Origin of the sequence: Enterobacter sp. BWH64, assembly GCF_001037645.1 — a bacterium.
In the GTDB taxonomy this organism is placed as follows: domain Bacteria; phylum Pseudomonadota; class Gammaproteobacteria; order Enterobacterales; family Enterobacteriaceae; genus Enterobacter; species Enterobacter hormaechei_C.
On sequence record NZ_KQ089922.1, the window covers coordinates 4285129 to 4388346 of the forward strand.

The following is a 103218-nucleotide window of genomic DNA, read 5'->3' on the forward strand; positions in this document are numbered from 1 at the left end:
CGGGTCAGCGCCGCGCCACCGCCTTTGATCATCTGCATATGGCCGTTGATTTCATCCGCGCCATCAACGTAAATGCCCAGACGGTCCACTTCGTTGAGGTCGAAAACGGTGATGCCGAGGCTTTTCAGCTTTTCCGTGGAAGCATCGGAGCTGGAAACCGCGCCCTCGATCTGCCCCTTCATCGTGCCCAGCGCATCGATAAAGTGCGCCGCCGTCGACCCCGTACCAACACCGACAATGGTACCCGGCTGTACGTACTGGAGAGCGGCCCATCCTACTGCTTTTTTCAGTTCATCCTGCGTCATGATCGTTTTGCCTGTGGTGTGAAAACTCAGGGCGCATTATAGAACACGTCGAATGGATTTCGTCTGCCACGAAGGGAAAATTGTGTCATAGTGCAGATTAAGCAAAATTAAGGAGTCAGCCAGAGCAATGAAACGTCCGGACTACAGAACACTACAGGCACTTGATGCAGTTATTCGTGAACGCGGTTTTGAGCGCGCGGCGCAAAAGCTGTGCATCACCCAGTCCGCCGTATCACAGCGTATCAAACAGCTTGAAAACATGTTCGGGCAGCCGCTGCTGGTGCGTACCGTACCGCCGCGTCCGACGGAGCAAGGACAAAAGCTCCTCGCCCTGCTGCGGCAGGTTGAACTGCTGGAAGATGAGTGGCTGGGCGATGAACAGACCGGCTCCACGCCGCTGCTGCTGTCGCTGGCGGTGAACGCCGACAGTCTGGCAACCTGGTTGCTGCCGGCCCTTGCGCCGGTGCTGGCCGACTCCCCTATCCGCCTGAATCTCCAGGTTGAAGACGAGACCCGCACCCAGGAGCGCCTGCGCCGTGGCGAAGTGGTTGGGGCGGTCAGTATTCAGCCTCAGGCGCTGCCAAGCTGTCTGGTGGATCAGCTGGGCGCGCTGGATTACCTGTTTGTCGGTTCAAAAGCCTTTGCCGAGCGCTACTTCCCGAACGGTGTGACCCGCGCCGCGCTGCTGAAAGCGCCTGCCGTCGCTTTCGACCATCTGGACGATATGCATCAGGCCTTCCTGCAACAAAACTTCGATCTGCCGCCGGGCAGCGTACCGTGTCATATCGTTAACTCGTCCGAAGCCTTCGTACAGCTCGCGCGTCAGGGAACCACCTGCTGCATGATCCCGCATTTGCAGATTGAGAAAGAGTTGAAAAGCGGTGAGCTGATTGATTTAACCCCGGGGCTGTATCAGCGCCGGATGCTGTACTGGCACCGTTTTGCGCCGGAAAGCCGCATGATGCGCAACGTCACTGACGCGCTGCTGGCGTTTGGGCATAAGGTGTTAAGACAGGATTGAAAAACTAGCCGGGTGGCGGCTTCGCCTTACCCGGCCTACGGGTTACTGAGCGGGCTTTTCAGTCGGCTCCAGCTGGAACACCACATCAACCTGATCGTCGAACTGAATGGTTGGCTGCTCGTAGGTTTCCTGAGCAGAAACCGGCGCGGCGTCCGCCTTCATCATCCGAACCATCGGGCTTGGCTGGTAGTTTGAAACGTGGTAGCGCACGCTGTAAACCGGACCGAGCTTGGTCTTGAAGCCGGATGCCAGCTGCTGCGCCTGATGAATGGCATCATCAATCGCCGCTTTACGCGCTTCGTCTTTATATTTCTCCGGTTGCGCAACGCCCAGCGAGACGGAACGAATTTCGTTCAGCCCAGCCTTCAGCGCACCATCCAGCAATCCGTTGAGCTTATCTAGCTGGCGTACAGTCACTTCCACAGTACGCACGGCGCGATAGCCTTTCAGGATGCTTTTGCCGTTCTGGTAGTCGTAATCCGGTTGGGTACGCAGGTTCGCAGAGCTGATGTCTTTTTTCGCGACACCGTTCTGTTCCAGGAAAGAGAGGTATTGCGCAACACGATCGTCTGCCTGTTTCTTGGCGGAAGCAGCATCTTTCGCCGCCACGTTCACTTCAATTGCCAGGGTTGCAACATCCGGTACCGCATCCACGCTTGCCGTGCCTGAAGTGACAATGTGCGGGCCGTTTGGCAGTTCATTCGCCTGCACCGACACCGCACCTAAACTTACTAATGCCGCCAGGGCCATCACCTTAAACTTCACTGTCATTCCTCCATGTTGCGAAGAGTGCCCCATCAACAGGGCTCATGCCAGCAAGCTTAGCGGGTCTTGTTCAGATGTCCATAAGACAACGCTTAGTTGAACAATCCCTGTACGTGATGAATGCCCTCTTTCGCCAGCTGGAAGGCAATAAACCACATCACCAGCCCAACCAGGGTATTGATAATGCGCTGCGCTTTAGCGGTGCGCAGACGTGGCGCCAGCCATGCCGCCAGGATCGCAAGACCAAAGAACCAGAGGAAGGAGGCGCTGACCGTACCGAGCGCAAACCAGCGCTTGGGCTCAACGTCCAGCTGTCCACCCAGGCTGCCGAGCACCACGAACGTATCAAGATAAACGTGCGGGTTAAGCCACGTCACGGCGAGCATGGTGACGATAATCTTCCAGCGCCCCTGCTTCATCACTTCGGCGCTCGCCAGCTCAAGATTGCTGCTCATGGCCGTTTTCAGGGCGCCAAACCCGTACCACAGCAGAAACGCTACGCCGCCCCAGGTAACCAGCGCCAGCAGCCACGGCGACTGCATCAGCAAGGCGCTGCCGCCAAAAATCCCGGCGCAAATCAGTAGCAAATCGCTCACCGCGCACAGCAGGGCAATCATCAGATGATACTGGCGGCGAATGCCCTGGTTCATCACAAACGCATTTTGTGGACCAAGGGGAAGGATCATGGCCGCGCCTAACGCAAGCCCTTGAAAATAGTAAGTTAACATTGATAACTCTCAGGCAGTTTTCTCTACGTGCAGACTATACTGCGTGACCATCATTAGATAAAATTTAAAATTTTAATGGTTAATTAGAATCACTAATAAAACCCTGCTGTATACAATATTAAGATTTTATAAAACCTGCCCTCTCGCGACCCGGCGTATGCTGTAATGCCCCAGGCCGAAAAATTCTCACAGGAAATCATATGAAACATCAAGGCGTTGCAATGGTCATCTCCGCCATATTTGCGCTCTTAACTGCATTTCCGGCCATAGCGAGTGCAGGAAAGATACTTCGCTACACGGACCATGAACCGTACGGCAATATGCGTACGCAATTTATCAAAAACGTTTTCTTTAGTGAGATTGAAAAAGAATCGCAAGGCCGCCTGAAAATTGAAGCCCACTGGAAAGGTGATATATCAAGTAGTTACAATGCGCTAAGTACGCTTGGCCAGGGAACCAGAGCTGATATTGGCATCGTTGTCCCTGAATATACGGCTGAGCAACTGCCGCTTCATCAAATATTCAAAAGCTTTCCCCTGGGGCCTGCAAACGGCGAGGCCCAGGTGCGCTTCTTTCATCGCGTGTTCCAGCAATACCCACAGTTTGCCCGCGAGCTTGGGCAGAATAACCTGGTGAATTTGCAGTTCTTCCTGGGTTATCCGGTCGGGTTCTTTACCCGTCAGCCAGACGTTAAGCTGAAGCAGCTAGAGGGAACAAAATGGCGAACCGCCAGCTTCTGGCACCAGTCATTTTTGCGCAATGCTGGCGGAGCTACCCTGGTAATGCCATGGAATGACAAGATTACCGACGCGTTGCGCACGGGACAGTTGAATGGCCTTATGGTGAATCTCGACAGCGGAGATGACATACATGCGCAGCGCGCGGCGCCCTACATTCATTATTCTCCTGCGCTCTGGCTGGGGCATATCTACCTTCTGGTTATAAATAAGGACACCTTAAACGCACTGGACGAGCGGGATCGTCTTGCTATTCGTCGTGCAGCCGAAACCACGGAGAAACAACTCGGTGCTGCGTTGGACAGCGGGCTGGCTTCTCTCACCACGCGTCTGGAAAACGAAGGCGCTAAGCTTCATCTTCTGAGCCGTGATGAGCAATTGGAATGGCAGAAAGCAACGCGATATCAAGAGGTTCAGGAGGAATGGGTACGGCAACAGGAAAGTAAGGGTAATACGGACGCAGGCAAATTGATGCACGAGCTACGCCTATTGCTGGAGGCTAACGCCCGGCAAAAGCGATAGGCTCAACGCCCGCATACAATGCGGGCGTTGTCTGAACTGACGAGCGTTAGTCAGCTTCTTTCACTTTTTTGAAGTTCACATCCATCTGCGGATAAGGGAAGCTGATGCCGTTGGCATCGAAATCACGCTTAATGCGCTCCAGCACGTCCCAGTAAACGTTTTGCAGATCGCCGCTTTTACTCCAGATGCGCACCACAAAATTAATGGATGACGCGCCCAACTCGTTCAGGCGAACGGTCATTTCGCGATCTTTAAGAATGCGGTCATCTGATTCGATGATATCGGTAATCAGCTTTTTCACCAACTCAGTATCTGAATCATAGCCAACCCCGATAATGAGTTCATTACGGCGAACCGGCTCACGAGAGAAGTTAGTAATGTTGCCATCAATCACTTTCTTGTTTGGCACAATGACGATTTTGCCGTCTGCCGAACGCAGCGTGGTAGAAAAAATCTGCACGTTCAGCACGGTGCCCGCAGTGCCACCGAGATCAACATACTCTCCGGCACGGAAAGGACGGAACGTCACTAACAGTACGCCAGCTGCAAGGTTAGCCAGCGAGCCCTGAAGAGCGAGACCTACGGCCAGACCAGCGGCACCAAGTACGGCAATGACCGAAGCGGTCTGTACACCGACCCGCCCCATTGCCGCAATGAGGGTAAACGCAATAATCCCGTAACGCACCAGCGCAGAAAGGAAATCAGCAACGGTTGCATCGATATGACGGGATAGCATTACGCGATTAACGCCCCGGGAAACCGTGCGGGCAACGATCATCCCCACAATAATAATGGCGATTGCCGCCGCAATATTCACAGCGTAACTAATCAGGAGCGCCTGGTTGCGCACCAGCCAGGAGCCAGCGTTATTGATGCTATCTACAACACCGAGATCTTCCATTTATCTTTCCTTATGCTCATAAAAACCACAAAATCTATCCCACACGGAGACAGGCAGGTCAGTAAAGGGTAAACAAAAAGCCATGATATTGCCAAACAGATCACAAAAACAGAGGCATCAGGCTATTGAAAAGGCATAAAAAAAGGCCCGCATATGCGGACCTTCTTGACGCTATGAACAGCTCAAATTACAGAACGTCAACCGCGTTCAGTTCTTTGAATGCCTGCTCCAGACGAGTAATCATAGAAGTCTGGGCAGCGCGCAGCCATACGCGTGGATCGTAGTATTTCTTGTTCGGCTGGTCTTCGCCTTTCGGGTTGCCCAGCTGACCTTGCAGGTAAGCTTCGTTGGTTTTGTAGTATTGCAGGATACCGTCCCAGGTTGCCCACTGGGTGTCGGTATCGATGTTCATTTTCACTACGCCGTAGCTTACGGAGTCTTTGATTTCCTGAGCAGAAGAACCGGAACCGCCGTGGAAGACGAAGTTCAGGCTGTTGTGCGGCAGGTTGTGTTTCTTAGACACGTATTCCTGAGAATCACGCAGGATGGTCGGGGTCAGAACCACGTTACCTGGTTTGTATACGCCGTGTACGTTACCGAAGGACGCTGCGATGGTGAAGCGTGGGCTGATTTTGCTCAGCTCGGTGTAAGCGTAATCAACGTCTTCTGGCTGAGTGTACAGAGCAGAAGCGTCCATGTGGCTGTTGTCCACACCGTCTTCTTCACCGCCGGTGCAACCCAGTTCGATTTCCAGGGTCATGCCCATTTTGGACATACGCGCCAGGTACTTAGAGCAGATCTCGATGTTTTCTTCCAGAGACTCTTCGGACAGGTCGATCATGTGAGAAGAGAACAGTGGCTTACCGGTTGCTGCGAAGTGTTTTTCACCTGCGTCCAGCAGACCGTCGATCCATGGCAGCAGTTTTTTCGCGCAGTGGTCAGTGTGCAGGATAACCGGAACACCGTAGTGCTCAGCCATCTGGTGAACGTGATGTGCGCCAGAGATAGCACCCAGGATAGCAGCGCCCTGAGGAACGTCAGTTTTCACGCCTTTACCTGCGATGAACGCAGCGCCGCCGTTAGAGAACTGAACGATAACCGGTGCTTTAACTTTTGCAGCGGTTTCCAGTACGGCGTTGATGGAGTCGGTACCTACGCAGTTAACTGCTGGCAGAGCGAAGTTGTTTTCTTTAGCTACCTGGAACACTTTCTGTACGTCATCACCAGTGATAACGCCAGGTTTTACGAAATCAAAAATTTTAGACATGTTGCTTAGTCCTGTATCTTCGGCCGTTAGAAAAGGTGCGAGCTCTGATAAGCGCGCTGAAAATTGGGCAGGTTTCCCTGCCCCTGAATGGCTTACTTCTTAGCGCGCTCTTCGAGCATTGCTACTGCTGGCAGGACTTTACCTTCCACGAATTCGAGGAATGCGCCGCCACCAGTGGAGATGTAGGAGATCTTGTCAGCGATACCGAACAGATCGATAGCTGCCAGGGTGTCACCACCGCCTGCGATAGAGAACGCTTCGCTGTCTGCGATAGCGTTAGCCACGATCTCAGTCCCTTTGCGGAAGTTCGGGAATTCGAACACGCCGACAGGACCGTTCCACAGGATAGTTTTTGCGTTTTTCAGGATTTCAGCCAGTTTCTGTGCAGAAACGTCGCCCAGGTCCAGAATCTGCTCTTCATCTTTGATGTCGTTAACAGATTTCAGGGTTGCGGTAGCGGTTTCGGAGAACTCGGTAGCTACACGAACGTCAGTTGGAACCGGGATATCACAGGTGCTCAGCAGACGTTTGGCTTCGTCAACCAGATCCGCTTCGTACAGGGATTTACCCACGTTGTGGCCTTGCGCAGCAACGAAGGTATTCGCGATACCACCACCAACGATCAGCTGGTCAGCGATTTTGGACAGGGAATCCAGTACGGTCAGTTTGGTAGACACTTTAGAACCACCAACGATAGCGACCATTGGACGAGCAGGTTCTTTCAGTGCTTTACCCAGCGCTTCCAGTTCGTCAGCCAGCAGCGGACCTGCACAGGCGACATCTGCGAATTTACCGATACCGTGGGTAGATGCCTGCGCACGGTGAGCCGTACCGAATGCATCCATCACGAATACGTCGCACAGCGCAGCGTATTTTTTGGACAGGGTTTCGTCGTCTTTCTTTTCGCCTTTGTTGAAGCGAACGTTTTCCAGAACAACCAGCTCACCTTCGGCAACTTCCACGCCGTCCAGGTAATCTTTCACCAGGCGAACCGGGCTGGACAGTTTGTCTTTCAGGTAATTAACAACCGGCAGCAGAGAGAACTCTTCGTTGTACTCGCCTTCAGTTGGACGGCCCAGGTGGGAGGTGACCATCACTTTAGCGCCCTGCTTCAGAGCCAGTTCAATGGTTGGCAGAGATGCACGGATACGCGCGTCGCTGGTCACTTTGCCATCTTTAACCGGTACGTTCAGATCGGCACGGATGAAAACGCGTTTACCTGCCAGATCCAGATCGGTCATCTTAATTACAGACATGGTGAATCCTCTCGTTGATTCTTAAAGTTTTGCAAGCGCAAGGTGCGCTCTACCTGAAACCTTTTGCGGCCATGGCTAACGTGGTGTCGAGCATTCGGTTAGCAAAGCCCCATTCGTTATCACACCAGACCAGCGTCTTGATAAGGTGCGCACCACTGACTCGCGTCTGCGTGCCATCCACGATGGCGCTGTGCGGGTCGTGGTTAAAATCTACTGAGACCAACGGTAATTCCGTATAGTCAACTATACCATGAAATGCTCCCTGTGCCGCTTTTTGCAGCAACAGGTTGACTTCACAGGCTTTTACCGGTTTTTTCACCGTCACGCTAAGATCGATTGCGGTGACGTTTATCGTCGGCACGCGCACGGCAATCGCTTCGAAACGGTCGTTAAACTGCGGGAAAATACGGGTGATCCCGGCAGCCAGTTTCGTATCCACCGGAATGATGGACTGGCTCGCCGCGCGAGTGCGCCGTAAATCCGGATGGTAGGCGTCGATGACCTGCTGATCGTGCATGGCGGAGTGAATCGTGGTCACGGTGCCGGATTCAATGCCATACGCATCGTCTAACAGTTTAATGACCGGAATAATGCAGTTGGTGGTGCAGGAGGCGTTGGAGACAATGCGGTGTTCAGCTTGCAGCTCGTGCTGGTTGACGCCAAACACGACGGTGGCGTCGAGGTCGTTACTGCCGGGATGGGAGAACAGCACTTTTTTCGCGCCAGCATTCAGATGCGCTTCGCCATGTTCACGGTTACCGTACACGCCGGTACAGTCCAGCACCACATCCACACCCAGTTCGCGCCAGGGCAGCCCTTCAATACTGTTCTCATGCAGCACGCGGATGGCATCGTCACCGACGAACAGCTGTTCCCTTTCCTGGCGAACGTCCCAGGCAAAGCGACCGTGGCTGGTATCATATTTCAACAAATGCGCCATGCCCGCAGCATCCGCCAGTTCATTGATTGCCACCACGGTGATTTCCGCACGACGCCCGGATTCATATAAAGCACGAACCACGTTGCGTCCGATGCGACCGAAGCCATTAATCGCTACGCGTACGGTCATAGATCTCCTGCAAAGCTATCCCTGAGTTTGAGGTGGCTGAAAGAGTAATCCAGCGACGCCCGAAGGGGAATCCTTGCTGTCACAAACTGCGATTGATTGGTCAATTGTCGAACATTTAATCGACTGAAACGCTTCAGCAAGAATAAGCGAATCGGGGAATAAAAGGAATCTCTGTCCAGATTAAGAGCGATTTTATCTGATCTCCATCACATTTTTCCGGAATAATCCCTTTTCATCCCGCCACGTAAAAACGCGGCGGGTCGACCGGTGCCCCTACTGAAAGCCGCTGAGGATCAGACGAGTCGGTATTCGCCATTTGCCGACATCATCAGTTCAACATTGGCAGGACGGCTGTGACGCAAAACACGCTCCACGTTTGGCCCGTCGGTGCGCGCATAAAACGCGTCGGCGTCGGCCTGAGAGAGTCCGCCGGCCAGCTTACGTCCAACCAGGCGCGTACGTAAGGCTTCGGCGGGGGCGCGAATAAACAATGAAAAATCACAGTATTCCATCAGCGTTCGCCATCGTTCGTCATCAAGCAGCAGCCAGTTACCCTCAACAATCACGACAGGGGCCGTTACCACGATTGCATCTTCGACAGGGTCGTGCGTTTGCCGGTCATACTGCGGCCAGGTACCGTCGCCCTCTTTTATCTGCCGCAGATGTTGCGCCAGCCTGTCGACATCAAAGGTCTCCGGAGCGCCTTTGTACGCGCGCAGGTTATGCGCTTCCAGCCAGACGTTGTAGTGATGAAATCCATCCATTGGCAACGTCTGAATCGGAGCGAGCCCCTCCATCTGACGAGAGAGATATTCCCAGAAGGCGGTCAGCGTGGACTTGCCCGTACCGGGCGGGGCGCTGAGAAAAACAATCGTACGTCTGCTGGCGCTGGCGAAATGCCGTTTCGCCAGTTGCCGCAGCAAAGGCTTATGAACATTTTCAATTTCGTCGTCAGGATAATGTGCTTCTACATATAGCCCATTGACCGTTAGCCCAATTTTCACGGCGTAAGTTCCTTTAAAATTGTCGTTACCGCCAGGGTGAGCGCCGTCTTGATCATTGCGGTAAAGCGCACCTCAGACCATGCGGCAAAGTCAGCAAATTTCATCGACTCCAGCGCGCTGAATAACGTCGCGTTACGGGTGATGCAATTAACGTTGCTGATAAAATCCCAGGTGATGTCATCGGCGAAGCCAGGGATCGTATCCTGCTCGTTCAGATACTGATAAAACTGCGAAAAATGCGTTATGTCGGCGTAGAGCCATTTTTCCATTTTCCCAAGCGCATAGATCAGGCGTAACGCCACATCGATGTCATCAAGCGGCCCACTCCGGGCGAGTAACGGCTTCACTGCATATTCCACGATCTCTTCATCGTTATCGACAAACAGCGACGGCAGAAAACATTTAATGCCCTGGAGTAAAAAAGACTGTGCCGTCGTCATAAATGCGAGGAGGTTATTCTGAGCATCCAGTTGCTCAAGCACATCGTCTTCTGTCAGTGTCGTCATTTGTATCTCGATAAATCACCGTGAATGCAGAGAGTCTATTATATTACACGTTCGATCTGCGCCGCCGATCAGTAAAGTTTGCGTGCGCACACCCTTCGCAACCTGTTGAATACCTTTAACCAGTTCGCCGCCCGTCACGCCCGTCGCGCTGAACAGAATGTCATTGCCCTTTACCAGTTCGCTAAGGGTATAGATACGATTGACTTCCACCTTCATCTCCGCACAGCGACGGTGCTCCTGCACGGCGACCCTACGGTTCTCAGGACTCTCCCCTTTCGCTTCACAAAAATCGATCAGCTCCGCCTGCATATCGCCACCCAGCGCTTTCACCGCGCAGGCGGAGATCACCCCTTCCGGCGCGCCGCCTGTGGTGTACATCAGATCATAGGGATTATCCTGTAAGCAGGTCAGAACGCTGGCGGCGACGTCGCCATCGGGCAGCGCAAACACTTTCACGCCCAGTTGCGTCGCCTCGGCAATTGCATTTTGCAGGCGCGGTTTGTCCAGCGTCACCATCCGCAGATGCTCCAGCGGCTTGCCCAGCGCCCGGGCAACGTTGCGAAGGTTTTCTGCCAGCGGGAGATCGAGGCTGATTGCCCCGGCTGCCGCTGCGTTAACCACCAGTTTTTTCATGTACATATCAGGGGCATGAAACAGGCGGCCCTCAGGCGCAAACGCCATCACAGCCAGCGCATTGCTTTGCCCCATCGCCACCATGCGGGTGCCCTCGATGGGATCGACGGCAATATCCACCGCCGGGCCGATGCCGCTTCCGACCTCCTCGCCAATCCACAGCATTGGCGCATAGTCGATCTCACCTTCGCCGATAACGATACGCCCGCGCATCGCTATCGCGTTTAGCGCCTCGCGCATGGCGGTTACCGCCAGCCCGTCGATTCGGTTTTTATCGCCGCACCCGGTTTGCGGCCAGGCGGCCAACGCCGCCTGTTCCGTAACGCGAAAGAGCGGCCATGCCAGAGACATCATGCCGCCGCCTCCCCAATATCCACACCAAACTGCGCCAGCAGATAGCGCTCTGCTTTTTCATTCCAGATGCCGTGCGTCTCTTCCACAAGCCTTGCCAACTCCCGGAAAAGCGGATCGGTTTTGCCCTTTTCGGCAAAATCGGCAATGGCCGTTAACGGCATGGTGACACCGTTATAGATAAGCTTCTTGCCTCCAGGAATGTCCGGAAGATTGAGTACCGTATGCGGCACCGCATCAAGGCCGCCGATGTGGGTCACCATAAACGACGGCTGGAGCTGGCCCGTCGCACTCAGCGCAATCGCCTCTTTCATGTCCTCCGTCGAGCCGCCGGAGGTGCCCACCACGTGGGTACTGTTGTAATGGACGTTGTAAAAATTAAACGGCACCTTGAAATTGCTGTCCGTTGGTCCGGCGAAGAAATTCAGGCACCCGTCCTCGGCGAGAAGATCGTCTGCCAGTTCAATGACCGCCGGAACCGCGGCATAGACAAACACGTCGTCAAAGCCTGCATTGTCAGTTAATGCGCGTAACGTAGCGGCAGGGTTCTCCAGTTCGGAGGTATTGACATAGATAAGCTCAATACCCTTTTGTGCCGCCAGCTCAACCGGCAGGAGTTTTTCCGCCTGCGCAAGGCGAGCCTCATCGATATCCACCACCACAACGCGCGACGGCTGAATCCCGCCGTTAATCGCATAATCAATAGCGCCAATTCCCATCGGCCCGGCGCAGGCCAGAAGCGCAATATTACCTCCCGGTTTCACGCCCATCCGGTGCTCATAGACATATTGCGTCGTATGATAATTGGCGTTATACGCGCCGATAATGCAGCACATGGGTTCCGCCAGCGAAGCCGCCGCAAAATAGGAGCCGTGATAAGGTAAAACGCAGCCCAGATTAATTGCGACTTCTGGAATAATCATATACGTCGCATTGCCGCCAAAATATTCATAGCTGTAGCCAGCAGAATAACCGGTCGGTAATCCCATTGCCGGTTGTAAAACAAAGCGCTGACCTTTTTTATATTTTTCGGTCAGATTTTTCCCGACCTCAACAATCACCCCGGCGCATTCATGTCCGGTGATGACCGGATGATTTTCCAGATCGTCAGGCACCCGTTTATGTTCACTGCCTAATTTCGCTGCCTTCCAGGTTGATAAACAAAAGCTGTCAGAAATTACGCTCACCAGCAGTTCATTGTCGCTTATTTCGGGCAGTTCAAATTCACGGATACGAACATCCTGCTTGCCATAAATGGCAGCCACTTTCGTTTTCATAATGACTCCAGGAACCAGATAGATTAATTCGCCGTTAAATGCTTAAAGAGATCGTCAAGCTGCGGATCGCCGAGATAGTTTTTTATCAGCACTAACGGTTTGTCACTGACCCGTTTAGCACGCCCCTCCAGGCTGGCATGGGTAACAATAATGTCCGCATCGTCAGGCACATTTTCGATGGCGTAATGTTTTACGTCGATATCTCGCCCGGCCTTTTCCAGACGCTTGCGGAATGTCGTCGCGCCCATAGCGCTGGAGCCCATTCCGGCATCGCAGACAAAAGCGATGCGCTTAATATCCCGATAAGAAAACTTGCCTTCCTGCTTCATGGCTTTTACGGCGTTGGCAGAATCATTGAAAGTATCTTCCGTTTCAGCTTCATGGCTTTTATCCATTTTTAAGATCAGGGAGGTGACTGCAAAAGAGACCAGAGTGCCTGCCGTTACGCCAGCAATCGTTGCGAGAAAAGCACCCTTAGGTGTTAACGCGAGATAGGCGAAAATCGAACCCGGACTTGGGCCAGCTACCAGACCACCGCCCAACATATTAAATATCCACGTTCCGCTCATGCCGCCAACAATCATCGCAATCAGCGTCAGCGGTTTCATCAGTACGTAAGGGAAATAGAGCTCATGAATGCCGCCCAGGAAGTGAATAATCATCGCGCCAGGGGCTGATTTCTTTGCCATCCCTTTGCCAAAAAAAGTAAAAGCCAGCAGCAGACCTAATCCCGGCCCGGGGTTGGAGGCCACCATAAAGAAGATGGATTTACCCGTTTCGGAAGCCTGCTGCATTCCCAGCGGATAATAAACACCCTGATCGATAGCGTTATTTAAAAACAGGATTTTTGCCGGTTCGTTAATCAGCGACAGCAGCGGCAAATAGCCCGCATGCACCAGTGCTTCAATACATTCTTTGATAAAGTTATTGGCAATTAACACCGCAGGGCCGATCACTTCAAATCCCAGCAGGCAGAGGAGCATGCCCGCAATACCCAGCGAGAAGTTGTTGATGACCATCTCAAAACCAGCGGGAATGCGTTTATCCAGCAGCCGATCGATGTGCTTAATCACCAGACCGCCAAGTGGCCCCATGATCATTGAGCCGAGGAACATAGGAATATCCGCGCCGATAATCACGCCGATAGTGCCGATCCCCCCATCACCGCCCCACGTTTGCCGCCAACCAGGTGTCCACCGGTAGAGCCAATCATCACCGGCAATAAATAGGTGATCATCGGACCTACAATTTTGGCAAAATGCTCATTTGGCATCCAGCCGGTTGGAATAAATAATGCGGTAATAAATCCCCAGGCAATAAAAGCGCCAATATTCGGGATGACCATTGCAGTCAAAAAGCCCCCAAAAGCCTGGACCTTTGCACGAGCAGACTTGTGTTCCATAATAATGTCCTGTAAAGGAGAGAATAATTATGCGCGAGCGATAATATCCGCCAACTGCTTTTCTGACTTAGCGGTTAACAACGCCGACAGTTTATCTTCTTCACATAATAATTCGCTTAATGCCTGGATAGCGCCGATATGTGAATCCGCATCCGCCGCCGATAAACCAATGAGTAATTTCACGGGCTCATCGTCGTCGGCAAACTGCACTTCCTGTTTAAGAAGCGTTAATGACATACCTGTTTTTAAGGCACCGCACTCCGGACGGGCATGAGGCATCGCTACACCCGGAGCGAGAATGTAATAAGGACCATTAGTGAGCGTCGAGGTTTTAATTGCTTCAATATAACCAGCGTTAATATAATGATTTTGCAGCAAAGACGACATGGACAAATCAATGGCTTCCTGCCAGTCCTTTGCTGCGGATTTTATTGATATTGAGGATTCAGGGAAATAATCAATTAACCGCATATATCATCCTTATTTTATTTTTAGGGTACAACGTATCGTTAAAAACAAAATACGCCTGCGGTAAAATGAAATCAAACGGGGAGAAAATGGCGAGCGTGTCAGAACGCATTTTAATAAAACGAATGAAAACATATCGTTAAAAACAAGAAATAAAAAAGCAAGTCTATATATGTGATATCCATTGCAAATTACACATATTATGACTTTACGTATTTGTGATAGGAATCACCAAATATATGTTGTTAACACAAAAAAAATACCATCGAAATAAAAACGGGCCGCCTTAGCGACCCGTTTTGCCTCACTGGGAGAGTTACAGCAGTTCTTTCGCCTTAGCGACAACGTTCTCAACGGTGAAGCCGAACTCTTCAAACAGCTGTTCAGCCGGCGCAGACTCACCGAACGTGGTCATTCCGACGATAGCACCGTTCAGGCCCACGTATTTGAACCAGTAGTCAGCGATACCCGCCTCCACCGCCACGCGAGCGGAGACCGCTTTAGGCAGTACGGATTCGCGGTACGCGGCATCCTGCTTGTCGAACGCATCGGTAGACGGCATGGAGACCACGCGCGCTTTCACGCCTTCGGCAGTCAGTTTTTCCCATGCGGCAACGGCCAGTTCAACTTCAGAACCGGTCGCGATGAAGATCAGCTCAGGCTGGCCTGCGCAATCTTTCAGCACGTAACCACCGCGCGCGATGTTTGCCAGCTGCTCTGGGGTACGCTCCTGCTGCGCCAGGTTCTGACGGGAGAGGATCAGTGCGGTCGGGCCATCATGACGCTCAACGCCGTATTTCCACGCCACCGCAGATTCAACCTGGTCACATGGACGCCATGTGCTCATGTTCGGGGTTACGCGCAGGGAAGCCACCTGCTCTACTGGCTGGTGAGTTGGACCGTCTTCGCCCAGACCGATGGAGTCGTGGGTGTAGACCATCACCTGACGCTGTTTCATCAGCGCAGCCATACGCACGGCGTTACGTGCATATTCCACGAACATCAGGAAGGTAGAGGTGTACGGCAGGAAACCACCGTGCAGAGCGATACCGTTGGCAATCGCGGTCATACCGAACTCACGTACACCGTAATGGATGTAGTTACCGGCAGTATCTTCGTTGATTGGCTTAGATCCGGACCACAGGGTCAGGTTTGATGGCGCCAGGTCAGCGGAGCCACCGAGGAATTCTGGAAGCAGAGGACCAAACGCTTCGATCGCATTCTGAGATGCTTTACGGCTGGCGATCTTAGCTGGGTTCGCCTGCAACTTCGCGATGAACTCGTTCGCTTTCGCGTCGAAGTCAGATGGCATGTCGCCTTTCATACGACGGGTGAACTCAGCCGCTTCCTGTGGGAAGGCTTTCGCGTAAGCCGCGAACTTCTCGTTCCAGGCCGCTTCTTTCGCCTGGCCCACTTCTTTCGCATCCCACTGAGCGTAGATTTCAGACGGGATTTCGAAGGCAGGGTGTTTCCAGCCAAGTGCTTCACGGGTCAGTGCAATTTCCGCGTCGCCCAGCGGTGCGCCGTGGGAGTCGTGAGTGCCCGCTTTGTTCGGAGAACCGAAGCCGATGATGGTTTTGCACATCAGCAGGGACGGTTTGTCGGTCACGGCGCGCGCTTCTTCTACGGCACGTTTAATCGAGTCAGCATCGTGGCCATCAACGCCGCGCACAACGTGCCAGCCATAGGCTTCGAAACGTGCGGCGGTGTCGTCAGTGAACCAGCCTTCAACATGACCGTCGATGGAGATGCCGTTGTCGTCGTAGAACGCAACCAGTTTGCCCAGCTTCAGGGTGCCTGCCAGGGAGCACACTTCGTGAGAAATGCCTTCCATCATGCAGCCGTCGCCCAGGAAGGCGTAGGTGAAGTGGTCAACGATGTCGTGGCCAGGACGGTTAAACTGCGCCGCCAGGGTCTTCTCTGCAATCGCCATCCCTACGGCGTTAGCGATGCCCTGACCCAGCGGACCGGTAGTGGTTTCAACACCAGCGGTGTAGCCCACTTCCGGGTGACCTGGAGTTTTGGAGTGCAGCTGACGGAAGTTTTTCAGCTCTTCGATTGGCAGATCGTAGCCAGTGAGGTGCAGCAGGCTGTAGATCAGCATAGAGCCGTGGCCGTTAGACAGCACGAAACGGTCGCGGTCTGCCCATGCCGGGTTCTGCGGGTTGTGGTTAAGGAAATCACGCCACAGGACTTCGGCGATGTCAGCCATGCCCATAGGGGCGCCCGGGTGGCCGGATTTGGCTTTCTGTACTGCGTCCATGCTCAGCGCACGAATAGCATTAGCAAGCTCTTTACGTGAGGACATTTTAACTCCAGATCGGACTGTTAAAGGCCATGCCCTTGACGACAGCGCGTTTTGGGCTACGCCGGAAAAAAGTGCCAACAATGTAACCCAAGCCGCAGGGCATGTACATGGACCATTCTTTTGCAGCTTAAGAAATCTCTGGATCATGCTCGCATGTTGCGCAATCTGCTCGCCCGCCCCTGTAGATATTCCTTATACTTAGCCCGACACCGGCTTCGTTGACGGTGCATTTTTCGGAATTAATTCAGATTAACGAGTACGGAAGCAACATCATGAAAATGCGTGCAATCGGGCTGGCTGTGGGAACAACGCTCCTGCTAAGCGGCTGTCAGAATATGGATTCTAACGGCCTGATGACCTCAGGCGCAGAAGCTTTTCAGGCCTACTCACTGAGCGATGCGCAGGTGAAAGCGCTGAGCGACGAGGCCTGTAAGGATATGGATGGAAAAGCTACGCTTGCCCCGGCAAACAGCACCTACACGCAGCGTCTGAACAAGATTGCTTCCGCGCTGGGCGACAACATTAACGGTCAGCCGGTGAACTACAAGGTGTATATGGCGAAAGACGTCAACGCCTTTGCGATGGCGAACGGCTGTATCCGCGTTTACAGCGGCCTGATGGACATGATGACCGACAACGAAGTGGAAGCGGTGATCGGCCATGAAATGGGTCACGTTGCACTGGGTCACGTGAAGAAAGGGATGCAGGTTGCGCTGGGCACCAATGCCGTGCGCGCAGCGGCGGCCTCTGCGGGCGGCATCGTCGGCAGCCTGTCCCAGTCGCAGCTGGGCGACGTGGGCGAAAAACTGGTGAACTCGCAGTTCTCCCAGCGTCAGGAGACGGAAGCGGATGACTACTCTTACGATCTGTTGCGCAAACGCGGCATCAATCCATCGGGTTTAGCTACCAGCTTCGAAAAACTGGCGAAACTGGAGGAGGGCCGTCAAAGCTCCATGTTTGACGATCACCCGGCTTCGGAAGAGCGTGCACAGCATATTCGCGACCGTATGGCGGCAGACGGAATCAAATAATTTCGGAAGGAGGCAGTTTTGCCTCCTTTTTATTTCGCATGAATTGTTAACTTAAAAGCACGTATCGATAACACCCCTGAAAGCCCCGCCAAATCTACCCTGCCACTCTGAAATGTCTGGTCACATAATTATTGCAAAGGTTACTTTTTCCGGTAATTATCTCTTCCGCAGTTATTCAAATTAATATATCCAGACAGAGACGTTCCCTCCGTGAAAAAAGAATTATCATTAATTGCTTTAAGTTTATTTGCCGCATTACCTGCCGCCGCAAGCCAGCAATCCGACAGCAAGGGTTTTATTGACGACAGCCATCTGGATCTGTTTTTACGCAATGCGTATATCAGCCGCGACTACCATCAGGGCCAGCAGGACAAAGCCGAATGGGGTCAGGGGATCATCGCCACGTTTGCATCCGGCTATACCGAAGGGCTGGTGGGCTTCGGCGTGGACGGTATCGCGCAGTATGGCGTGCGTCTGGACGGTGGCCGCGGCAAGAGCGGCGCGGGCGGCATCGACTTCTTTAAGCAGGAAGACGACGGCCGGGCAAAATCCGATCTGGCAAAGTTTGGCGCGACGGCCAAAATGCGCATCTCCAATACCGTGCTGAGCTACGGGAACCAGCGTCCTGAACTGCCAATCATTACATCCGACAGCTCCCGCCTGCTGTTTGAAAGCTACACCGGCACCCTGCTGACCTCGAAAGAGATCGACGGTCTGGAAGTCAACGCCGGTTACTTCACCGACGAGCAGCGTAAAAGCGATGACCGCCACGACAGCGGACTGAAGAGCCTCTCCTTCGGCGGTGCGAGCTATCAGTTTAACGACCAGTTCAGCGGCGCGCTGTACGCCTCTCATAACGAAGAGGTGATGAACAAGCAGTACCTGGGCATGAACTTCAAACAGCCTTTCAGTACCGGGCAGCAGCTGGTGCTCGACTTCAACGGCTATAACTCCCGTCTCGACCAGCATTACGCGGACAGCCTCAACACGGGCCTCAGCAACACCATCTGGAGCCTGGCAGCGAGCTATATCTGGGACATTCACACGTTCAAAATGGCGTACCAGCAGAGCAGCGGCAGTACCGGCTACAACTACGGCGGCTATCGCGACAAAGGCGGCGTGGGTGACGGCGGTAACACCATCTGGCTGGCGAACTCCTACTGGTCTGATTTCAACGGCGAAGATGAACGTTCCTGGCAGGCATCCTACGGTCTGGACTTTGGCGGCCTTGGTTTACCGGGCCTGAGCTGGACCACCGCCTACGTGCGCGGCGATAACATCAAAACCTCTGAAACCAGCAATGGCAAAGAGCACGAGTGGTTTAACCAGATCCAGTACCAGGTGCAGGATGGCCCGGCGAAAGATCTGAAGCTGAAGCTGCGCTACTCCGTACTGCGCGTCTCCAGCAACGCCAGCGAGTACAACGTGGGCGGGGACGAGATCCGCGCTTACGTGGAATACCCGTTTAACGTGTTCTGATGAAAAAAGCCGGGTGGCGGCTTCGCCTTACCCGGCCTACCGTTTTCTCCCTGTGGAAGAGGGTTAGGATGAGGGGGAAACAGCTAGTAAAGCGTCTTCTGCGGCGGCCCCGCAAACTTAAGGGCGCCAATCTGCCCCATCCGCACTTCCACTACCGACGGCCCCGGCATCGCCAGCGCCTCCGTCATCACCGCATCAAAATCCTCTGCCCGCTCAACGCTCCACGCCTGAAGGCCAATCGCCTGCGCCAGCAGGGTAAAGTCCGGCGTATGCAGTTCGTTATAGTACTGACGCCCGCCAAAATATTTATCCTGAATACCACGCATTACGCCGTAGCCCCCGTCGTTCATGACAAGCAGCGTCACGTTAGCTTTCTCCTGCGCCAGCGTCGCCAGCTCGCCTAAATTGAGGCTCAGGCCGCCGTCGCCCACCAGCCCCACCACCTTGCGCTGCGGGTTGGCAATCGCGGTGCCGATGGCCATCGGCAGCCCCATACCAATCGCCCCGGCGAGGGAGTGAATGTTCATCATCGGACCGTTAGCCCTGAACAGGCGGCTACCCCACAGGCTGCCGGACACGGTGATATCGCGCACCAGCAGGCCGTCTGTCGGCAGGGCTTTTGCTATGGCGTCGTTAAGCTTCGCATAGGCGCCGCACTGCTCGCGCAGCCCCTGTTCGGCTTGCCCGACCGCCTGCTGCACCTGCATATCCCACTGGGGACTGCCCCACTCGCGGCCCTGCACTTTTTCAGCCAGCGCGCCAAGCACCGCTGAACAATCGGCTATCAACGTGCTATCCATCAGGTAGTTACGGCTTGCCGCCGCCGGGTCGATATCGATCTGCACCCGCGGGGAAGGCAGCTCAAGCGTCCAGGAACGGGTTTCGTTGCTGCGCAGGCGTGAACCGGCGACCAGCGTAAAATCGCACTGCGCGATCAGCGCCTCAACCGACGGCGAGTTGTGGAACGCGCGAAGGCTGGCGCGGTGGCTGTCCGGCAGCACGCCGCGCGCATGGGTGCTGGAAATCACGGTGATGCCCGCATCCGCCAGCGTTTTAACCGCGTCTGCGCTGCCCAGCGCCCCGCCCCCCAGCCACAGCAGCGGCTGTTTCGCCTGTTTGAGCTGCGCCCACAGCGCGTCAACCATTTCGGTATCCACGGCTGGAACCGATGCCGGTTTAACCGGTTTAGTCACCAGCGACAGCGGAATTTTGGCGCCCTGAATATCAATCGGGATTTCCACCGAGACCGGTCCGCACGGCGGGGTCTGCGCGTCCTGGATAGCTTTATGCAGAATCGCTATCGCCTGATTCGCATTGCTGATGCGGTACGCCCGTTTTGAGCTGGCCTTCAGGAAGGTCAGCTGGTCACGGGTTTCATGGATAAACCCGGCGTCGGCGTCCAGCCAGGCTTTCTCTACCTGCCCGGTTAAATGCAGCAGCGGCGTGCAGGCATTCATGGCTTCCACCAGCGCGCCTACCGCGTTCCCGGCCCCCGCGCCGGTGCTGGTCAGCGCCACGCCGAGACCGGAAAAGCGCCCGTGGGCATCGGCCATGGTGACGGAACCGGCTTCACCGCGCGCAGGCACAAAGCGGATATGGCCCCGCTGCCCAACCGCATCCGCGATCGGCAGGTTGTGAATGGAGATGACGCCGTAGATGGCCTCAACCTGATACTGCTCCAGCGTTCTGGCGATGGCGTCGCCGACGGTTATCATTTCGCTCATTGCTCACCCTTTCTCAGTCGCACCAGTGGTTGACGCTGTTACCCGTCGCCAGATAAATGCTCTTTTGTTGCATCCAGGCTTTCAGCCCCTGAATACCCTTCTCGCGGCCCAGACCGCTCTCTTTAAAGCCCCCGAACGGGGTCGAAATCGCAAAAACCTTGTAGGTGTTGATCCACACCGTGCCTGCCTCCAGCTGCTCGCTGAGACGCAGGGCGCGTCCGGTATCGCGCGTCCAGATCCCCGCCGCCAGGCCGTAAACCGAGTCGTTCGCCTCGCGGATAAGCGTGGCTTCATCGCCAAACGGCATCGCCACCAGCACCGGGCCGAAGATCTCTTCCTGACAGGCGCGGGCGCTGTTGCTCAGCCCTTCGATAATCGTGGGCAGGAAAAAGCTGCCGTTTGCCAGAGCGGGATCGGCGGGTATCTCACCGCCGCACAGCACGCGGCCCCCTTCACGCTTCGCCAGTTCGACGTACTCGATCACGCTCTGGCGATGTTTTTCGCCGATCAGCGGTCCGACATGCACGCCGTCGGTAAACGGGTGTCCGACGCGCAGCCCGCGAGTTAATTCCAGCAGCCCCGCCATCAGCGGGGCGTAAATGCTCTCGTGGATAAACAGCCGCGACCCGGCGATACACGCCTGCCCCGCCGAGCTGAAAATGCCATAGCAGATCCCGCGCGCGGCCTGTTCGATATCAGCATCCTCCAGCACGATGGTCGGCGATTTGCCGCCCAGCTCCAGCGAGGCCGGGATCAGTTTTTCCGCCGCCACGTGCGCCAGATGACGGCCCGTGGTGGTACCGCCGGTAAAGGAAATTTTGCGCACGCGAGGATGACGCGCCAGCGCATCGCCAATCACCGAGCCTTTGCCCGGCAACACGCTCAGCAGCCCGGCGGGCAGCCCGGCCTGTTCAAAAATCCGCGCCAGCTCCAGCGCCATCAGCGGCGTGGCTTCAGCGGGCTTGAGGATCACCGCGTTCCCGGCGGCAATCGCCGGTGCGACCTTCTGCATTTCGCTGGCAATCGGCGAGTTCCACGGCGTGATGGCCGCCACCACGCCGAGCGGCTCATAGCGGCTCAGCGTCAGCAGATCCGGCTGGCGCGGCGTGGGCAGTTCCCCTTCCAGCAGCTCGCAGGCGGCGGCAAAGTAGCGCGCCGTTCCCGCCGCGCTCATCACCAGCCCGCGCGCTTCCGCCAGCGGCTTGCCGTTATCACGGCTCTGCATCTGCGCCAGCGCGTCGACGCGGGATTCAATGAGATCGGCAACCTTATACAGGATCTTCGCGCGCATATGCGGCAGGCTGTTACGCCATGCGGGATCGCGCCAGGCGCGCTCTCCGGCGTCTACCGCCTCCTCCAGGTCATCCAGACTGGCGGCGTTCAGCGTCGCGTTGATCGACCCGTCTGCCGGGAAGTGGCTCTGCATCGGGTTGCCGCCGCCGTGTCGCCACTGGCCGCCGATAAAAATCTTCAGATCGTCCATCGTCTCTCCTCAGCTCAGGGCCAGCTCGCGGCAGGCGCGCACCGCGCTCAGTGCCGCCAGGGTGGAGGTTTTAGGATTAGAAGCCAGCGGCAGTCCGCTCAGCTCCAGATGAAACTCGCCGAACAATCCTTCCACGTGGAGCGTGTGGGTGTTACGTTTCGTTGCCGGGTCAACCATCAGCTGCACGCGGGTGTCGTCCATCCCGACGCCGCCGAGCGCCACGGTCGCCGCCACGTTGGCGTTCGCCGGGAACAGGCGCGCCGCCTCGCGGGCGCTGCCCTCGAAGAAAACCTTTGCCTCTGACACCGCATTCAGATCGATAAGCTGCTCGGCATAGCTGCCGCGCCAGCTGGCCGGGCTTTTGCGCGACTGATAGGTAACGCGCTCAAGGCCGCCCTCTTTCGCCGCCGCCAGCCCGTCGATACCGGCCACCGCACCGGAAAGCAGGGTCAGTTTTCCGCCCGCAGCGAGCAGACGCTGCTCCAGCGCGCTGTCCGCCAGCGCGCCGGTGGAAATGACGGCCAGATGCCAGCCGCGACGCAGGATCTCTTCCCCGTACTGGGCCACCGCCTGCTGGCTGGCGCATTCCAGCACCAGATCCGGCGTTTGTGCGCACGCCATCGGCGACGTCAGCGCCTCGACCGCATTGCCAAACTGGTCGTGAATGGCGGCATGGTGAGACGCGCGCGCCACGATCCAGCCGATAGCCACGCCGGCGGGCAGGCGCTCAATCACCGCCTGCGCCATGGCGCCAAAACCAATCAACATTACCTTTTTCATGATGTGTCCTTACAGATGGCGGCAGAAGCCGCCGGAAACGTCCAGCGCCGCGCCGGTGGTAAACGAGGCCAGCGGCGAAGCGAGGAACAGCAGCGCCTGCGCGGGCTCCTGCGGCTTGCCGAGGCGCGCCATCGGAATGCCGCGCTTGCGCGCGATATCCGCCGTCCATTCCGGCCAGCTCTGGCTTTTGTCCGCCCGGTTTTCAAAGCGGCGCTGCCACTGGCCGGATTCCACCATGCCGAGCAGAATGGAATTGACGCGAATACCTTTGCCCACCAGCTCTTTCGACAGTGTCAGCGTCATGTTCAGCAGCGCGGCACGAGCGGCGGAGGTGGCGATCATGTGCTCCTCCGGCTGTAGCGCCAGCAGGGAGTTCACGCAGGTAACAGAGGCAATGTCGGACTGCTCCAGCAGAGGCTGAAACGCCTGCACCGGGTTAATCACCCCGAACAGTTTGAGTTCGGCTTCGTGCAGCCACGCCTCGCGCGGGGTGTCATGGAAGTGCGCCACGTAGCCCTGCCCGGCGTTGTTGATCAGCATATCCGCCGCGCCAAAACGCGCCTGCACCGCATCCGCGAAGGCCTGAACTTCGTCGGCGTTCAGCACGTCGCAGCGGTAAGCAAAAATCTCCCCGTGGGGAAATTCGTTTTGCAGCGTCGCATGGGCGCTGGCGAGCCGGTCCGGGTCACGGCCGCAGAAGGCGACTTTCGCCCCTTCACCCAGCAGCAGGCGCAGCGTTTCAAAGCCAATGCCGGAAGAACCGCCGGTAACGACCGCTACGCGCCCGTCAATTTGTGCATTCATCGCGCACCTCTTCGTTAATGCGTAAAAGCTGTTGGTTGAAAAACGCGTCGTTATCGAGATAGCTGGCGTGCCCGGCCTGCGGAATGGCGATAAACGGCATGCCGTAGCGCAGCGCCAGACCCTGAACAAGTTCCGGCTGGGTGATGGCATCCTGCTCGCCGCACCAGACTTCAAACGTGCCGGAGTAGCGTTTAAGCCAGCCGTGAATGTCGTCATGTGCCAGCATCCATGCGGCAGCGAGGTAGCCTTCCGGGCGCAGCGCCCGCATGCCCGCCGCGACGGTGGCGATATCTTCCGCGCGCGCGCCGGGGCGCAGCAGCTTCGCGGCGCGGGTCTGGGCGAGGATGTCGCCCCCCAGCGCCATCTGCTGCTCGCGGTTGCGCCAGACCTGCTCCCGCTGCTCCGGCGCGGCATTGCCGTACCCCTGCGCGGCGTCGGCCAGCACCAGATGGATGACGCGCTCAGGGAACTTCGCGGCAAAGGCGCTGGCCACCAGCGCCCCCAGGGAATGGCCGACCAGCACTGCCTGCCAGACACCGGCGCGATCCAGCATCGCCGCCAGCGCGTCGGCGTAATCCCCCGCGTTCGCCCGCGCTACGGCCAGCATCGGGCTTTCGCCGTAACCGGGCATGTCCCACGCCAGCACGCGAAAACCGTTCAGCGCCATTTGCTTGTGCCAGGAGGCGGCGCCGGAGCTGATCCCGTGCAGCAGCATCAGCGGAATACCGCTTCCCTGTTCACGAAAACCCGTCATCATGCCCCCCTTAGTTCCGCTTCACTTTGGAAAGCGGATGGTCGGACGGATAGGTTGGGATTTCCGGCTTGTTGGTCCCCAGCATGACGCACATCAGCGCTTCTTCTTCGCCGTGGTTAAACAGGCCGCGATAGATGCCCGGCGGAACGGAGATCAGGTCACGCTCACGCAGCACGGTTTCTGTGTAGTTGTCGCCGTCCTGGATCATCAGCGTGATCTGCCCCTTGAGCATGAAGAACACCTCTTCCACGTCGTCGTGCAGGTGCAGCGGTCCTTCGCACTTCGACGGCAGCACCATGGTGGAGAAGGTAAAATGGTCCGCCTGCACGGTGTTGGTGTCGTTCGCGACGCCCGTTGCGCCGGTGCCGATGTAGCGCATCTGCGCCCGGCGGTATTTCGGGTCAAAATCGGCCTGGAACTTCAGCGCGTTCCAGTCGTATTTACGGCCTTCGAAGCGCGCGATGCGCGACTCGACCCACTCTTCCATCGTCAGATGGTCAGGTTTGATGCCTGTTGTGTTGGTTACGGTTGAATCAGTCATGACACTCTCCTCAGTAACGTCTCAGCAGCGGCAGTAACAGGACGCAGCCCACCGCCGCCATCACCGCCAGAAAAATCAGCCCGGAATCCATGCTGTGGGTGAAGGCGATAAGCGCGCCCATCACCGCCGGCGACAGCGCGCCCGCAAAGTTTCCCAGCCCGTTGAAGATACCGCCCGCCGTGGCGCTCACCCGGGGATGGGTGGCCTTCGCCAGCAGGGCGAAAATGTTGGGTGCGCCGGTGCCCCACATAAAGGTGCTGAAGCTCATCGCCGCGATGACGGCCAGCGGGGTATCAAGGTGCATCACCGCCGCCAGCCCGACGGCCGCCCCCGCCATGGAGATAAAGCATGCCGCCGCGCGCTTATCGACCCTGTCCGAGAGCCACGCGCCAATCACTTCCCCTGCCAGCATGGCGATGAACGGCATCGACGACAGCCAGCCCGCGTGCTCCAGATGAATGCCTTTGCCTTTGATCAGGTAGCCCGGCAGCCAGCCGTTGATGCCCCACAGATAGGTCAGGAAAGCGATGTTAAAGATGCAGATGATCCAGAAGTGCGGGCTGACGAACAGCTCACGCCGCGCCGCGCGCCGCTCGTCCCGGGACGCCTGCGAGGTGCCGGGTTTTGCCTCCAGGCGGATCCCGCGCAGACCAATGCGCACAAAGATAAGCACCGGCACGGTAAGCATGGCCATCACAAAGAAAGTGCTCTGCCAGCCAAAGGTGTTCAGCAGCCAGAGGGAGAGCGGGAAACCAATCGCCGCGCCCACCGGGGTACCCAGCAGCCACAGCATGGTGGCGCGTGCCTGTAAATGCTGCGGGAAGTTGTGACGTACGATGGCAAAGGCCAGCGGGAACAGCGGTCCTTCCGCCACGCCCAGCAGAATACGCAGGACGATCATCAGCGTGTAGTTATGGGTAAAGCCCATCGCCACCATCAGCACGCACCACACCGCCATCATCCCGGTGAGCAGGCGCAGCGGCGCGATTTTGTCGCCTAAACCGCTTAAAAACACCGATGAGAAGCCATAGCTCAGCAGGAAAGCGCTCATCAAAATGCCGAGACGCGTGGTGTCGAAATCAATGCCCATCGCCTGCTGGAAATGGGTATCCGAAAAGAGCGCCGCGATGCTGATTTTGTCGAAAAACGCCAGCAGCACGCAGGCCAGCAGCGACAGCGGGATGGCCCAGCGCACCGCTTTTTCGGGCGTGCGGGTCCCCTCACCGCTCGCCTCAACCGGTGCGGTGTTAGTCTCGAGTGTGGTCATCTCTCCCCCTACGGGTGCGGGTTAGCTATCGCAGTGACATCAGTGAAAAGGTCGGGTCGGCGAGCGGCACGTCGGACAGATCCCGCCCCGCCGCCATCCAGCGCTTCGCCAGCTTGACGGTACGCGCATCGTCGAACGCCACCAGCTGCGTCAGCCTCCCGTTGTCGTCCAGCGAGAAGTACAGCGTCTCTTCACGCACTACCGTTCTGCTGCCTGGCTGCGGAATGCCGAGGATCTGAATGTTGTGCTGGTATTGATCCGACCACAGCCACGGCGCGTCGTCGTAGCCTGGCGCATCGGGGTTGAGCATCGCTTTCGCCGTCGCCGCAGCCTGATTCTGGGCGAAGGCCCAGGACTGGATGCACAGCCCGTAGTGATGGTGCTGGGCGACATCTCCTGCGGCAAAGATGAACGGATCCGACGTGCGTCCCTGGGCATCCACCACGATCCCGCGCCCGGTTTTCAGCCCCGCATCGCGCGCCAGCTCCAGATTGAGATCGACGCCGATCCCAACCACGACCGCATCAAAGGTTTCACGCTGGCCGTCGCAGTGGATAACCGGCAGGCCGTTATCGTCCTCCAGCTCCAGCGCGCCGCAGCCGGTACGGATATCCACGCCCTGCTCGCGGTGAAGGGCCTCTAAGCGCTGCGACACCTCGCCGCTCACCGAGCGCATGCACAGCGCGGGCTGCTGCTCGAACAGGGTGACCGCCACGCCGCTTTTGCGCGCGGACGCGGCAATTTCCAGGCCGATCCAGCCGCCGCCGACAATCGCCAGGGTTTGGCTTTCCGCCAGCCGCCCTTTCAGACGCTGCGCGTCCTGCCAGTGGCGCAGGGTGTAGACCTGCGGATGGCTGGCCCACGCCTGCGAAGGCAGGCGCGCCCGACCGCCGGTAGCGATTAAAAGGATGTTGTAACTAAGATGCTCGCCGTTGCTAAGAACAACTTTTTTCTCATCGCGATCGACAGATTCAGCGCGCAGCGGCCGGTACCAGGCCAGGTTCAGCGCCTGCTGCACCTCGTCGCTAAACAGCCTTGGGAGCGCCGCGTCCGGCTCCAGCAAAGACGCTTTTGACAGCGGCGGGCGCTCGTAGAAATCCCATTCCTCTTCCGCCACCACGCAAATTTCGCCGTCGAAGCCCTCATCGCGCAGGGTTTTCGCTGCCCAGCCGCCCGCCTGACCGCCGCCGATAATGACAATGCGCGATGTCATACCGCCTCCGGCTTTTTCTGCTGGCGGCGCGTGTCGTGGTCAATCCCGCCTTCCACCGCCCACTCGGTAAAGGAGACCAGCGAATGCTCCAGCTCACGCGGCTGCCAGTTTTCCGTCAGATAATCATCGTTGGTGTAATACTCAAACGCCCCGCCGGTCGGGCTGTTGACGTACCAGAAGTACGCCGACGACACCGGATGACGGCCCGGCCCGATAAAGGTGCTCCAGTCATGTTTATTCATCGCGATACCGCCGCCGATCACCTCGTGGATGTCGCGCACGGTGAAGGCCACGTGGTTGAGGCCGCGCTTGCGGTTCGGCAGTTGCAGCAGGAACAGGTTGTGATGGCCGCCGCGCACGCCGCAGCGCAGGAACACGGCGCGGTTGATATAGCGGTCCGAGACCTGGAAGCCGAGCACCTCGCGGTAGAATTTCTCCACTGCCGCCAGCTCTTCCACGAAGAACACCACATGCCCCACGTTGATCGGCTGGGCGCGATCGTAAACCGGGCTGGGGGTGTCGATACGGCGGGCATCGCCCCACTGGTTAATCGGCTCGACGTTCAGTTCCACGTCAGTTTGCTGGGTCACCTGCACGCGCAGCGTCATGCCGTTCGGGTCCAGGCACTCCAGCGCGTCGCCCACTTCACGAAAACCTGGCTGTTGCGCCAGCTTCGGGCGCAGCGCGTCCAGATCTGACTGGCTGGCAACCGCCCAGGTCATGCGACGCAGGGTGTTGCCCGCTTCAAACGCGGGCGGCAGGTCGGGGCTGTCGATCGGGTTAAGCTCCACGCGCGCGCCGCTCAGGGTGGTGAAACGCTGGCCGCTGGCATCGCCCGTCAGGCCAAAATCACGCATAAATTTGGCGCAGTGCGTCAGGTCTTCCACACCAAATTCCAGCTTTTCAATTCCGGTTACACTCATCGTTCGTTGCCTCATCTGGCCCAGATTGGGCGTAAAACATGCCCGACGCAGTCAAGCGCCTGACGTTAACTCACTGATTTAACTGGCCTGTGACAAATACCCTAAGAAGCCAGAAATTTTATCCGCCGCGAGGCGAACCTCGTTTTGCAGGCGCTCGCGGTCGCTCTGCGGGATCTCCTCCGACGGCACCAGAATGCTGACCACCGCCGCCACGCGGCCGCTTCGGTCATACACCGGGTAGACGATGGAAGAGATCCCGTGGCGGAAGAAGGATTCGCCGATGACATACCCGCGGGCTTTGTCCTGCTGCACCATCTGCCACAGGGCTTCGCGGTCGTGAAGCTGCCCCGGCGTGTTGCCCGGCAGACGCTCATGCGGGAACAGCTGTTCGAAATCAGCGCGGGAAATATCGGTCAACAGCATACGGCCCAGCGAGGTGCAGTGCACCGGCAGGCGGGTACCAATGCTGACCTGGTTGATACGCGACCCGGCGGCGCTGACGCGGGCGATGTAGATAATGTCGCGCCCGTCGCGGATCGCCAGATGGCTGCTGCACTGGCTCACGTCGCGCAGTTGCTCGATCACCGGCTGGCCGACCTGCGCCACGTCCAGCGAGGCGATGTACTCAAAGCCAAGACGCAGCACGTTCATGCCCAGCGAAAAGGTATTGGTGCGCGTGTTGCGCTCCAGAAATCCCATGTACTCCAGCGTCTGTACCACGCGATAGGCGGTGGCCTTCGGCATATCCACCAGCCGGTGCAGTTCGGCAAAGGTCAGATCGCGATGCTGCTCGCCAAAGGCCAACAGCAGCTGTAAACCGCGCTCCAGCCCCGGCACCAGATACTTCACTTCCTGATCGTTTGCCATCATCGCCCTACCTTAGTTAAAGACAAAACCGCCGTTGACCGGGATCAGCTGTCCGGTGATAAACCGTGACAGATCGCTTAACAGCCAGACCACGCTGCCGGTGACATCTTCCGGCTGCTGCGCGCCGGTTAACGCGCGTCCGTTTTCGTAGAGCTGATGCCGTTCGGCGGGGACATATTCCGTCGCCTCGACGCGGGTTAGCCCCGGTGCGATGGCGTTGATACGGATACGTTTTTCCCCCAGCTCGCGCGCCATTGAGCGGGTCATGGCAATCACGGCCCCCTTGCTGGCGACGTAGGCCATCAGGCGCGGCGCGCCCCACAGCGCGGTGTCGGACGCCACGTTCACAATGCCTGCCCCTTCGCGCAGCAGCGGCACGGCGGCGCGCGTCACCAGCCAGGTACCTTTGACATTGACGCTCATCACCCGATCCCAGAGATCCGGATCGTAATCGAGCATATTTTTGCCGCCCACGCCCGTCGCCATCGCCGCGTTGTTCACCAGGCCGTCAATCTGCCCCTGCTCGCCAATGGCGCTGAACACCTGGTCGATAGAGTGCTGATCGACCAGATCGATAACGTGCGATTCGATCGCATAGCCCTGCTCGCGCAGCCGGTGGGCGCTCTCGGCCAGCTCGCCTTTGAGGATGTCGCACATCACCACCGCCGCGCCCTGCTCCGCGCAGGCTTTGGCAAAGTGATAGCCCAGCCCGCGCGCGGCACCGGTCACCACGATGCGCTTTCCGCTCAGCAGCCCGTTCATCAGGCAGCTCCCTGCTGTGCTTCACGCATCGCCAGCTGCTCTTTGGCGGCCTTTTGCATCATGCGGCGCAGGCGCGAGAGTCCAACGTCGTGCTGATACAGGTATTCATGATCGCGCGCGTTTGGCGCCAGGCTCTCCAGCACCACGCGGTCCTGCTCCAGCACTTCCCAGTGCAGTTTTTCCAGCCGGTTGCGGTACATGAAGCGCCACATATCGCGCTGCCAGCCCTGTACGCGGCGGATGCGCCAGAAGAAGACGCGGCAGTTGTCGTTATCTTCCGGCACCACCATGCCGACGATAAAGAAGTGGCCGCCCGGTCCGAAGCGCTTCTTGTACGGAATGGAGAGGCGCATCCAGCAGGTGCCGCTGTTGCCCAGCTCCACCCAGTCAAAATTGACGCCGCTCTGCCCTTTCTTCTCGAAAATAAAACCGGTTTTGGTCGGCTGGAGCACCATGTCGGCCTTGCGATCCCCTTCCGCCATCGAGTGCGACGAGGAGTGCAGATAGGTGCCGTGCATCGGGTCCATCACGTTTTCCAGCGCGTACTGGTAATTGCATTTCCACGCGGCGGTGCAGAGGAAGTTGCTGAAGTTTTCCGTGTCGGCGAGTTCATCCGGGAAGGTCAGTTCGTCCGGCTGCTGGTCCGCGGTGACGCCAAACCACAGGAAGATGGCGCCGTGCGCCTCCTGCACGTTATAGCTGCGCACGCACTGCTGGCCGACCAGCGGACATTTATCCACGGCGGGCACGTCTTTCACCTCGCCGTTGCCCGCCACCTCTACGCCGTGATACCAGCAGGCAATGCGGTCCCCGAGGTTCCAGCCCATCGACAGGCGCGCACCGCGATGCGGACAGCGGTCCTCCAGCGCCTGAACCTGTCCATCTTTATTGCGCCAGACCACAATCTGCTCGCCCAGGCGGGTGATGCCCACAGGAGCAGACTGCACTTCCCAGCTTGCCAGTACCGGATACCAGAGGCCGCGCAGGCCTTTATCGAGATAGTTTTGTACGGTCGTCGTCATCGCGTTGCCCTCAGTAGCCGTTAACCTGTAAGAATGCCTGGAAGCTGGCGTCGCTCCACGGCTCGCCCTGCTGGTCGTGCATACGCACTGCGTTCAGCCCGCTTACCAGCTCCGGCAAGGTCTCAACGCCCTGCTCGAAGAGATCTTCCAGCGTCGCAATCAGCTTCACTTCCCAGCTTTCCGGCTCGCGGCTGCGGGTCTGCCAGATCAGGTTGGTGTAATCACCCGGCTTATGAATGGCACCGTTACCGCCCTCTGCCGGCGGGGTAAACTGGCGGCTTTCCGGCAGCGCCGGGTTGTAGTTCAGGGTGTCGCTCATGCCACGGTCTCCTCGACGAAGGTAATCTGAATCTGGTTTTCAAAGACCCGAACCGGGTAACGATTGAGGTTGCGTCCTCCGGGGCCGTGCAGACACTGGCCGGTTTTGACGTCGAACACCGCCTCGTGCAGCGGGCATTCCACCTTGCCGTCTTCCACGAAGCCCTGACTCAGCAGGGCATAGGCGTGCGGGCATACGTCCTCCAGCGCGTAATATTCACCGTCGATCAGGTAAACGCCGATCTCTTTACCATCGACGTTGCCGCTAAAAGGGAAATCTTCCTGTACTTGTTCTGCGTCACATACGCCTATCCAGCTCATCACGATCCTCCAGGCTTTTGTTTCATATATGAAACTATGTTTCTTATTTAATACGGTCAATATAAAAGCGATGAATGTTTCGTCAAGCGACAATGTGACGAATTTGTTAATCGATCGGCAATTAATTAACTAAGTGTGCAAGGGATCACGAAAAAATGCAGCGATATGAAATTTTCATTATTGCAGCGTGAGAAATACGTTTTTTTAATGGTCTCTTATTTTCAATAAAAGATATTGACTTCTTTTCTTTTTACTCTCTAAAAATAAATGAACGTCACCTCTTTCGCGTTTCACCTGTGAAACGAAATTTTAATTTATCTTTAATAAACAAAGAGTTTCACAGGTGAACCATTTTAGCTCCGTGACAATAACATTGATGAAAAATATAAGTTACAAAAAACGTAAGGCGGACATGATGACGGCAAGATGGCAAGGCACGATTGCGCTTTTATTACTCATTATTATTTCCTACGTCGATCGGGTAAATATCTCGGTAATGATTTTAAACCCGGAATTTGCCGAACATTTTCAGTTAAATGAAAACAGAATGTTACAGGGCCTGCTCATGACCTGCTTTCTTCTGGGTTATGGATTTTCCGCTTTATTATTAACGCCGGTTATTGAAAGCAAACTTCATTATCGGCAGGGATTATTAAGCAGCATTGCGATTTGGGCCGCGGTCTGCGCGGCTTCACCTTTGCTCGGCTCGCTGACGGGAATGCTCTTCGCCCGCGTGATTCTGGGGATCGCGGAGGGACCGCTTTTTTCACTGAAAACGCGCTTTATCAGCGATAACTTTAGCGCGCAAGAGATCGGCAAACCCAACGCCGTGACCGCGCTGGGCGTCTCGCTCGGGCTGGCCGTGGGCTTTCCGCTGGTGACCTGGCTGATGTCGCATCTGGGCTGGGCCGGATCGTTTTACGCGCTGGCGGCAATCAACCTTCTCCTCGGCGGCGGCTTAATCTGGCGTTTTCTGCCCGCGCCGCGCAAACTCCCGACCGCGAAAAAGCCGGGGTTTGTCCACACCTTCACGCTGGCCTGGCAGACGCCGCTGCTGGGCTGGATCATGGTGGTTGAAATCGCCACCCTGAGCTATCTCTGGGGGAGCAGCGCCTGGTTACCCGCGTGGCTGCGTGACGAGCACCACTTCTCGCTGCATGCCACGGGCTGGCTTGCGGCGATCCCCTTCCTGCTCAGCCTGGGGTCAAAGTTTCTGGGCGGCGTGCTGCTCGACAAAATGCGTCCGGAACAGGCACCGGTGCTGTTTGTGGTGGGCGGGGCGATGACGGCGCTGTCCGTGGTCGCGCTGATGCTCAGCCATCAGCCTGCCTGGCTGGCGCTGTTTATGCTTTCGGCTAACGTCTTCTGGGGGCTACAGGGGGCGGCTATTCCGGCGGTGATCCAGCATCACGCCGCGCGGGAAGCGGTGGGCAGCGCTTACGGCATAATCAATGGGATCGGCAATATCTGCGCGGCGTTTATTCCGCTGCTGATGGGGATGGTGATGAGATCGGTGGGGTCGGTCAGTTCAGGCTTTTCGGTGCTGGTCGTCTCGCAGGTTGTCACCCTGCTTGCCGGGGGAATGTTGCTGCTGCGCATGCGGCGCGCAGCAGCAATCAGCGCGTAAGGCTTATTCGCCTTTTTTCGCCGCCTGGATGTAGAGCATTTCCAGCGCCAGGGTCGCCGCGGCCAGCGCGGTGATCTCGGACTGGTCATAGGCCGGAGCTACTTCCACCACGTCCATCCCGACGATGTTCAGATCCTTCAGGCCGCGCACCAGCTTGATGGCGCGGTCTGATGTCAGGCCGCCGATCACCGGCGTACCGGTACCCGGTGCGAATGCCGGATCCAGGCAGTCGATGTCGAAGGTCAGATAGACAGGCATGTCGCCGACGATCTGCTTAACCTGAGCCAGAATATCGTCCACGCCGCGATCGTTCACCTGGCCCGCGTCGAGTACGGTGAAGCCGTTGTCTTTGTCGAACTCGGTGCGGATGCCGATCTGCACGGAGTGGTTTGGATCGATCAGGCCTTCTTTCGGCGCGGTATAGAACATGGTGCCGTGGTCGAATTCACAGCCGTTCGCGTAGGTGTCGGTGTGCGCATCGAAGTGCACCAGCGCCATTTTGCCGAAGTGCTTCGCGTGGGCGCGCAGCAGCGGCAGGGTCACGAAGTGGTCACCGCCGAAGGAGAGCATGCGTTTACCGGCCGCCAGCAGCTTCTCGGCGTGCGCCTGCAATTTTTCGCTCATTTCACGCGCGTCACCGAAGGCGTACACCAGATCGCCGCAGTCCACCACGTTCAGGCGCTCGCGCATGTCGAAGTTCCACGGGAAGCGGTTGTGCTCCCAGGCCAGGTTGGTGGAAACCTGACGGATCGCCGCCGGGCCATGACGTCCCCCCGCGCGACCGGACGTTGCCATGTCGAACGGTACGCCGGTGATCACCCAGTCCGCATCGCTGTCGTACGGCTGGAAGTTCATCGGAAGGCGTAAAAAACCAAACGCGTTAGATACCAGAGAGTTATCGTACTGATGACCTAAAGTGCTCATGTCCTGACCTCTTATAAAGTCGATACATTAAAAACAGATGAAAAAAAATCCCCTCCGCGTCGTTAAACCCGACGAGGAAGGGATTGATTCGTAAATCGCATATTGGGGCGAATTATCGCCGTTAATTCATACGGGTTCAAGTGAGTATAGCATTCTGCCGGATGGCGGCTTCGCCTTCTCCGGCCTACATTCGTAGGCCCGGTAAGCGCAGCGCCACCGGGCATCGGCGGCACAGCGGCCTGATGCCCTCACCCCGCCCCTCTCCCACAGGGAGAGGGAGGTTTTCTTACTCGTCTTCCAGATACGTATACCCGTACAGACCCGCTTCAAACTCTTCCAGGAACTGCTGCTGCAAGGCATCGTCCAGACCGGTGTTTTTAACCTGATCGCGGAACTGGGTGAGCAGTTTTTTCGGATCCAGCTGAACGTATTCGAGCATGTCCGCCACGGTGTCCCCTTCGTCGGACAGCTCAACCTCCACGCTGCCGTCAGGGAAGACAAACACGTCAACCGCTTCGGTATCACCGAACAGGTTGTGCATGTTGCCGAGGATCTCCTGATACGCCCCCACCATAAAGAAGCCCAGCATTGGCGGGTTCTCCGGATCGTACTCCGGCATTGGCATCGTCGTTGCGATACCGTCGCCGTCGACGTAGTGGTCGATTGCGCCATCGGAGTCACAGGTGATGTCCAGCAGCACGGCGCGGCGTTCCGGGGCGTGGTTCAGCCCTTCCAGCGGCAGAACCGGGAACAGCTGGTCGATACCCCAGGCATCCGGCATCGACTGGAACAGGGAGAAGTTGACGTACATTTTGTCCGCCATACGCTCCTGCAACTCGTCGATAATCGGACGGTGCGCGCGGTTGCTCGGATCGAGCTGTTTCTGCACTTCGTGGCACATATTCAGATAGAGCTGCTCCGCCCACGCGCGCTCTTGCAGGCTGAAGGTGCCTGACGAGTAGCCGACGTGAATATCGTGCAGGTCCATCTGGCTGTCGTGCAGCCATTCGCGCAGGGAACGACGCGTGCCCGGCTCGTGCATCTCCTGCCAGGTTTCCCACATGCTTTGCAGGGAACGTGGGGCATCGTCTGCCGGAGGCGTGGCTTCGGTGATTTCGCTACGCTCAACGCCGATGATGTTAGAGACCAGCACCGTATGGTGCGCGGTGACCGCGCGGCCGGATTCGGTGATCACCGTCGGGTGCGGCAGGCCGTGCTCTTCGCAGGCATCGCCAATCGCCCAGATGATGTTGTTGGCATATTCGTTCAGGCCATAGTTTACCGAGCAGTCAGACTGCGAGCGGGTCCCTTCGTAGTCCACGCCCAGGCCGCCGCCCACGTCAAAGCACTGAATATTCACGCCGAGCTTATGCAGCTCAACGTAGAAACGCGCGGATTCACGCACCCCAGTGGCGATGTCGCGAATATTGGCCATCTGCGAGCCGAGGTGGAAGTGCAGCAGCTGAATGCTGTCCAGACGACCGCGCTCGCGCAGAATTTCCACCAGCTGAAGCACCTGGTTCGCCGCGAGGCCAAACTTGGATTTTTCACCGCCGGAGGACTGCCACTTACCGGAACCCTGCGATGCCAGACGCGCACGCACGCCAAGGCGTGGGATCACGTTCAGACGCTCGGCCTCTTCCAGCACGATCGCGATTTCGGTCATCTTCTCGATCACCAGATAGACCTTGTGGCCCATCTTCTCGCCAATCAGCGCCAGACGAATGTATTCGCGGTCTTTATAGCCGTTACAGACGATCACCGACCGGGTCATGCCCGCGTGCGCCAGAACCGCCATCAGCTCCGCTTTAGAGCCTGCTTCGAGGCCCAGCGGCTCGCCGGAGTGGATCAGGGACTCAATCACGCGACGGTGCTGATTGACCTTGATCGGGTAAACGAGGAAATAGTCGCCGTTATAACCATACGATTCCCGCGCGCGTTTGAACGCGGCATTAATAGAACGCAGGCGATGTTGCAGGATCTGCGGGAAGCAGAACAGTGCAGGCAAGCGCTGACCCTGCGCTTCACGGGTTTTCACCAGTTTAGCGAGATCCACGCGCGCTTCCGGGACGTCCGGATCCGGGCAGACACTGATGTGGCCCAGCTCGTTAACGTCGTAGTAGTTATTGCCCCACCAGGCAATATTGTAAGTGCGCAGCATCTTGCTGGCTTCCTGGGAGCTCATCGCAACCTCCTGCATAGAACGTAGTACACCCTGTTCGCCTGCTGACGAAGGCGAAAGCGAAGACATGTCGTCAGACATAGCGAACCTCAACTCTTTGTATTAAGTGTAAAACAGTTGACTACTATCGCAGCGTTATACGGCGATAACAACCCATTAACGGCTCCATTTCCCAGCAGAGTATGCTGAAATCCAGACCGTGCGACCGGTTTCTTATTCATATCATTGTAAAACACGTATCCGAACTCTGTATGACAAGGTTCGGCGAAACCACGAGAAAACTCCTGTATTAACAAGAGAGCCCTTGTTCAGTTTTCACAAAGCGTGACCGGCTCTGGAATCCTGAGAAGCACCGAGATGGGTATAACATCGGCAGGTGTTTAGACCAGAAGTGCGGGTGGGAATCAAATGCGCGCCAGAACGGCTGCGCTGAATGAGCGGAAAACGATGGTTCATTATCTCGTATCACCTCCACGGCCGCCTCTGCTGAAACGGACCACAAGCCAAAGCTAAAAGTTCACTGCTTAACCCGGCTGGAAGTGGCGACACGATGTGTTCATCGAGCGCTTATTTTATATGAGCCGCGCGCCGCGTTTTATACCGATAAGGTTGCTAAAAAGCAAAACAAAAATGCGCAGGTTGCCAGCGTCGTCAGGAAAAATTTCCAGCAGCGTTTTCAACACAGTGAGAGGTGAGTCAAAAAAAACTGGAAATCGGGTGAAGAAGTGACCTAAAATAGACGTCCAGATGTTAATCCATCCATACCGATTAACACTCAGACTGCCAGTGTCAAAATCCTGTAGGCCTTGGTAGAATTATCTCCTATGGCTATTCCACACAGCAGCTTGAGCTAACCAAATTCCTCTTAGGTGAAATAAAACATGGCAAAACACCTGTTTACGTCCGAGTCCGTATCAGAAGGACATCCTGATAAAATTGCTGACCAAATCTCCGATGCGGTGCTGGATGCGATCCTCGCGCAGGATCCAAAGGCGCGCGTAGCGTGTGAAACCTATGTCAAAACCGGCATGGTTCTGGTTGGCGGTGAGATCACCACCAGCGCATGGGTTGATATCGAAGAGATCACCCGTAACACGGTGCGTGAGATTGGCTATGTACATTCTGATATGGGCTTTGATGCCAACTCCTGCGCCGTACTGAGCGCGATTGGCAAACAGTCTCCGGACATCAACCAGGGCGTTGACCGTGCCGATCCGCTGGAACAGGGCGCGGGTGACCAGGGCCTGATGTTCGGCTACGCAACCAACGAAACCGACGTGCTGATGCCAGCGCCGGTAACCTACGCCCATCGTCTGGTGCAGCGTCAGGCTGAAGTGCGTAAAAACGGCACCCTGCCGTGGCTGCGTCCGGATGCGAAAAGCCAGGTGACCTTCCAGTATGACGACGGGAAAATCGTCGGTATCGATGCAGTGGTTCTTTCCACGCAGCATGCTGAAGAGATTGACCAGAAATCCCTGCAAGAAGCGGTGATGGAAGAGATCATCAAGCCGGTTCTGCCAACTGAATGGCTGAGCTCTGCGACCAAATTCTTCATCAACCCAACCGGACGCTTTGTTATCGGCGGCCCAATGGGTGACTGCGGTCTGACCGGTCGTAAAATCATCGTAGATACCTACGGCGGCATGGCACGTCACGGCGGCGGTGCATTCTCCGGTAAAGATCCGTCTAAAGTTGACCGTTCTGCGGCGTACGCTGCACGTTATGTGGCGAAAAATATCGTTGCTGCCGGTCTGGCTGACCGCTGTGAGATCCAGGTTTCCTACGCTATCGGCGTGGCTGAGCCAACCTCCATCATGGTGGAAACCTTCGGGACTGAAAAAGTGCCTTCTGAACAGCTGACCCTGCTGGTGCGTGAGTTCTTCGACCTGCGTCCATACGGTCTGATTCAGATGCTGGATCTGCTGCACCCAATCTACCAGGAAACGGCTGCATACGGTCACTTTGGTCGTGAACATTTCCCATGGGAAAAAACCGACAAAGCCGCCCTGCTGCGTGATGCTGCCGGTCTGAAATAATCGACTGCCAGTAGCTTAAACAGGCCAGCCTTTGGGCTGGCCTTTTTTATGTCGGGTGGCGGCTATGCCTTACCCGACCTACGGGTCGTGAGTTTTTATAGGCCGGATAAGGCGCAGCCGCCACCCGGCAATGTTTGGAACCGTTTACACCCCACTCTCTGTACCCCGCTTTCAGAATATTCTCTTTGCATGATCGCATTTCTTCTGCTGTTACATTCCCTTTCAGTTAAGTCTGAAATTTGTGCAAACGCGATGCACATCAATTAATTTACCTCTATATTTTCAAAGCTTTAATTATTATTACGGTTACAAGTCAGTGTAACCGATTACACCATTGTGATTTGACTCACATATTTTTATGAGCCGCTCACCTACTCTTAATATCGTAAAAACTGATAACCCAACTGGAGGGCATAATGCCTGACAATAATAAACAGGGGCGTACGTCCAATAAGGCAATGACGTTCTTCGTCTGCTTCCTCGCCGCTCTGGCAGGATTACTCTTTGGCCTGGATATTGGCGTAATTGCCGGTGCATTACCTTTCATCACCGATGAGTTCCAGATTAGCGCACACACTCAGGAATGGGTGGTTAGCTCCATGATGTTCGGTGCCGCCGTCGGCGCGGTCGGCAGCGGCTGGCTCTCCTTTAAGCTCGGGCGTAAAAAGAGCCTGATGATCGGCGCGATCCTGTTCGTTGCCGGCTCACTGTTCTCTGCCGCTGCACCTAACGTTGAAGTGCTGATCATCTCCCGCGTGCTGCTCGGTCTGGCAGTGGGCGTGGCGTCTTATACTGCCCCGCTGTACCTGTCTGAAATCGCTCCGGAAAAAATCCGCGGCAGCATGATTTCCATGTATCAGCTGATGATCACCATCGGTATTCTGGGGGCTTATCTCTCGGATACCGCATTCAGCTACAGCGGCGCATGGCGCTGGATGCTGGGCGTAATCATCATTCCAGCCATCCTGCTGCTGATTGGCGTCTTCTTCCTGCCGGACAGTCCGCGCTGGTTCGCCGCCAAACGCCGCTTCCATGATGCCGAACGCGTGCTCTTACGCCTGCGTGATACCAGCGCCGAAGCCAAAAACGAGCTGGAAGAGATCCGCGAAAGCCTGAAGGTCAAACAGTCCGGCTGGGCGCTGTTCAAAGAGAACAGCAACTTCCGCCGCGCGGTGTTCCTCGGTGTGCTGTTACAGATCATGCAACAGTTCACCGGGATGAACGTCATCATGTATTACGCGCCGAAAATCTTCGAACTGGCGGGCTACACCAACACCACCGAGCAGATGTGGGGCACCGTGATCGTCGGCCTGACCAACGTGCTGGCGACCTTTATCGCTATCGGTCTGGTGGACCGCTGGGGACGTAAGCCAACCCTGACGCTGGGCTTCCTGGTGATGGCCGTCGGGATGGGCGTGCTGGGTACCATGATGCACATGGGCATTCACTCTCCAACGGCACAGTACTTCGCCGTGGCGATGCTGCTGATGTTTATCATTGGGTTTGCGATGAGCGCCGGTCCGCTGATTTGGGTGCTGTGCTCTGAGATCCAGCCGCTGAAAGGGCGTGATTTTGGTATCACCTGTTCTACCGCAACCAACTGGATTGCCAACATGATCGTCGGCGCAACGTTCCTGACCATGCTCAATACCCTGGGTAACGCCAATACCTTCTGGGTCTACGCCGGTCTGAACCTGTTCTTTATCGTTCTCACTATCTGGCTGGTTCCTGAAACCAAACATGTTTCACTGGAACACATTGAACGTAACCTGATGAAAGGTCGTCCTCTGCGCGAAATCGGCGCACACGACTGATCCTCCTGCGGGAGGCGCCTCTTGCGCCTCCCCGCTTCCCGCTTTATGCTCTGCCCCTATGAAAGCTCCCCGTCTCCCCATCGCCATTCAGCAAGCCGTCATGCGCAGCCTGCGGGAAAAACTCGCCCAGGCCAACCTGAAGCTCGGCCGCAATTATCCTGAACCGAAGCTGGTCTATCAGCAGCGTGGCACCGCGGCAGGCACAGCCTGGCTGGAGTCGTATGAGATCCGCCTGAATCCGGTGCTGATGATGGAAAACCAGCAGGCGTTTATCGACGAAGTGGTGCCGCACGAGCTGGCCCACCTTCTGGTGTGGAAGCACTTTGGCCGCGTCGCACCGCACGGCAAAGAGTGGAAATGGATGATGGAGGCGGTGCTCGGGGTTCCGGCCCGCCGCACCCATCAGTTCGAGCTGGAATCGGTACGCCGCAATACCTTCCCCTACCGCTGCCAGTGTCAGCAGCACCAGCTTACCGTCCGCCGTCACAACCGTGTGGTGCGCGGCGAGGCGACCTATCGCTGCGTTAAATGCGGCGAACCGCTGGTTGCGGAATAATCACTCGAACTTTCAGGAACTTTCCTGATCTGACTGATTGCATACGGGAACAACATTCGTTACGTTGCGGGCTCGTTTTGACACGGAGTGTAAGATGTCCCGTAATGTTTCTCTCGCGGTCGCTTTTCTGGCGACAGCGCTCTCCGGCCATGCTCTGGCCGACGGTATTCACAGTTTCTCTCAGGCAAAAACCGCGGGCGTAAAGATTAACGCCGACGTACCGGGTGATTTCTACTGCGGCTGTAAAATTAACTGGCAGGGTAAGAAAGGGGTCGTGGATCTGGGATCCTGCGGCTATAAGGTGCGCAAGAACGAGAATCGCGCCAGCCGAATCGAATGGGAACACGTTGTTCCGGCCTGGCAGTTTGGCCACCAGCGCCAGTGCTGGCAGGACGGTGGACGTAAAAATTGCGCAAAAGATCCGGTCTACCGCCAGATGGAAAGCGATATGCACAACCTGCAACCCGCCGTGGGTGAGGTCAATGGCGACCGCGGAAACTTCATGTACAGCCAGTGGAACGGTGGCGAAGGCCAGTACGGTCAGTGCGCCATGAAGGTCGATTTCAAAGAGAAAGTCGCCGAACCACCTGCCCGCGCACGCGGCAGCATCGCCCGCACTTATTTCTATATGCGCGACCGCTACGATCTCAATCTTTCCCACCAGCAGACGCAGCTCTTCAATGCCTGGGACAAGCTCTACCCGGTGACGGACTGGGAATGCCAGCGCGACGAACGTATCGCCAAAGTCCAGGGGAATCACAACCCTTACGTCCAGCGGGCTTGCCAGGCGCAAAAGAGCTAACCTACACTACGGCAATTCGCTTATATCGCATGACACATGGAATTTCTGACTATGCGCATCCCTCGCATCTATCACCCTGAACTGATTACCCCAGGCGGCGAAATCGCCCTGTCTGATGATGCCGCAAACCATGTAGGTCGCGTGCTGCGCATGGGGGCAGGCCAGGCGATTCAGCTCTTTGACGGCTCTAATCAGGTTTTCGACGCTGAAATTACGCGCGCCGATAAAAAAAGCGTGCACGTGAAGGTGCTGCGTGGCGACGTGGACGACCGGGAATCCCCGCTGCACATTCACCTGGGCCAGGTGATGTCGCGTGGGGAAAAGATGGAGTTCACCATTCAGAAATCCATTGAACTGGGTGTAAGCCTCATTACGCCACTTTTTTCTGAGCGCTGCGGCGTTAAACTGGATGCGGAACGTCTGAACAAAAAGATCCAGCAGTGGCAAAAAATTGCCATTGCGGCCTGCGAACAGAGCGGCCGCAACCGTATCCCTGAGATCCGCCCGGCGATGGATCTGAAGGACTGGTGTGCAGAAGAGGAAAGCGGGCTTAAGCTCAATCTTCATCCGCGCGCCAGCGCCAGCATCAATACGCTGCCGCTGCCCGTTGAGCGTGTACGCCTGCTGATTGGCCCGGAAGGCGGCCTGTCGGCTGACGAAATTGCCATGACGGCGCGTTACCAGTTTACTGATATTCTGTTGGGACCTCGCGTTCTGCGCACTGAGACAACGGCACTCACCGCCATTACCGCGCTACAGGTGCGATTTGGCGATCTGGGTTGAAGCAAAGCCTGACCCATAACCGGAGAAGAAGATGATTAAGCTCGGCATCGTGATGGACCCCATCGCAAACATTAACATCAAGAAAGACTCCAGCTTCGCTATGCTGCTGGAAGCGCAGCGTCGCGGCTATGAACTCCACTATATGGAGATGAACGATCTTTACCTGATCAACGGTGAAGCCCGCGCACGCACCCGCATCGTTAACGTCGAGCAGAACTACGAAAAATGGTACGAATTCGGTACCGAGCAGGATATTGCCCTGGCCGACCTTAACGTGATCCTGATGCGTAAAGATCCGCCGTTCGACACCGAATATATTTACGCCACCTATATCCTTGAGCGTGCCGAAGAGAAAGGAACGCTGATCGTCAACAAGCCGCAGAGCCTGCGCGACTGCAACGAGAAGCTCTATACCGCATGGTTCTCTGACCTGACGCCGGAAACGCTCGTCACCCGCAGCAAAACGCAGCTGAAAGAATTCTGGCAGAAGCACGGCGACATCATCATGAAACCGCTGGACGGCATGGGTGGCGCGTCGATCTTCCGCGTGAAAGAGGGCGATCCGAACATTGGCGTGATTGCCGAAACGCTGACCGAGCTGGGAACCCGCTACTGCATGGCGCAGAACTATCTTCCGGCCATTAAAGACGGCGACAAGCGTGTGCTGGTCGTAGACGGCGAGCCGGTGCCTTACTGCCTGGCGCGTATCCCGCAGGGAGGGGAAACCCGTGGCAACCTGGCGGCTGGCGGCCGTGGCGAACCGCGTCCGTTAAGCGAAAGCGACTGGGAAATTGCCCGCCGCGTCGGCCCTACGCTGAAAGCCAAAGGCCTGATCTTCGTCGGCCTCGATATCATCGGCGATCGTCTGACCGAAGTGAACGTCACCAGCCCGACCTGCATTCGTGAAATCGAAGCGGAATTCCCGATCTCGATCACCGGAATGCTGATGGACGCTATCGAAAAACGTTTACAGAAATAACCTGTGACAGCGCCTGTGTTTATCCCCATACTGGGCGCTGTCGCTTTTTAAACCAGGAAACAGTACCTCTGACAATGAATTTACAGCATCACTTTCTTATTGCCATGCCTGCTCTCCAGGATCCGATTTTCCGCCGCTCCGTGGTCTATATTTGCGAATACAACGAAGACGGCGCGATGGGGATTATCATCAATAAGCCGCTGGAAAACCTCCAGGTGGAAGGCATTCTGGACAAGTTGAAAATCCCTGCTGAAGCGCGGCTGCCGGAAATCCGTCTCGATAAACCGGTGATGCTCGGCGGCCCGCTTGCAGAAGATCGTGGTTTTATCCTGCATACCCCGCCGGTTTTCTCGTCCAGCATTCGTATCTCCGATAACACCGTCGTCACCACCTCTCGCGACGTGCTTGAAACGCTAGGCACTGCCAGTCAGCCTTCTGAGGTGCTGGTTGCGCTCGGCTACGCCTCCTGGGAAAAAGGGCAGCTGGAACAAGAAATTCTGGACAACGCCTGGCTGACAGCCCCTGCGGATATGAATATCCTGTTTAAAACCCCTATCGCCGATCGCTGGCGTGACGCGGCAAAACTGATTGGCATTGATATTCTGACCATGCCTGGCGTTGCGGGGCACGCGTAATGAGCGGCACCCTTCTCGCCTTCGACTTCGGCACCAAAAGCATCGGCGTCGCTGTGGGTCAACGGATCACCGGCACCGCTCGCCCGCTCACGGCGCTGAAAGCTAACGACGGCACGCCGGACTGGAACCTTATTGAGCGCTTGCTCAAAGAGTGGCAGCCGGACGACGTGATTGTCGGCCTGCCGCTAAACATGGACGGCACCGAGCAACCGCTTACCGCCCGCGCGCGCAAGTTCGCGAACAAAATCCATGGCCGCTTTGGCGTCTCCGTTAAGCTGCACGATGAACGTTTGAGCACCGTCGAGGCACGCGCTGGCCTGTTCGAGCACGGTGGCTTCCGGGCGCTGAACAAAGGCAGCGTGGATTCAGCTTCAGCCGTCATTATTCTCGAAAGCTATTTCGAACAGGGTTACTGAGCGCCGGGGCTACAGCCGCCCCTGCGCCCGTCGCTCCGCCAGACTCTGCTCAAAGTTCTGCATTCCCGCCTGCTGCCCCGTTTGAATAATGCCCGGCAGTTGCCAGGTTTTGCCTTCGCGGATCAGGTTTGCCGCCGCCGAGGTATTCACCAGTAGCTCATACAGCGCCACGCGCCCGCCCTGGACATCCTGACGTAGCTTCTGCGCCAGGACCGCACGCAGGCTTCCCGCCAGCTGATTACGCACCGGATCTTTCTCCTGCGCCGGAAAGGTGTCGACCAGGCGCTCGATCGCCTGCGCCGCGCCGCGCGTGTGCAGCGTGGCTAACACCAGATGGCCGGTTTCCGCCGCCGTCAGCGCCAGGCGTATCGTCTCGCTGTCGCGCAGCTCACCAAGCAGAATCACATCCGGATCTTCACGCAGCGCGCTGCGCAGCGCCTCGGCAAAGGACGGGCTGTGCTGGCCTATCTCCCGCTGCTGGATCAGGCAACGTTCGCTCTGGTACATAAACTCCACCGGATCTTCCAGGGTCAGAATATGCCCGTCCGTATGGTGATTGAGGAAATCGACCATAGCGGCCAGGGTGGTCGATTTCCCACTGCCGGTGGCGCCGGTGACCAGAATCAGGCCATTGTCATTGGACAGTAGTTCCGGGATCGCTCGCGGCACACCTAGCGCAGAGAGCTGCGGGCACGTCAGCGGCAACAGCCGCAGCGCAATCGAAACGCCGAGCATATGCTTAAACGCACTGCCGCGCAGCCGCTGACGGCCTGCGAGGGTAACGGCAAAATCCACTTGCCCGTTTGCCCACCATGCGCCCTGCTGTTCGTCGTTGAGCCACGCTTTTAATAACGCCTCCACATCCGGGGGCGGAAACGGCGCAGGTTCAAGACGGCCTGACCTGCGCCAGCGCGGTGGCGAATCACTGCACAGGTGTAGATCCGAGACGTTATGCTTTACACTAAGGGCCACAATTTCTTCCACATCCATAGACTACTCCTCGGAAAATGAACGACATTGCGCATAACCTGGCACAGGTCCGGGACAAAATCTCAGCCGCGGCAACGCGTTGCGGCCGTGCTCCAGAAGAAATTACGTTGCTTGCAGTCAGCAAAACCAAGCCTGCGAGCGCCATCGCAGAAGCGATAGCCGCCGGTCATCGTGCCTTTGGTGAAAACTATGTGCAGGAAGGCGTGGATAAAATTCGCGCTTTCCGGGAACGGGGAAATACAGACCTGCAATGGCACTTTATCGGTCCGCTACAGTCGAACAAAAGCCGTCTGGTAGCAGAGCACTTTGACTGGTGCCACACCATCGATCGTCTGCGCATCGCTACCCGTCTGAGCGACCAGCGCCCGGCGGAGATGCCAGCGATTAACGTGCTGATTCAAATCAACATCAGTGATGAAAACAGCAAGTCCGGCATTACGCTGGGCGAACTGGATGCGCTGGCGGCGGACGTGGCGGCGCTGCCGCGTTTAACCCTGCGCGGGCTGATGGCTATCCCGGCGCCAGAGTCAAGTTATGAAAGGCAGTTTGCCGTGGCACAGCAAATGGCTGTAGCATTTGAGGCGCTTAAGGCGCGCTATGACACGGTAGACACGCTTTCTCTGGGCATGTCGGACGATATGGAAGCCGCCATCGCGGCAGGCAGCACCATGGTGCGCATCGGCACGGCAATTTTCGGTGCGCGCGATTACCCCCAATAATAAGGAAACCTGAGGAACGCCATGAAGACGTTGACTTTCCTGCTTTCAACGGTCATTGAACTGTATACGATGGCGCTGCTGTTGCGCGTCTGGATGCAGTGGGTCCGTTGTGATTTTTACAATCCATTCTCACAATTTATCGTGAAAATCACGCAGCCCGTTGTGGGGCCGCTTCGCCGCGTCATTCCGGCAATGGGGCCAATTGACAGTTCATCTCTGCTGATGGCGTTTATTCTGAGCGTTATCAAAGCGATCGTGCTGTTTATGGTCATCACTTTCCAGCCGATTATCTGGATTTCAGCCGTTCTGATCCTGGTTAAAACCGTCGGCTCGCTGATCTTCTGGGTCCTGCTGGTGATGGCGATCATGAGCTGGGTAAGCCGGGGCCGTAGCCCGGTGGAGTACGCGTTGATTCAGCTGACCGAACCGTTGCTGCGTCCGATTCGCAGCCTGCTGCCTGCAATGGGCGGAATCGACTTCTCCCCGATGCTTCTCGTTCTGCTGCTGTACGTGCTGAATATGGGTATCGCGGAACTGTTACAGGCGACGGGTAATATGCTGCTGCCGGGGCTGTGGATGGCGTTATGAGTGCAGTTAGCCCCTGCGCCGACGGGCTGGTTTTGCGGCTGTACATTCAGCCGAAAGCCAGCCGCGACAGTATTGTTGGGCTGCATGGCGACGAGCTAAAAGTCGCCATCACTGCCCCGCCGGTTGACGGCCAGGCGAATGCGCATCTGACCAAATATCTGGCTAAACAGTTTCGCGTCGCTAAAAGCCAGGTCATCATTGAGAAAGGTGAACTTGGCCGGCATAAACAGGTAAAAATCCTTAACCCGCAATCTATCCCGACGGAAGTCGCGGCTCTGAAAGAACAGGACTAAACCATGCAGAAAGTTGTTCTCGCCACCGGTAACGCCGGTAAAGTGCGCGAGCTGGCCTCGCTATTAAATGATTTTGGGCTGGACGTGGTCGCTCAGACCGAGCTGGGCGTGGACTCCGCCGAAGAGACCGGCCTGACGTTTATCGAAAACGCCATTCTGAAAGCACGCCATGCGGCGCAGATCACCGGACTGCCCGCGATAGCCGATGACTCCGGTCTGGCCGTGGATTTTCTGGGCGGTGCGCCGGGGATTTACTCCGCCCGCTATTCCGGGGTGGACGCCACCGACCAGCAGAATCTGGAAAAGCTGCTTGTGGCCCTGAAAGACGTCCCTGACGAACAGCGTACCGCGCAGTTCCACTGCGTGCTGGTCTACATGCGTCACGCGGAAGATCCCACGCCGATTGTCTGTCACGGCAGCTGGCCGGGCGTGATCACCCGTGAAGCGGCGGGCAACGGCGGCTTTGGTTACGACCCGATTTTCTTTGTCCCGACCGAGGGCAAAACCGCTGCGGAACTCACCCGCGAAGAGAAAAGCGCGATCTCCCATCGTGGACGCGCCCTGAAACTGTTACTGGAAGCACTGCGTAATGGCTAATTTGCCGCCTCTGAGTCTTTATATTCACATCCCATGGTGCGTGCAGAAATGCCCGTACTGCGATTTCAACTCGCACGCGCTGAAGGGCGAAGTGCCGCACGATGATTACGTCGCGCATCTGCTGGCCGATCTGGATGCTGATGTACCGTACGCACAGGGACGTGAAGTGAAGACCATTTTTATTGGTGGCGGTACACCGAGCCTTCTTTCAGGCCCGGCGATGCAGACGCTGCTGGATGGCGTGCGCGCACGCCTGAACCTGGCAGTGGATGCTGAAATTACGATGGAAGCCAACCCCGGTACCGTTGAGGCCGATCGTTTTGTCGAGTATCAACGCGCGGGCGTGAACCGTATCTCTATCGGCGTGCAGAGCTTTAGCGAGCCAAAGCTGAAGCGTCTGGGGCGTATCCACGGCCCGGAAGAGGCGAAGCGCGCGGCGAACCTGGCGACCGGGCTTGGGCTGCGCAGCTTTAACCTCGACCTGATGCATGGCCTGCCGGATCAGTCGCTCGAAGAAGCGCTGGACGATTTGCGTCAGGCGATTGAACTGAATCCGCCGCATCTGTCGTGGTATCAACTGACCATTGAGCCTAACACCCTGTTTGGTTCCCGTCCTCCGGTGCTGCCGGACGATGACGCGCTGTGGGATATCTTTGAGCAGGGCCACCAGCTTTTGACCGCGGCGGGGTATCAGCAATACGAAACGTCGGCGTATGCGAAGCCGGGCTATCAGTGTCAGCACAATCTGAACTACTGGCGTTTTGGTGATTATCTGGGAATTGGCTGCGGCGCACATGGCAAAGTGACCTTCCCGGACGGACGCATTCTGCGTACCGCCAAAACGCGTCACCCGCGCGGGTATATGGAAGGCCGCTACCTGGAGCGTCAGCACGACGTCGAGGCGGCGGATAAGCCGTTTGAGTTCTTTATGAACCGCTTCCGTCTGCTGGAAGCCGCACCGCGCGCGGAATTTACGCGTTATACCGGGCTGCCGGAGTCAGTGATTCGTCCGCAGATTGACGAGGCGCTGGCGCAGGGGTATCTGACCGAGTGTGATGAGTCCTGGCAGATCACCGAGCACGGCAAGCTGTTCTTAAACTCCCTTCTTGAGCTGTTCCTCGCTGAAAATCCTGAAGGCTGATTCAGAATTTTACATCCCGTTCTGCTGGCTGAGGGAAAGGCTGGCAGAGTGTGGGGATGGAAAAATCAAAACAACTCCGCAAACAAATGACACCCGAAGAAGTACGCCTCTGGTATTTGCTCAGAGGTCGTCGTTTCTTCGGGTATAAGTTTCGTCGTCAGATGCCGGTTGGGCCGTATATCGTGGATTTTGCCTGCTTTAAGGCGAAGCTGATTATTGAGCTGGACGGTGGGCAACATCAGAGCAAAGAGAAGTATGATTCTCACCGTACCGAGTTTTTGAATGCGAACGGCTGGGAAGTCGAACGGTTCTGGAATAATGAATTTCGCGTTAACGAAGATGAAGTGTTAAATATCATTCTTCAACGACTGCAATGCCTGATGCCCTCACCCTAACCCTCTCCCACAGGGAGAGGGAACTGGTTACTCCCTCTCCCTGTGGGAGAGGGCCGGGGTGAGGGGTCCTGCGCGCAGAGGCGTTACTTCAGCGTCCCCACCAGCGCCTTCCGGCTGTCTTCCAGCGACACCACGCGTTTACACACGTCTTTGCCGAACTGCTGGAAATCGGCTTCCTGATTCTTCCACTCGTTCTGAATCGAGGTTTGCAGTCCGCCCAGGCTACCCAGTACACCCTGCAACGGATTACCGCCACCCTTCAGCACCGCTTTGGCGCCCATCTCGTTGATGCTGTCCTGGAGAATGCCGCCCATCGCCTGGTTCACCAGCTGCTGACCGTCGGCACGCACCTGATCGATCGCCTTATAGTGGAACGTCAGGCCATCAGAGCGCGTCTCGATAATACGGTTCATCTGCTCTTTCAGCTGTTTATCCAGCTTCGTCAGGCGGGTGCGCATATTGCTGCTCTCCCCCACCTCTTTGGTGATGATTTTATCCAGCGCCACGCGGCTCTTTTCAACGCGGGTCAGCGCGCCATCGTTGATCCAGGGCAGCGCGGTACGCAACTCGGCCTGGTAGTCCATCGCCTGCTCGCGCTGGGCGGCCGTCAGGTTTTGCGGTTTGCCGTTAAAGGTCACGTTGCCATCCGGCGTAATCACCAGATTGCCATTCTCGCCCTTAACCTGCACGGTTTGCGGACTCAGCACCACGTCATCACGCGGGGTGACGCTACATTTATACTCCGCATGGGCGGTGGTTCCGATTGCCAGTAAAGCAACAGCCAGCAACGTTTTGCGCATCTTTAACACTCCCTCAGACAAAATGGGCCAGCTAATGCTGGCCCCGTTCTTGCTTTATTAGTCCCACCAAACGTCGAAAAGTTCGCTAACGCGGACATCTTCCAGTTTGTGGTCTTCAAGCCATTTGCGTATCAGCGCCTGATGCTCTTCGGTGCATTTCCCCACTTCCTGGGTGCAAATCAGACCTTCCCACGCCAGATAGCCGCTACCGTCGAAGGCCAGCTTGTTTGGCTCGATCACCTCGTTGATGAATGCATCAACGTCCTGATCGATCTGCTCAACGCTGGTGCCTTCCGGGAAACGCCAGGCAACGGAGAAACCCACTTCCTGGAATTCTTCGATGTGCATCTTTTTACGCAGACGACGGCTACGATTCTTTGCCATTATTTCACCCTCTCGAACATTAAGTCCCATACACCGTGACCAAGACGATGGCCACGCTGTTCAAATTTTGTCACCGGACGTGAATCCGGACGCGGTACGTAGTCGTTGCTTTCAGACTGATTTTTATACCCGTCCAGGGACGACATCACTTCCAGCATATGTTCCGCATAAGGTTCCCAGTCGGTCGCCATGTGGAAGACGCCGCCCAGCTTAAGCTTGCTTTTCACCAGCTCGGCAAACGGTGCCTGAACGATACGGCGTTTATTATGACGCGCTTTGTGCCATGGGTCAGGGAAAAAGAGCTGAACCATGTTCAAAGAATTGTCAGGAATCATTTTGTGCAGCACTTCCACCGCGTCGTGACACATGACGCGCAGGTTCTCAACGCCCTCTTCGTGGGCCGTTGCCAGGCACGCGCCGACGCCCGGCGAGTGTACTTCGATACCGAGGAAGTTCTGCTCCGGGCGCGCTTTCGCCATGGTCACCAGCGAGGTGCCCATGCCAAAACCAATCTCCAGCGTCACTGGCGCGTCGCGGCCAAACAGGTCGGTGAAGTCGAGCGGTTGCTCGCTGAACTCAACGCCCATCACCGGCCAGTAGTTGTCCAGCGCGTGTTGCTGCCCTTTTGTCAGGCGCCCCTGACGGCGGACAAAGCTGCGAATACGGCGCAGCGGGCGACCGTTTTCATCAAATTCCGGTGAAATGACGTCGTTTTTCATAAAAGAGTTGTCTGCTTGTGAGAATGTTCGGGAAACGGGCATTATCCAAAGTTAAGGCTTCTATGCAAGCATGGGAAAGATCCGGTTTACAGCAGATTGACGCTGTGCTGCAATCTGCGTCCCTGATTAAGCGAATCGATGACCATGCAAGCCTCTCAATTTTCAGCCCAGGTGCTGGACTGGTACGACAAATACGGGCGTAAAACCCTGCCCTGGCAAATTGAAAAAACGCCGTACAAAGTATGGCTCTCTGAGGTGATGTTGCAACAAACGCAGGTCGCGACGGTCATTCCTTACTTCGAGCGTTTTATGGCGCGCTTCCCGACAATCACCGATCTGGCCAACGCGCCGCTGAACGAGGTACTGCACCTGTGGACCGGCCTCGGCTATTACGCCCGCGCGCGCAACCTGCACAAAGCCGCACAGCAGGTCGCCACCCGCCACAACGGTAAATTCCCGGAGACCTTTGACGAGGTGGCGGATTTGCCCGGCGTCGGGCATTCAACCGCAGGCGCAATCCTCTCCCTCTCTTTAGGCAAACATTTCCCTATTCTCGACGGCAACGTCAAGCGCGTGCTCGCACGCTGCTACGCCGTAGATGGCTGGCCGGGCAAGAAAGAGGTTGAGAAACGCCTGTGGGAGATCAGTGAAGCGGTCACTCCGGCGAAAGGAGTGGAGCGTTTTAACCAGGCGATGATGGATCTGGGCGCGATGGTCTGCACCCGTTCAAAACCGAAGTGCGAACTCTGCCCGGTAAACAACCTCTGCGTGGCGTATGCGAACCACACCTGGGCGCAGTATCCGGGGAAAAAACCGAAGCAGACACTGCCTGAACGCACCGGGTACATGCTGCTGATGCAGCATGGCGACGAGGTATTTCTCGCTCAGCGCCCGCCGAGTGGCCTCTGGGGTGGTCTATACTGCTTCCCACAGTTTGAGGATGAAGCCTCGCTTCGGGCATGGCTTGAACAGCGCGGCATTGCGGCCGATACCCTGACGCAACTCAACGCGTTCCGTCATACCTTCAGCCATTTCCATCTGGATATTGTGCCGATGTGGCTTCCCGTGTCCTCATTCACGTCGTGCATGGATGAAGGCAACGCTCTCTGGTATAACTTAGCGCAACCGCCATCAGTCGGGCTGGCGGCTCCCGTGGAGCGCCTGTTACAGCAATTACGTGTCGGTGCAATGGTTTAGCATCGGCAAGACAAAGAGGAATGAGTATGGCCAGAACCATTTTTTGTACTTTCCTACAGCGCGACGCTGAAGGCCAGGATTTCCAGCTCTACCCGGGCGACCTGGGTAAGCGCATTTACAACGAGATCTCCAAAGAAGCCTGGGGACAGTGGCAGAAGAAGCAGACCATGCTGATCAACGAGAAAAAGCTCAGCATGATGAACCCGGAACACCGCAAACTGCTGGAGCAGGAGATGGTGAACTTCCTGTTCGAGGGTAAAGACGTCCATATCGAAGGCTATACGCCACCGGAAAAATAATACTCTGCGGCTGCTGCCCGGCGGCGCTGCGCTTGCACGGGCCTACGGTTTTGTAGGCCGGGTAAGCGCAGCGCCACCCGGCAACAGCAACCCCAAAGCAAACACAACACGCACTCCCGGAATGATGAAAAAACTTTTAGCGCTAGCCCTTGTTGCGCCGTTGCTTGTGTCTTGTTCTTCCAAAAAAGGCGATGAATACAACGAAGCCTGGGTAAAGGACACCAACGGTTTTGACATTTTGATGGGGCAGTTTGCCCACAACATCGAGAACATATGGGGATTTAACGAAGTTCTTATTGCCGGACCGAAGGACTACGTTAAGTACACTGACGCCTATCAGACCCGTAGCCACATCAACTTCGATGACGGTACGATTACGGTTGAAACCATCGCAGGGACTGAACCTGCGGCGCATTTACGTCAGGCCATCATCAAAACCCTGCTGATGGGCGACGATCCGGGGTCTATCGACCTCTACTCTGATGCCGATGACATCACCATCTCCAAAGAGCCGTTTCTGTATGGCCAGGTCGTTGACCAGACCGGTCAGCCGATCCGCTGGGAAGGCCGCGCCACGAAATTTGCCGACTACCTGCTGCAAACGCGCCTGAAAAGCCGCACCAACGGCCTGAAAGTGATCTACAGCGTCACGATCAACCTGGTGCCGAACCACCTCGACAAGCGTGCGCATAAGTATCTGGGCATGGTGCGTCAGGCGTCGCGTAAGTATGGCGTGGATGAGTCGCTGATCCTGGCGATTATGCAGACCGAGTCCTCGTTCAACCCCTACGCGGTAAGCCGTTCCGACGCGCTGGGGCTGATGCAGGTTGTACAGCACAGCGCCGGTAAAGACGTGTTCCGCGCACAGGGGAAATCCGGCACGCCGAGCCGCAGCTACCTGTTCGATCCGCAAAGCAACATTGATACCGGTACGGCCTACCTGGCGATGCTGAACAATGTCTACCTGGGCGGGATTGATAACCCAACCTCACGCCGCTATGCGGTGATCACCGCCTATAACGGCGGGGCGGGCAGCGTGCTGCGCGTCTTCTCAAATGACAAAGTGCAGGCCGCGAACATCATCAACAGCATGGCGCCGGGGGATGTCTACTCAACCCTCACCACCCGCCACCCGTCTGCGGAATCACGCCGCTATCTGTATAAGGTGAATACGGCGCAGAAGAACTACCGTCGCCGCTAGAAAACTACCCCTCACCCTGCCCTCTCCCAGAGGGAGAGGGTATTCAAGTTCCCTCTCCCTCTGGGAGAGGGTTAGGGTGAGGGGACATCAGACCGCACCCATCTCATCCCACCCATACGAAAATGCTATTTGCATCACAATCCAGACTGCAAATTAATGTGGATTGCATTTTTTTGCGGGAGGTAACAAAACATATCGTTGCCAACTGATAGAATTGCATCAAATAACAACCCTGAATGTTCCCAAAACAACATATCTCCCGCTCACTTGTGAGGAAAGTAACATGAACCTTAAGCTGCAGCTTAAAATCTTGTCGTTTCTGCAGTTCTGCCTGTGGGGTAGCTGGCTGACTACACTCGGCTCCTATATGTTTGTGACGCTCAAGTTCGATGGTGCGTCGATCGGTGCCGTTTACAGCTCGCTGGGTATTGCGGCTGTCTTCATGCCAACGCTGCTCGGTATCGTGGCGGATAAATGGCTAAGCGCGAAATGGCTGTATATGCTTTGCCACCTGGTGGGTGCGGGGACGCTGTTTATGGCGGCCGAAGTGACCACGCCGGGGGCGATGTTCATGGTGATCCTGCTTAACTCGCTGGCCTATATGCCAACGCTTGGCCTGATCAACACCATCTCCTACTATCGCCTGAAATCTGCCGGTCTGGATATCGTCACCGACTTCCCGCCAATCCGTATCTGGGGCACCATCGGCTTTATCATGGCGATGTGGGGCGTGAGCTTCGCGGGCTTCGAGCTGAGCCATATGCAGCTCTACATCGGCGCGGCGCTCTCCGTACTGCTGGCGCTGTTCACCCTGACACTGCCCACCATTCCGGTATCTAATCAGCAGAAAAACCAGAGCTGGAGCACCATGCTTGGCCTGGACGCCTTCGCACTGTTTAAAAACAAGCGCATGGCGATCTTCTTTATCTTCTCCATGCTGCTGGGCGCGGAACTGCAAATCACCAACATGTTCGGTAATACCTTCCTGCACAGCTTCGATAACGATCCGCTGTTTGCCGGGAGCTTTATCGTCGAACACGCGTCGGTGATGATGTCCATCTCGCAGATCTCCGAGACGCTGTTCATCCTGACCATCCCGTTCTTCCTGAGCCGCTACGGTATCAAGAACGTCATGCTGATCAGTATCGCCGCCTGGATGTTGCGCTTCGGTCTGTTCGCCTATGGCGACCCGAGCGCGTTCGGCACCGTGCTGCTGGTTCTGTCGATGATTGTTTACGGCTGTGCCTTCGACTTCTTCAACATCTCCGGCTCGGTGTTTGTGGAAAAAGAGGTGAAGCCTGAAATCCGCGCCAGTGCGCAGGGCATGTTCCTGATGATGACCAACGGCTTCGGCTGTATTCTGGGCGGCGTGGTGAGCGGCAAAGTGGTTGAGATGTATACCACTAACGGCATCACCAACTGGCAACCAGTGTGGCTGATCTTCGCCGGGTACTCGCTGGTGCTGTTCTTCGCGTTCATCGCGCTGTTCAAGTACAAGCACGTGCGCGAGCCGCACGGTGCGCAGCCGATCGCGCATTGATTGTTGTGCCCGGTGGCGCTGCGCTTACCGGGCCTGGAAAACCAGACCGTAGGCCGGGTAAGGCGTAGCCGCCACCCGGCTATTTTATTCCAGAAAGCACCCACCCCACCGACAGCAAATCCGCGCTGCCGCCCGGGCTCAGGTTGCGTTCAATCAATGCCTTATCCATCTTCAGCAACGCCTCGCAGTCCCAGCCGTTAGCCAGCAGTTCCCGCGCGTAGCCCTGAACGTAGCGCAGCCCCTCAATGCCGCCGCGCGAAACGAGATTGCTGTCCTGATTTACCGCCATCAGGCGCAACAGCAGGCCGTGAAGCGACTGACCGTTCCACGCATCCAAAGCCTTACGCACCGTGGCAAAGCCGCTTTCTGCCTCGCCACGCGCGCCGGTTAAACCGTACAGCTGAAACTGCCGCTCCCCCGCCGTTGCCTGCCCACTGCGCCCGGCCAGCTCCCTCGCCACCAGCCCATGACAGATGTTACTTACCTCACAACAGAGGCTATCCGCAGAGATATTTTTCACACGCCCGGCGGCGAAGCAGAGCAAACCGAGGGCAAAAATCCCGCCCTTGTGGGTATTTACCCCGCCCGTGGCGGCGTACATTGCCTGCTCGCAGGCCATTCCCATTGGGCGAAGAATCCGCAACTGCCGATCGGCAGGTTTGGCCGCATGTGCTTCACCCAGTTCCGCAAACCGGGCAAACCACGGCGTAATCGCCATAATGCTGCGGACAAACAAGGCATGGTCCATATCGCGATGGGAGCCGTTATTGAGCCTGTCCACCAGCCCCGGTTTTGGCGTCAGCTCCAGCTCCTGCCACAGCGCCGCTTCGGCAAGCGCAGGGAGATCAACCGGGCGCGGTTCAGTCGCGAGCAAACCAGTCATCGATCATCTTCTCCACGCGGGAAACCACCTGCTCAGCGGGGTGATTGCGCGAACGGGAACAGGCGTGGGCGGGCTCGTCACAGATCAGGCAGCGTCTGAGATTCGCCCCCAGCGACTGACGCCCGACGTGGCCGTTTTCAGGGCAGATCACATCCAGATCCCACAGCCTGCCGAGTGGGTGCGTCTGCTCCAGTTCTGCACAGTGCGCCTTAATTTCCGCCGCCGGATGCGCGATGCACCACAAGGCTTCAGGTCCGGTGGGTAGCCACAGCACCTTACGGTCCAGCACCTGCCAGCGGTTTTCCCACAGCAGCTGGTCGCACATTTGCAGCGCCACGCCCATGGTGTTGCGATAGCGAAGGCTGTCTTTGATTTCCCCGGGCGTAACCAGCGTGAGGGAGATCACCGGTTGTTGATAGTGCGCAAGCATGTCAGCCTGGCGCGCTGCGCGGCGCTCTTTCGCCGCCAGCAGTTCGTCCAGGCTGACACCCGTCCGCACGGGTGTCGCAATAGTCACACTTCCTCCTTTACCTGTCGAACGGTGTCGATCACGCTGCCGTCGCGGTAGCGGATCACCCCGACGATTTTGTCGGTGAACTCAATCGGTTTCGGTACGCCTGTCAACGAAATCGCTCGCTCATACAGCGCGTTGATATCTACAACCTTCATCCCTGCTTCCATAAGTCGTTCGCGGATCTCCGGGCGCGCCGGGTTGACCGCAATACCGTGGTCGGTGACCAGCACGTCAATGCTCTCCCCCGGCGTGAGGCGGGTGGTAACGCGCTTCACGACGGTCGGGATGCGGCTTCGCAGCAGCGGCGCGACCACAATGGTCAGGTTGGCTGCCGCCGCCACGTCGCAGTGTCCGCCGGATGCGCCACGCATCACGCCATCGGAGCCGGTGATGACATTGACGTTAAAGTCGACGTCGATTTCCAGGGCGCTGAGGATCACCACGTCGAGCTGGTCGCAGCTTGCCGCCTTGCTGCCGGGGTTGGCGTAGACGTTGGTGGAGATCTCCACGTGGTTCGGGTTGCGCGCCAGCGAGGCCGCTGCCTGGCCGTCAAAGCACTGGGTGTCGAGCAGCTTTTCGATGAGCCCCTTCTCGTGCAGATCCACCAGGCTGCCGGTGATGCCGCCAAGGGCGAAGCGCGCCTTCACGCCGCCGCGCTCCATCTTCTCTTCCATAAAACGGGTGCAGGCGGTGGCCGCTGCACCGGAGCCGGTCTGCATCGAGAAGCCTGGTTTGAAATAGCCAGAGTGTTCAATCACGTCCGCCGCATAGCGGGCGATCATCAGCTCGCGCGGGTTGCTGGTGACGCGCGCCGCGCCGACGCTGATTTTCGCCGGGTCGCCCACGCTCTCCACCTGCACGATGTAGTCCACCTGATCCTGCACCAGGCTGGCGGGCATATTGGGGAATGGCACCAGCGCTTCGGTCAGCAGCACCACCTTACGGGCAAAGTGCGCATCCACCATGGCGTAGCCCAGCGAGCCGCAGCAGGATTTGCCGTGCGTCCCGTTGGCGTTGCCAAACTCATCGCTGCACGGCACGCCGAGAAACGCCACGTCGATATTCAGCTCGCCGTCCTGGAGCAGCTTCACGCGCCCGCCGTGGGAGTGAATTTGCACCGGCTCGTCCATCAGCCCGTGGGAGATGGCATCCGCCAGCCTGCCGCGCATGCCGGAGGTGTAAATCCGGGTGATGACGCCACTCTCGATATGCTCGATCAGCGCGTCGTTGCAGGTCATCAGCGAGCTGGAAGCCAGGGTCAGATTTTTGAAGCCCATCCGCGCCAGCAGCGCCACGACGGTGTTGATCACCCGGTCGCCTTCGCGAAAGGCATGGTGGAAGGAGATGGTCATCCCGTCCTGCAAGCCGCTGCGCTTAACCGCCTCTTCAATTGAGGCGCAGAGCTTGCGGCTGTGCTTCGCCTCGCTGTCCGCCAGCCACGGCGTCGCGCTGTGGGCGGTATCAAAGGGTTTCAGATCCCGCAGATGGGGGAAATTTACATGGAGAAGTTCTGTCTGATTCATTATGTCATCCTTACCGACGCACGCCAGAGGCCGCCGCGCGCTCCAGCACCACCTGCGCGTGGTTAATAATCGGTGCATCCACCATTTTTCCGTTGAGCGACACCACGCCCAGGCCGTTACGCTCGCCCTCTTCTGCCGCCTCAATCACCCTTTTGGCGTGATCCACCTCTTCCTGAGTCGGGGCGTAGGCGTTGTGCAGCAGGTCTATCTGGCGCGGGTTAATCAGCGATTTGCCGTTGAAGCCCATCTTGCGGATCAGGTCGACCTCGCGCAGGAACCCGGCTTCGTCGTTAACGTCGGACCACACCACGTCGAAGGCGTCGATACCGGCGGCGCGTGCGGCGTGCAGCACGGCGCAGCGGGCATAGAACAGCTCGGTGCCGTCGCCGCGCTCGGTCTGCATGTCCATCACGTAGTCAAAGGCGGCCAGCGCGATGCCGATCAGGCGCGGGGAGCTGCGGGCAATCGCCACGGTGTTGATGACGCCAATGGCCGATTCAATCGCCGCCATCACGCGGGTGGAACCCACATCACGCCCGCACTCCTTCTCGATACGCTCGAGGTGGCCTTCCAGCTCGTAAATATCGTCCGGGGTGTCGGTTTTCGGCAGGCGAATCACGTCCACGCCCGCGCGCACGGCGGCCTCCAGATCCAGCAGACCAAACGGCGTGCTCAGCGGGTTAATGCGCACCACGGTTTCGATATCCTGATACATTGGGTGCTGCAACGCGTGGAACACCAGCATGCGTGCGGTGTCTTTCTCGCGCAGGGCCACGGCGTCCTCAAGGTCAAACATGATGGAGTCGGGGCGGTAGATAAAGGCGGTAGAGAGCATGGCGGCATTGGCGCCTGGCAGGAACAGCATACTGCGGCGGAGTTTGCTCATTTCAGCGCCCCCCAGTTGATGGCCTGTTCATCGGCGGCACGCAGAAGCGCGCTTTGCAGGCGAGCGCGGATCACACAGTCCAGCGCCCCTTTGTCTTCAATAATGATTAATCCCTGGTGCACGTTCATGGCGCGCAATGTGTCGTTGACCACCTGGCGTATTTGCTCGCCAAACTGCTTAATCACTTCACTGTGGATGACAATCTCCAGCTCACCGTGAGCGGGGGCGATTTTCACCATCAGGTCGCTGGACTCCTGCGTTCCGGCCAGCGCCTCCCTTACAATATTCATGATAAATTCCTGATAGTTATGCGACTTCCGCACTCGCACGATAATGTGCTTCGAGGTGCGCGAAGGTGGAGTCCGGGACAATCTCCCGGATCCGGGAAAACTGCTGTGTCTTGAGTAAACGGCGCACTTCCGAGGCCGAAATGGCGTTGCCGGTGGCTTTGATGCGCGGCATCTCCACCACGTCGATGTGCGAGGCCAGCAGGTCGTGCAGCGTCTGGTTGTATTGCCGCGTGATGTCGCAGAACGGCTCCGAGCCGATGAAGCGGTGCGTGATGCCCAGCGCCGGGGCGATATAGTCCCGGAAGATCAGCACGTCGATCTCGCTCCACGCCTGCTGCACTTTGCCGGTCTCCTTCAGGAAGTAGGCCGGGAAGGTGGCGCGGGAGATGATGTACTGCGAGCCTTCATGCACCACCACGTTCGGCAGATGCGCCACGCCCGCACGCACCATCTCAATGCGCGCGCTGAACGGGAAGAACGAGGCGTCTTCACGCACCACAAACAGATGCAGGGCATCGCACTGCGTCGCCGCCTGCTCCACCAGATGACGATGGCCGAGGGTGAAGGGATTGGCGTTCATCACGATCGCGCCCGTTTTTTCCCCACACCGGCGCTTCGCGCGCAGGGATCGGCAGTAGCGCGCGATCCCCTGCGGAGTGTTCTCCATTAGCACCGCGTTGTTCCCGCTCTGGGCAATCGGCCAGAAACCGCTGCGGCCAAAGCGCTCCTTATTGCACGGACGGGTGCAGAGGAAGAGGTGAAAATGGCCGCGCTCCAGCGCCGCGTTTTCCACCTCTGCCAGCAGACGCGCGCTGAGGTTTTCCCCACGAAGCTGCTCGTTGACCGCCACGCATTTGATGACGTTGGCAGCCAGCCCGGCGCAACCCACCAGCTGCGCGCCGGACCAGGTTTCGACAAACAGCGTGATGTCGTTGTCCAGGCCAAGGCCGCTGTCTGCCAGCAGGTAGCGGATCTGGCTTAAGCGTTCCGGGTGTTTCGCCACAACGGTGTGCCGAAAATCAATGGGTTGCGATTGCATGCTGCCGCCTTACTCAGTGCGCTGCCGCGAGCCCGACGGCTGGCGCTTCCACGATCACGTTGCTCAGATGACCGATATGCTCGATCTCCACCTCAATGCGATCCCCCTCCTTCATAAACAGCGGCGGGTTGCGCTTTTTACCCACGCCACCAGGCGAGCCGGTGATGATCACGTCGCCCGGGCTGAGACGGGTGAAGGTGCTGATATACTCGATCAGTTCCGCCACCTTGTGGATCATGCTGCTGGTGTTGTCCTCCTGCACCATGCGGCCGTTCAGCCAGGTGCGGATCGCCAGGCTGTGCGGGTCCGGGATCTCATCCGCCGTCGCCATCCACGGGCCGAACGCCCCGGTCTGCCGCCAGTTTTTCCCGGCGGTGAACCAGGTGTGCTGCCAGTCGCGGGCGGAGCCGTCCATGTAACAGCTGTAGCCCGCCACGTGGCGCAGGGCGTCGTCGCGGCTGATGTTCTCCCCGCCTTTGCCGATGATCACAGCCAGCTCGCCTTCGTAGTCGAACTCGCTGGAGTGGCGCGGCTTCAGCACCGGCTCGTTGTGGCCGGTCTGTGAGTCCGGGAAGCGGACAAACAGCGTCGGGGCCGGGTTGTGCTGGTCAAACTCCTTGCGCTTGTCGGCATAGTTCATGCCCACGCAGAGGATTTTTTCCGGCTGGACAATCACCGGTAAGAAGGTGATGGCGTTCAGCGGTACATCCACCGCGTCGTTCAGAAAACGGGTGGCCTGCGCTAGCCCGTTCCCCTGCAACAGCGCTTTAAGGTCGCCATAGCGGTCGCCCAGGCGGCGGCCCAAATCAATCACGCCTTCGGCCTGTACGATGCCGTAGCTGCGTTTTCCCTGGTATAAAAAGCTTGCGAGTTTCATTGTTCTTTCCTGAAAACTTAAACGAGGAAGTTGCCCAGAATCAGCAGTGAGACAGAGACGTTAATCGCGCCGCCGATACGGGTAGCAATCTGGGCGAATGGCATCAGGCTCATGCGGTTGCCTGCGGTCAGGATCGCCACGTCACCGGTGCCACCCTGCCCGCTCTGACAGCAGGAGACGATGGCGACATCAATCGGGTGCATACCAATCTTTTTGCCAACGAAGAATCCGGTCGCCACCAGCGCGGAAACGGTGCTGACAATCACCAGCAGGTTGCTGACGGTGAACGCCGCCACCAGTTCATGCCATGGGGTAATCGCCACGCCGACAGCGAAGAGGATTGGGTAGGTCACGGAGGTCTGGAAGAATTTGTACACCACCTGGGAACCCTCCAGCAGACGCGGAGAGGCGCCGTTGCAGAGCTTCACCAGCACCGCCATAAACAACATGCCCACCGGCGCTGGCAGACCAATCAGCTTGTGACCGAGCATGCCCAGCATGTACAGCAGCACCGCCAGCAACGCGCCCGAGGCGATTGTCGTCACGTCCGCTTTGCCGGAGAACGCAGGTTGGGAAACAGTGGCATCAGCGTTGGCGCGATTCGGCATCAGCTGGCCTTCACCGGTCAGGTGCGGGTAGCGTTTACCGAGCTGGTTGAGGCAACCGGAGATAATGATCGCCGTCAGGCCGCCGAGCATCACCATCGGCAGCACGCGGCCGAGCGCCACGCCCTGATCCATATGCAGCAGGGTGGCATAGCCGATAGAGAGCGGGATCGCCCCTTCCCCGACGCCGCCCGCCATGATCGGCAGAATGATAAAGAAGAAGATCTGGAACGGCTCGAGGCCCAGCGCCAGCCCAACACCCATGCCGACAATCATGCCGACGATTTCACCGCACAGCATCGGGAAGAAGATGCGCAGGAAGCCCTGGATCAGCACGGTGCGGTTCATACTCATGATGCTGCCGACGATAATGCAGCAGATATAGAGGTAGAGAATATTGGTGGATTTATAGAATTTGGTCGTGGACTCAACCACCACGTCCGGCAGCAGGCCGTAATAGACCAGCGCGGAAGGGATAAAGGTGGCGCAAATTGCCGCCGCGCCGAGCTTGCCGACAATCGGCAGGCGTTTGCCGAACTCACCGCAGGCAAAGCCGAAGAAGGCCAGCGTGGCCACCATGACCACAATGTCGCTCGGCAGTTTTCCGCCCAGGCAATCAATCGCAATCAGCGCGCCCGCCAGAACGAACAGCGGCAGAGGAATAATGCCGATTTTCCAGGTATCCATAATATGCCACCAGCGCTCTTTGAGCGATGGCCGCTGAATATCAATCGGGTCGTGGGTAACAGAGAATGAATCGTCAGTTGTGCTCATAATAAGCCCCTTAGTTATTTTGTGCGTTCAGCTTAGAGTCACAAAGGCTTACTTTATGTGAGGGATGGCATATTAAAAGCGAAGTTTTAATGGACGCTATGGTTTTAATGGTTTCTTTTATTTAATGTGATTTACGCCTTATTTATTGCCGTGGTTTTTATGGTTTCTTTTCTTAACTGAACAAAGAAATAACATTTATTCATTTAACCTTAAGAGGATGAGACTTTCGGAAAAATCTTTTACAGGCTGCGCTGTGCAAGGGATCACAAGTTTTCGGCAAAGCGGGCATCCTGGCCTTAAAAGATGACATATTCAGCCGACCTGTTGATATCTCGCGTGATAGTTATGAAAGTATCGTTTCAGATCAAGCTGTTTATTTCGCTGGTCGCCTTTTTCTCAGTGCTGTTCGCATTACTGGGCGGATATTATTATGTCGATGTCGGCAGGCAGCTTTATCAGGAAATGAGCGCGCGCGCAAAAATACAGGCCGAAGAAATTGCGCTTATTCCTACCCTGCGAAAAGAAGTCGAACAAAAGGATATCCTGGGTATCCATGACTTTATGCAGAAAATAGCCGCCCGCAGCGACGCCAGTTTTATTGTGATTGGTGACAATAAGGGGCTGCATCTTTTCCACTCCGTGTTTGCCGACCGGGTAGGCAAAACGCTGGTTGGCGGAGATAACGACGAGGTATTACACGGCAAAAGCACCATCACCATCCGCAAGGGCGGGTTAGGCATTTCGCTGCGCAGCAAAGCGCCCATTTTTAATGATGCCGGGCAGGTGGTGGGGATTGTTTCGGTAGGCTATCTCACGAGCTATCTGGACACCATCACCGTCAACAAGGTGGTTAATATCCTGATTGCCGCCGTGCTGCTGCTTATCGCCCTGTTTATTTTCTCCTGGTTCTTCACCCGCAGCATCAAGAAGCAGATATTCTCTCTGGAGCCGCGCGAAATCGGCCTGCTGGTGCGCCAGCAAAAGGCGATGATGGAATCCATTTATGAAGGGGTGATTGCCATCGACGACGATCTCCGCATTGAGGTGATCAACCAGGCGGCGCGTAAATTATTAGACTTACCCCAGCCCGCCCGCGAACTGCGAGGTCAACTCATCAGCCAGGTGATCGCGCCCGTCCCGTTCTTCAACGCGCAAACCATGCTTGCGAAAGACACCCACGATGAGATCTGTCGCTTTAACGATCTCACGGTCATTGCCAGCCGGGTGCGGATCATGCTGGAAGATGCGTTGCAGGGCTGGGTGATCACCTTTCGCGATCGCAACGAGATCGACTCGCTCAGCGCCCAGCTCAGCCAGGTGAAGCGCTACGTTGATAACCTGCGCATCATGCGCCATGAACAGCTGAACCGCATGACTACGCTGTCCGGCCTGCTGCATATGGGCCGTTATGACGAAGCGATTCGCTACATACAGGCGCAGTCGGAACACGCTCAGGAGCTGCTGGACTTTATCTCGTCCCGCTTTAGCTCTCCGACGCTGTGTGGTTTGCTGCTTGGAAAGGCCGCCCGCGCGCGTGAAAAAGGCGTTGAGCTGAGTTTCGACCCGGCCTGCCGGGTGGATAAACCGTTCCTGCCGCTGCTCGAATCGGAACTTATCTCGATCATCGGGAACTTGCTGGATAACGCCATTGAAGCGACCCAGCGTGCACCGCTCCCGCATGCCCCGGTGGACGTGCTGATAAAGCTGAACGAGCAGGAACTGATTATTGAAGTCGCCGACCAGGGCGTCGGCATCACACCGGAGATCCGCGACCGGATCTTTGAGCGCGGCATCACCACCAAAACGCGCGGCGATCATGGTATTGGCCTGTATCTGATTGAAAGCTATGTCACACAGGCTGGCGGTGCAATTGAAGTTGCCGATAACACCCCACGCGGTGCCATTTTCTCACTGTTTATTCCCGCCACGGGAACGGCCCGGCACCCCGTACAGGAACTGGAAGATACCGACTATGCAACATGAACTTATCGACGTACTGATTGTTGAAGACGAGAACGAACTGGCGCAACTGCACGCGGAGCTTATCGGTAAACATCCGCGCCTGAGGCTGGTGGGGATTGCCGCGTCGCTGGCCGACGCGCAGGTACAACTGGAGAGCAAACAGCCGAAGCTGATGCTGCTGGATAACTACCTGCCGGACGGCAAAGGCATCACCCTTATCAGCAACCCGATGCTCACCCGCGCCAACTGCTCGGTGATTTTCATCACCGCCGCCAGCGATATGGACACCTGTAGCCAGGCAATTCGTAACGGCGCGTTCGACTACATCCTCAAGCCGGTTTCCTGGAAGCGCCTGAGCCAGTCGCTGGAACGTTTTGTGCAGTTTGCCGAACAGCAGCGCGTCTGGAAGATCGTCGACCAGCAGAACGTCGATTCACTCTATCAGTTGCAGGCGAAAAACTATCGCCTGGACAACGGCAGCAAAGGGATAGAGGAGAACACGCTGGCGCGGGTGCAAATGCTGTTTAACAATAAGGCGGCGCACTGTTTTACGGTGGATGAGGTGGTGAGCGAGACGGGCCTGAGTAAAACCACCACCCGGCGCTATCTGGAACACTGCGTGGAGGTGGGTTTTCTGACGGTGGAGATGCTGTACGGGAAGATTGGGCATCCGAGAAGGATGTACCGCCGCGCAGAAGCCTGACGCAGTATTGTAGGCCCGGTAAGCTTGCGCCGCCGGGCACTCGCCGGGTGGCGCTAACGCTTACCCGGCCTACGTTCAGACATTCAATACGTATCCATACAGCCGCTTAATCCCGTCCGCATCTTTCTCGCTGTAAACGCCCTGCAACTCTGGCGAGAAACCCGGCAGCATATTAATGCCCTCTTCCAGCGCCAGGAAATAGCGCTGTACTGCTCCACCCCAGACTTCCCCGGGCACCACACACAGCACACCCGGCGGGTATGGCAGCGCACCTTCGGCGGCAATGCGTCCTTCGGCGTCACGAATACGCACCAGTTCGACGTTCCCGCGAATGTACTCCTGGTTGGCATCCTGCGGGTTCATCACCACGGCAGGCAGGCTCTCCTGACGGAACATCGCCTTCTGTAAATCCTTCACGTTAAAGCTGACGTAGAGATCGTGCATCTCCTGGCACAGCTGACGGATCGTGTAGTCGCGGTAACGCACCGGGTATTTCTGATAGATGGTCGGAAGCACATCCGCGAGCGGTGTGTCGTCTTCAATATGCTGTTCAAACTGCCCCAGCATTGCCACGAGCTGCATTAGCTTCTCCGCGCTCTCGGCTGGCGTCAGCAGGAACAGGATGGAGTTGAGATCGCACTTCTCCGGCACAATGCCGTTCTCGCGCAGGTAGTGGGCGAGAATGGTCGCAGGAATGCCGAAATCGGTATAGTGACCTGTTTCAGCATCAATGCCCGGCGTGGTCAGCAGCAGCTTGCACGGATCGACGAAATACTGCTCGCGGGCATAGCCTTCAAAACCGTGCCATTTTGCACCCGGTTCAAAACTAAAGAAGCGACGCTCGCTGGCGATAGCCTGTGTGGGGTGATCCTGCCATGGCCGCCCCGCCACCACCGGCGGGATAAACGGTTTGATCATATTGCAGTTGGCGATGATGGCCTTGCGTGCTTCAATGCCCAGCTCGACGCACTCCGCCCACAGCCTGCGTCCGCTCTCGCCCTCGTGGATCTTGGCGTTCACGTCCAGCGCAGCAAACAGCGGGTAAAACGGGCTGGTGGAGGCATGCAGCATGAACGCATTGTTCAACCGCTTGTGCGGGCAGAAGCGCGACTGACCGCGAATATGGTTATCCTTTTTATGGATCTGCGACGTTTGCGAGAACCCGGCCTGCTGCTTGTGGACCGACTGGGTCACGAAAATTCCCGGATCGTTCTCGTTCAGTTCCAGCAGAAGCGGAGACGTTTCCGCCATCATCGGGATAAATTGCTCGTAGCCGACCCAGGCGGAGTCAAAGAGGATGTAGTCGCAAAGGTGACCGATCTTGTCTATCACCTGACGGGCGTTGTAGATCGTGCCATCGTAGGTGCCGAGCTGAATGATCGCCAGGCGGAACGGGCGCGCCTCGGCGGCTTTCTGCGGCGCGACGTCACGGATCAGTTCCCGCAGCCAGGCCTCATCAAAGCAGTGCTCATCAATCCCGCCGATAAAACCAAACGGATTACGGGCTGCCTCAAGATAGACAGGCGTTGCCCCGGCCTGGATCAGCGCCCCATGATGGTTGGACTTGTGGTTGTTGCGGTCGAACAGTACCAGGTCGCCGCGGGTCAGCAGCGCGTTGGTCACCACCTTGTTGGCCGCCGACGTGCCGTTCAGCACGAAGTAGGTTTTGTCCGCGTTGAATACTTTCGCCGCGAACTTTTGCGCGTGCTTGGCGGAGCCTTCGTGGATCAGCAGATCGCCCAGCTTAACGTCGGCGTTGCACATGTCGGCGCGAAAAACGTTCTCACCGAAGAAATCATAGAACTGCCGCCCCGCCGGGTGTTTTTTGAAAAAGGCACCGTGCTGGTGACCCGGACAGGCAAAGGTGCTGTTTCCCATCGCCACATACTGGCTCAGGGTGTCAAAAAAGGGTGGCAGCAGGTTCTCTTCATACCGGCAGGCGGCAGATTCCAGTTCCAGCAATTCCTGTGCTTTACCTGAGATGATCGCCGTGACACCCTCTGGCACCTCTCCTGGCTCTGTTGAGAACATAAATACCGGTAGCTGAAAGCCCGTACGCTTCAGCAACGCGAGAATGCCGCTGTAGCTTTCAACAACCGTAATGACGACTGCCGCCACATCGGTGAAATCGGTGTTATCCAGCATAACTTTTTCGCGATGCGTAGAAACTTTGGATACCAGCTCACGGCTGACGGCAATTTTCATGGTTTTCATAGGCGCAAATACCCTCACCGAACGGCGAGACAGGAAGGAGAAAATTCGCGCAATCATGTCACCTTTTATTTTCAGGTGCAAGAAGGAATCAGTATGCGTTACGCCTCCCAAAGCTAAGCGTAATCAGGGACGAACGTGCCATAATCATGCAATGCCAGTGCTTAAATAACAGGAGTTAAACGTGGTAATTGGACCCTTTATCAATGCGGGAGCCGTATTGCTGGGCGGTGTACTTGGGGCAGTATTAAGTCAGCGCCTGCCGGAGCGTATTCGCGTCTCCATGCCTTCTATTTTTGGCCTGGCGTCGTTAGGGATTGGTATCCTTTTAGTGGTGAAATGCGCCAACCTGCCGGTGATGGTACTGGCGACGCTGCTCGGCGCGCTCATCGGCGAGTTTTGCTATCTGGAAAAAGGTATTAATCACGCAGTAGGCAAAGCCAAAAATCTGATTGCCCGACCAGGCAAGGCAAAGCATGGCACACACGAGTCGTTTATTCAGAACTACGTTGCGATCATTATTCTGTTCTGCGCCAGCGGCACGGGGATATTCGGTTCGATGCAGGAAGGGATGACCGGCGATCCCAGCATATTGATTGCGAAAGCGTTTCTGGATTTCTTTACTGCCACCATTTTTGCCACCACCCTCGGCATCGCCGTCGCCGCGATTTGTGTGCCTATGTTGCTTATTCAGCTGGCGCTGGCCACCTGCGCCACGCTGATCCTGCCGCTGACAACGCCAGCGATGATGGCAGACTTTACCGCCGTCGGCGGCCTGTTGCTGCTGGCGACAGGGCTGCGCATCTGTGGCATTAAGATGTTTGCAGTGGTGAACATGCTCCCTGCCCTGCTGCTCGCGATGCCGCTTTCCGCGCTCTGGACGCGCTTTTTCGCTTAAGTTTGCGACGAAATGGTGAGAGAGTGTGCAGTCTGCACCGAAAGCAACAAATTTCGTTGACGCCGGAGGGAGGATCGGGTTTAATGCGCCCCGTTGCCCGGATAGCTCAGTCGGTAGAGCAGGGGATTGAAAATCCCCGTGTCCTTGGTTCGATTCCGAGTCCGGGCACCAAATTTATATTAACGGACCTCCACGGAGGTCCGTTTTTGCATTATGAACCCGCCAGAATCGACACTTCTGCATTCCCTTAATGACATCCCGACCACTGCGTCAGCAGCGCATGCAGTTTAGCCGGCTCCAGAGGCTTGCGGAGCACCAGGTACCCCTCCTGCTCCGCCTCCAGCAGAACCGGAGAATTAAATTCGCCGCTGACTATCGCGCCGCTCATATCCGGCAGACGTTCAAAAAGCGCTTTCAGGATATCGAAGCCGCTTTCGCCCGATCGCAGACGCTGGTCGCACAGCACGGCGAACGGCGTAAAGCCGTCGTCGATTATGGCAAACGCTTCTTCAGCCGAGGCCGCACAGCGTACGTCGATTCCCCAGACGCTCATCAGGCTCTCCCAGGCAGACGTCACCAGCGGGTCGTCATCAACGACCAGGCAGGAACCGTGCAGCGGCGCATAGCGTACCGGCGTGGCGGTGTTGTCAGCGGCGGGCGGGGTGTCCAGCACGCTGTCTTCGCCAGCATATTGGATAAAGCGCATCCAGAAGCGTGAGCCTTTACCTTCAATGGATTGCATTCCGTATTTCACCTTCATCAGCTTGGCACAACGGGCAACGACGGCCAGTCCCAGCCCGTGCCCGGCGCTGTCGATCTTCCATGCCAGCTCGGGGCGGTAGTAAGGTGAGAAGATTTTGCCCTTCTCTTCATCGGCGATACCGACTCCCGTGTCCCACACCTCCACCATACACTCGTCACCGCGCGGTCGGATGGCGACCAGCACCCCGCCCTGGAGCGTGTAGCGAAGGGCGTTTTGAATCAGGTTAATCAGGGACTGTCGCACCAGCAGCGGATCGCCCATCACGTCGATACGGCGTTTAGGCCGCCGGATACACAGCCTAAGCGCGCGGCTGTTGGCCTCTTCACGAAACAGCGTGATGACCGAGTCGAGCAGAGCACCGATATCCACTTTGGTCGGGGCAGAGAGGGCATTCCCGGATTCTATTTTGCTCAGATCGAGCAGAGAATTGAGCATTAAATGCACCGAGCGAACGCTCTGCTGAAGGTCAAGGAGTTGCGGCGTCAGGCTGTCGTCCCGGTTTCGGTGGAGGATGGCTTCGATCAGAAAGCCCATTGCGTGTACGGGCTGGCGCAGATCGTGACTGGCGGTGGTCAGAAACTGATTTTTATCCAGCAGTGCCTGCTCCGCGTCCTCTTTGGCCTGACGAAACTGTTCCGCAAGGCGTGAGCTTTTTTCCTCAAGCAGCGCTTGCTGAATAAAGAACGCATGGGAAGTTAACGCATGGCGGTAAATCGCGAAGCCGTAAAGCAGATTCAGCATGAGCACGATGAACATCAACTCATCCAGCCGCCAGATAATACCGAGGTTCAGCACCCCCCAGGAGGCGAAGAAAAAACGCGTAAAGGTACTGATGACAGGCGTCAGATGCGTCGCATTGGCGGCGACGATGGCGGCAATGCTGATATTAAGTAACAGGAAAAAGTCAAAATTCTGCGTCTGTGGCGTAATTAAATAGAGTGATGAAATTCCCAGCCCGTGAATAAAGGCAATATTATTAATACGCGGAAGCCAGCGTCGCAGAACGTCCCTTTCACCGTTTTCTTTCGCTTCACGCTGATAGCGTCGGTGCAATATTCGTATCGCCACGGCACATAGCAGATAAATAATTATCCAGATAATCGTTGGGCCGAGGTCGTCCCCAAGCATATAAATCCAGATGGCGAAAGGAATACCAACAAAGGGCACTGCACTAAAGCTAAATACCAGCCGCAGAAAGGTGTTGTTTAGCAAACGGATCTGCGCCGGAGGAGAGATACCATCATTTTGTAAGCTCTGAAAAAACCTCATTCCGACGGTTCCTGCTTGCCATGCAGAAGCGTGATGGCTTCGACCCGGCTGTTAACGCCTATCTTTTTCAATATATTGCTGATGTGTTCTTTGACCGTGGGCTCAGAAATTGAAAGCTGGGCGGCGATGCGTTTATTTGGCAGGCCGCGCATAATCATATTTAACACGTCTATTTGTCGCGGCGTTAAGTTAAATTTACTTAACTTCTCATTATTCGTCTTAACGGAAATTTCGTTTCCCTCAGGAAACCATGTCTGATTATCAGTGAGTGCGAAAACGGCCCGCGAGAACATCTCAGGTGGCTCGCTTTTCAATACAAAACCGTGTCCCCCGGCGGCATTAACTTTGCGCCAGATATCATTATTGTCATCCCCGCTGACCACCAGGAGTCGTACCTGTGGGTAAAGTTGCTTTACTTCTTTGAGTAATTTCAGGGCCGTTCCGGAAGAGAGCCAAAAATCGATTACCAGCAAACGTGGCGGGCCATGATCCCTAATTTGGCGGTAGCAATCATCCTCATTCGTCACCACACACGCCTGCTTAAAATGGCAATGTGTAATCAGAAAATTGGCGATGCCGCTTGCTACCAATGGATGGTCATCAACGACTAACGCATAATTCTGTCCCAAAGGAGCCTCCTTTTACCTTCGCATATCTTAGAGTACAGATGAATTATTATCTACCCACCCTACTTTAGGAGGGTTTTTTCGATTAGGAAAGAGAAATATATTATTCGCTGATTTGGGTAAAAGAAAACATAAATACAATCAGTGAAATTAACTGGTTGGATATCAAGGATAATTTATGAAAAAACCACTCATCGTTTTAACCGTTACGTTGATGCTAGCCGGTTGTTCCACGTTGAAAACCGATCAGGCTATTCCACTCCTACAGGCGGAGACCGCTAAAATGCTGGGACTGGGCTCATCGGATGAAATAACCGTATCCAACGTTAATGGCGCCCAGCCGGACGCACTGGGAGGACAAAAACTCTCTTATCGCGCCACGACAGAAAAAGGGCGTATTTTCGATTGTTCATCGATGATGATGCCGGGAATTTTAGGATCTGCACCGACACTGAGCGCGCCAACCTGTACACCAGTTGTCACACATAAATAATTAGCACCGCATTAAAAGGCGTACTGAAATAACGCCTTTTACGTTATCTGACGTATCTGAGTTTTCATATAAAAACGATGTTCCTGACATCATGCTAATGAGTACGGAGATAGCCCGTGAATAACTCTACATCACATTCTTTAGCGGTTAAGACACCGCTTTCCAGACTTTACCTCGCTCTATTTTCCGCGCCGCTGTTACTTTTTTTACCTGCCGATGTCGCGCGTGCAGCCGATGCCTTTTTTGATGGCGAGTCGCGTATTACCGAAACGCTGGGTTACACCGGAGATGTTTATGTTGGACGTAACCAACGCGGAAACCTGCTGATCGATAATGGCAAAATCACCGCCTATAACATCAATATCGGTCGGCTGTTCGACGGCAAAATTTATGAAAGCGTGGTCACGGTCCGTGGGCCAGACGCTGAGCTTAACGCGGTGAACGATCGGTACGTCCTTCGCGGCGACCTGAATCTTGGCCTCGGCACCCTGCGAGTCGAAGAGGGCGCGCTGGCGAGCGCAAAGGAGATCGTTGTCGGCACCACCCGCGGCTACGACAGCCACCTAATCGCCACGGGTGCCGGCTCTCGTGTGACCAGTAATTTTCTCAGTGTAGGCACCGATCTGGGCGCACGCTCCACGCTTGCGATTGAAGACGGCGCGTCGCTCAGCACCGCTTACGATGCGCGCATCGGCAACGGTACCGGGCCGGGTGAAACCGACACGCTGAGCCCGAAAGCCACCGTCACGGGGAGCGGGTCACAGTGGAACGTTGGCCGTACGTTGACGCTATATGGCGACCTGGATGTGCTGAACGGCGGAACGGTTAACGTTGGCGGCGTGCAGGTGGCGGGCGTCTCCGGCGCAGGGAAAACTGCCGAACTGGTTATTGCAGGCAAGGACTCGCGCTTTACCAGCGGCAGCAGCGTGAGCGTGGGCGATTACGGCAATGGCGTGCTGTCTGTGATTGACGGCGGTTCATTTTCCGCTGGCAGCAATGCGCTGATCGTGGGGACATCGGGTTCCGGCTCGAACCGGGGTGCGCTCATCATCGGCAGCCGCGGCAATATGGACACCGGCACGGGTTTAACTGAGCCAACGCTTGGCACGGCGGGCGGCGCAGGTACCCTCGATGCGAAGACGGCAATCAGCCTTCGTGGCGGACTGTTCGGCAGCTATGTCTACTTCAACCATACCGACGGAAATTACCTCTTCAGCAACACGATGAGCGGTGAAGGTGATGTGATCAACACCTCCGGGCAGACGACGCTGAACGGCGATCTTTCGGCACTCAAGGCGAACGTAACCGCGCGGGGCGGTAAAGTCATCCTTGCCAGCAATATTAATACCCAGCCAGAAGACGATATCTTTGACGTCCAGACCCTTAGCGCGGAGAACGGCGGCACGTTGATCCTCAATGCGACGGCGGGTTCAGACGTCAGCAACGGGGTGGGTTACAGCAGCGCCGCGTCAATCAAGTCCGGCGGAACGCTGGGCGGCAACGGGACGCTGGGCCAGACCGAGATCCTGTCCGGCGGACATATCTCGCCCGGCGACGGCAATATCGGTACGTTGACGCTGAAACGCTATCTGAACTTTATCGGCGAATCCTTCTATGACGTCGATATCGCAGGAGATGGCCGCAGCGACCAGCTACTGGTATCGGGCAAAACCACCATCAGCAATCAGGCTAAGGTACAGGTCACCGCGCTGGATCCGCAAACCAGCTATAAAACGGGCCAAAGCTACCGCATTTTGACCTCCGACGGGGGAATCGACGGTGAGTTCGCCGGAGCGATCTCCAAATCCGCATTCCTCGACGTGGCGCTTAAGCAAAGCACCAATGCCGTCGATCTGACCATCGCGCAGAAAGAGACCGGTGGCGAGAATCCTGGAGGAGAAAACCCCGGAGGCGAAAACCCTGGCGGTGAGAATCCTGGCGGTGAAAACCCCGGAGGCGAAAATCCTGGTGGTGAAAACCCGGGCGGTGAGAATCCTGGCGGTGAAAACCCGGGCAGCGGCAAGCCGGGCATTTTCCAGACCGTGGCCCAAAGCAGCAACCAGTGGAATACCGCTGGCGCGCTCTCCACGCTGACGCAAAGCGGCCCGTCGCTGGCGCTGTATAACTCGCTGCTTCTGCTAAGCGCACCGGAAGCGCGCGAGGCGTTCAACCAGCTTTCTGGTGAAGTTTATCCGTCAATGCAGTCCAACCTGATCGCTGGCAGCACGCAGGTGTTTAACGTGTTAAACCAGCGGATGCAGCGCGCGTTTGATAACGACAGCCTGCCGATACCACCGTTAGCCATGTCGCTGGTGCAGCAGCCGGAGCCGCAAAACAATGGCGTCTGGGGCCAGACCTTCAGCTCCTGGAGCCGAAACAGCGGCGACGGTAACGTGGGCAAGCTGGACGGCAACACCACCGGCTTCCTGCTGGGGGCAGATCGCAAACTGGCGGACCATAACGTGCGTGTCGGCGGCTACTTCGGCTACAGCCGGGGTGATTATGACGTCGACAGCCGTCGCTCCTCAACGGATACCGACAACTATCACCTTGGTCTGTATGCGGCGGGTCAACAGGATGCGTTCTCCCTTCGCGGCGCGCTGGGTTACACCTGGCACAAGATCGAAGGCGAGCGCAATGTTGATTTCAGCGGCTTCTCGGATCGGCTGAAGTCAGATTACGACGCGAACTCCCTGCTGGCGTTCACCGAAGCGGGCTACCGTTTCGGCCAGCCAGACAGGAATATTGAGCCGTTCGTCAATTTATCGTACATCCGGCTGCATACCGACAGCTTCAGGGAAGACGGCGGTGCCGCTGCGCTGAGCGTCCGTAACGAAACGATGAACACCTTCTATACGACACTCGGGTTGCGCGGTGTGACCGAGTTGCCGAAGCACGTTAACCTCTACGGTTCGTTGGGCTGGCAGCACGCCTATGGCGATAAGAATACCTCTTCGCGCATGGCGTTTGCGGGCAGCGACGCGTTCATTACTCAGGGACAGGCCGTGGATGAGGATGTGATGGTCGGTGATATCGGCGTGAGCGTACAGCTGTCGCGTGCTGCGACGCTGGATGTGGGTTACCAGGGACAATATGGTGCGGATACCCGCGTCAACTCTGTTAACGCCAATCTGCGCTGGTCGTTCTGAATTATTTCCATTAAAAGAACCCGCCCTCGTGGCGGGTTTCTGCTTTTGGCTTCTGACGAAGCTAGGGATCGTTCCCAACCACGTCCAGCAGTTTGTTTTTAAAGATAAACAAACACGCCTCGTTGAAGTTACCTGCTCCTAACCGCTCCGACAGCACCGTTCGCTTGCGATAGAGGCTTTTAACCGACATATTCAGCTTATCTGCAATCTCTTCCATTGACCTCCCTGCCTTCAGCAACCTGATCATTATCGCTTCGTGTCGACTCAGCCGTAAGTTAAGCAGCCATTTGGTTGTCAGACGCCTGCCTTTCATATCAAGCACCAGATTGAATAACGACGCCATATCCGGAGCCGTAAGCGACGTGTTCATAAACAGCTTCATACTGAGAAGATCCTCCTCTCGAGGACGCATATCCAGCATAACGCAGCAGATCGTTTTTCTCGTTCTGGCCGGATGGCGTATCAGGTAATCATATAAACGGAGCGGCGTACGGCTATCAATCAGTACAGTATATTCATTTGCGTCGGTATCAAATATGTTTCTGTCTATCGAACTGAGGCAAATTATATCCGGGAAAAATAGCCGCATCCCCCTGACAAGGAAACAATCCTGAGTCACTAACACTATTGAAGTCGCCACTAACCATCCCTTTTAGATTAAAGCAAGCCCGCCTCTTAAGAAACAAGAACGCTTTCGTTTATAGCGTTTTACATTAACGGCAAATGTTTTCTGGCTTTGATCATCCCTCAATATGACATTGGTGAGCTAGACTTTTTGTAGACTATCACTCAATGCCTAGCGTTAATTATAAATAAAAAAGAATTTCAGAAAAGTCACTTCTCTGAACATTAAGAATTTTTGTCATGAAACTTCCCAAACATGCACCAGAAAGTACTTTAATTAACTCAGCAGAATTTCATTTCTAATATAAAAAAACAGGAAGCAGCAAAAGAAAAAACATTTAACATCAATCAGTTAAAAAGAACAATCCTGCACTGAATTATCTAAAAAACTTACTTCTTCCAGAATTACCTCAAAACCTCCCAGCCGCTTTTCAACTTATTTATCCCCCAACATATCGGGTGTACATTAAGCCCAATCAGACCACTGAGATGAGGGCTCATAATTACCTTTAAGTAAGTACCCCATAACGTAGCATCATTCAGATTTAATGTTCTCCTTTATGCCCTTTAACACAGAGTTAAAAGGCGGCCGTGTTATGCAATGGATTCACGATAAACAAATGGCAAATAGATATGGAAAGATCGCTTAGCTTCACTACGTTATTCTTTTATCGCACCACAATATTATTGCTCCTGCTTTTACTCTTTCCTGTTCTGGTTCAGGCTGATGAATCCGTTTATGAGCATCAGATACAACAGGCACGTAACGGTAATTACGCTCTGTTTCTTGATTACCTACAGCGCTATGAGCAACAGCATGCTTTAACACCCGGACAGGTTGCGGACTGGTTACAGGTAGCCTCCTGGGCAGGACGCGATGATGAGGTTATCCGGGTCTGGCAGCGTTATGGTATTTATATGCCGCTGCCCGCTCGCGCCATCGCTGCTGTCGCCCAGTCCAGAAGAAACCAAAAAGCCTGGCCATCCGCCTTATCGCTGTGGAAAGAGGCGCTCAGCCTTGCGCCAGATAACGACGATTACCGCATCGGCTATGTTAAGACCCTGGCCGATGCCCGCAGAGATCGCCTCGCGCTTTCGGAAGCCCGGCAGCTGGTTAAGGACGATCCTTCTCCCGCGCACCTTGAGACGCTCTCCTATGTCTGGATGCGCCAGGGAAAAAACGGGGACCGGCTGCTGGCGGACATGCGTGCACTGAACGCCGCTCCCGAGAATAATGCCCTTCTTCGCGAGACGATCGATGCGTTAACGGAAAACCGGGTAAGCACGCCTGCACTCTGGCTGTCGCAAAGCGCGGCGATGTCTCCCGCGGAGCGCCGCCGCCTTGAGCGTAACGCCGCGGCTGAAAGGGTACGCCTGGCGGATGTGCCTGGCAGAACGGAGAAAGAGCGCCTGCGGCTGGCACAAAACGCGTTAGATCGCTATCACACCCTGCTTTCCCGCTGGCAAAACGAACCGCAGGCGGCTGAAGACGTCGTCCTTGCCCGTATCGATCGGCTTGGCGCCCTGTATGCGCAGGGTAATTACCGGCAGGTCATTAGCGAATATGAGGCGTTGACGGCCGCACAGCATCCGGTACCGGACTGGGCCATCGGCTGGGTGATCTCGGCATATTTGCAGGAGAAAAACACCGTCGCCGCCTTCTCGCTTGTGCAACGCTATCCACACTACGCCTCCGATCCGCAGGATGAGGAGCATGCGCTTTTCTACGCCTGGCTGGATACGGGGCAGTATCAGACCGCCCGCCGCTACGTTGAGCGCGAGACCCGCAGCGTTCCCTGGACCCGCTACGATTTCGGATCCCCGACCGCTCAGCCGAACGATCGGTGGCTCACCGGACAGTCTCTCAAACTTAACTATTTGCTGGCGACCAACGCCCTGCCGGAGGCCGAAAAGCTGTCGTATCGTCTGGCATCAACGGCGCCGGGAAATCAGGGGTTACAGATTGATTATGCCGCCCTGCTTCAGGCCAGAGGCCTGCCGCGCGCGGCCGAGCAAAAGCTTAAACGAGCAGAGGCGCTTGAACCCGCGAATCTGGAGCTTGAAAAACAGCAGGCTTACGTCGCAATGGACCTTCAGGAGTGGCGTCAGATGGATTTACTGGCTGATGACGTGATTGCTCGCGCCCCCGCCGATCGCAGCGCCCGTCGCCTGGACAGGCTCAGAGCGGTCCACCACATGTCTGAGCTGCGTCTGAACGCGGGTAAAGGATTGCACTCAGATAACCCCGTCAGCGGTAGCCACGACATGAGCTGGGACGCCACGCTCTATGGCCCGCCCGTGGCGGATAACTGGCGGCTGTTTGCCGGCGCCCGCTATGCCCAGGGGAATTTCGACGAAGGTAAAGGCATCAGCCACCACCTGTTGGGCGGCGTTGAGTGGCGCCCACGTGACCTCACGCTCGAAGCCGAGCTCTCCAGCAACCGCTATCACGGCACAAACAGGCCGGGCGCACGGCTCTCAACAACCTACAGCCTGAGTGATAACTGGCAGGTCAGCGGTAACCTCGAACACTTGTCACGTGCGACACCCTTACGGGCATTACGCAATGGGATCAGCGCCAACCGGGGTGAAGGTGGGGTGCGCTGGTATCAAAACGAGCGACGTGAATACCAGTTCAACGCCGCCGTCAGCCGCTTCTCGGACCACAACCGCCGTCAGGAATACACCCTCTCTGGGAAAGAGCGTCTCTGGCAGACCCCGACCCTGACGCTGGATCTCGAACCGGGGATCGCCGCCAGTAAAAACAGCCTGCGGAATACGCTCTATTACAACCCGGCACGGGATCTGTCCGTGACGGCTGCCCTGTCCGTTGACCATGAGATGTACCGCCACTACGACACCCTCTGGAGCCAGCAGTTCGTGGCAGGAGGGGGCAGCTACTGGCAGAAAAATCAGTCCGCGGGTGCCGTTACCCTGCTGGGTTACGGGCAACGCATCCAGTGGAACAACGTTGTCGATACTGGCGTGATGCTGAACTGGGATAAGCGCCCTTACGACGGCAAACGCGAGAGCAATCTCTCCGTCACGTTAGATGCGACTTTACGCTTTTAAGGATGAATATGCTGAACACACGTTTTTCTATAAGCCTGATCGTCATCGGCTGGCTCTGCCTCAGCGCGAACCTCTGCGCGCAGCCGCTCTCCTTTATGGCCCCTGAAAAGAGGCCGCAGCTGGAGGCCAGCAAACCCTGGCCGGAGAATCAGTTTCTGGTCCTGGCCTACCACGACGTTGAAGATGATGCCGCCGATCAGCGCTACCTCTCCGTTCGCACCAGCGCGTTAAACGAGCAGATAAGCTGGCTTTTGCACAACGGCTATCACGCCATCAGCGTGCAGGACATTCTGGATGCGCATGAAGGGAAAAAAGCGCTGCCGCCGAAAGCCGTTTTGCTCAGCTTTGACGACGGCTACAGCAGCTTTTACACCCGGGTCTGGCCTCTGCTTCAGGCCTGGAACGTTCCTGCGCTGTGGGCGCCGGTGGGCAGTTGGGTGGATACGCCGGCAAATCAAAAAGTTAACTTCGGCGGTCTGATGACGCCCCGCGATCGCTTTGCCACCTGGGATATGGTACGAGAGCTCAGCCAGTCCCCGCTGATTGAGATTGGCTCGCATACCTGGGACTCGCATTACGGCATTCCGGCCAACCCGCAGGGAAGCCGTGAACCCGCCATCGCCAACCGTTTTTTCGATAACGCGACGGGGCATTACGAAACCGATGAACACTTCAACCAGCGGATCGCCGCAGACGTACGGAAAGTCACCGATAAAATCACCCAGGTGACGGGAAAAGCGCCGCGTGCCTGGGTGTGGCCCTATGGGGCTGCCAACGGTACGTCGCTCGCTATCGCCCAGAAACAGGGCTATCAGTTGGCCTTTACCCTGGAGGACGGGCTGGGAAACGTGCGCGACCTCGGCAACATCCCGCGCCTGCTGATCGCCGGAAATCCGTCGATAAAAACCTTTGCCAACACGGTTAGCCGCGTTCAGGAGTTTGACCCGGTGCGCGTCATGCATGTCGATCTCGATTACGTCTACGATCCCGATCCGGCCCAGCAGACGAAAAACATCAACAAACTCGTCCAGCGGGTCTACGACATGAAAATCAGCCATGTGTTTCTCCAGGCGTTTTCGGATCCGCGGGGCGACGGCAGGATCGATGCGCTCTATTTCCCCAACCGTCGGCTCCCGGTCCGGGCCGATCTCTTTAATTTTGTCGCCTGGCAGCTACAAACCCGCGCGGGAGTGAAAGTCTTCGCGTGGATGCCGGTTCTCTCTTTCGATCTCAGTCCAGCCTTGCCGCGCGTGCAGCGCCGGGATCGTCAAACGGGAGCGTTGACCGTGGCCGCCGAGCCCTATATCAGGCTCTCCCCGTGGAGTCCGCAGGTTCGCCAGCAGGTGACGGAGATCTATGAAGATCTGGCCCGCTATGCCAGCTTCAATGGGATCTTATTTCATGACGATGCGGTGCTGACGGACGTTGACGATGCCGGGCAGGACACGACCCGGCAGAAGAGTCTGCGGCTTATCGGCTTTACCCGCACCCTGAGCCAGGCGGTGAAAAACATCCGTGGCCCGCAGATCAAAACCGCGCGGAACATGTTCGCGTTGCCCATTCTCGAGCCGGAAAGCGAGGCATGGTTTGCGCAAAATCTGGATGATTTTCTGGCGGCCTACGACTGGACGGTGCCGATGGCAATGCCGCTGATGGAGTCCGTCCCGGCAGAAGAGAGCAATGCCTGGCTGACGCGTTTAGTCAAAGCCGTCGCCGCACGCCCCGGCGCGCTGAATAAAACGATTTTTGAGCTACAGGCCAGGGACTGGGCGCAGAAACCGCAGCGTGCCGTAGCCGATGAACGTCTGGTGGAGTGGATGCGGGTGCTCCAGCTGAACGGCATCAAAAATTACGGTTATTACCCCGACGACTTCCTCAACAACCAACCTGATATTTCGCGTATCAGGCCTGAATTTTCTTCGTACTGGTATCCTGACAATGACTGATCGCATTATCGCCTTCTCTATTTTGTGTCTGGTATTCGGGTTGCCGTTAGGCGTAGCCGCGCTGTTTACCGGCGAACTGATTCTGGACTTTGTCTTTTTCTGGCCGCTTTTTATGTCCGTGCTCTGGGTAACCGGCGGCCTCTATTTCTGGTTTCAGCTTGAACGGCACTGGTCGTGGGATAACGCAACACCCGCCCCCGCCTTAGCCGGTGAGCCGTTAATCTCGATTCTTATTCCCTGCTTCAATGAGGAACGCAACGCACGGGAGACCATTAGCGCCGCGCTGGGTCAGCGGTACTGGAATGTGGAAGTTATCGCCATCAACGACGGTTCTTCTGATAACACGGCGGAGGTACTGCAACAGCTGGCGCGAGAGCAACCGCGCCTGCGGGTGATTAATCTCGCGGAGAACCAGGGGAAAGCCGTGGCGCTCAAGGCCGGCGCTGCGGCGGCCCGGGGCGATTTGCTGGTCTGCATTGACGGCGACGCCCTGCTCGACCGCGACACCGCGGCGTATCTGGTGGCACCGCTGATTCAGTATCCCCACGTTGGGGCCGTCACCGGGAATCCGCGTATTCGCACGCGCTCAACGCTGATTGGCCGCATTCAGGTGGGCGAGTTTTCTTCCATTATTGGCCTTATCAAGCGAACGCAGCGGATCTATGGCCGGGTCTTTACCGTCTCCGGCGTCATCGCCGCCTTTCGCCGACAGGCGCTGGCGGATGTCGGGTACTGGAGCCCGGACATGATCACAGAGGATATCGACATAAGCTGGAAGCTTCAGCTTCGCCACTGGGATATCTTTTTCGAGCCGCGGGCACTGTGCTGGATCCTGATGCCGGAGACGCTAAAGGGGCTGTGGAAACAGCGTCTGCGCTGGGCGCAGGGGGGGGCAGAGGTGTTTCTGGTTAACCTGCGCAAGATGGCCCGCTGGGAGCATCATCGCATGTGGCCCCTGTTTCTTGAGTACGCGCTATCAACGCTGTGGGCGTTTGCCTATGGGGCAACCGTGGTGTTGTTCATTCTCAGCCATATTATCCCTCTTCCCGCGAACCTGGCCGTTGCGAGCCTGTTTCCCCCGGCGTTTACCGGGCTGCTGCTGGGTGTGATGTGTCTGCTGCAATTCCTCGTCAGTTTGTATATCGAGCGGCGCTACGAGCGGAAAGTGGCAGGCTCGCTGTTCTGGGTAATCTGGTTCCCGATGGTGTACTGGATGATTGGCCTGTTTACCACCCTTGTGGCATTTCCGAAAGTCATGCTTAAACGTAAACGCGCCCGCGCGCGCTGGATCAGTCCGGACCGGGGTAAAGGGAGCATTCAATGAACGAGAATACGTTAATTTTGACTGAACATCGGCTGGCACCGCGTCTTTTCGATGCCGCATTAACGCTGATAGCCTGGGGAGGATTCCTGTTTTTCCTTTACGCCAGGCTGTGGATGCAGTTAACCGAGGAGGGCGATCACCGCTGGAGCGTGATTATCGCCTCTTTTAATACGGTGCTGGTCTATCTGCTGATTGCCGCGTTCAACGGCTGGCTGCTGATCCTGTGGTATCAGTACAATCGCCGCCGCGCGCATGTGAGGCGGCGTCATCCGGAAATGTTGCGCCATGACGAGCTTGCCCAAAGTTTTAACGTCACGCCGCAAATTATGTCCGAGATGAGCCAGTACAACCTGCTGACGGTTTACCATGACCAGATTGGCCGGATCATTGATTTGAAGATCAGCGAGCAGCAGGAAGAGGAAGAGCAGTAATGAAACGCCCCCGCAACATGCCCTGCGGGGGCGTTTTTATAACAGGGAGACGCTATTTATCTTTCACCACAATCAGCGGTTCAATATCGCTCTCTTTCTTCACCACCAGCGAGTCATCCCCGCGCAGACAGGTTCCGCCATAGTTCCCGCCCACGGTAAAAGTGCAGACCTGAATGTATCTGCCGTCAACCTTCGGCAGGCACCATAGCTGCTGGTAGATATTTTTGCGGTCAACAAACTTGCCGCTGGACTGGTCCAGCAGTTCGTCCTGGGCGCCGATCAGATCGATATTGCTCCCGCAGCGTCCGGCGATCGGTTTAACGGCATAACCGGTCCGTTTGAGCAGATCGTTGACCTCAAAATCGGTATCCAGCAGGTAACGGTGGTTCGGGAACAGCTGCCACAGCACCGGCAGGATCGCCTTGTTACCTGGGATCACCGTCCACAGCGGTTCAAAGACCAGCACTTCCGGGCGCAGCAGGACGTCAATCAGGCGCACTTCACCTTGCGGGTGACCGGTGCGGATAGGCACGGCGGCGTACTCGGTTTCGCTCACCTCGCGGATCTGCTCAATCGCCGTTTCCCACGCCCAGGTTTTCCATACGCAGTTGACGTGACGGCCTTCATCATCAATCAGTTGCCCGGCGGCATCCCAGCTCAGCGCCCCCAGTCCATGCAGGATTTTGGTTTCAAACCCGGCCTGGATCAGCGAGCGCTGAATAAAGAGCGCGTGGTAATCCTCTTCGATATCGTTGTCCTGCATGATATGGACGAACGGCCGCGCGTGGCTGTGCTTCCATGCGCCGGTCAGCTCCTCCAGCAAGCCTTCCGCCGGATTGTGGCCGGTGCCGCGATAGCCGTTTTTCACCCACTCTTCAAGAATGAGCCCGCCCTCGGTATGGCAGGAGGCGGAATCCGCGTTGTACTCGTAAACCTTGATGCCGCGATCATCCATGCAGAAATCCATACGACCGGTGATCATATGGTGACGACGCCACTGCCATGAAAGACGCAGACGCGGCCAGAGAATTTTCGGGATGTCGAAAAGCGCGAGTAAGCTGTCGTCTTTCAGCACCTTGTCGGTGGCATGAAGGTACATCAGATGCAGTTCGTTGGTGGCTTTGATCAGCTCCTGCTCGGCGCTTTCGGTAATGGTAAAGTACTGGCAGGGATCGTTGTTGATAACGTGGCCGTTGGCGCGAACGTACGCCTGTTGCAGGGCGTCGTTTTCATTGAGCCATTTTCCGTCGAACTGACGGTTGTTCTTCAACCGCGCGCCGCTGATTTTCAGCAGTTCACCGTCGATCTCCGGCTGAGGAATACTGTGTTCCGTCTCCTCCGTCTGGATCATCCAGCCGAGGATCTCGGTATCGTTGAACGTGTCATGAAGCGTATAGCAACCGTCCTCCACGCTCAGACGCAGCTCGCGCGTCCACTGCTGCCCCATCGGCAGCGGGGAGTGAATAACGTTCTGCTCGGCAATGCGCACTCTGTCATCCAGCAGCTGGGTAATGACGGCGACGTGGCCGGTCTCATGAAACTCACCGCCCTTTTGCCAGATGAGCAGCGCACCGGCCTGCGGCGCGCGTTTCGAGCCATTAGCAAAGGCCTGTAGCGGCAAAATATTGTCGTTTACCACCTGGCGCAAAAAACGCAGGGAGAAGATCTCCCACGCCATCCCGACGTCGGTAAAAACAAACCCGTGATTGAGAAACAGGAAACGGCGCGCAAACTCAACGCACTGCCATTTATGGCCCATGTATTCGTTGCCGATATAGCTGCGAAATTCCGCGTCTTCCGGGTAGTGACGCGGATCGAGACTGCCGTAATTTGAAGAGTAAATCGCCACGCCACCCGGCGCATAACCTAATAACGTCCCGAAGGGTGCGTCACTGCTTAACGTTCCTTTACGCATGTGTCCAACCTAAGACAGGCAGGCGGCAATTTTTTGTGGGGTTGTCGTCGTCTGCACGTTGTAATTAACTGACAGAGGTGGCGTTATCATACACCCGCCCTGCCCATTACGCTCGCATCGTTAAACGGTTCCTGCATCTCCTGCTACACTGCCTCAACACAACACCAAAAAGGCAGGCCAACATGTCAGATAACACCTATCAGCCACCGAAAGTGTGGGAATGGAAACAGAATAACGGCGGCGCGTTCGCCAATATCAACCGTCCCGTCTCGGGCGCGACGCACGAGAAAGAGCTACCTGTGGGCGCGCACCCGCTCCAGCTGTACTCTCTCGGTACGCCGAATGGACAGAAAGTTACCATCATGCTGGAAGAGCTGCTGGCGCTGGGCGTGACGGGCGCGGAATACGACGCATGGTTGATCCGCATTGGTGAGGGCGATCAATTCTCCAGCGGTTTTGTCGACGTGAACCCGAACTCGAAGATCCCGGCCCTGCGTGACCACTCCACCACCCCGCCGACGCGCGTCTTTGAATCCGGCAATATCCTGCTCTACCTGGCCGAGAAATTTGGTCACTTCCTGCCAAAAGATCCGGCAGGACGAACGGAAACCCTGAACTGGCTGTTCTGGTTACAGGGCGCGGCCCCGTTCCTCGGCGGCGGTTTTGGCCACTTCTATAACTACGCACCGGTGAAGATTGAGTACGCTATCGATCGCTTCACCATGGAAGCTAAACGCCTGTTAGACGTGCTGGACAAACAGCTGGCGCGCGGTCGTTACGTAGCGGGTGAGGAATATACCATTGCGGATATGGCAGTCTGGCCATGGTTTGGCTGCGTGGCGCTGGGCAGCGTGTATAACGCCGCCGAGTTCCTGGATGCCGGGAAGTACACCAACGTGCAGCGCTGGGCAAAAGATGTGGCGAATCGTCCGGCCGTTAAACGCGGGCGCATTGTTAACCGTACCAACGGCGAGCTGAACGAGCAGTTACATGAGCGTCATTCAGCAAGCGACTTCGATACCCAGACGGAAGATAAACGTCAGGGTTGATCCATGACCGGGCGGTTCGCCGCCCTTCTTCCGCGATGAGAAAAATGCGTCAGCACGCGTGCGCAAGGAGCCTCGTATGTCAGACCAGACGCTAAAAGCGACCCGACAGCAGAGTCTTATCACCTTGCTGAGTAAAAGCGACTGGCTGACTACCGATGTGCTGGCTGAAAAGCTCTCCGTCAGCAAAGAGACCATCCGCCGGGATCTGAAGTCGTTGCAGCAGCAGGGGAAGCTTCTGCGCCAGCACGGGCGCGCGCGTCTGATTCATCCGGACAGCCGCGACAGCGGTGAACCCTTTGGCGCACGCCTGAAAAGCCATTATGCCGACAAAGCCGATATTGCCCGCCACGCGCTGGGCTGGATCAGCGAAGGGATGACCATCGCCCTCGACGCCAGCTCAACCTGCTTTCATCTGGCGCGCCAGTTGCCGGACATCGACCTCACCGTATTTACCAACAGTCTGCCTATCTGCCACGAGATGGCAAAGCGCGAGCGGATCACGCTTATCTGCTCCGGCGGAACGCTTGAGCGTAAGTATCGCTGCTATGTTAACCCGGCGCTGGTGACGCAGCTAAAAGGGCTGGAGATCGATCTGTTCATCTTCTCGTGTGAAGGGGTCGATGAGCATGGCGTCCTTTGGGATCCGTCCGAGCACAACGCGGGCTTTAAGGCGCTGCTGTTAAACCGCGCCAGCCAGTCGCTGCTGCTGATCGACAAAAGTAAATTTATGCGGGCAAGTGAAGTGAAAATTGGTCAGCTGTCGCAGGTGACACAGATTATTCAGAGCGATAAACGTCAGGCCGCCAGAGACGGCCTGACACGAGAGGTTACGCGGTGAGACGGAATTTCTGCACTGAGCGCTGGAGTTCTTCGGTCTGCCGTTCAAGTGCGGCGGCGGCGGCGGAAACCTGCTCCACCAGCGAGGCGTTCTGCTGGGTCACGCCGTCCATCTGCGTGATGGCAACGCCGACCTGAGAAATACCTTTGCTCTGCTCCTCTGACGCGGTGGCGATCTGCTTCATAATGACGGTCACTTCCGTCACGTCGCGCAGGATCGCTTCCATCGTGGTGCCGGTATCGTTCACCAGCTGCGCCCCCTGCTCCCCGGCCCGGGCCGCTTCCACCGCGGCGTTCAGCGCCAGAATATTGGTCTGGAAGGCGATGCTGTTGATGACGGTAGTGATTTCAGCGATTTTTTTCGAGCTGTCCGAAATGCCGCTCATGGTTGTGACCACATCTTCCACCAGCGAGCCGCCGCGGCTGGCCGTACTGGAGGCGACATCCGCAAGCTGGCTGGCCTGGCGCGCGCTTTCGGCGTTCAGCTTCACCGTTGCGGTTAGCTGCTCCATGCTGGCCGCGGTCTCTTCCAGCGCGGCGGCCTGCTCTTCGGTACGCGAAGAGAGATCGTTATTCCCGCTGGAGATCTCCGTAGCCCCGCGCCAGATATTCTCGCTGCCGGAACGAATCGTGCTGACCGCTTCCCGCAGGCTGTCCTGCATGGCGCTCAGCAGCGGCACCAGTTGCCCCACGCAGTTGCGGCCAAAGGATTCAATCGGCTGGCTGAGATCGCCCTGCGCAATCTGGCGGAACTGCTGACGGATACGATCCAGCGGTTTTACCAGTATCGCCACCAGGTAGCGGTCGGTGAACAGCAGGATCAACAGACCCACGATCGTGGCGGTGATAATCACCGTCCGGGTCATGCTGGTGAGGCCGTCGACCACCACCCGCGTGCTGTCGAGCGCCTTCGCCGCGGTGTTGTTAAAGTTCTCAGCCGCTGACCCGAATGCACGGCTTAGCGGCGGCGTGACGTTGTTGGCATGCTGACGATAGCCTTCGAGCGTCGCCTGCTTCGCCTGCGCCATCTGCGGCGTCACGCCACGATCGAGCAGCGCCTGCCAGGTGGAAATCACCTGCGCAGACACCTTTTCATCCATCGGGCCCGGGGAGATAGCTTTCATCTCTGCCAGCTTTTTACTCATGTTATCCAGCGCCTGCTGAGCAGGAGCCAGGTCCGGCGTGCCGCCCGCCGCTTTGACTTCCATCGCCCGGCTCAGGCGGGTGACGAAACGGAAATACTGATCGTTGCCCTGGCTCAGCACCGTCATTTGCCGGACCAGCTGGCGGTCAACATCATTACCATCAGAAACACGAGACAGAGACCAGGTGCTGTAAAGCCCCACGCCTGCCCACATGACACAAAAGATCCCCAGTATCGTCAGCATGACGAAACGGATGGTGAAATTACGAAGCATCTTCATTGAGTATTCCTTGCCGTGAGGGTGAATTCGCCCAGAGGCGAGTACTACCCTCTTTATCGGCAGATACCGCAGAAAATATACTTTTTTGTTATCGAGTCGGCATAGAATGAAAACGTTGTTTCGAAAATTCACCGACAAGAAAGGAGACATCATGTCCTGGCACCCTTACACCGGCCGATACGAAAACATGCAGTACCGATACTGCGGCAAAAGCGGCCTGCGCTTACCGGCACTGTCGCTAGGCCTGTGGCACAGCTTCGGTCACGTTCAGCCGCTCGATTCCCAGCGCTCGCTGCTGCGTAAGGCCTTCGATCTCGGTATTACCCACTTTGACCTTGCCAACAACTACGGCCCCCCACCGGGCAGCGCTGAAGAGAATTTTGGCCGTCTGCTGCGGGAGGATTTTGCCGGGTATCGTGACGAGCTGATCATCTCCACCAAAGCGGGCTACGACATGTGGCCAGGGCCGTATGGTTCGGGCGGTTCACGTAAATACCTGCTCGCCAGCCTCGACCAGAGCCTGAAACGCATGGGTGTGGAGTATGTGGATATTTTCTATTCTCACCGCGTAGACGAAAACACGCCGATGGAAGAGACCGCCTCCGCGCTGGCGCACGCGGTGCAGAGCGGAAAAGCGCTGTACGTCGGCATTTCGTCCTACTCCACGGAACGCACGGCGGTAATGGCCGAATTGCTGCGCGAGTGGAAGATCCCGCTTTTGATCCACCAGCCGTCTTACAACCTGCTTAACCGCTGGGTCGACAAGACCGGCCTGCTGGACGCGCTGGAGAAAAACGGAACGGGCTGTATCGCCTTTACCCCGCTGGCACAGGGCCTGCTCACCGGAAAATACCTGAACGGTATTCCGGACGGTTCACGTATGCAACGCGAAGGGAAAAAAGTGCGCGGCCTGACGGAGAAAATGCTGACGGAAGCCAACCTGAGCAGCCTTCGTTTGCTGAACGAGATGGCGCACGCGCGCGGGCAGACGATGGCGCAGATGGCGCTAAGCTGGCTGTTGAAAGATGAGCGTGTAACGTCGGTGCTGATTGGCGCGAGCCGCCCGGAGCAGCTGGAAGAGAACGTTCAGGCGCTGAATAACCTGCGCTTTAGCGAAGATGAACTGACGCGGATTGACCAGCACGTTGCGGATGGTGAGCTGAATTTGTGGCAGGCGTCGTCGGATAAATAAATAGTGCGGCCTGCTGCCCTCACCCTGTCCCTCTCCCCTCCGGGGAGGGGGTTAGGGTGAGGGGCGTGGTGGATTTATTTCTTACTGATCTTATCCAGATACCCCATCACAAACGCCGACAGCACAAACGTCAGGTGGATAATCACATACCACATCAGCTTATTATCCGGGACGTTTTTCGCGTCCATAAAGACGCGTAACAGGTGTATAGACGAAATCGCCACAATCGACGCCGCGACTTTATTCTTCAGCGATGAGGCATCCATTTTCCCCAGCCAGTTGAGCTTTTCTTTGTGCTCGGCGATATCAAGCTGAGAGACGAAATTCTCATAACCGGAGAACATCACCATCACCAGTAACCCCCCCACCAGCGTCATATCCACCAGCGACAGCAGAACCAGAATCAAATCGGCTTCTGCCACGGAGAAAATGTTTGGCAGGACGTGAAATATCTCCTGGAAGAACTTGATCGTCAGGGCGACCAGCGCCAGGGAGAGACCAAAATAGACGGGTGCGAGCAGCCAGCGAGAGGCATACATTGCGTTTTCAAAGAAGCGTTCCATAAAATCCTGTCTGCAAACGAAACCAGCGCTCAGTATATCTCAACTATACCTCGTTGGGATCCACATCCGGACGCGCATACTCCGGCCAGACCAGCGCGACCAGTTCCGGGTAGGCTTCCAGGCTAAACTCGCGAAAACACTGGCGCAGATTTAATACGTCTAAATCGGAGTACGACACCTTCTCGCCATTCAGACAGCGCTTTTTGATATTGTCGTAATATTTATAAACCGCCGAATTAAGGTCGCTACAACGGCGCTGCGCGTCGAACAGGCCGGGCGTATCATTAATTTCAGCCATTTTCATTCGCTTAATTGTCGCATGGAGAAAATCGATATATTCGTGATTTACCCGCCAGTACCAGACCGGCGTCACGGCGTTCATCAATACGGAGAAATGATCTTCCCCCTCCTCTTTCGACATCAATTCAGGCTGCGGCGGTTCACTGGCGTCTTTTGACGCTTTCGTTTTATTTAACTCTTGCATCAATAAAAGCACGCCAGCGGTCAGTAATAGTAACGTTATGACCGTAAAGAAAATGCTGTTCATGGGTAGGCTCCATTTTTTTTGATTTTAAAATTGCCTCATGTTATTGTCAACGAATCTCACCCTTTTTCCACCCCCACCTTTTTTGAAATTAAAGGAAATTAAAATGCTGCCCGACAATCTTGTCCCGGCAAAGTACCACATTACGCCTGTGGAACAGCCTTCGACGGAAGCAGATAAAGAGGCGAATTTCACTCAAGGAAAAAGAAAACTCTCCGACTATGAAGCCGACATATTAATTGGTGTTTCACGCACCGGCAAATCCCGTAATATGGTGCTGGAAGAGCACGATCGCCATTTAAAAGAGCGTTTATTTCGCGCCATCAAGATTGAAGCCTTAGTTCATCTGCTGAATGATTTACAGGCCGAAGGGGAAATAGACGCCCAGAGGCTCAGTCAAATAATGACCGAGAAAACGCAGCAAATAAATGAGGCCGGCAATGAAATTTGGCTTAATTTAATTACGCGTGAAAAAAACAATCCCATTTTTTATAACCTGGGGGAAGATTAACGTGAATGATGACAGCGGTAATAACGTTTATTTGACTTTAGATGATAAGAAAAGCGATGGATTTATCTTAAAGCAGAATCTCGACGCCCTGAAAAAGATAAAAAATGACGAGATGACGCGAATTACGCAGGATTTGGTTTCGATTCCGGCCACGCTGGTGCGCCTGAAATGGCAGAATCGTCGGGAGATTTACGCCTTGCAGGCCAAGGAGGAGATTTACGGCGCGGTGATGAACGCCATTATTGAACAGCGCCCTGAGCTTAAAGAGAAGATCCTCGGGCGACTGGAGGCGAACTATCAGTACCTGCTGGCACGCGAGACAGCCACCCTGCGCCTGACCCGTAAACTCTCGGAAGGTCATTACCGAACTTCAAACGTGACCTGTGTAGCGCTTGATGAAGAGGCGCCGACGGCGCCTTCAGTGTGAGTCAACAATGATTGTTGCGGAATGCAGGCCGGGTAAGGCGACGCCGCCACCCGGCAGGGAAGGCTGCAAAAGCCTTCGTTTTACTTCGCGGCCGCTTTCTCTTCGCCGACCAGACCAATCTTCAGGTATCCCGCCTGATGCAGCGTGTCCATTACCTTCATCATGGTTTCATAATCGACGGTTTTATCCGCGCGGAAGAAGACGGTGGTGTCTTTCTTGCCGCCGGTCAGCTGGTCCAGCGCCGGAATAACCGAGGCATCCGTTACCGGATCGTTGCCCAGGAACATGGACTTATCGGCCTTCACGGACAGGTATATAGGCTTTTCCGGACGCGGCTGCGGCTGGCTGGAGGACGCAGGCAGATTCACCTTCACGTCCACCGTCGCCAGCGGTGCGGCAACCATAAAGATAATCAGCAGAACCAGCATGACGTCGATAAACGGCGTCACGTTGATCTCATGCATTTCACCGTTATCGTCCAGATTTTCATTAAGACGCATTGCCATACAATCAACCTACGCGCAGTTTGGACGCCGCATGTACCGGTTTAACGGCGCTGGCGTTCAGGTCCAGATCGCGGCTTTGCAGCAGCAGAACCTGCGCGGCAACGTCACCCAGTGTGGCTTTATAACTGCCAATCATGCGCGCGAAGATGTTATAGATAACAACCGCCGGGATAGCGGCAACCAGACCGATAGCCGTGGCCAGCAGCGCTTCTGCGATACCCGGCGCGACGACCGCAAGGTTAGTGGTCTGCGTCTGGGCAATACCGATAAAGCTGTTCATGATGCCCCAGACGGTACCGAACAGGCCGACGAACGGGGAGATGGCGCCGATAGTCGCCAGGTAGCCGTTACCGCGGCCCATATGACGACCCACGGCCGCAACGCGACGCTCCAGACGGAAGCCGGTACGCTCTTTAATGCCTTCGTTATCTTCACTGCCTGCGGAGAGTTCCAGCTCGTTCTGCGCTTCATTCACTAACAGGGTAGTCAAACTTTTCGCATGGAAGGATGAGGTGATATCAGAAGCCTGATCCAGAGAGCGGGCTTCCGCCAGCTGCTTCTGCTCACGCTTGAGGCGGCGTTTTTGTGAAAGAAGTTCGGCGCTCTTGCTGAAGAAGATAGCCCAGGTGATCACGGACGCCAGAATCAGGCCGATCATCACAATCTTAACTACGATGTCAGCATGTTGATACATGCCCCAAACGGAGAGATCCGTCTGCATCAAATTATTACCCACTCTGTATCTCCAGGACGCAAATCACAAAATCTGAACGTAATAATATCAAAACGTCGTCGAATTGATAGTAGTTCTCATTAGTATTTACATAGTGCCGTAATTTTCGCTCACTTTCCTTGCGCTTACGCAGTAAAAATTTCTTATGCGAATTTTTGATAATATTTTCTGCTTATTCGATAAGCATCCGGATGCACATTCTGACAATCGTGGTAGTCTGGACGTCCAGACGTATAAAAATAGGGTTAGCGAACATGACTAAAAAGCAGCTTGAGACCACGCTGGTGCAGGCAGGACGCAGTAAGAAATACACGCAGGGCTCGGTCAACAGCGTCATCCAGCGCGCCTCCTCGCTGGTGTTTGATACCGTTGAAGATAAAAAAATCGCTACGCGTAATCGCGCGAAGGGCGGGCTGTTTTACGGTCGTCGTGGCACGTTAACCCATTTCTCGTTGCAGGAAGCCATGTGTGAACTGGAGGGCGGCGCGGGCTGCGCGCTGTTCCCGTGCGGCGCGGCGGCGGTCGCCAATACCATTCTGGCGTTTGTGGAACAGGGTGACCACGTCCTGATGACCAATACCGCCTACGAGCCAAGCCAGGACTTCTGCACCAAAATACTCAGCAAGCTCGGCGTCACCACCAGCTGGTTCGATCCGCTGATTGGGGCCGGTATTGCCGGGCTTATTCAGCCCAACACGCGCGTTGTGTTCCTGGAATCTCCCGGCTCCATCACCATGGAAGTGCATGACGTCCCGGCCATCGTGAAGGCGGTGCGCAGCATAGCGCCGGAAGCGATCATCATGATCGACAACACCTGGGCGGCAGGTGTGCTGTTTAAAGCCCTGGAATTTGACATCGATATCTCCATTCAGGCGGCGACCAAATACCTGATTGGCCATTCCGACGGCATGATCGGTACGGCGGTATCTAACGCCCGCTGCTGGGATCAATTGCGTGAAAACGCCTACCTGATGGGCCAGATGGTGGATGCTGATACCGCCTACATGACCAGCCGGGGCATCCGTACGCTCGGCGTGCGTTTGCGTCAGCATCACGAAAGCAGCCTGCAAATTGCACAGTGGCTGGCGCTGCATCCGCAGGTGGAGCGCGTTAACCATCCGGCGCTGCCGGGCAGCAAGGGCCACGAATACTGGCAACGTGACTTTACGGGCAGCAGCGGGTTGTTCTCATTTGTTCTTAAAAAGCGCCTGAATGACGCCGAACTGGCAAGCTATCTGGATAACTTTACCCTCTTCAGCATGGCCTATTCATGGGGTGGGTTTGAATCGCTGATCCTGCCCAACCAGCCGGAGCAGATTGCGGCCCTGCGCCCGGGCGGCGAGGTGGACTTCGAGGGGACCTTAATCCGCCTGCATATCGGGCTGGAAAATGTGGACGATTTAATTGCGGATTTATCGGCAGGATTTGAGCGCATCGTGTAAAGTGCTGGCTGAAATGTACTCCCCGGACGCTATTCTGAACACCGCAAGCAGAAAAGTCTGTATGAGATGCGCCTGCGATCAACCCCGACAGGCAAAATTGGGAGTACAATAGCGTTATATCTGCTGTTCCACAGGAAAGTCCATGGCTGTTATTCAAAATATCATCACGGCGCTCTGGCAACACGATTTTGCCGCGCTGGCGGACCCGCATGTCGTCGGGATTGTCTATTTCGTGATGTTCGCGACGCTGTTTCTGGAAAATGGATTACTGCCAGCCTCATTTTTACCCGGTGACAGCCTGCTCCTGCTCGCAGGGGCGTTAATCGGCAAGGGCGTGATGGACTTCGCACCGACAATGGTGATCCTCACCTCTGCGGCCAGTCTCGGCTGTTGGCTGAGCTACCTGCAAGGGCGCTGGCTTGGAAACACTCGCGTGGTGAAAGGCTGGCTGGCGCAGCTGCCGCATAAATATCACCAGCGCGCGACCTGCATGTTTGACCGTCACGGCCTGCTGGCGTTACTTGCCGGGCGTTTTCTGGCGTTTGTTCGTACCCTGTTGCCTACCATGGCGGGTATTTCAGGCCTCTCTAACCGCCGCTTTCAGTTCTTCAACTGGCTGAGCGCCCTGCTCTGGGTAGGCGTGGTCACCACGCTCGGCTACGCGCTGAATATGATCCCCTTTGTTAAGCGCCATGAAGACCAGGTGATGACCTTCCTGATGATCCTGCCGATTTTCCTGCTGGTTGCAGGGCTGGTGGGTACCATTGCGGTGGTGATTAAGAAAAAGTATTGCAGCGCATAAATAAAAGCCGGGTGGCGCTACCGCTTACCCGGCCTCCGTTTCCCCTCAGGCTCCCTGCATGGTTCTTATACGTGACGCATCTTCCCCCGGCGTGACGCCGAAGTAGCGCTTAAACTCCCGACTAAACTGCGACGCGCTTTCATACCCGACCCGCATCGCCGCGGCGCTGGCCTTCATGCCATCGTGGATCATCAGCATCCGCGCCTTATGCAGACGGTAGGTTTTGAGGTACTGCAACGGTGACGTGCTGGTGACAGATTTAAAGTTATGGTGAAACGCCGAGACGCTCATATTGGCTTCCGCCGCCAGCTGGTCAACGCTGAGGTTTTCCGTGTACTGGCTCTCGATGCGCTTCAGCACGCGGCTAATCAGGCTGAAGTGCGTTTGCCGGCTTACCAGCGCCAGCAGCGCCCCGCCGCCCGGTCCCAGCAGCACATGGTAAAGAATTTCGCGGATAATCTGTTTTCCGAGAATACGCGCATCCAGCGGCCTTTCCATCACGTCTAACAGGCGTTCAATCGCGCAGAGAATTTCCTCCGACAGGGTCGCGGAGTTGATACCGCTTGCCGCCATTGACGGCCGGAAAAGTTCGTCCTCCCCAATCTCCATCAGCAGCTCCTGCAACTGGAGGATGTCGACGTTAACGCGGATCCCGGCCAGCGGTACCTCCTCTGTCGCGAAAGTTTCACATTCGAAGGGTAAAGGTACTGTCAGAAGCAGATATTCATTGGTGTCGTAACGGAACACGCGCTCATTGATATAGCCAATCTTATGGCCAGAAAAGAGAAACACGATGCCGGGCTGATACATCACCGGGGTGCGCGTCCCGGGCTGGGTACCGTACAGCAATCGGATATCCGGCAACAGCTCAGCCGAATCATTTCCGTTATCTATCAGTCTTTTAATCTGCGACGTTAGCTGGCGGCAGATGGCATCACGGTTCATTTTCAGTTACTCCGGGTACGGTTTCCGACGCTGACAGTGTGCGCATTTTCTTACCGTTTCTCCAGCGCGCTGTAGAAATGGGCAAGACATCGGCAGGAATGTGCATTGAGAGGATAGCGCCTGCCCGCCACAATGAGCAGCATCAGGTTGCCTTCGGCGCCACCACGATTTTTTACCCACTACAGGGAACAAGCCATGAACAACTTTAATCTTCATACCCCAACCCGCATTCTGTTTGGTAAAGACGCCATCGCCGACCTGCGCGCGCAAATCCCCGCTGACGCCCGCGTGCTGATCACCTACGGCGGCGGCAGCGTGAAAAAAACCGGCGTACTGGATCAGGTGTACAGCGCTCTGGAAGGTCTGGACGTGCGCGAGTTCGGCGGTATCGAGCCTAACCCGTCTTATGAAACGCTGATGAACGCGGTAAAAATCGCCCGTGAGGAGCAAATCACCTTCCTGCTGGCGGTGGGCGGCGGTTCCGTGCTGGACGGCACCAAATTCATCGCGGCGGCGGCCCATTACGCTGACGGCATCGACCCGTGGCATATTCTGGAAACGGGCGGCAGCGACATCAGCAGTGCGATCCCGATGGGCTCCGTGCTGACGCTGCCGGCCACCGGATCAGAGTCCAACAAAGGCGCGGTCATCTCTCGTAAAACCACCGGTGACAAGCAGGCCTTTATGAACGAACACGTTCAGCCCGTGTTCGCGATCCTCGATCCGGTTTACACCTATACCCTGCCTGCGCGTCAGGTGGCGAACGGCGTGGTCGATGCCTTTGTTCACACCGTTGAGCAGTACGTTACTTACCCGGTAAACGCCAAAATTCAGGATCGTTTCGCGGAAGGCATTCTGCTGACGCTGATTGAAGAAGGTCCAAAAGCGCTGAAAGAGCCTGAAAATTACGACGTGCGTGCCAACGTGATGTGGGCTGCCACCCAGGCGCTGAACGGCCTGATCGGCGCAGGCGTGCCGCAGGACTGGGCTACTCATATGCTCGGTCACGAGCTAACGGCGATGCACGGCCTGGATCACGCCCAGACGCTGGCGGTGGTTCTGCCTGCGCTGTGGAACGAAAAACGTGACGCTAAACGCGCCAAACTGCTCCAGTACGCCGAACGCGTGTGGAACATCACCGACGGTTCCGACGATGCGCGTATCGATGCCGCGATTGAAGCCACCCGTCACTTCTTTGAAAGCCTGGGCGTGCCAACGCGTCTCTCTGGCTACGGCCTGGACGGCAGCTCCATCCCTGCCCTGCTGGCGAAACTGGAAGCACACGGTATGACGCAGATCGGCGAGCATGGCGACATCACCCTGGACGTCAGCCGTCGTATTTACGAAGCGGCACGCTAAGCGTTTTTAGGATCCTGACTTTCGTTTTTTGACATTTCGTCCAGACTTAATGCACATCACATCGTCGGAGGTTCCCTCCGGCGATGAGCACCTGAAGGAGGAAAAATGGCAAACCAAACCGTAATCAAGCTACAGGACGGCAACGTGATGCCCCAGCTGGGGCTAGGTGTATGGAAAGCCGGTAACGACGAGGTCGTCTCCGCCATTCATAAAGCCCTGGAAGTCGGCTATCGGTCCATCGATACCGCCGCCGCCTATAAAAACGAGGACGGCGTGGGAAAAGCGCTTACCAGCGCCGGCGTTCCCCGGGATGAGCTTTTCATCACCACCAAGCTGTGGAACGACGATCAAAAGCGTCCCCGCGAAGCGTTGCAGGAGAGTCTGGAGAAACTCCAGCTCGATTTCGTCGATCTTTATCTCATGCACTGGCCGGTACCGGCTATCGACCATTACGTTGATGCCTGGAAAGGGATGATTGAACTGCAAAAAGAGGGGCTGATAAAAAGCATCGGCGTCTGTAATTTCCAGGTTCATCATCTGCAACGCCTGATTGATGAAACGGGCGTCGCGCCGGTGATTAACCAGATTGAGCTGCATCCGCTGATGCAGCAGCGCCAGCTTCATTCATGGAACGCCACGCACAAGATCCAGACCGAATCCTGGAGCCCGTTGGCTCAGGGCGGCGAAGGGGTGTTTGACCAGAAAATCATCCGTGAACTGGCGGATAAGTACGGTAAAACCCCGGCGCAGATCGTCATTCGCTGGCATCTGGATAGCGGTCTGGTGGTGATCCCGAAATCGGTCACGCCATCGCGTATCGCCGAGAACTTCGACGTCTGGGATTTCCGCCTGGATAAAGACGAGCTGGGTGAAATTGCGAAGCTGGATCAGGGCAAACGGCTTGGGCCGGACCCGGATCAGTTTGGCGGGTAATCCCCTCACCCTGCCCTCTCCCCGGAGGGGAGAGGGTTAGACCTGTAGGCCCGGTAAGCGCAGCGCCACCGGGCATTGTTACAGGTTTAACCGGTCTTACGTTTTACGTTCTTCTTCGTTCCCGCAACACCGTTCGAACGCTGATGCGCAATAGGCGTGTGCTTGGTCAGCGCCGGGCGCGTGTTGCGGTTCTGGCGGCGCGCTTCGCGCATCTCTTCCAGCGTTGGCGCTGGCACCAGGCAATCACGACGCGAGCCGATCAGGTGCTTTTTCCCCATCTCTTCCAGCGCCTGACGGATCAGCGGCCAGTTCTTCGGATCGTGATAACGCAGCAGCGCTTTATGCAGACGGCGCTGTTTATCCCCTTTCGGCACCACCACGTCTTCGCTCTTATAACCAATCTTACTCAGCGGGTTTTTGCCGGTGTAATACATGGTCGTCGAGTTGGCGAGCGGCGACGGATAGAAGTTCTGCACCTGATCCAGACGGAATCGACGCTGCTTCAGCCACAGCGCCAGGTTCACCATGTCTTCATCACGGGTGCCGGGGTGTGCGGAGATGAAATATGGGATCAGATACTGCTCTTTTCCCGCCTGTTTTGAATAGGTATCAAACAGCTGTTTAAAGCGGTCATAGCTGCCCATGCCTGGCTTCATCATTTTGGACAGCGGGCCTTCTTCGGTGTGCTCCGGGGCGATCTTCAGATAACCGCCAACGTGGTGCGTCGCCAGCTCTTTGATGTAGCGCGGATCTTCCACCGCAATGTCGTAACGCACGCCGGAGGCGATCAGGATCTTCTTGATGCCTTTCAGGTCACGGGCGCGACGGTAAAGATTGATAGTCGGCTCGTGGTTGGTGTCCATATGCTCGCAAATGCTCGGATAGACGCAGGAGAGACGACGGCAGGTCTGCTCGGCGCGCGGCGATTTACAGCGCAGCATGTACATGTTGGCCGTTGGACCACCCAGATCGGAGATCACGCCGGTAAAGCCCGGCACCGTGTCGCGAATCGCTTCGATCTCGTTAACAATCGACTCTTCGGAACGGCTCTGAATAATACGGCCTTCATGTTCGGTGATCGAACAGAGCGAGCACCCTATAATTCTGATCATTTAGAAATTTTTTTTGCGTTTAAAATCAATGAATTGAAAGATTTCATTTTTCTAAGTCTGATAAAACAGATGAAAACCCAACTGACTATACTCATAAAACTCAATCTTTGCGCTGCTGTACGATACCAGTAATTACAGGTGCCGAGTTTAACATCATGAAAAGTAGCCCAATAATGAATGACGCAACGCCAGCTGCGGTGCCTAACTTCTGACTGAACACCATTGAAACAAAGTACATATTTGGGATAAAAACGGACATAGCAATCACGAAAAGTAACTTATTCAGATAATTATTTATTCGGGTCTTAACCTCAACTCTATCATAAAAAGCCATCGAAACGTAAGCAGTTATCAGTGAATAAAAAGACCATGTCATATAGTTAACCGATTCATTAAATGCCTCTCGCAAAAGCAAAGCACTTTCTGTCATTCCCTACCTCATTAAATCAATAGAAAATAAATCTGAATAATTTATTTTTAAAAGAAAAGAACACAACATAACTTCAGTAGTTATGATTAATCCCTGAATGATTATTTCTTAGCAAGATATAACATGCTTAATGTATATCAGGCAATAAAAAAACTCCCAAAGACCACCGCTGTGGTCTTCAGGTATAGGATTTAAAGAACGAACTCAGTCCGGAAACGTATCACTATCTTCTGTAACGTCCGCTTTCTCTGGTAACATTCTGTTTTTAATATACTGTGAATTCCTGCAGATGAGAGGAAAAATCTCCGAGTTATTCATTATACAACTCGTTGCCGTACGGGCGTCCTCCGGAGACCATGATGAAAATGAAAACGTCTGACGGTCAAGCCATTGAGACAATAATACATTATCAACAGAAGCGCTAAACAGCGCCGCAATAGCCCTGCGTTCAACGGCCTTCTCAGGTTCAATAAACGACAACTCATTATGAAAACGGGTAATAATCGCAATACGGCTGTCAATACGAATATGTCTTTCAAGTAAGACATCGTGCAACTCATCAAGTACAGTCTCTCTCTGGGTATCGTCGAGGCAAGACCACAGAAAATGAATGTTCTCGGCATTTGTGACAACGTCTGGCTCTGCATCACGGAACCATGATGCAAAGATGGCTTTGTTGAATAAATCAGATTTCGGGTAAGTCTCCCCCGTAGCGGGTTGTGTTTTCAGGCAATACGCACGCTTTCAGGCATACCTGCTTTCGTCATTTTGTTCAGCGCTCGTACCAGGGCCATAGCCTCTGCAACCTGACCATCGTAGTCACGCAGTGTCAGTGAACCTCCGAACAGCTGTTTTACCCGGTACATCGCCGTTTCCGCTATCGAGCGACGGTTATAATCTGTTGTCCATTTCCACCGCGCATTACTCCCGGTCAGCCGCTGATTCGCAACAGCACGGTTACGGTCTGCATATTCACCGGGCCAGTAACCCGCGCCTTTTCGGGGCGGGATAAGCGCGCTGATTTTCTTACGCCGCAGTTCATCGTGACAGAGCCGGGTGTCGTAAGCGCCGTCTGCCGATGCTGCCCTGATTTTTCTGTGAGTCTGCCGGATAAGACCCGGGAAGGCTTCTGAGTCCGTCACATTGTTCAGCGACAGGTCTGCACAGATGATTTCATGTGTGTTGCTGTCAACTGCCAGATGCAACTTTCGCCAGATACGGCGGCGTTCCTGGCCATGTTTTTTGACTTTCCATTCGCCTTCACCAAAGACCTTCAGCCCGGTGGAATCAATCACCAGATGCGCGATTTCACCCCGGGTGGGCGTTTTGAAACTGACATTAACCGACTTTGCGCGCTTGCTGACACTGGTGTAATCCGGGCAGCGCAACGGAACATTCATCAGTGTAAAAATGGAATCAATAAAACCCTGTGCAGCCCGCAGGGTCAACCTGAACACGCGTTTAATGACCAGAACGGTGGTGATGGCGAGATCAGAATAGCGCTGAGGTCTTCCCCGTGATGAAGGCGTTGCCGACTCATACCAGGCCTGAATAGCTTCATCATCCAGCCAGAAAGTTATGGAGCCACGGTTGATGAGGGCTTTATTGTAGGTGGGCCAGTTGGTGATTTTGAACTTTTGCTTTGCCACGGAACGGTCTGCGTTGTCGGGAAGATGCGTGATCTGATCCTTCAACTCAGCAAAAGTTCGATTTATTCAACAAAGCCAAACAGAAGCCACTGGAGCACCTCAAAAACACCATCATACACTAAATCAGTAAGTTGGCAGCATCACCTTTTGCGTCTATAGTCATGATGTCAAATGAACGCGTTTCGACAGGAAATCATCATGAATAAATATCAGGCAGTTATTATTGGTTTTGGCAAGGCTGGAAAAACATTAGCCGTCACGCTGGCAAAAGCAGGTTGGCGTGTGGCTCTCATCGAACAATCAAATGCAATGTATGGCGGGACCTGTATTAATATCGGCTGTATCCCAACCAAAACATTGGTTCATGACGCACAGCAGCACACAGATTTTGTCCGTGCCATACAGCGTAAAAATGAAGTGGTTAATTTTTTACGTAATAAGAATTTTCATAATCTTGCGGATATGCCCAATATCGACGTGATCGACGGCCAGGCGGAGTTTATCAATAATCATAGCCTGCGTGTTCATCGGCCTGAGGGAAATTTGGAGATTCATGGCGAGAAAATTTTTATTAATACCGGTGCACAAGCCGTGGTTCCGCCAATTCCTGGAATTACCACCACGCCTGGTGTAGATGACAGCACCGGATTACTTAATCTAAAAGAATTGCCTGGGCATTTAGGTATTTTGGGCGGCGGATATATTGGCGTTGAGTTCGCCTCTATGTTCGCTAATTTTGGCAGCAAAGTAACCATTTTAGAGGCAGCTTCGCTGTTTTTGCCTCGGGAAGATCGGGATATTGCTGATAATATCGCGACGATTTTACGCGATCAGGGCGTCGATATTATCCTCAATGCCCATGTGGAGCGAATCAGTCACCATGAAAATCAAGTGCAAGTGCATAGCGAGCACGCCCAACTGGCGGTGGATGCACTGTTAATAGCTTCCGGTCGTCAACCGGCTACCGCTTCGTTACATCCAGAAAATGCCGGTATCGCAGTAAACGAGCGCGGGGCAATTGTCGTTGACAAGCGATTACATACCACCGCAGACAATATTTGGGCGATGGGAGATGTTACCGGCGGGCTGCAATTTACTTACATATCACTGGATGATTACCGCATTGTACGTGATGAGTTACTGGGTGAAGGCAAACGTAGTACTGATGATCGGAAAAATGTGCCTTATTCCGTATTTATGACACCGCCCCTGTCCAGGGTTGGTATGACAGAAGAACAAGCCAGAGAGAGTGGTGCTGATATTCAGGTGGTGACATTGCCTGTAGCTGCAATTCCGCGCGCCAGAGTGATGAACGATACCCGTGGGGTATTAAAAGCGATTGTTGATAATAAAACCCAACGTATATTAGGGGCATCACTGCTGTGTATTGACTCCCACGAGATGATCAATATAGTGAAAATGGTGATGGATGCCGGGCTGCCTTATAGCATATTACGCGATCAGATATTTACTCATCCGTCGATGAGCGAATCACTCAATGATCTATTTTCATTAGTCAAATAAACTCAAAATCAGACGCCAGAACAAATATTCTGGCGTCTCAGAGAAAAGAATCTTATTAATTCTCTGTTACTCTATAACTTCTTAATCACTTCATTGATGGTATTTTATATGTTTAAAAAATCGGTGATGCTGCCAACTTAATGATTTAGTGTATGATGGTGTTTTTGAGGTGCTCCAGTGGCTTCTGTTTCTATCAGCTGTCCCTCCTGTTCAGCTACTGACGGGGTGGTGCGTAACGGCAAAAGCACCGCCGGACATCAGCGCTATCTCTGCTCTCACTGCCGTAAAACATGGCAACTGCAGTTCACTTACACCGCTTCTCAACCCGGTACGCACCAGAAAATCATTGATATGGCCATGAATGGCGTTGGATGCCGGGCAACCGCCCGCATTATGGGCGTTGGCCTCAACACGATTTTACGTCACTTAAAAAACTCAGGCCGCAGTCGGTAACCTCGCGCATACAGCCGGGCAGTGACGTCATCGTCTGCGCGGAAATGGACGAACAGTGGGGATACGTCGGGGCTAAATCGCGCCAGCGCTGGCTGTTTTACGCGTATGACAGGCTCCGGAAGACGGTTTGCGCACGTATTCGGTGAACGCACTATGGCGACGCTGGGGCGTCTTATGAGCCTGCTGTCACCCTTTGACGTGGTGATATGGATGACGGATGGCTGGCCGCTGTATGAATCCCGCCTGAAGGGAAAGCTGCACGTAATCAGCAAGCGATATACGCAGCGAATTGAGCGGCATAACCTGAATCTGAGGCAGCACCTGGCACGGCTGGGACGGAAGTCGCTGTCGCTCACAAAATCGGTGGAGCTGCATGACAAAGTCATCGGGCATTATCTGAACATAAAACACTATCAATAATTTTGAGTCATTACCCAGTTAGCAATAACCCCCGCTTGCGGGGGCCATACCCACCAGGAGCAAACGCAGAAAGCCCGAGATACTTCTGCTGTACCGGGGGCTGGCGACATTTCAGGCAACACTCATAGTTGACATCCTCCCCGCCCTAAAGGGCGGGGAG

Annotated in this window: 98 protein-coding genes, 1 tRNA gene and 3 pseudogenes (1 of these 102 only partly in view); 45 read left to right on the forward strand and 57 right to left on the reverse strand. The window is 56.1% G+C overall.

Annotated elements, in window-relative coordinates; all coding sequences use genetic code 11:
* On the reverse strand, nucleotides 1–305 hold the start of the coding sequence (rpiA, locus tag SK50_RS20385) for a ribose-5-phosphate isomerase RpiA (protein ID WP_003860091.1). 355 nt of this gene lie to the left of the window's left edge; only the first 305 of its 660 coding nucleotides appear in the window; the start codon lies at nucleotides 303–305; its stop codon lies off the left edge, out of view.
* Nucleotides 306–432: 127 nt separating this feature from the next.
* On the opposite strand from rpiA, the gene argP reads away from it, so the two are divergent.
* Nucleotides 433–1326, forward strand: coding sequence for a DNA-binding transcriptional regulator ArgP (gene argP / locus SK50_RS20390; protein ID WP_003860089.1), 894 nt, complete (start codon nucleotides 433–435; stop codon nucleotides 1324–1326).
* 42 nt (nucleotides 1327–1368) lie between these two features.
* Here argP and SK50_RS20395 read toward each other — a convergent pair whose 3' ends face one another.
* Nucleotides 1369–2091 (reverse strand): oxidative stress defense protein, encoded by a 723-nt coding sequence (locus tag SK50_RS20395; protein WP_017382904.1) that lies wholly within the window; start codon nucleotides 2089–2091, stop codon nucleotides 1369–1371.
* Between the two features lie 92 nt (nucleotides 2092–2183).
* Entirely contained in the window at nucleotides 2184–2819 is a 636-nt protein-coding gene (gene argO, locus SK50_RS20400) for an arginine exporter ArgO (protein WP_017382905.1), read from the reverse strand.
* Between the two features lie 200 nt (nucleotides 2820–3019).
* Between argO and SK50_RS20405 the strand changes: the two genes are divergently transcribed.
* Entirely contained in the window at nucleotides 3020–4078 is a 1059-nt protein-coding gene (locus SK50_RS20405) for a type 2 periplasmic-binding domain-containing protein (protein ID WP_053070554.1), read from the forward strand.
* Between the two features lie 46 nt (nucleotides 4079–4124).
* Here SK50_RS20405 and SK50_RS20410 read toward each other — a convergent pair whose 3' ends face one another.
* The 11 genes and pseudogenes from SK50_RS20410 to tkt all read right to left on the reverse strand — a co-directional run bounded on the left by SK50_RS20410 (nucleotide 4125) and on the right by tkt (nucleotide 16520).
* On the reverse strand, nucleotides 4125–4979 hold the full coding sequence (locus tag SK50_RS20410) for a small-conductance mechanosensitive channel MscS (RefSeq protein WP_017382907.1): 855 nt from the start codon (nucleotides 4977–4979) through the stop codon (nucleotides 4125–4127).
* 187 nt (nucleotides 4980–5166) lie between these two features.
* Nucleotides 5167–6246, reverse strand: a complete 1080-nt coding sequence (gene fbaA, locus SK50_RS20415) for a class II fructose-bisphosphate aldolase (RefSeq protein WP_017692704.1) — start codon at nucleotides 6244–6246, stop codon at nucleotides 5167–5169.
* 92 nt (nucleotides 6247–6338) lie between these two features.
* Nucleotides 6339–7502, reverse strand: a complete 1164-nt coding sequence (pgk, locus tag SK50_RS20420) for a phosphoglycerate kinase (RefSeq protein WP_015571809.1) — start codon at nucleotides 7500–7502, stop codon at nucleotides 6339–6341.
* Between the two features lie 49 nt (nucleotides 7503–7551).
* Nucleotides 7552–8571: an erythrose-4-phosphate dehydrogenase gene (epd, locus tag SK50_RS20425; protein ID WP_015571810.1), complete on the reverse strand. Its 1020-nt coding sequence runs from the start codon at nucleotides 8569–8571 to the stop codon at nucleotides 7552–7554.
* 293 nt (nucleotides 8572–8864) lie between these two features.
* Complete coding sequence (locus SK50_RS20430) at nucleotides 8865–9575, reverse strand: nucleoside/nucleotide kinase family protein (RefSeq protein WP_045343955.1); 711 nt, start codon at nucleotides 9573–9575, stop codon at nucleotides 8865–8867.
* Nucleotides 9572–10081: an MltR family transcriptional regulator gene (locus SK50_RS20435; protein WP_015571811.1), complete on the reverse strand. Its 510-nt coding sequence runs from the start codon at nucleotides 10079–10081 to the stop codon at nucleotides 9572–9574. The genes SK50_RS20430 and SK50_RS20435 overlap by 4 nt, the downstream gene beginning before the upstream one ends.
* A gap of 15 nt (nucleotides 10082–10096) precedes the next feature.
* Nucleotides 10097–11068 carry a class II fructose-bisphosphatase gene (gene glpX / locus SK50_RS20440; RefSeq protein WP_045343957.1) on the reverse strand — a complete coding sequence of 324 codons (972 nt, stop codon included), beginning with the start codon at nucleotides 11066–11068 and terminating at the stop codon, nucleotides 10097–10099.
* Nucleotides 11065–12342 (reverse strand): zinc-binding dehydrogenase, encoded by a 1278-nt coding sequence (locus SK50_RS20445; protein WP_045343959.1) that lies wholly within the window; start codon nucleotides 12340–12342, stop codon nucleotides 11065–11067. Before SK50_RS20445 ends, glpX begins: the two co-directional genes overlap by 4 nt.
* Before the next feature lie 23 nt (nucleotides 12343–12365).
* Nucleotides 12366–13744: pseudogene (locus tag SK50_RS20450) on the reverse strand (PTS mannitol transporter subunit IICB).
* Between the two features lie 27 nt (nucleotides 13745–13771).
* A complete protein-coding gene (gene cmtB, locus SK50_RS20455) occupies nucleotides 13772–14215 on the reverse strand; it encodes a PTS mannitol transporter subunit IIA (protein ID WP_023295399.1) in 444 nt (147 codons plus the stop codon).
* A gap of 313 nt (nucleotides 14216–14528) precedes the next feature.
* Nucleotides 14529–16520 (reverse strand): transketolase, encoded by a 1992-nt coding sequence (tkt, locus tag SK50_RS20460; protein WP_017382908.1) that lies wholly within the window; start codon nucleotides 16518–16520, stop codon nucleotides 14529–14531.
* A 272-nt stretch (nucleotides 16521–16792) separates the two neighbouring features.
* On the opposite strand from tkt, the gene SK50_RS20465 reads away from it, so the two are divergent.
* Both SK50_RS20465 and SK50_RS20470 read left to right on the forward strand, forming a co-directional pair.
* Nucleotides 16793–17551, forward strand: coding sequence for a metalloprotease LoiP (locus SK50_RS20465; RefSeq protein ID WP_045343964.1), 759 nt, complete (start codon nucleotides 16793–16795; stop codon nucleotides 17549–17551).
* A gap of 210 nt (nucleotides 17552–17761) precedes the next feature.
* Complete coding sequence (locus SK50_RS20470; protein WP_048229872.1) at nucleotides 17762–19030, forward strand: OprD family outer membrane porin; 1269 nt, start codon at nucleotides 17762–17764, stop codon at nucleotides 19028–19030.
* Between the two features lie 83 nt (nucleotides 19031–19113).
* Here SK50_RS20470 and SK50_RS20475 read toward each other — a convergent pair whose 3' ends face one another.
* The 14 genes from SK50_RS20475 to SK50_RS20540 all read right to left on the reverse strand — a co-directional run bounded on the left by SK50_RS20475 (nucleotide 19114) and on the right by SK50_RS20540 (nucleotide 31809).
* A complete protein-coding gene (locus tag SK50_RS20475) occupies nucleotides 19114–20754 on the reverse strand; it encodes a thiamine pyrophosphate-binding protein (protein WP_048229875.1) in 1641 nt (546 codons plus the stop codon).
* Between the two features lie 13 nt (nucleotides 20755–20767).
* The gene (locus SK50_RS20480; RefSeq protein ID WP_015571820.1) at nucleotides 20768–22237 is read right to left on the reverse strand and encodes an aldehyde dehydrogenase; all 1470 of its coding nucleotides are present in this window, start codon (nucleotides 22235–22237) and stop codon (nucleotides 20768–20770) included.
* A 9-nt stretch (nucleotides 22238–22246) separates the two neighbouring features.
* Nucleotides 22247–23017, reverse strand: a complete 771-nt coding sequence (locus SK50_RS20485; RefSeq protein ID WP_015571821.1) for an aspartate dehydrogenase — start codon at nucleotides 23015–23017, stop codon at nucleotides 22247–22249.
* Nucleotides 23018–23026: 9 nt separating this feature from the next.
* Nucleotides 23027–23821: an SDR family oxidoreductase gene (locus SK50_RS20490; RefSeq protein WP_015571822.1), complete on the reverse strand. Its 795-nt coding sequence runs from the start codon at nucleotides 23819–23821 to the stop codon at nucleotides 23027–23029.
* On the reverse strand, nucleotides 23805–24575 hold the full coding sequence (locus SK50_RS20495; RefSeq protein WP_017692698.1) for an alpha/beta fold hydrolase: 771 nt from the start codon (nucleotides 24573–24575) through the stop codon (nucleotides 23805–23807). Before SK50_RS20495 ends, SK50_RS20490 begins: the two co-directional genes overlap by 17 nt.
* A gap of 10 nt (nucleotides 24576–24585) precedes the next feature.
* Nucleotides 24586–25116, reverse strand: coding sequence for a cupin domain-containing protein (locus SK50_RS20500; RefSeq protein ID WP_015571824.1), 531 nt, complete (start codon nucleotides 25114–25116; stop codon nucleotides 24586–24588).
* A gap of 10 nt (nucleotides 25117–25126) precedes the next feature.
* Entirely contained in the window at nucleotides 25127–26383 is a 1257-nt protein-coding gene (locus tag SK50_RS20505; protein WP_015571825.1) for an MFS transporter, read from the reverse strand.
* A gap of 25 nt (nucleotides 26384–26408) precedes the next feature.
* Nucleotides 26409–27596, reverse strand: a complete 1188-nt coding sequence (locus SK50_RS20510; protein WP_023295406.1) for an NAD(P)/FAD-dependent oxidoreductase — start codon at nucleotides 27594–27596, stop codon at nucleotides 26409–26411.
* Nucleotides 27593–28519, reverse strand: a complete 927-nt coding sequence (locus SK50_RS20515; RefSeq protein WP_015571827.1) for a VOC family protein — start codon at nucleotides 28517–28519, stop codon at nucleotides 27593–27595. Before SK50_RS20515 ends, SK50_RS20510 begins: the two co-directional genes overlap by 4 nt.
* 78 nt (nucleotides 28520–28597) lie before the next feature.
* On the reverse strand, nucleotides 28598–29386 hold the full coding sequence (locus SK50_RS20520; RefSeq protein ID WP_003860053.1) for an IclR family transcriptional regulator: 789 nt from the start codon (nucleotides 29384–29386) through the stop codon (nucleotides 28598–28600).
* A 12-nt stretch (nucleotides 29387–29398) separates the two neighbouring features.
* Nucleotides 29399–30148 (reverse strand): SDR family oxidoreductase, encoded by a 750-nt coding sequence (locus SK50_RS20525; RefSeq protein WP_045343968.1) that lies wholly within the window; start codon nucleotides 30146–30148, stop codon nucleotides 29399–29401.
* Entirely contained in the window at nucleotides 30148–31170 is a 1023-nt protein-coding gene (locus SK50_RS20530; protein WP_006811913.1) for an aromatic ring-hydroxylating oxygenase subunit alpha, read from the reverse strand. Before SK50_RS20530 ends, SK50_RS20525 begins: the two co-directional genes overlap by 1 nt.
* A gap of 10 nt (nucleotides 31171–31180) precedes the next feature.
* Nucleotides 31181–31489 carry a recombinase-like helix-turn-helix domain-containing protein gene (locus tag SK50_RS20535; protein ID WP_017382919.1) on the reverse strand — a complete coding sequence of 103 codons (309 nt, stop codon included), beginning with the start codon at nucleotides 31487–31489 and terminating at the stop codon, nucleotides 31181–31183.
* Complete coding sequence (locus tag SK50_RS20540; RefSeq protein WP_003860044.1) at nucleotides 31486–31809, reverse strand: Rieske (2Fe-2S) protein; 324 nt, start codon at nucleotides 31807–31809, stop codon at nucleotides 31486–31488. Before SK50_RS20540 ends, SK50_RS20535 begins: the two co-directional genes overlap by 4 nt.
* A gap of 415 nt (nucleotides 31810–32224) precedes the next feature.
* Here SK50_RS20540 and SK50_RS20545 point away from each other — a divergent pair, with 415 nt between their 5' ends.
* A complete protein-coding gene (locus SK50_RS20545) occupies nucleotides 32225–33436 on the forward strand; it encodes an MFS transporter (RefSeq protein ID WP_045344056.1) in 1212 nt (403 codons plus the stop codon).
* Between the two features lie 3 nt (nucleotides 33437–33439).
* On the opposite strand, the gene speB is transcribed toward SK50_RS20545, so the two are convergent.
* The 3 genes from speB to yqgB form a co-directional block, all read right to left on the reverse strand.
* On the reverse strand, nucleotides 33440–34360 hold the full coding sequence (speB, locus tag SK50_RS20550; protein ID WP_017382921.1) for an agmatinase: 921 nt from the start codon (nucleotides 34358–34360) through the stop codon (nucleotides 33440–33442).
* A 286-nt stretch (nucleotides 34361–34646) separates the two neighbouring features.
* Nucleotides 34647–36623, reverse strand: a complete 1977-nt coding sequence (gene speA, locus SK50_RS20555; RefSeq protein WP_017382922.1) for a biosynthetic arginine decarboxylase — start codon at nucleotides 36621–36623, stop codon at nucleotides 34647–34649.
* 8 nt (nucleotides 36624–36631) lie between these two features.
* Nucleotides 36632–36763 (reverse strand): acid stress response protein YqgB, encoded by a 132-nt coding sequence (yqgB, locus tag SK50_RS23465; protein ID WP_057979949.1) that lies wholly within the window; start codon nucleotides 36761–36763, stop codon nucleotides 36632–36634.
* Nucleotides 36764–37423: 660 nt separating this feature from the next.
* Between yqgB and metK the strand changes: the two genes are divergently transcribed.
* The 8 genes from metK to ruvX all read left to right on the forward strand — a co-directional run bounded on the left by metK (nucleotide 37424) and on the right by ruvX (nucleotide 44563).
* A complete protein-coding gene (gene metK, locus SK50_RS20565) occupies nucleotides 37424–38578 on the forward strand; it encodes a methionine adenosyltransferase (RefSeq protein WP_003860037.1) in 1155 nt (384 codons plus the stop codon).
* 416 nt (nucleotides 38579–38994) lie between these two features.
* Nucleotides 38995–40392 carry a galactose/proton symporter gene (gene galP, locus SK50_RS20570; RefSeq protein WP_015571832.1) on the forward strand — a complete coding sequence of 466 codons (1398 nt, stop codon included), beginning with the start codon at nucleotides 38995–38997 and terminating at the stop codon, nucleotides 40390–40392.
* A 58-nt stretch (nucleotides 40393–40450) separates the two neighbouring features.
* On the forward strand, nucleotides 40451–40948 hold the full coding sequence (locus tag SK50_RS20575; RefSeq protein ID WP_015571833.1) for a SprT family zinc-dependent metalloprotease: 498 nt from the start codon (nucleotides 40451–40453) through the stop codon (nucleotides 40946–40948).
* A 94-nt stretch (nucleotides 40949–41042) separates the two neighbouring features.
* Nucleotides 41043–41750, forward strand: coding sequence for a deoxyribonuclease I (gene endA, locus SK50_RS20580; RefSeq protein WP_045343971.1), 708 nt, complete (start codon nucleotides 41043–41045; stop codon nucleotides 41748–41750).
* Between the two features lie 51 nt (nucleotides 41751–41801).
* Entirely contained in the window at nucleotides 41802–42533 is a 732-nt protein-coding gene (gene rsmE / locus SK50_RS20585) for a 16S rRNA (uracil(1498)-N(3))-methyltransferase (protein WP_045343973.1), read from the forward strand.
* Between the two features lie 31 nt (nucleotides 42534–42564).
* Nucleotides 42565–43512, forward strand: coding sequence for a glutathione synthase (gene gshB / locus SK50_RS20590; RefSeq protein ID WP_015571835.1), 948 nt, complete (start codon nucleotides 42565–42567; stop codon nucleotides 43510–43512).
* A gap of 74 nt (nucleotides 43513–43586) precedes the next feature.
* Nucleotides 43587–44147: a YqgE/AlgH family protein gene (locus tag SK50_RS20595; protein WP_006811924.1), complete on the forward strand. Its 561-nt coding sequence runs from the start codon at nucleotides 43587–43589 to the stop codon at nucleotides 44145–44147.
* Complete coding sequence (gene ruvX / locus SK50_RS20600; RefSeq protein ID WP_006811925.1) at nucleotides 44147–44563, forward strand: Holliday junction resolvase RuvX; 417 nt, start codon at nucleotides 44147–44149, stop codon at nucleotides 44561–44563. Before SK50_RS20595 ends, ruvX begins: the two co-directional genes overlap by 1 nt.
* Nucleotides 44564–44572: 9 nt before the next feature.
* On the opposite strand, the gene SK50_RS20605 is transcribed toward ruvX, so the two are convergent.
* The gene (locus SK50_RS20605) at nucleotides 44573–45553 is read right to left on the reverse strand and encodes a type IV pilus twitching motility protein PilT (protein ID WP_032669250.1); all 981 of its coding nucleotides are present in this window, start codon (nucleotides 45551–45553) and stop codon (nucleotides 44573–44575) included.
* Nucleotides 45554–45570: 17 nt separating this feature from the next.
* On the opposite strand from SK50_RS20605, the gene SK50_RS20610 reads away from it, so the two are divergent.
* From SK50_RS20610 to SK50_RS20635, 6 genes are read left to right on the forward strand one after another with little or no spacing between them, the layout of a single operon-like run.
* Nucleotides 45571–46272, forward strand: coding sequence for a YggS family pyridoxal phosphate-dependent enzyme (locus tag SK50_RS20610; protein ID WP_017382925.1), 702 nt, complete (start codon nucleotides 45571–45573; stop codon nucleotides 46270–46272).
* Nucleotides 46273–46293: 21 nt separating this feature from the next.
* Nucleotides 46294–46860, forward strand: coding sequence for a YggT family protein (locus SK50_RS20615; protein WP_045343976.1), 567 nt, complete (start codon nucleotides 46294–46296; stop codon nucleotides 46858–46860).
* A complete protein-coding gene (gene yggU / locus SK50_RS20620) occupies nucleotides 46857–47153 on the forward strand; it encodes a DUF167 family protein YggU (RefSeq protein WP_023304404.1) in 297 nt (98 codons plus the stop codon). The genes SK50_RS20615 and yggU overlap by 4 nt, the downstream gene beginning before the upstream one ends.
* Nucleotides 47154–47156: 3 nt before the next feature.
* Entirely contained in the window at nucleotides 47157–47750 is a 594-nt protein-coding gene (locus SK50_RS20625; RefSeq protein ID WP_015571839.1) for an XTP/dITP diphosphatase, read from the forward strand.
* Entirely contained in the window at nucleotides 47743–48891 is a 1149-nt protein-coding gene (gene hemW / locus SK50_RS20630) for a radical SAM family heme chaperone HemW (RefSeq protein WP_045343978.1), read from the forward strand. Before SK50_RS20625 ends, hemW begins: the two co-directional genes overlap by 8 nt.
* Before the next feature lie 56 nt (nucleotides 48892–48947).
* The gene (locus SK50_RS20635) at nucleotides 48948–49286 is read left to right on the forward strand and encodes an endonuclease domain-containing protein (protein WP_045343980.1); all 339 of its coding nucleotides are present in this window, start codon (nucleotides 48948–48950) and stop codon (nucleotides 49284–49286) included.
* An 83-nt stretch (nucleotides 49287–49369) separates the two neighbouring features.
* Here SK50_RS20635 and SK50_RS20640 read toward each other — a convergent pair whose 3' ends face one another.
* From SK50_RS20640 to trmB, 3 genes are read right to left on the reverse strand one after another with little or no spacing between them, the layout of a single operon-like run.
* Nucleotides 49370–50086 carry a YggN family protein gene (locus tag SK50_RS20640; RefSeq protein WP_015571842.1) on the reverse strand — a complete coding sequence of 239 codons (717 nt, stop codon included), beginning with the start codon at nucleotides 50084–50086 and terminating at the stop codon, nucleotides 49370–49372.
* A 57-nt stretch (nucleotides 50087–50143) separates the two neighbouring features.
* Nucleotides 50144–50470 (reverse strand): YggL family protein, encoded by a 327-nt coding sequence (locus SK50_RS20645; RefSeq protein WP_023304407.1) that lies wholly within the window; start codon nucleotides 50468–50470, stop codon nucleotides 50144–50146.
* Nucleotides 50470–51189: a tRNA (guanosine(46)-N7)-methyltransferase TrmB gene (trmB, locus tag SK50_RS20650; RefSeq protein ID WP_015571843.1), complete on the reverse strand. Its 720-nt coding sequence runs from the start codon at nucleotides 51187–51189 to the stop codon at nucleotides 50470–50472. The genes SK50_RS20645 and trmB overlap by 1 nt, the downstream gene beginning before the upstream one ends.
* Before the next feature lie 144 nt (nucleotides 51190–51333).
* Here trmB and mutY point away from each other — a divergent pair, with 144 nt between their 5' ends.
* From mutY to SK50_RS20670, 4 genes are all read left to right on the forward strand, one after another.
* Nucleotides 51334–52386 (forward strand): A/G-specific adenine glycosylase, encoded by a 1053-nt coding sequence (mutY, locus tag SK50_RS20655; protein WP_181010113.1) that lies wholly within the window; start codon nucleotides 51334–51336, stop codon nucleotides 52384–52386.
* A gap of 26 nt (nucleotides 52387–52412) precedes the next feature.
* Entirely contained in the window at nucleotides 52413–52685 is a 273-nt protein-coding gene (locus SK50_RS20660; protein ID WP_003862425.1) for an oxidative damage protection protein, read from the forward strand.
* 124 nt (nucleotides 52686–52809) lie between these two features.
* Nucleotides 52810–53886 carry a membrane-bound lytic murein transglycosylase MltC gene (gene mltC, locus SK50_RS20665; RefSeq protein ID WP_017382930.1) on the forward strand — a complete coding sequence of 359 codons (1077 nt, stop codon included), beginning with the start codon at nucleotides 52810–52812 and terminating at the stop codon, nucleotides 53884–53886.
* 283 nt (nucleotides 53887–54169) lie between these two features.
* Nucleotides 54170–55426: a nucleoside permease gene (locus tag SK50_RS20670; protein WP_015571846.1), complete on the forward strand. Its 1257-nt coding sequence runs from the start codon at nucleotides 54170–54172 to the stop codon at nucleotides 55424–55426.
* 79 nt (nucleotides 55427–55505) lie between these two features.
* Here the strand turns inward: SK50_RS20670 and citG are convergent, their stop codons facing one another.
* Genes citG through SK50_RS20710 form a run of 8 tightly spaced genes read right to left on the reverse strand, consistent with a single transcriptional unit; the run spans nucleotide 55506 to nucleotide 62817 of the window.
* A complete protein-coding gene (citG, locus tag SK50_RS20675; RefSeq protein WP_023304409.1) occupies nucleotides 55506–56309 on the reverse strand; it encodes a triphosphoribosyl-dephospho-CoA synthase CitG in 804 nt (267 codons plus the stop codon).
* Nucleotides 56287–56826, reverse strand: coding sequence for a citrate lyase holo-[acyl-carrier protein] synthase (gene citX / locus SK50_RS20680; RefSeq protein WP_022651835.1), 540 nt, complete (start codon nucleotides 56824–56826; stop codon nucleotides 56287–56289). The genes citG and citX overlap by 23 nt, the downstream gene beginning before the upstream one ends.
* Nucleotides 56823–58346, reverse strand: a complete 1524-nt coding sequence (citF, locus tag SK50_RS20685; protein WP_048229884.1) for a citrate lyase subunit alpha — start codon at nucleotides 58344–58346, stop codon at nucleotides 56823–56825. The genes citX and citF overlap by 4 nt, the downstream gene beginning before the upstream one ends.
* A 10-nt stretch (nucleotides 58347–58356) precedes the next feature.
* Complete coding sequence (citE, locus tag SK50_RS20690) at nucleotides 58357–59232, reverse strand: citrate (pro-3S)-lyase subunit beta (protein ID WP_023304411.1); 876 nt, start codon at nucleotides 59230–59232, stop codon at nucleotides 58357–58359.
* Nucleotides 59229–59522 carry a citrate lyase acyl carrier protein gene (gene citD / locus SK50_RS20695; RefSeq protein ID WP_017382935.1) on the reverse strand — a complete coding sequence of 98 codons (294 nt, stop codon included), beginning with the start codon at nucleotides 59520–59522 and terminating at the stop codon, nucleotides 59229–59231. The genes citE and citD overlap by 4 nt, the downstream gene beginning before the upstream one ends.
* A gap of 16 nt (nucleotides 59523–59538) precedes the next feature.
* On the reverse strand, nucleotides 59539–60561 hold the full coding sequence (citC, locus tag SK50_RS20700; RefSeq protein WP_045343984.1) for a [citrate (pro-3S)-lyase] ligase: 1023 nt from the start codon (nucleotides 60559–60561) through the stop codon (nucleotides 59539–59541).
* Between the two features lie 13 nt (nucleotides 60562–60574).
* The gene (locus tag SK50_RS20705) at nucleotides 60575–61438 is read right to left on the reverse strand and encodes a fumarylacetoacetate hydrolase family protein (protein WP_015571851.1); all 864 of its coding nucleotides are present in this window, start codon (nucleotides 61436–61438) and stop codon (nucleotides 60575–60577) included.
* A gap of 17 nt (nucleotides 61439–61455) precedes the next feature.
* A complete protein-coding gene (locus tag SK50_RS20710) occupies nucleotides 61456–62817 on the reverse strand; it encodes a 2-hydroxycarboxylate transporter family protein (protein ID WP_015571852.1) in 1362 nt (453 codons plus the stop codon).
* 345 nt (nucleotides 62818–63162) lie between these two features.
* Here SK50_RS20710 and SK50_RS20715 point away from each other — a divergent pair, with 345 nt between their 5' ends.
* Both SK50_RS20715 and SK50_RS20720 read left to right on the forward strand, forming a co-directional pair.
* Entirely contained in the window at nucleotides 63163–64800 is a 1638-nt protein-coding gene (locus tag SK50_RS20715; protein ID WP_048229886.1) for an ATP-binding protein, read from the forward strand.
* On the forward strand, nucleotides 64790–65482 hold the full coding sequence (locus tag SK50_RS20720) for a response regulator (RefSeq protein WP_015571854.1): 693 nt from the start codon (nucleotides 64790–64792) through the stop codon (nucleotides 65480–65482). Before SK50_RS20715 ends, SK50_RS20720 begins: the two co-directional genes overlap by 11 nt.
* 75 nt (nucleotides 65483–65557) lie before the next feature.
* Here SK50_RS20720 and SK50_RS20725 read toward each other — a convergent pair whose 3' ends face one another.
* Nucleotides 65558–67696 carry an ornithine decarboxylase gene (locus SK50_RS20725; protein WP_026094258.1) on the reverse strand — a complete coding sequence of 713 codons (2139 nt, stop codon included), beginning with the start codon at nucleotides 67694–67696 and terminating at the stop codon, nucleotides 65558–65560.
* A 181-nt stretch (nucleotides 67697–67877) separates the two neighbouring features.
* Between SK50_RS20725 and SK50_RS20730 the strand changes: the two genes are divergently transcribed.
* Nucleotides 67878–68591, forward strand: coding sequence for a DUF554 domain-containing protein (locus SK50_RS20730; RefSeq protein WP_017692680.1), 714 nt, complete (start codon nucleotides 67878–67880; stop codon nucleotides 68589–68591).
* A gap of 95 nt (nucleotides 68592–68686) precedes the next feature.
* Nucleotides 68687–68762: transfer RNA gene (locus SK50_RS20735), tRNA-Phe, on the forward strand.
* 76 nt (nucleotides 68763–68838) lie between these two features.
* Here SK50_RS20735 and SK50_RS20740 read toward each other — a convergent pair.
* Both SK50_RS20740 and SK50_RS20745 read right to left on the reverse strand, forming a co-directional pair.
* Nucleotides 68839–70623 carry a hybrid sensor histidine kinase/response regulator gene (locus SK50_RS20740; protein ID WP_032671993.1) on the reverse strand — a complete coding sequence of 595 codons (1785 nt, stop codon included), beginning with the start codon at nucleotides 70621–70623 and terminating at the stop codon, nucleotides 68839–68841.
* Nucleotides 70620–71252, reverse strand: a complete 633-nt coding sequence (locus SK50_RS20745) for a LuxR C-terminal-related transcriptional regulator (protein WP_017382736.1) — start codon at nucleotides 71250–71252, stop codon at nucleotides 70620–70622. The genes SK50_RS20740 and SK50_RS20745 overlap by 4 nt, the downstream gene beginning before the upstream one ends.
* A gap of 175 nt (nucleotides 71253–71427) precedes the next feature.
* Between SK50_RS20745 and SK50_RS20750 the strand changes: the two genes are divergently transcribed.
* Nucleotides 71428–71742, forward strand: a complete 315-nt coding sequence (locus tag SK50_RS20750) for a lipoprotein (RefSeq protein WP_017382737.1) — start codon at nucleotides 71428–71430, stop codon at nucleotides 71740–71742.
* 116 nt (nucleotides 71743–71858) lie between these two features.
* The gene (locus SK50_RS20755) at nucleotides 71859–74891 is read left to right on the forward strand and encodes an autotransporter outer membrane beta-barrel domain-containing protein (RefSeq protein WP_045343986.1); all 3033 of its coding nucleotides are present in this window, start codon (nucleotides 71859–71861) and stop codon (nucleotides 74889–74891) included.
* Between the two features lie 61 nt (nucleotides 74892–74952).
* On the opposite strand, the gene SK50_RS20760 is transcribed toward SK50_RS20755, so the two are convergent.
* Entirely contained in the window at nucleotides 74953–75480 is a 528-nt protein-coding gene (locus SK50_RS20760; RefSeq protein WP_045324834.1) for a helix-turn-helix transcriptional regulator, read from the reverse strand.
* A 668-nt stretch (nucleotides 75481–76148) separates the two neighbouring features.
* Between SK50_RS20760 and pgaA the strand changes: the two genes are divergently transcribed.
* From pgaA to pgaD, 4 genes are read left to right on the forward strand one after another with little or no spacing between them, the layout of a single operon-like run.
* On the forward strand, nucleotides 76149–78587 hold the full coding sequence (gene pgaA / locus SK50_RS20765; RefSeq protein ID WP_048229888.1) for a poly-beta-1,6 N-acetyl-D-glucosamine export porin PgaA: 2439 nt from the start codon (nucleotides 76149–76151) through the stop codon (nucleotides 78585–78587).
* A gap of 8 nt (nucleotides 78588–78595) precedes the next feature.
* Nucleotides 78596–80533 carry a poly-beta-1,6-N-acetyl-D-glucosamine N-deacetylase PgaB gene (gene pgaB, locus SK50_RS20770; protein WP_048229890.1) on the forward strand — a complete coding sequence of 646 codons (1938 nt, stop codon included), beginning with the start codon at nucleotides 78596–78598 and terminating at the stop codon, nucleotides 80531–80533.
* Nucleotides 80526–81857, forward strand: a complete 1332-nt coding sequence (pgaC, locus tag SK50_RS20775; RefSeq protein WP_015571860.1) for a poly-beta-1,6-N-acetyl-D-glucosamine synthase — start codon at nucleotides 80526–80528, stop codon at nucleotides 81855–81857. The genes pgaB and pgaC overlap by 8 nt, the downstream gene beginning before the upstream one ends.
* A complete protein-coding gene (pgaD, locus tag SK50_RS20780; protein WP_015571861.1) occupies nucleotides 81854–82288 on the forward strand; it encodes a poly-beta-1,6-N-acetyl-D-glucosamine biosynthesis protein PgaD in 435 nt (144 codons plus the stop codon). The genes pgaC and pgaD overlap by 4 nt, the downstream gene beginning before the upstream one ends.
* A gap of 52 nt (nucleotides 82289–82340) precedes the next feature.
* Here the strand turns inward: pgaD and gss are convergent, their stop codons facing one another.
* Nucleotides 82341–84203 (reverse strand): bifunctional glutathionylspermidine amidase/synthase, encoded by a 1863-nt coding sequence (gss, locus tag SK50_RS20785; protein ID WP_039269769.1) that lies wholly within the window; start codon nucleotides 84201–84203, stop codon nucleotides 82341–82343.
* Nucleotides 84204–84385: 182 nt separating this feature from the next.
* On the opposite strand from gss, the gene yghU reads away from it, so the two are divergent.
* Together yghU and fucR are read left to right on the forward strand one after the other, a co-directional pair.
* Complete coding sequence (gene yghU / locus SK50_RS20790) at nucleotides 84386–85252, forward strand: glutathione-dependent disulfide-bond oxidoreductase (RefSeq protein WP_048229891.1); 867 nt, start codon at nucleotides 84386–84388, stop codon at nucleotides 85250–85252.
* 76 nt (nucleotides 85253–85328) lie between these two features.
* Nucleotides 85329–86090: an L-fucose operon activator gene (fucR, locus tag SK50_RS20795; protein WP_015571863.1), complete on the forward strand. Its 762-nt coding sequence runs from the start codon at nucleotides 85329–85331 to the stop codon at nucleotides 86088–86090.
* Here fucR and SK50_RS20800 read toward each other — a convergent pair.
* Nucleotides 86080–87513: a methyl-accepting chemotaxis protein gene (locus SK50_RS20800; RefSeq protein WP_048229892.1), complete on the reverse strand. Its 1434-nt coding sequence runs from the start codon at nucleotides 87511–87513 to the stop codon at nucleotides 86080–86082. The two genes, fucR and SK50_RS20800, sit on opposite strands and share 11 nt — an antisense overlap.
* 151 nt (nucleotides 87514–87664) lie before the next feature.
* Between SK50_RS20800 and SK50_RS20805 the strand changes: the two genes are divergently transcribed.
* Nucleotides 87665–88705, forward strand: a complete 1041-nt coding sequence (locus SK50_RS20805; RefSeq protein WP_045343997.1) for an aldo/keto reductase — start codon at nucleotides 87665–87667, stop codon at nucleotides 88703–88705.
* 74 nt (nucleotides 88706–88779) lie between these two features.
* Here the strand turns inward: SK50_RS20805 and SK50_RS20810 are convergent, their stop codons facing one another.
* Entirely contained in the window at nucleotides 88780–89268 is a 489-nt protein-coding gene (locus SK50_RS20810; RefSeq protein ID WP_006811956.1) for a TIGR00645 family protein, read from the reverse strand.
* Nucleotides 89269–89311: 43 nt separating this feature from the next.
* Entirely contained in the window at nucleotides 89312–89815 is a 504-nt protein-coding gene (locus tag SK50_RS20815) for an ESA_00282 family adhesion-associated protein (RefSeq protein ID WP_017692670.1), read from the reverse strand.
* A 103-nt stretch (nucleotides 89816–89918) separates the two neighbouring features.
* On the opposite strand from SK50_RS20815, the gene SK50_RS20820 reads away from it, so the two are divergent.
* Together SK50_RS20820 and SK50_RS20825 are read left to right on the forward strand one after the other, a co-directional pair.
* Nucleotides 89919–90323 carry a hypothetical protein gene (locus SK50_RS20820; protein ID WP_032655029.1) on the forward strand — a complete coding sequence of 135 codons (405 nt, stop codon included), beginning with the start codon at nucleotides 89919–89921 and terminating at the stop codon, nucleotides 90321–90323.
* 1 nt (nucleotide 90324) lies between these two features.
* A complete protein-coding gene (locus SK50_RS20825) occupies nucleotides 90325–90750 on the forward strand; it encodes a hypothetical protein (protein ID WP_045344000.1) in 426 nt (141 codons plus the stop codon).
* 80 nt (nucleotides 90751–90830) lie between these two features.
* Here the strand turns inward: SK50_RS20825 and exbD are convergent, their stop codons facing one another.
* Both exbD and exbB read right to left on the reverse strand, forming a co-directional pair.
* A complete protein-coding gene (gene exbD, locus SK50_RS20830) occupies nucleotides 90831–91256 on the reverse strand; it encodes a TonB system transport protein ExbD (RefSeq protein WP_001251472.1) in 426 nt (141 codons plus the stop codon).
* A gap of 4 nt (nucleotides 91257–91260) precedes the next feature.
* On the reverse strand, nucleotides 91261–91992 hold the full coding sequence (gene exbB / locus SK50_RS20835; protein WP_003862482.1) for a tol-pal system-associated acyl-CoA thioesterase: 732 nt from the start codon (nucleotides 91990–91992) through the stop codon (nucleotides 91261–91263).
* A 251-nt stretch (nucleotides 91993–92243) separates the two neighbouring features.
* Here exbB and metC point away from each other — a divergent pair, with 251 nt between their 5' ends.
* Both metC and yghB read left to right on the forward strand, forming a co-directional pair.
* Nucleotides 92244–93431: a cystathionine beta-lyase gene (gene metC, locus SK50_RS20840; protein ID WP_003862484.1), complete on the forward strand. Its 1188-nt coding sequence runs from the start codon at nucleotides 92244–92246 to the stop codon at nucleotides 93429–93431.
* A gap of 142 nt (nucleotides 93432–93573) precedes the next feature.
* Nucleotides 93574–94233 (forward strand): DedA family general envelope maintenance protein YghB, encoded by a 660-nt coding sequence (gene yghB, locus SK50_RS20845; protein WP_015571869.1) that lies wholly within the window; start codon nucleotides 93574–93576, stop codon nucleotides 94231–94233.
* Between the two features lie 45 nt (nucleotides 94234–94278).
* On the opposite strand, the gene SK50_RS20850 is transcribed toward yghB, so the two are convergent.
* Nucleotides 94279–95178 (reverse strand): AraC family transcriptional regulator, encoded by a 900-nt coding sequence (locus tag SK50_RS20850; protein ID WP_017382749.1) that lies wholly within the window; start codon nucleotides 95176–95178, stop codon nucleotides 94279–94281.
* A gap of 195 nt (nucleotides 95179–95373) precedes the next feature.
* Between SK50_RS20850 and yqhD the strand changes: the two genes are divergently transcribed.
* Nucleotides 95374–96537, forward strand: a complete 1164-nt coding sequence (gene yqhD, locus SK50_RS20855) for an alcohol dehydrogenase (protein WP_023304422.1) — start codon at nucleotides 95374–95376, stop codon at nucleotides 96535–96537.
* 105 nt (nucleotides 96538–96642) lie between these two features.
* Entirely contained in the window at nucleotides 96643–97470 is an 828-nt protein-coding gene (dkgA, locus tag SK50_RS20860; protein WP_032655034.1) for a 2,5-didehydrogluconate reductase DkgA, read from the forward strand.
* 86 nt (nucleotides 97471–97556) lie between these two features.
* Here dkgA and SK50_RS20865 read toward each other — a convergent pair.
* The 3 genes and pseudogenes from SK50_RS20865 to SK50_RS20875 form a co-directional block, all read right to left on the reverse strand.
* Nucleotides 97557–98567, reverse strand: a pseudogene (locus SK50_RS20865) (radical SAM protein); the annotation flags it as partial.
* A gap of 115 nt (nucleotides 98568–98682) precedes the next feature.
* Nucleotides 98683–99012: a hypothetical protein gene (locus tag SK50_RS20870; protein ID WP_000140246.1), complete on the reverse strand. Its 330-nt coding sequence runs from the start codon at nucleotides 99010–99012 to the stop codon at nucleotides 98683–98685.
* Nucleotides 99013–99737: 725 nt separating this feature from the next.
* Nucleotides 99738–100706, reverse strand: coding sequence for an IS5-like element IS903B family transposase (locus tag SK50_RS20875; RefSeq protein ID WP_022649395.1), 969 nt, complete (start codon nucleotides 100704–100706; stop codon nucleotides 99738–99740).
* Between the two features lie 153 nt (nucleotides 100707–100859).
* Between SK50_RS20875 and rclA the strand changes: the two genes are divergently transcribed.
* The 3 genes and pseudogenes from rclA to SK50_RS24225 all read left to right on the forward strand — a co-directional run bounded on the left by rclA (nucleotide 100860) and on the right by SK50_RS24225 (nucleotide 103058).
* A complete protein-coding gene (gene rclA, locus SK50_RS20880; protein WP_048229894.1) occupies nucleotides 100860–102185 on the forward strand; it encodes a reactive chlorine resistance oxidoreductase RclA in 1326 nt (441 codons plus the stop codon).
* Nucleotides 102186–102362: 177 nt separating this feature from the next.
* Entirely contained in the window at nucleotides 102363–102638 is a 276-nt protein-coding gene (locus tag SK50_RS24220; protein ID WP_000179213.1) for an IS1-like element transposase, read from the forward strand.
* Between the two features lie 44 nt (nucleotides 102639–102682).
* Nucleotides 102683–103058, forward strand: a pseudogene (locus SK50_RS24225) (IS1 family transposase).
* Nucleotides 103059–103218: the final 160 nt, after the last annotated feature.

Bases quoted from the DNA above. Each gene is read 5' to 3' on its own strand.
- SK50_RS20805 (WP_045343997.1), top strand. From the start codon at position 87,665: ATGTCCTGGCACCCTTACACCGGCCGATACGAAAACATGCAGTACCGA.
- speB (WP_017382921.1), bottom strand. From the start codon at position 34,360: ATGAGCACTTTAGGTCATCAGTACGATAACTCTCTGGTATCTAACGCG.
- metK (WP_003860037.1), top strand. From the start codon at position 37,424: ATGGCAAAACACCTGTTTACGTCCGAGTCCGTATCAGAAGGACATCCT.
- SK50_RS20820 (WP_032655029.1), top strand. From the start codon at position 89,919: ATGCTGCCCGACAATCTTGTCCCGGCAAAGTACCACATTACGCCTGTG.
- SK50_RS20740 (WP_032671993.1), bottom strand. From the start codon at position 70,623: ATGAGGTTTTTTCAGAGCTTACAAAATGATGGTATCTCTCCTCCGGCG.
- citD (WP_017382935.1), bottom strand. From the start codon at position 59,522: ATGAATATTGTAAGGGAGGCGCTGGCCGGAACGCAGGAGTCCAGCGAC.
- pgaA (WP_048229888.1), top strand. From the start codon at position 76,149: ATGGAAAGATCGCTTAGCTTCACTACGTTATTCTTTTATCGCACCACA.
- SK50_RS20495 (WP_017692698.1), bottom strand. From the start codon at position 24,575: ATGACGGGTTTTCGTGAACAGGGAAGCGGTATTCCGCTGATGCTGCTG.
- SK50_RS20480 (WP_015571820.1), bottom strand. From the start codon at position 22,237: ATGGACGATCTGAAGATTTTTATCGGCGGCCAGTGGCGACACGGCGGC.
- SK50_RS20520 (WP_003860053.1), bottom strand. From the start codon at position 29,386: ATGGCAAACGATCAGGAAGTGAAGTATCTGGTGCCGGGGCTGGAGCGC.
- mltC (WP_017382930.1), top strand. From the start codon at position 52,810: ATGAAAAAACTTTTAGCGCTAGCCCTTGTTGCGCCGTTGCTTGTGTCT.
- fucR (WP_015571863.1), top strand. From the start codon at position 85,329: ATGTCAGACCAGACGCTAAAAGCGACCCGACAGCAGAGTCTTATCACC.
- citE (WP_023304411.1), bottom strand. From the start codon at position 59,232: ATGAGCAAACTCCGCCGCAGTATGCTGTTCCTGCCAGGCGCCAATGCC.
- rclA (WP_048229894.1), top strand. From the start codon at position 100,860: ATGAATAAATATCAGGCAGTTATTATTGGTTTTGGCAAGGCTGGAAAA.
- SK50_RS20720 (WP_015571854.1), top strand. From the start codon at position 64,790: ATGCAACATGAACTTATCGACGTACTGATTGTTGAAGACGAGAACGAA.
- gshB (WP_015571835.1), top strand. From the start codon at position 42,565: ATGATTAAGCTCGGCATCGTGATGGACCCCATCGCAAACATTAACATC.
- SK50_RS20705 (WP_015571851.1), bottom strand. From the start codon at position 61,438: ATGAAACTCGCAAGCTTTTTATACCAGGGAAAACGCAGCTACGGCATC.
- SK50_RS20635 (WP_045343980.1), top strand. From the start codon at position 48,948: ATGGAAAAATCAAAACAACTCCGCAAACAAATGACACCCGAAGAAGTA.
- galP (WP_015571832.1), top strand. From the start codon at position 38,995: ATGCCTGACAATAATAAACAGGGGCGTACGTCCAATAAGGCAATGACG.
- SK50_RS20465 (WP_045343964.1), top strand. From the start codon at position 16,793: ATGAAAATGCGTGCAATCGGGCTGGCTGTGGGAACAACGCTCCTGCTA.
- tkt (WP_017382908.1), bottom strand. From the start codon at position 16,520: ATGTCCTCACGTAAAGAGCTTGCTAATGCTATTCGTGCGCTGAGCATG.
- SK50_RS20715 (WP_048229886.1), top strand. From the start codon at position 63,163: ATGAAAGTATCGTTTCAGATCAAGCTGTTTATTTCGCTGGTCGCCTTT.
- SK50_RS20850 (WP_017382749.1), bottom strand. From the start codon at position 95,178: ATGAACCGTGATGCCATCTGCCGCCAGCTAACGTCGCAGATTAAAAGA.
- speA (WP_017382922.1), bottom strand. From the start codon at position 36,623: ATGTCTGACGACATGTCTTCGCTTTCGCCTTCGTCAGCAGGCGAACAG.
- mutY (WP_181010113.1), top strand. From the start codon at position 51,334: ATGCAAGCCTCTCAATTTTCAGCCCAGGTGCTGGACTGGTACGACAAA.
- SK50_RS20405 (WP_053070554.1), top strand. From the start codon at position 3,020: ATGAAACATCAAGGCGTTGCAATGGTCATCTCCGCCATATTTGCGCTC.
- SK50_RS20670 (WP_015571846.1), top strand. From the start codon at position 54,170: ATGAACCTTAAGCTGCAGCTTAAAATCTTGTCGTTTCTGCAGTTCTGC.
- citC (WP_045343984.1), bottom strand. From the start codon at position 60,561: ATGCAATCGCAACCCATTGATTTTCGGCACACCGTTGTGGCGAAACAC.
- SK50_RS20530 (WP_006811913.1), bottom strand. From the start codon at position 31,170: ATGACGACGACCGTACAAAACTATCTCGATAAAGGCCTGCGCGGCCTC.
- endA (WP_045343971.1), top strand. From the start codon at position 41,043: ATGTCCCGTAATGTTTCTCTCGCGGTCGCTTTTCTGGCGACAGCGCTC.
- SK50_RS20625 (WP_015571839.1), top strand. From the start codon at position 47,157: ATGCAGAAAGTTGTTCTCGCCACCGGTAACGCCGGTAAAGTGCGCGAG.
- SK50_RS20445 (WP_045343959.1), bottom strand. From the start codon at position 12,342: ATGAAAACGAAAGTGGCTGCCATTTATGGCAAGCAGGATGTTCGTATC.
- SK50_RS20510 (WP_023295406.1), bottom strand. From the start codon at position 27,596: ATGACATCGCGCATTGTCATTATCGGCGGCGGTCAGGCGGGCGGCTGG.
- SK50_RS20545 (WP_045344056.1), top strand. From the start codon at position 32,225: ATGACGGCAAGATGGCAAGGCACGATTGCGCTTTTATTACTCATTATT.
- yqgB (WP_057979949.1), bottom strand. From the start codon at position 36,763: ATGAATAAGAAACCGGTCGCACGGTCTGGATTTCAGCATACTCTGCTG.
- yghU (WP_048229891.1), top strand. From the start codon at position 84,386: ATGTCAGATAACACCTATCAGCCACCGAAAGTGTGGGAATGGAAACAG.
- fbaA (WP_017692704.1), bottom strand. From the start codon at position 6,246: ATGTCTAAAATTTTTGATTTCGTAAAACCTGGCGTTATCACTGGTGAT.
- SK50_RS20710 (WP_015571852.1), bottom strand. From the start codon at position 62,817: ATGAGCACAACTGACGATTCATTCTCTGTTACCCACGACCCGATTGAT.
- yqhD (WP_023304422.1), top strand. From the start codon at position 95,374: ATGAACAACTTTAATCTTCATACCCCAACCCGCATTCTGTTTGGTAAA.
- SK50_RS20645 (WP_023304407.1), bottom strand. From the start codon at position 50,470: ATGGCAAAGAATCGTAGCCGTCGTCTGCGTAAAAAGATGCACATCGAA.
- cmtB (WP_023295399.1), bottom strand. From the start codon at position 14,215: ATGCGGTTAATTGATTATTTCCCTGAATCCTCAATATCAATAAAATCC.
- SK50_RS20660 (WP_003862425.1), top strand. From the start codon at position 52,413: ATGGCCAGAACCATTTTTTGTACTTTCCTACAGCGCGACGCTGAAGGC.
- pgaB (WP_048229890.1), top strand. From the start codon at position 78,596: ATGCTGAACACACGTTTTTCTATAAGCCTGATCGTCATCGGCTGGCTC.
- SK50_RS20640 (WP_015571842.1), bottom strand. From the start codon at position 50,086: ATGCGCAAAACGTTGCTGGCTGTTGCTTTACTGGCAATCGGAACCACC.
- SK50_RS20515 (WP_015571827.1), bottom strand. From the start codon at position 28,519: ATGAGTGTAACCGGAATTGAAAAGCTGGAATTTGGTGTGGAAGACCTG.
- trmB (WP_015571843.1), bottom strand. From the start codon at position 51,189: ATGAAAAACGACGTCATTTCACCGGAATTTGATGAAAACGGTCGCCCG.
- exbD (WP_001251472.1), bottom strand. From the start codon at position 91,256: ATGGCAATGCGTCTTAATGAAAATCTGGACGATAACGGTGAAATGCAT.
- pgaD (WP_015571861.1), top strand. From the start codon at position 81,854: ATGAACGAGAATACGTTAATTTTGACTGAACATCGGCTGGCACCGCGT.
- SK50_RS20525 (WP_045343968.1), bottom strand. From the start codon at position 30,148: ATGAACGGGCTGCTGAGCGGAAAGCGCATCGTGGTGACCGGTGCCGCG.
- pgk (WP_015571809.1), bottom strand. From the start codon at position 7,502: ATGTCTGTAATTAAGATGACCGATCTGGATCTGGCAGGTAAACGCGTT.
- yghB (WP_015571869.1), top strand. From the start codon at position 93,574: ATGGCTGTTATTCAAAATATCATCACGGCGCTCTGGCAACACGATTTT.
- epd (WP_015571810.1), bottom strand. From the start codon at position 8,571: ATGACCGTACGCGTAGCGATTAATGGCTTCGGTCGCATCGGACGCAAC.
- pgaC (WP_015571860.1), top strand. From the start codon at position 80,526: ATGACTGATCGCATTATCGCCTTCTCTATTTTGTGTCTGGTATTCGGG.
- SK50_RS20535 (WP_017382919.1), bottom strand. From the start codon at position 31,489: ATGAGCGACACCCTGAACTACAACCCGGCGCTGCCGGAAAGCCGCCAG.
- citF (WP_048229884.1), bottom strand. From the start codon at position 58,346: ATGAATCAGACAGAACTTCTCCATGTAAATTTCCCCCATCTGCGGGAT.
- glpX (WP_045343957.1), bottom strand. From the start codon at position 11,068: ATGATGTCTCTGGCATGGCCGCTCTTTCGCGTTACGGAACAGGCGGCG.
- SK50_RS20435 (WP_015571811.1), bottom strand. From the start codon at position 10,081: ATGACGACACTGACAGAAGACGATGTGCTTGAGCAACTGGATGCTCAG.
- ruvX (WP_006811925.1), top strand. From the start codon at position 44,147: ATGAGCGGCACCCTTCTCGCCTTCGACTTCGGCACCAAAAGCATCGGC.
- SK50_RS20500 (WP_015571824.1), bottom strand. From the start codon at position 25,116: ATGACTGATTCAACCGTAACCAACACAACAGGCATCAAACCTGACCAT.
- SK50_RS20475 (WP_048229875.1), bottom strand. From the start codon at position 20,754: ATGAGCGAAATGATAACCGTCGGCGACGCCATCGCCAGAACGCTGGAG.
- rsmE (WP_045343973.1), top strand. From the start codon at position 41,802: ATGCGCATCCCTCGCATCTATCACCCTGAACTGATTACCCCAGGCGGC.
- SK50_RS20575 (WP_015571833.1), top strand. From the start codon at position 40,451: ATGAAAGCTCCCCGTCTCCCCATCGCCATTCAGCAAGCCGTCATGCGC.
- yggU (WP_023304404.1), top strand. From the start codon at position 46,857: ATGAGTGCAGTTAGCCCCTGCGCCGACGGGCTGGTTTTGCGGCTGTAC.
- argO (WP_017382905.1), bottom strand. From the start codon at position 2,819: ATGTTAACTTACTATTTTCAAGGGCTTGCGTTAGGCGCGGCCATGATC.
- SK50_RS20410 (WP_017382907.1), bottom strand. From the start codon at position 4,979: ATGGAAGATCTCGGTGTTGTAGATAGCATCAATAACGCTGGCTCCTGG.
- SK50_RS20610 (WP_017382925.1), top strand. From the start codon at position 45,571: ATGAACGACATTGCGCATAACCTGGCACAGGTCCGGGACAAAATCTCA.
- SK50_RS20485 (WP_015571821.1), bottom strand. From the start codon at position 23,017: ATGAAAAAGGTAATGTTGATTGGTTTTGGCGCCATGGCGCAGGCGGTG.
- metC (WP_003862484.1), top strand. From the start codon at position 92,244: ATGACTAAAAAGCAGCTTGAGACCACGCTGGTGCAGGCAGGACGCAGT.
- argP (WP_003860089.1), top strand. From the start codon at position 433: ATGAAACGTCCGGACTACAGAACACTACAGGCACTTGATGCAGTTATT.
- SK50_RS20615 (WP_045343976.1), top strand. From the start codon at position 46,294: ATGAAGACGTTGACTTTCCTGCTTTCAACGGTCATTGAACTGTATACG.
- SK50_RS20800 (WP_048229892.1), bottom strand. From the start codon at position 87,513: ATGAAGATGCTTCGTAATTTCACCATCCGTTTCGTCATGCTGACGATA.
- SK50_RS20490 (WP_015571822.1), bottom strand. From the start codon at position 23,821: ATGAATGCACAAATTGACGGGCGCGTAGCGGTCGTTACCGGCGGTTCT.
- SK50_RS20815 (WP_017692670.1), bottom strand. From the start codon at position 89,815: ATGAACAGCATTTTCTTTACGGTCATAACGTTACTATTACTGACCGCT.
- hemW (WP_045343978.1), top strand. From the start codon at position 47,743: ATGGCTAATTTGCCGCCTCTGAGTCTTTATATTCACATCCCATGGTGC.
- SK50_RS20540 (WP_003860044.1), bottom strand. From the start codon at position 31,809: ATGAGCTGGATAGGCGTATGTGACGCAGAACAAGTACAGGAAGATTTC.
- citG (WP_023304409.1), bottom strand. From the start codon at position 56,309: ATGACTGGTTTGCTCGCGACTGAACCGCGCCCGGTTGATCTCCCTGCG.
- SK50_RS20870 (WP_000140246.1), bottom strand. From the start codon at position 99,012: ATGACAGAAAGTGCTTTGCTTTTGCGAGAGGCATTTAATGAATCGGTT.
- gss (WP_039269769.1), bottom strand. From the start codon at position 84,203: ATGCGTAAAGGAACGTTAAGCAGTGACGCACCCTTCGGGACGTTATTA.
- SK50_RS20810 (WP_006811956.1), bottom strand. From the start codon at position 89,268: ATGGAACGCTTCTTTGAAAACGCAATGTATGCCTCTCGCTGGCTGCTC.
- SK50_RS20760 (WP_045324834.1), bottom strand. From the start codon at position 75,480: ATGCGGCTATTTTTCCCGGATATAATTTGCCTCAGTTCGATAGACAGA.
- SK50_RS20750 (WP_017382737.1), top strand. From the start codon at position 71,428: ATGAAAAAACCACTCATCGTTTTAACCGTTACGTTGATGCTAGCCGGT.
- SK50_RS20505 (WP_015571825.1), bottom strand. From the start codon at position 26,383: ATGACCACACTCGAGACTAACACCGCACCGGTTGAGGCGAGCGGTGAG.
- dkgA (WP_032655034.1), top strand. From the start codon at position 96,643: ATGGCAAACCAAACCGTAATCAAGCTACAGGACGGCAACGTGATGCCC.
- SK50_RS20605 (WP_032669250.1), bottom strand. From the start codon at position 45,553: ATGGATGTGGAAGAAATTGTGGCCCTTAGTGTAAAGCATAACGTCTCG.
- SK50_RS20595 (WP_006811924.1), top strand. From the start codon at position 43,587: ATGAATTTACAGCATCACTTTCTTATTGCCATGCCTGCTCTCCAGGAT.
- SK50_RS20725 (WP_026094258.1), bottom strand. From the start codon at position 67,696: ATGAAAACCATGAAAATTGCCGTCAGCCGTGAGCTGGTATCCAAAGTT.